Below are 86965 nucleotides of genomic sequence, written 5' to 3'. Positions count from 1 at the left end.
CGGTAGTTCAGTTGGTTAGAATACCTGCCTGTCACGCAGGGGGTCGCGGGTTCGAGTCCCGTCCGTTCCGCCACTTATTAGAAAATTAAGCCTGCTACTAAGCAGGCTTAATGATAAGAAGATTTAGGGGCGTAGCTCAGTTGGTAGAGCACCGGTCTCCAAAACCGGGTGTCGCGAGTTCGAGTCTCTCCGCCCCTGCCAGAAACAATCCTTAGCATTATTGCTAAGGATTTTTTTTTACCTGTAATTTGAGTTTTTCCTTCTTTCTATTTTACTCCCGGCATCCTTGCCAGCATTTTCCTTAATCTTCCAGAATATTCGTTCTCAGCAGATCGCAAATCAGCGCATGTTTATCGCTATTTTGCAGCCAAACTGCATATAACGGGCGTGAAAGCGTTGTACTGTCGGTAACCGTATGGAGATCGCTTTTACCTTTAGCCCAGCTGACCGGTAGCCAGCTAAAACCTTTGAGGACTGAAAGTTGCTGCCTGGCTAATTCTGCCGAACTGGTGGTAAGTACCGGCACTTCATCTCCCGCAATCAATCCAGCCTCGTGTTGCTGAAAGTCAGGTCCCCATTCCAGACGCAGATAATTCAGTTCATCTTTGGTTTGTGAAGGAGAACTGCAATAGAGCGCCAGCGTGAAATATCCCAACAGTTGGCTGCTAAATTCGTCCATTTTGGGCGTTTCGGTAGTAATCAATAGATCAAGCTGTCGTTCATGAAGCTGTTTTACTAACGACTGTCGCTGCGCGATCCTCGCTTCAAATTGCAGGCTGGATTGTGGCTCCTGGGATTGGTACAAACGCCCCAGCCAGCCATTAAGCATGCATTCCCAGAGGGATGCGCTGGCACCAATAGAAAACTCGTTATGCCGCGAGGTATTCGCAACCTCCTTACGTGCTGCTTGCCACGTATTCATCAGCGTTTCAGCGTAAGGTAATAATTTTTCACCTGCAGCGGTTAAACGGATATTGTTTCTGTGTCGGGTGAACAGGTTTACACCCAATTGATTTTCCAGTTGTCTGATCCGGAAACTAACCGCTGATTGGGTCAGATAGAGCGCTTCAGCAGCCCTGCCAAAGTGGCGTGTCCGGCTAACTTCCAGGAAAGTTTTTAACAATTCCGTATCCACAACTCGCTCCATAAAATTATTTGTCGTTATGATTTAAATCTTTTGTTTGACGCTCTGTCAAGCGTAACTAATACTCCGCGCCATAAATAGCTCGGCCAAAGAATTAGGAGCGTGCAGGATGGCGGAAAGCTTTACGACGACTAATCGATATTTCGATAATAAATATTATCCCCGCGGATTCTCCCGTCATGGTGATTTCACCATTAAAGAAGCACAACTGCTTGAGCGTCACGGTTATGCTTTCAACGAGCTGGATCTGGGCAAGCGTGAGCCGGTAACGGAAGAAGAAAAACTGTTTGTTGCGGTATGCCGTGGTGAGCGCGAACCGGTTACCGAAGCTGAACGTGTGTGGTCCAAATACATGACGCGCATTAAGCGTCCAAAACGCTTCCACACGCTGTCTGGCGGGAAACCTCAGGTGGAAGGTGCGGAAGACTACACCGAATCTGATGATTAATAAAAAAGGGCGAAAGCCCTTTTTTTATGCCAGTAGTTTCTGCAAATGAATGAGTAATCTGTCTATCGCCCGATACCCAACAGCCTCCTGTAAGTGCTGGCGAGAGATATGGTCAGATTGTTCTATATCCGCGATCGTTCGAGCGACCTTTATCAGGCGTAACCAGGCGCGGATGGATAATCCGAGATGCGCGAGCGTTTCTTCAAGCCACTGCGCATCGTCGCTACGCAATGGACAGTATTTATGGATATCCTGACTGTCCAGATGCGCATTTAACTTATTCTGCCGCTGATACTGACGCTCTCGTGCTGCCATAACGCGTTGCTTCACCGTTGTGCTATCTTCCCCTTTTACCTGGCTCTGGCTGAGTATGCCGGGCGGCGGTAAGGGGATTTCGAGGGAGAGATCGAAGCGGTCAAGAAATGGACCTGATAATCGATTGAGGTAGCGTAGTGTCTGCTCTGGGGTACAGCGGTTATGGTTCCCCTGATAATGTCCTGTTGGGCTGGGATTCATGGCAGCAATAAGCTGAAAACGCGCGGGGTAAGTTATTTTTGCCCGAGTGCGGGATAAATGAATCTGCCCGGACTCAATGGGCTCTCGCAGTGCATCCAGCGTGCGCCGCTCAAACTCGGGAAGTTCATCCAGAAACAGTATGCCGTTATGCGCCAGAGATATCTCGCCTGGCGCAGGAATAGAGCCTCCACCGACCATGGCGGTTAATGAAGCACTATGATGCGGCGAACGAAAAGGGCGTTGTTTCCACTGTTTTTGTAGCGTGTCGAAATTGACCAGACTTAGAATCGCGGCGCTTTCCAGTGCCTCATCATTGCTCAGTGGCGGTAGCAATCCTCTCAGGCGACTGGCCAGCATGGTCTTACCCGTTCCCGGCGGCCCGATGAGTAAGAGGTTATGACCGCCAGCTGCGGTAAGTTCCAGTCCGCGTTTACCTTGTTCCTGGCCGATAACATCGCTCAGATCATCTGCTAATGCGCAGGGGGTAAAATCTGCCGATGATGGTCTGTCTAAATCATGCTTACCTTCGAGAAATGCGCATACAGCCTGTAGATGATCGGCAATAAGGCACCCTTCACCGTGTATCAGTCCCACTTCAGCTGCATTCTCTTTTGCGACAATAATTCTCCTGCCTGCGCGAATAGCTTCAGTTGCACTTGATATCGCACCGGGAACGCCGCGTAACGCGCCTGTAAGCGCTAATTCGCCTACCAGCTCATATGTATCGAGGTTATGGGTTGTAAGCTGCTCAGACGCTGCCAGAAGCGCAACTGCGATAGGTAAATCATATCGTCCCCCTTCTTTCGGGAGATCGGCCGGAGCGAGGTTTATGGTTATCTTCTTCGCCGGGAATTCATAACCGCTATTAATAATCGCACTGCGAACCCGATCGCGGGCTTCTTTTACCGTTGTTTCGGGTAATCCCACCATGGTTAAACCAGGCAAACCATTACTGATATGTACCTCGATGGTAATGGCTGGCGCATTCACGCCCAGCGCAGCGCGTGTGTGAACAATCGATAGTGACATAAGCCCTCCTGATGAAAGCATTATGTCGCAATACATCGCGGCAAGATTTCACATAATTACGGTTTTTAGAGGCTTATTCCCGTGTTTTTATGTAGCTCAATACTGCTTGCATAAAGCCTGGAATAGCGCCCGCAAACGCTTTTGAATAACGTTTTTAGTAGGGAACGGGTTGCCGAGAATCACCTGAAACGTGAAATATTTTCACTTTTGATTTTTTGTATAAAAAACAATGATATTTATCTAAACCGTTAACGGCGTCAGAAAAACGAATAAAAAAATATCTTGTGTCATTTGCAAATTCTATGGTAACTCTTTAGGTATTCCTTCGAACAAGATGCAAGAAAATACAAAAATGACAGCCCTTCTACGAGTGATTAGCCTGGTCGTGATTAGCGTGGTGGTGATTATTATCCCACCGTGCGGGGCTGCACTTGGACGAGGAAAGGCTTAGAAAACAAGCCTTAACGAACTAAGACCCCCGCACCGAAAGGTCCGGGGGTTTTTTTTGACCTTAAAAACATACATGAGGAGCAGAAAGTGAGCGGTAGCATAAAATTCTGTTTCTCAAGATTTACGGCGGGGATGTAACTATGAATGGGGCACAGTGGGTGGTACATGCGTTGCGTGCACAAGGGGTTCAAACCGTCTTTGGTTATCCTGGTGGCGCAATTATGCCGGTTTACGATGCGTTGTATGACGGCGGCGTAGAACACCTGTTGTGCCGACACGAGCAGGGCGCGGCAATGGCGGCAATTGGCTATGCCCGTGCGACCGGTAAAACCGGCGTGTGTATCGCCACTTCAGGTCCTGGCGCTACCAACCTGATCACCGGCCTTGCCGATGCGCTGTTAGATTCTGTTCCTGTGGTCGCGATCACCGGTCAGGTGGCCTCACCTTTCATCGGAACGGATGCGTTCCAGGAAGTGGACGTTCTGGGTATGTCTTTGTCCTGCACCAAACACAGTTTCCTGGTGCAGTCACTGGAAGAACTGCCGCGCATCATGGCAGAGGCTTTCGCTGTGGCGAACTCCGGTCGTCCGGGTCCGGTTCTGGTTGATATCCCGAAAGACATCCAGCTGGCCAGCGGTACGCTGGAGCCGTATTTTACGACCGTCGAAAATGTAGAGGTTTTCCCGCACGCTGATGTTGAGCAGGCGCGTAAAATGCTGGCGCAGGCGCAAAAACCGATCCTGTACGTCGGTGGCGGTGTTGGTATGGCGCAGGCGGTCCCGGCCCTGCGTGAATTTATCGCGGTAACCCAAATGCCGGTCGCCTGCACGTTGAAGGGGCTGGGCGCAGTAGAAGCTGACTACCCATACTATTTGGGTATGTTGGGAATGCATGGCACTAAAGCGGCAAATTTTGCGGTGCAAGAATGTGATTTACTGATTGCAGTGGGCGCGCGTTTTGATGACCGGGTGACCGGCAAGCTGAATACCTTCGCACCGAATGCCAGCGTGATCCACATGGATATCGACCCGGCGGAAATGAACAAGCTGCGCCAGGCGCACGTCGCCCTGCAAGGTGATTTAAATTCTCTGCTGCCGGCATTGCAGCAATCTCTGAAGATTGACGCATGGCGTCAACATAGCGCTGAACTGCGCACAGAGCATACCTGGCGCTATGATCATCCCGGTGAGGCTATCTACGCGCCACTGTTGTTGAAGCAGTTGTCCGATCGCAAACCCGCGGACAGCGTAGTGACAACGGATGTTGGTCAGCATCAGATGTGGTCGGCGCAGCATATGACCTACACCCGCCCGGAAAATTTCATCACCTCGAGCGGCCTGGGTACGATGGGCTTTGGCCTGCCAGCAGCGGTTGGCGCGCAGGTTGCTCGCCCGAACGATACGGTAATCTGTATCTCCGGTGACGGTTCCTTCATGATGAATGTACAGGAACTGGGCACCGTAAAACGCAAGCAGTTGCCGCTGAAAATAGTCTTACTCGACAACCAGCGGTTAGGCATGGTGCGACAATGGCAGCAGCTGTTTTTCCAGGAACGTTATAGCGAAACCACCCTTACCGATAACCCCGATTTCCTCATGTTGGCCAGCGCCTTCGGCATACCAGGTCAACACATCACCCGTAAAGACCAGGTTGAAGCGGCACTCGACACCATGCTGAACAGCGAGGGGCCATACCTGCTTCATGTCTCAATCGACGAACTTGAGAATGTCTGGCCTCTGGTACCGCCAGGTGCCAGTAACTCAGAAATGCTGGAGAAATTATCATGATGCAACATCAGGTCGCCGTTGAGGCTCGTTTCAATCCGGAAACGTTAGAACGTGTTTTACGCGTGGTACGCCATCGTGGTTTTCAGGTGTGCTCCATGAATATGGAAGCCGCCAGCGATGCGCAAAATATAAATATCGAATTGACCGTTGCCAGCCCCCGGTCGGTCGACTTACTGTTTAGTCAGTTAAGTAAACTGGTAGACGTTGCACATGTTGCTATCTGCCAGAGCACAACCACATCACAACAAATCCGCGCCTGAGCGCAAAAGGAAGAAAAATGACGACGAAAAAAGCTGATTACATTTGGTCTAATGGCGAGATGATTCGTTGGGAAGACGCGAAGGTTCACGTGATGTCCCACGCGCTGCACTACGGTACTTCAGTATTCGAAGGCATCCGTTGCTACGATTCTCACAAAGGGCCGGTGGTGTTCCGTCATCGCGAACATATGCAGCGTTTGCGTGATTCAGCCAAGATCTATCGTTTTCCGGTTTCTCAGAGCGTTGATGAGCTGATGGAAGCTTGCCGCGAGGTGATTCGTAAAAACAATCTGACCAGCGCCTATATTCGTCCGCTGGTGTTTGTTGGCGACGTGGGGATGGGCGTTAACCCGCCAGCGGGATACACCACTGACGTGATCATCGCCGCGTTCCCGTGGGGCGCTTACCTTGGTGCAGAAGCGCTGGAGCAGGGGATCGACGCGATGGTTTCTTCCTGGAACCGCGTTGCGCCGAACACTATCCCTACCGCGGCTAAAGCAGGCGGTAACTATCTGTCTTCACTGCTGGTGGGTAGCGAAGCGCGTCGTCATGGTTATCAGGAAGGCATTGCGCTGGATGTGAATGGTTACATCTCCGAAGGTGCGGGCGAAAACCTGTTTGAAGTAAAAGACGGCATTCTGTTTACCCCGCCGTTTACCTCTTCTGCACTGCCGGGTATTACCCGTGACGCGATCATTAAGCTGGCGAAAGATCTCGATATCGAAGTGCGTGAGCAGGTGTTGTCCCGTGAATCACTGTACCTGGCCGACGAAGTGTTCATGTCCGGTACCGCGGCCGAAATCACCCCAGTACGCAGTGTCGATGGTATCCAGGTGGGCGAAGGCCGCTGCGGTCCGGTCACCAAACGCATCCAGCAGGCCTTCTTTGGCCTCTTCACCGGTGAAACGGAAGATAAATACGGCTGGTTGGATTCAGTAAACCAATAACAAAATTAATATTTCCCCAAAATAATTCACGTTGCAGGAAGACGGCAACGCAGCAAGTCCCAGGAGCTTACTGTAGTAAGTGACTGGGGTGAGCGAGGCGGTCAACGCACCTGCGGCGTGAAGTATGAAGGGGAAAGACAGACGGGAGTTAATCAAGCATGCCTAAGTATCGTTCTGCTACCACCACCCACGGCCGCAATATGGCGGGTGCCCGCGCATTGTGGCGCGCTACCGGGATGACCGATGATGACTTCGGCAAACCGATTATCGCTGTGGTGAACTCCTTTACCCAGTTTGTGCCGGGTCACGTCCACCTGCGCGATCTCGGTAAGCTGGTTGCCGAACAAATCGAAGCCTCAGGCGGCGTGGCGAAAGAGTTCAACACCATTGCTGTGGATGATGGTATCGCCATGGGCCATGGCGGCATGCTGTATTCACTGCCGTCGCGTGAGCTGATCGCTGACTCCGTTGAGTACATGGTTAACGCCCACTGCGCTGATGCGATGGTCTGCATCTCCAACTGCGACAAAATCACCCCCGGGATGTTAATGGCCTCTTTGCGCCTGAATATTCCGGTGATCTTTGTTTCCGGCGGTCCGATGGAAGCCGGGAAAACCAAGCTCTCTGACCAAATCATCAAGCTCGACCTGGTTGATGCGATGATTCAGGGGGCTGACCCGAAAGTTTCCGACTCACAAAGCGAGCAGGTTGAACGTTCCGCCTGTCCGACCTGCGGCTCCTGTTCCGGGATGTTCACCGCTAACTCGATGAACTGCCTGACTGAAGCGCTGGGCTTGTCGCAGCCGGGTAACGGTTCGCTGTTGGCGACTCACGCCGACCGTAAAGAACTGTTCCTCAACGCAGGTAAGCGCATCGTCGAGCTGACCAAACGCTATTACGAGCAGGATGATGCCTCCGCCCTGCCGCGCAACATTGCCAGCAAAGCGGCGTTTGAGAACGCCATGACGCTGGATATCGCCATGGGCGGTTCCACCAATACCGTTCTGCACCTGCTGGCGGCCGCGCAGGAAGCGGAAATCGACTTCACCATGAGTGATATCGACAAGCTGTCCCGCAAAGTCCCGCAGCTGTGTAAGGTGGCGCCGAGCACGCAGAAATACCATATGGAAGACGTACACCGCGCAGGCGGCGTTCTGGGTATTTTAGGCGAACTGGATCGTGCCGGACTGCTGAACCGCGACGTGAAAAACGTGCTGGGTCTGACTTTGCCGCAAACGCTTGATCGGTATGACGTGATGTTGACCAAAGACGACGCGGTGAAAAAAATGTTCCGTGCCGGCCCGGCCGGCATTCGTACTACCCAGGCATTCTCACAGGATTGCCGTTGGGATACGCTGGATGACGACCGCGCTGAAGGCTGCATTCGCTCGCTGGAGCACGCTTATAGCAAAGACGGCGGTCTGGCAGTTCTGTACGGTAACTTCGCGGAAAACGGCTGTATTGTAAAAACCGCAGGCGTGGATGACAGCATCCTGAAATTCACCGGCCCGGCAAAAGTGTATGAAAGCCAGGACGATGCGGTTGAAGCCATCCTCGGCGGTAAAGTGGTGGCTGGCGACGTGGTTGTCATTCGCTACGAAGGGCCGAAAGGCGGACCAGGCATGCAGGAAATGCTCTACCCAACCACCTTCCTGAAATCGATGGGCCTCGGTAAGGCTTGCGCGCTGATTACCGACGGTCGTTTCTCCGGCGGTACTTCGGGGCTTTCCATTGGTCACGTTTCTCCGGAAGCGGCCAGCGGCGGTAATATCGCGATTATCGAAGATGGTGACATGATTGCCATCGATATCCCGAATCGTGGCATTCAATTGCAACTGAGTGATGCGGAAATCGCTGCGCGCCGTGAAGCGCAGGAAGCTCGCGGTGACAAAGCCTGGACGCCAAAAGATCGTCAGCGTCAGGTCTCCTTTGCACTGCGCGCCTACGCCAGCCTGGCAACCAGTGCCGACAAAGGTGCGGTGCGCGATAAGTCGAAGCTCGGGGGATAATGATCATGGCGGATTCACAACCTCTATCCGGCGCTCCTGAGGGCGCCGAGTATCTCAGAGCGGTACTGCGTGCGCCGGTATACGAAGCGGCACAGGTAACGCCGCTACAGAAAATGGAAAAACTCTCTTCGCGCCTCGACAACGTCATTCTGGTGAAGCGCGAAGACCGTCAACCCGTTCACAGCTTCAAGCTACGCGGTGCCTATGCCATGATGGCGGGCTTGACCGAAGAACAAAAAGCGCATGGCGTCATTACCGCATCGGCTGGTAATCATGCTCAGGGCGTCGCTTTCTCCTCTGCGCGATTAGGCGTGAAGGCGCTGATTGTCATGCCAACGGCTACCGCCGATATCAAAGTCGATGCCGTTCGCGGCTTCGGCGGAGAAGTGCTGCTGCACGGCGCAAACTTTGATGAAGCCAAAGCTAAAGCGATTGAATTGTCGCAGCAGCAGGGTTTTACCTGGGTGCCGCCGTTCGATCATCCGATGGTGATTGCCGGGCAGGGCACGCTGGCGCTGGAGCTGCTCCAGCAGGACGCGCATCTCGATCGCGTTTTTGTGCCAGTTGGCGGCGGTGGTCTGGCGGCGGGCGTGGCGGTGCTGATAAAACAGCTGATGCCGCAAATCAAAGTAATTGCCGTGGAAGCGGAAGATTCGGCCTGCCTGAAAGCGGCGCTGGATGCCGGTCATCCGGTGGATCTGCCGCGTGTGGGTCTCTTTGCCGAAGGCGTGGCGGTGAAACGTATCGGCGATGAAACCTTCCGTCTGTGCCAGGAATATCTCGACGATATTATTACTGTTGATAGCGATGCTATTTGCGCGGCAATGAAAGACCTGTTCGAAGATGTGCGCGCGGTGGCGGAGCCTTCCGGGGCGCTGGCGCTGGCGGGGATGAAAAAATACATCGCCCAGCATAATATTCGCGGCGAGCGTCTGGCGCATGTTCTTTCCGGCGCTAACGTTAACTTCCACGGCCTGCGCTACGTTTCCGAACGCTGCGAGCTGGGGGAACAGCGCGAAGCCTTGCTGGCCGTGACCATCCCGGAAGAAAAGGGCAGCTTCCTTAAGTTTTGCCAACTGCTGGGCGGGCGCTCGGTGACCGAGTTTAACTACCGCTTTGCGGATGCGAAAGACGCCTGCATTTTTGTCGGTGTACGTCTGAGCCGCGGGCTGGAAGAGCGTAAGGAAATCCTGCAACTGCTCAATGAGGGCGGCTATAGCGTGGTGGATCTGTCTGATGACGAGATGGCGAAGCTACACGTGCGCTATATGGTCGGTGGACGTCCGTCGAAACCCTTACAGGAACGTCTTTATAGCTTCGAATTTCCGGAGTCGCCGGGGGCGTTGCTCAAATTCCTGCATACCCTGGGGACGCACTGGAATATTTCATTGTTCCACTATCGCAGTCACGGCACTGACTATGGTCGTGTACTGGCGGCGTTTGAGTTGGGTGAACACGAGCCTGATTTCGAAACGCGGCTGAATGAACTGGGTTATGACTGCCATGATGAAACACATAACCCGGCGTTCAGGTTCTTCCTGGCGGGTTAACGACAGCCATTAAAAAAGGGTTCATGTAAAAACATGAACCCTTTTTGCTACTGTATCAGCAGATTACAGCGTGATAACGTCGAATTCGACTTCGGTATTCACGTCAGCATCGTAATCCACACCGTCGAGGGCAAAACCGAACAGGTTCAGGAATTCCTGCTTGTATCCTGCATAGTCAGTTTCTTGCGCCAGGTTTTCGGTAGTGATCAGCGGCCACAGATCGCGACATGCCTGCTGAATGTCGTCACGCAGTTCCCAGTCATCCATACGGATACGCTGGTTGTCATCAAGCGCCACTTTATCGCCGTACAGGCTGGTGGTCATCAGACGGCTGATCTGCTCAATACAACCTTCGTGAATGCCCTGCGCTTTCATCAGCTTGAAGACCATGGAGATGTACAGCGGCATTACCGGAATCGCAGAAGATGCCTGGGTGATGACGGACTTCAGTACCGCAACGTTAGCGGAACCGTTCAGCGGTGCCAGCTGGTTACGCAGCTCACCCGCCGCGCGATCGAGGTCTTCTTTCGCTTTGCCCAGTGCGCCGTGCCAGTAGATTGGCCAGGTCAGGTCGGTACCGATGTAGGAGTAGGCTACGGTTTTCACGCCATCAGCCAGCACGCCCGCTTCGCTCAGCGCACCCATCCACAGTTCCCAGTCTTCGCCGCCCATGACGGTGACGGTGTTCTGTACTTCTTCTTCGGTAGCCGGCTCAATGCTGGCGGTGATGATCTGATCTTTATTGGTATCGATCGCTTTAGAGGTGTAAACCTCACCGATTGGCTTCAGCGCTGAACGGACGATTTCACCGGTTTTCGGCATTTTACGCACTGGGGAAGCCAGTGAGTAAACCACCAGGTCAATCTGACCCAGGTCTTCTTTGATAAGTTTGATCACTTCATCACGGCATTCGTCAGAGAACGCATCGCCGTTGATGCTTTTGGAGTACAGACCTTCACGCTTGGCCGCTTCGTCGAAAGCTGCAGAGTTATACCAGCCTGCGGAACCTGGTTTGGTATCCGTGCCCGGTTTTTCGAAAAATACGCCGATAGTGGCGGCACCGCTGCCAAAGGCGGCGGAAATTCTGGAAGCCAGACCGTAACCGGTGGAAGCACCGATCACCAGCACGCGAGACGGGCCGTTCTCGATTTTCCCGTTCTGCTTAACATACTCGATCTGCTTTTCCACGTTGACTTTGCAGCCAGTCGGATGGGTCGTTGTACAGATGAATCCACGAATTTTTGGTTTGATTATCATAATGATGGCTAATTAAGTTTGTATTTTCGCTGTCAAGTGCGCAATGACACCGTCTGTTCTGGCCTGCTTAACGCGATGGTTAACAAGCCCCCCACTACAATGGATCACGACATTATACAGAAAAGGAGCGCCAATACTGAATCTACCACTGATTTTAGACCTGACGCTGGCGCTACTCTGCGGATTTACGTTCCAGAACAATCTTCCAAAACGCGTCGATCAGCGGTTCATGCAGCCGCTTTTTCGGCGCGCAGACGCCAAGCTCGAACGGTGTTTTTTCGTCACTGCGCTCTAAAATCATCACGCGATTACGCACCGGCTCCGGGCTGTTTTCTAGCACCACTTCCGGCAGCAGCGCCACGCCGCAGCCCAGCGCCACCATTGAGACCATCGCTTCGTGGCCACCCACCGTGGCGTAAATCGATGGGTTGCTGATTTTGTGACGGCGGAACCACAGCTCGATACGGCGGCGTACCGGACCCTGATCGGCCATGATAAACGGCACCGTCGACCAGTCTGGCTTATCGACCGATACCTGATTACGCACCGGGCAGGGCAGCGCCGGAGCGATCAACACAACCGTCAGATTCTCCAGCATCGAGAACGCCACCGCGCCAGGCAGTGTTTCGGGCTTACCGGCAATCGCCAGATCGGCTTCGCCAGTGACCACTTTGTCCATCGCATCGGCGGCGTCGCCGGTGGTGAGCTTAATTTCCACCGATGGATGCTCGGCGCGGAAACGGTCAAGGATTGGCGGCAGATGGCTGTAGGCGGCAGTTACCGAACAGAAGATATGCAGTTCGCCCGACAGCGACGGCCCTTGTTGATCGAGGGTGTGGCGTAACTGTTGGTACTGCAACAGCGTCTGTTGGGCAAACACGCGCAGCTCTTCACCTGCTTCGGTCAACGTAACCGTGCGGTTATCGCGCACAAAAAGTGGCTGCCCGAGATCTTCTTCCAGCCTCTGAATCTGGCGCGAGAGCGTGGAGGGGCTAACGTGCATTGCCCGCGCGCTGCGGCCAAAGTGACGACTTTCAGCCAAATGCAGGAACATTTTCAGATCGCGTAAATCCACAGACGAGCCTCCGATTTTCTACGTTGCATAAATTGCAATGTGACGTTGTGAATATATCAATTTCCGCAATAAATTTCCTGTTGTAATGTGGATTCAATCTCGCAAATACAAATCTGCGAACCGAATAATAAGCACCACAACACAACATCACGGAGTACACCATCATGGCTAACTACTTTAATACACTGAACCTGCGCCAGCAGCTGGCACAGCTGGGTAAATGTCGCTTTATGGGCCGCGACGAATTCGCCGATGGTGCGAGCTACCTTCAGGGTAAAAAAGTGGTCATCGTCGGCTGTGGCGCTCAGGGTCTGAACCAGGGCCTGAACATGCGTGACTCCGGTCTGGATATCTCCTACGCCCTGCGTAAAGAAGCGATTGCTGAGAAGCGTGCTTCCTGGCGTAAAGCGACCGAAAACGGCTTCAAAGTGGGTACCTACGAAGAGCTGATCCCGCAGGCTGATCTGGTTGTCAACCTGACTCCAGACAAGCAGCACTCCGACGTTGTGCGTTCTGTACAGCCGCTGATGAAAGACGGCGCAGCGCTGGGTTACTCCCACGGCTTCAACATCGTGGAAGTGGGCGAGCAGATCCGTAAAGACATCACCGTCGTGATGGTGGCACCGAAATGTCCGGGTACAGAAGTGCGTGAAGAGTACAAACGTGGTTTCGGCGTACCTACGCTGATCGCCGTTCACCCGGAAAACGATCCGAAAGGCGAAGGCATGGCGATTGCTAAAGCCTGGGCTACGGCCACCGGCGGTCACCGTGCGGGCGTGCTGGAGTCCTCCTTCGTTGCGGAAGTGAAATCTGACCTGATGGGCGAGCAGACTATCCTGTGCGGTATGCTGCAGGCCGGTTCTCTGCTGTGCTTCGATAAGCTGGTGGAAGAAGGTACTGACCCGGCATATGCTGAAAAACTGATTCAGTTCGGCTGGGAAACCATTACCGAAGCGCTGAAGCAGGGCGGCATCACCCTGATGATGGACCGTCTGTCTAACCCAGCTAAGCTGCGTGCTTACGCACTGTCCGAGCAGCTGAAAGAAATTATGGCGCCGCTGTTCCAGAAACACATGGACGACATCATCTCCGGTGAATTCTCTTCCGGCATGATGGCTGACTGGGCCAACGACGATAAGAAACTGCTGACCTGGCGTGAAGAGACCGGCAAAACCGCGTTCGAAACCGCTGCCCAGTTCGACGGTAAAATCGGCGAGCAGGAATACTTTGATAAAGGCGTTCTGATGATTGCGATGGTGAAAGCGGGCGTTGAGCTGGCGTTCGAAACCATGGTGGATTCCGGCATCATCGAAGAATCTGCTTACTACGAATCACTGCACGAACTGCCGCTGATCGCCAACACTATTGCCCGTAAGCGTCTGTACGAAATGAACGTGGTTATCTCTGATACCGCAGAATACGGCAACTACCTGTTCTCTTACGCTTGCGTACCGCTGCTGAAAGAGTTCATGACCACTCTGCAGACCGGCGACCTGGGCAAAGCGATTGCCGAAGGCGCGGTAGACAACGCGCAGCTGCGTGACGTGAACGATGCGATTCGCGGCCACGCTATCGAGAAAGTGGGTCAGAAACTGCGTGGCTATATGACCGATATGAAGCGTATTGCGGTCGCAGGATAATTCCTCATAGAGGAATGGCATATCAACAGCGCTTCGTAGGCCGGATAAGCGAAGCGCTATCCGGCAAAAAAAGCCCGGTGTTTAAACACCGGGCTTTCTATTAGTTACGGTACAGTACTTTAATGATGTGGTAACCGAACTGAGTGTGCAGCGGACCGGTTGGCTCCAGCACAGGGCAGGAAAAGACCACTTTGTCGAATGCCGGAACCATCTGGCCCTGACGGAATTCGCCCAAATCACCGCCGCGTTTGCCTGATGGGCAGATGGAGTGTTTTTTCGCCAGTTTGCCGAAGTCGGCGCCGTTTTTAATCTGCTCCAGAAGATCCAGTGCCAGTTTCTCTTCTTTAACAAGGATATGCACTGCTGCTGCTGTTTTTGCCATGATCGTGCCTTGAGTGGGGTGGTTAAGGCTGGCTATACTACCACGCTGTTATTCTCCCCTCCCGACTTTCATGAGTGACCCTTTATGCGTTTGAACCCCGGACAACAACAAGCCGTCGAATTCGTCACCGGACCTTGCCTGGTGCTGGCGGGAGCGGGTTCCGGCAAGACGCGTGTTATCACCAACAAAATTGCCCATCTGATCCGTGAATGTGGCTATCAGGCACGACATATTGCGGCAGTGACCTTTACCAATAAGGCTGCGCGCGAGATGAAAGAGCGCGTGGCACAAACGCTGGGTCGTAAAGAGGCGCGTGGGTTGATGATCTCCACCTTCCACACCCTGGGACTGGATATCATTAAGCGTGAATATGCGGCGTTGGGGATGAAGTCTAACTTCTCGTTGTTTGACGATACTGACCAGGTGGCCTTGCTTAAGGAACTGACCGAAGGGCTAATCGAAGACGATAAGCTTATTCTCCAGCAGCTGATCTCGACGATCTCCAACTGGAAAAACGATCTGATGACGCCAGCGCAGGCGGCAGCCAGCGCAAAAGGCGATCGCGATCGTATTTTTGCCCACTGCTATGGTCTGTATGACGCGCATATGAAGGCGTGCAACGTCCTCGATTTTGACGATCTGATCCTGCTTCCCACGCTGCTGCTACAGCGCAATGAAGAAGTACGTGAGCGCTGGCAAAACAGAATCCGCTACCTGCTGGTGGATGAATATCAGGATACTAACACCAGCCAGTACGAGCTGGTGAAGTTGCTGGTAGGGAAACGTGCGCGCTTTACCGTCGTGGGCGATGACGATCAGTCGATCTACTCCTGGCGCGGCGCCCGTCCGCAGAACCTGGTACTGTTGAGCAAAGATTTTCCGGCTTTGCAGGTGGTGAAGCTGGAGCAAAACTACCGTTCATCAGGTCGCATCCTGAAGGCGGCGAACATCCTCATTGCGAACAATCCACACGTCTTTGAAAAGCGGCTCTTTTCCGAGTTGGGTTACGGTGCTGAGCTGAAGGTACTGAGCGCAAATAATGAAGAGCATGAAGCCGAACGTGTGACCGGGGAATTAATTGCCCATCACTTTGTGAACAAGACGCAATATAAAGACTACGCCATCCTTTATCGCGGCAACCATCAGTCGCGCGTGTTCGAAAAGTTTCTGATGCAGAACCGTATTCCGTACAAAATCTCCGGCGGAACATCGTTCTTCTCGCGTCCGGAAATTAAAGATCTGCTGGCCTACCTGCGTGTGCTGAGCAACCCGGATGACGACAGCGCATTTTTGCGCATCGTAAACACGCCAAAGCGTGAAATCGGTCCGGCTACGCTGCAAAAGTTGGGTGAATGGGCGATGACGCGTAATAAAAGCCTGTTTACCGCCAGCTTTGATATGGGGCTTAGCCAGACACTGACCGGGCGCGGGTATGACTCTCTGACCCGCTTTACGCACTGGCTGGGTGAAATTCAGCGCCTGGCGGAGCGCGAACCGGTTGCCGCTGTGCGCGATCTTATTCACGGTATTGATTACGAATCCTGGCTGTATGAAACCTCGCCGAGCCCGAAAGCGGCTGAAATGCGTATGAAAAACGTCAATACGCTGTTCAGCTGGATGACGGAGATGCTGGAAGGCAGTGAGCTGGAAGAGCCAATGACCCTGACCCAGGTCGTTACCCGCTTTACTCTGCGCGACATGATGGAACGTGGAGAGAGTGAAGAAGAGCTGGATCAGGTGCAATTGATGACGCTGCATGCCTCCAAAGGGCTGGAGTTCCCGTACGTGTTTATGGTGGGAATGGAAGAAGGATTTTTGCCGCACCAGAGCAGTATCGATGAAGACAATATCGACGAAGAACGTCGTCTGGCTTACGTAGGGATTACGCGTGCACAGAAAGAACTCATCTTCACGCTGTGTAAAGAGCGTCGTCAGTACGGTGAGCTGGTGCGTCCGGAACCGAGTCGTTTCCTGCTGGAGCTGCCACAGGATGACGTTATCTGGGAGCAAGAGCGTAAAGTGGTGAGCGCTGAGGAGCGGATGCAAAAAGGGCAGGCCAGCATCGCTAATATTCGGGCAATGATGGCGAAAGCCAAAGCGAAGTAGGTATTTTGTAGGCCGGATACGTGTAAACGCGCGCTATCCGGCAACCAACATCTAATGAACGTCCAGTGGCCAGTGGACATAGCTTTGCCACTGACTTTCCTGATCGATTAACTCTTTACCCAGCGGATGATGTTCCAGCCAGCCTTCTGGTAGCGTGACCGTCAGGTGCTCGTTTCTTGCATCCATTTGAATTTCCGGCACAAGATCGTCACGGCGACGGCTGGCGAAGATGATCGCCAAACGTAGCAAACGGCAAAGATGCTCTGCGATGCGCGGTGGCACTGCGTTTTGCTGGTGGAGCGAAGAGAGATCGACGGGATTGGTCTGGTTGAGTAACAGCGTTGCTAGCAGTTTCTTTTGCGCAGGGGTAAAACCCGGGAGATCGAGATTGCGCACCAGATAAGCGGCATGCTGTGGTGCCTGTTTAAAATCAACGCTTAGGCCAATTTCATGCAGCTGACAGGCACTAATCAGTAGTTCGCGGCTAATCGGTTCAAGATGCCACTTTTTTTCTACCTGATCGAGAAATTTAGTCGCTAAATTAGCAACGCGATGTGCTTGCTCTGTATCGACCATAAAGCGACGCTGGATATTGCGTAATGTGCGGCTACGAATATCCTGATCCACCGCCAGGTGCAGCATACCGTAGACCAGACCTTCACGTAATGCGCCGCCGGCCAGGGTCATGCATTGAATGTTCAGTTCGGTGAAAATAGCAATCAGAATGGCCAGCCCGCTGGGGAAAACCAGCGCACGTTCCAGCGTTAACCCTTCGATTTCCAGCTCTTCCAGACGACCGCAGTGAATGGCACGCTGCTTAAGCTGCTGAAGTTTGGCCAGCGTAATGCGCTCATCCATGCCCTGCGCCATCATGATTTCCTGCAACGCCTGGACGGTACCAGAGGCACCAACGCAAACTTTCCAGCCATGAAAACGCAGTTTGTCGGCGACCGGGCGCAGAACTTCACGTGCGGCCTTCTCTGCCTCGTCAAAGTTTTCCTGTGCCAGATTACGATCGGTAAAATAGCGTTCGAGCCAGGTGACGCAGCCCATCGACAGGCTGAACAGAGAGGTGGTTTGTGCGCCGGAACCGGTGACTAATTCAGTGCTGGCGCCACCAATATCCACAACCAGACGCTGATCGGCACCGCCGGTTGTGTGGGCTACACCTTGATAAATCAGTCGCGCTTCTTCTTCACCGCTAATTACCTGGACAGGGCAGCCAAGGATCTCTTGCGCTTTGGCAATAAACACATCGGCATTTACGGCGATGCGTAATGTTGCCGTGGCGACCACGCGGATTTGTGGATGCGGAATATCCTGCAGACGTTCTGCAAACAAGCGCAAGCATTGCCAGCCGCGCTCCATCGCTTCAACAGAGAGCTCGTTGTCACCGTTGAGTCCAGCGGCCAGACGCACTTTGCGTTTGATACGCGTGAGCGTCTGGATGCTTCCTGCCACCTCGCGTACAACCAGCATATGAAAACTATTCGAGCCGAGATCGATTGCCGCATACAGCGAAGTAGAATTCATACACTTCATCCTTCAACCTGTATCTGTGTTGGCTGCGTTCTCTCACCCGAATAACTTACTAAAGTAAGCTCATCGGGATTCGTTTTCTTGCCGCCTTGATACAGGCTGAATGATTTTGTGTATGGCATAACTTTTCTTAACCTGAACGACGACGATTACGCGGAGCACCACCGGTACGGCGTGGGCCATTGCCTGTACGCGGGCGCGTTAAGCGCAACGGCTTCGGCAGATCGGTCATCAGCGCATCCGGGTTATATTTGCTTACCGGAATCGAGTGGCCGATATAGGTCTCGATTGCGGGTAAATTCAGCGCGTACTCTTCACAGGCCAGGCTGATAGAGTGACCGCTTGCGCCAGCACGTCCGGTACGACCGATTCGGTGAACGTAATCTTCACAGTCATCCGGCAGGTCATAGTTAAATACGTGCGTTACAGCTGGAATATGCAGGCCACGCGCAGCGACATCCGTCGCAACGAGAATGTCGAGATCGCCACGGGTGAACTCATCAAGAATACGCAGACGTTTTTTCTGTGCTACGTCACCGGTCAGCAGACCGACGCGATGACCGTCCGCAGCAAGGCTGCCCCAGATATCTTCACAACGATGCTTGGTGTTAGCAAAAACAATGGCGCGATCTGGCCACTCTTCTTCAATCAGCGTTTGCAGCAAACGCATTTTCTCTTCGTTGGAAGGGTAGAAGAGCTCTTCTTTAATGCGGTGGCCTGTTTTCTGTTCCGGTTCGACTTCAACGTACTCAGCGTTATTCATCTGTTCGAACGCCAGTTCGCGAACGCGGTATGAGAGGGTTGCAGAAAACAGCATGTTCAGACGTTGGGTGGTTGGCGGCATACGACGGAACAGCCAACGGATATCTTTAATAAAGCCCAGATCGTACATACGATCGGCTTCATCCAGCACCACGACCTGAATCGCGCCCAGATTAATGTGGTTCTGTTTTGCATAGTCGATGAGACGACCGGTCGTGCCGATAAGAATATCGACGCCGCTTTCCAGCACTTTCAGTTGTTTATCATAACCGTCGCCGCCATACGCCAGGCCTAATTTCAGACCCGTGGTCTGTGCCAGCGGCTCGGCATCGGCGTGGATCTGCACGGCTAACTCACGCGTTGGTGCCATAATTAACGCACGCGGTTGGTTCACCTTGCGATCGGCAATCGCGGGATGAGAGAGAAGATAATGAAACGTTGACGTCAGGAACGCCATCGTTTTTCCGGTACCGGTTTGCGCCTGCCCGGCAACATCACGACCAGCCAGCGTTAGCGGCAGCGCGAGGGCCTGAATGGGCGTGCAGTTATGAAAGCCTTTGTTTTCAAGGGCTTCTATCACCTTTGGGTGCAGGGCGAAGTCGGAAAACTTCTGTTCTGTTAAATGTGTTTTGCTCATAGTGTGGTAGAATATCAGCTTACTATTGCTTTACGAAAGCGTATCCGGTGAAATAAAGTCAACCTTTAGTTGGTTAATGCTACATCAACACGTCGTTGATTAATGCTACACCAATGCACCAGGCTTATTCCTGTGGAGTTATTATGAGCGATAAAATTATTCACCTGACTGACGACAGTTTTGACACGGATGTACTCAAAGCGGACGGAGCAATCCTCGTTGATTTCTGGGCAGAGTGGTGCGGTCCGTGCAAAATGATCGCTCCGATTCTGGATGAAATCGCTGACGAATATCAGGGCAAACTGACGGTTGCTAAACTGAACATTGACCAAAACCCAGGCACCGCGCCGAAGTATGGTATCCGTGGCATCCCGACCCTGCTGCTGTTTAAAAACGGTGAAGTTGCGGCGACGAAAGTCGGCGCGCTGTCCAAAGGTCAGTTGAAAGAATTCCTCGACGCTAATTTAGCGTAAGGAAGTCTCATGATCGGGCGACCCTACTTCGAAATGATTCGGATGACTGGACGCCCGACTTGAGTCGTGCTAAGTTAGTGTTGACTTCGTATTAAACATACCTTATTAAGTTTGAATCTAGTTATATCCAATACTTCCCGTTGTTTCTCGCGCGAGAAGTGGACAGATTCCTGGCTTGTCACTCAATCCGTCTTGTCGTTTCAGTTCTGCGTACTTTCCTGTGACCAGACAGCGAACAGACATGAGTTGATGGCCGTAAACAGGCATGGATGACCCTGCCATACCATTCACAACATTAAGTTCGAGATTTACCCCAAGTTTAAGAACTCACACCATTATGAATCTTACCGAATTAAAGAATACGCCGGTTTCTGAGCTGATCACTCTCGGCGAAAATATGGGCCTTGAAAACCTGGCTCGTATGCGCAAGCAGGACATTATTTTTGCCATCCTGAAGCAGCACGCAAAGAGTGGCGAAGATATCTTTGGTGACGGTGTGCTGGAGATATTGCAGGATGGATTTGGTTTCCTCCGCTCTGCAGACAGCTCCTACCTCGCCGGTCCTGATGACATCTACGTTTCTCCCAGCCAAATCCGCCGTTTCAACCTCCGCACTGGTGATACCATTTCTGGTAAGATTCGCCCGCCAAAAGAAGGTGAACGCTACTTTGCGCTGTTGAAAGTTAACGAAGTTAACTACGACAAACCAGAAAACGCCCGTAACAAAATCCTCTTTGAGAACTTAACGCCGCTGCACGCAAACTCTCGTCTGCGTATGGAACGTGGTAACGGTTCTACTGAAGACTTAACGGCGCGTGTACTGGATCTGGCATCGCCGATCGGTCGTGGCCAACGTGGTCTGATTGTTGCTCCGCCGAAAGCGGGTAAAACCATGCTGCTGCAGAACATCGCGCAGAGCATTGCATACAATCATCCTGACTGCGTGCTGATGGTGCTGCTGATTGACGAACGTCCGGAAGAAGTTACCGAGATGCAGCGTCTGGTGAAAGGTGAAGTGGTTGCCTCTACCTTTGACGAACCAGCCTCCCGTCACGTTCAGGTTGCGGAAATGGTTATCGAGAAGGCGAAACGTCTGGTTGAACACAAGAAAGACGTTATCATTCTGCTTGACTCCATCACCCGTCTGGCGCGTGCATATAACACCGTGGTTCCGGCTTCCGGTAAAGTACTGACCGGTGGTGTGGACGCCAACGCCCTGCATCGTCCTAAGCGTTTCTTTGGTGCTGCACGTAACGTGGAAGAGGGCGGTAGCCTGACAATTATCGCGACTGCGCTGATTGATACCGGCTCTAAAATGGATGAAGTTATCTACGAAGAGTTTAAAGGTACCGGCAACATGGAACTGCATCTCTCTCGTAAGATTGCTGAAAAACGCGTCTTCCCGGCTATCGACTACAACCGTTCCGGTACCCGTAAAGAAGAGCTGCTCACCACCCAGGAAGAGCTGCAGAAAATGTGGATCCTGCGCAAAATCATCCATCCGATGGGTGAAATCGACGCAATGGAATTCCTCATTAACAAACTGGCGATGACCAAGACCAACGACGACTTCTTCGATATGATGAAGCGCTCCTGATTCGGGCATCATCTGAAAACGCCACGTTTTTACGTGGCGTTTTGCTTTTGTGGATGTAATCTTAACGACACAATAATAATAATCCGGTATGACATACCGCCTGGCGACGAAGGGTTGTAATTCGTATTTTGTGGTTAATAATCATACAGAACCACCTGATATGGAATCGGGTTTCTCTTCTGAATAATCGCCTGGATGGTTATACTTCATATATTGATATTCTTTGAGAGTATGTATAGTGAATTTACTGACAGCAAGTACTGATCTCATCAGTATTTTTTTATTCACAACGCTGTTTCTTTTCTTTGCCCGTAAGGTTGCGAAAAAGATAGGATTGGTGGATAAACCCAACTTCCGCAAACGTCATCAGGGACTGATTCCGTTGGTTGGGGGGATTTCGGTTTACGCAGGCATTTGCTTTACGTTCCTCATCGCCGATTATTATATCCCGCATGCAACTCTCTACCTGGCTTGTGCCGGTGTACTGGTGTTTATCGGTGCGCTGGACGACCGCTTTGATATCAGTGTAAAAATCCGTGCGACCATCCAGGCTATCATCGGCATCATTATGATGGCGGTAGGTAAGCTCTATCTGTTGAGCCTTGGGTTCATTTTTGGCCCTTGGGAGATGGTGCTCGGTCCTTTTGGCTATTTCCTTACCCTTTTCGCCGTTTGGGCTGCAATTAACGCCTTTAACATGGTGGATGGGATTGATGGTCTGTTAGGCGGGCTATCCAGCGTATCATTCGCCGCAATGGGGCTTATCTTGTGGTTTGACGGCCAGACAAGCCTGGCTATCTGGTGTTTTGCCATGATCGCCGCCATTCTGCCTTACATCATGCTGAACCTGGGTATTCTCGGACGGCGCTATAAGGTCTTTATGGGCGATGCGGGGAGTACGCTGATTGGCTTTACGGTCATCTGGATCCTGCTGGAGACCACTCAAGGTAAAACGCATCCTATTAGTCCGGTCACCGCACTGTGGATTATTGCTATTCCGTTAATGGATATGGTTGCGATCATGTATCGTCGTTTACGTAAAGGCATGAGCCCTTTCTCCCCGGACCGTCAACATATTCACCATTTAATCATGCGTGCCGGGTTTACCTCCCGACAGGCTTTTGTCCTGATTACACTGGCTGCTGCGATCCTGGCTTCTATCGGCGTGTTGGCTGAATATTCTCGGGTCGTTCCGGAATGGGTGATGCTGGTGCTCTTTTTACTGGCATTTGTCTTGTACGACTATTGTATTAAACGTGCCTGGAAGGTAGCGAGATTTATCAAACGCTGGAAGCGCAAGTTGCGTAGAAACCGTGACAGTAAACCAAACTTAACCAAATAAATTGAGGGTACGATGACACAACCATTACCGGGGGAACATGCCATGAGCGCTGAAAATGAACTGGACATCCGTGGGTTGTTTCGTACTTTGTGGACAGGGAAGGTGTGGATCGTCGGTATGGCTCTCGCCTTCGCGTTAGTCGCTCTCGCCTATACGTTTTTTGCTCGTCAGGAGTGGAGCGCGACGGCGATTTCAGACAGGCCAACGGTTAATATGTTGGGCGGCTATTACTCTCAGCAGCAGTTCTTACGTAACCTGGACATCAAGGCCAGTCTTGCATCTGCGGATCAGCCGTCAGTGATGGATGAGGCCTATAAAGAATTTATCATGCAGCTTGCCTCATGGGATACGCGCCGTGAATTCTGGCAGCAGACTGATTATTACAAGCAACGTATGGTGGGTAACAGTAAAGCCGATGCGGCGATGCTGGATGAACTGATTAATAACATTCAGTTTATGCCCGGCGATGCGGTTCGTAATACCAATGACAGCGTGAAGCTGATTGCCGAAACGGCACCTGATGCCAACAATCTGTTGCGTCAGTACGTCGCGTTTGCCAGTCAGCGTGCGGCGCGTCATCTGAACGACGAGTTAAAGGGAGCCTGGGCTGCGCGCACTGTGCAAATGAAGGCGCAGGTTAAACGCCAGGAAGAAGTGGCGAAATCGATTTTCTCTCGCCGAGTTCACAACATTGAGCAGGCTCTCAAAATTGCTGAACAGCATAATATTTCGCGTACTTCCACTGACGTTCCGGCTGAAGAGCTACCCGATTCTGAACTGTTTTTGCTTGGACGTCCTATGCTGCAGGCACGACTCGAAAACCTGCAATCTGTTGGTCCCGATTTCGATCTGGACTACTTCCAAAACCGAGCCATGCTTAACACACTGAACGTTGGGCCAACTCTGGATCCGCGTTTTCAGACCTATCGTTATTTGCGTACGCCGGAGGAACCGGTAAAACGTGACAGCCCTCGTCGTGCCTTCCTGATGATTATGTGGGGCATCGTTGGGGCTCTGATCGGTGCCGGTGTCGCGTTAACCCGTCGCCGCACGATTTAGCAATATCGTTGCAGTGAGGGGCTGGGCCCTCACTGCCAATCCGAAGAGAATCGATGTGAAAGTACTGACTGTATTTGGCACGCGACCGGAGGCCATAAAAATGGCACCTCTGGTTCATGCGCTGGCAAAAGATCCTGATTTTGAGGCAAAAGTTTGCGTCACGGCGCAGCATCGGGAGATGCTCGATCAGGTGTTGAACCTCTTTTCCATTGTACCTGACTACGATCTCAATATTATGCAGCCAGGTCAGGGACTAACAGAAATTACCTGCCGAATACTGGAAGGATTAAAGCCAATTCTGGCTGATTTTAAACCTGACGTTGTGTTAGTTCACGGCGATACCACAACCACCATTGCTACTAGCCTGGCCGCGTTCTATCAGCGCATCCCGGTAGGGCATGTGGAGGCAGGCTTACGTACAGGCGATCTCTACTCTCCCTGGCCGGAAGAGGCGAACCGTACGCTGACCGGGCATCTGGCGATGTATCATTTTGCACCAACAGAAAACTCGCGCCAAAACCTGTTACGAGAAAACATTTCTGATAGTCGAATCTTCGTTACAGGTAATACGGTTATTGATGCGTTGATCTGGGTACGCGATCGCGTACTGGCGAGCGATGCATTGCGAGCTGAACTGGCAGAGCATTACCCATTCCTGAGCTCGGATAAAAAGATGATACTGGTGACCGGTCATCGTCGGGAAAGCTTCGGTCGCGGTTTTGAACACATTTGCCATGCGTTGGCGGAAATTGCTGCGGCCAATCAGAACGTACAGATTGTCTATCCGGTGCACCTGAATCCTAACGTCAGCGAACCGGTTAATCGCATTCTGGGTCACGTTGAAAACGTCATCCTGATTGAACCGCAGGATTACATGCCGTTTGTCTGGCTGATGAATCACGCCTGGCTGATCCTTACCGACTCTGGCGGGATTCAGGAAGAAGCCCCATCTCTGGGGAAACCCGTACTGGTGATGCGCGAAACGACGGAACGTCCGGAAGCGATTACTGCAGGCACAGTACGTCTGGTAGGGACCGACCCGCAGCGTATTGTCGAAGAAGTCACGCGTTTGCTGCATGACGACAATGAATATCAGACCATGAGCCGCGCCCATAATCCGTATGGTGACGGGCAGGCATGTGGCCGCATTTTACACGCGTTAAAAAATAATCGGATATCGCTATGAGTTTTACGACCATTTCTGTCATTGGGCTGGGTTATATCGGACTGCCGACGGCGGCTGCCTTTGCTTCCCGTCAAAAGCATGTGATTGGCGTAGATGTAAATCAACACGCGGTGGATACCATTAATCGCGGTGAAATTCATATCGTTGAGCCAGATTTGGGCGCAGTGGTGAAAACGGCGGTCGAAAATGGATTTCTGCGTGCGACCACAACCCCTGTAGATGCGGATGCCTATCTGATTGCTGTGCCTACTCCGTTTAAGGGGGAGCACGAACCCGATATGGTTTATGTGGAAGCCGCAGCCAAGTCTCTTGCACCGGTGCTGAAAAAAGGCGCGTTGGTGATCCTTGAATCGACGTCGCCTGTCGGGGCCACTGAACAGATGGCCACATGGCTGGCTGAAATGCGTCCTGACCTGACTTTCCCGCAGCAAGTCGGTGAACACGCGGACGTTAACATTGCTTATTGCCCAGAGCGCGTGCTGCCGGGCCAGGTGATGGTTGAACTGATTAAAAACGACCGCGTGATTGGGGGAATGACCTCCGTCTGTTCCGCGCGTGCTAGCGAACTGTACAACATTTTCCTTGAGGGCGAATGTGTCGTGACCAACGCCCGTACGGCGGAAATGTGCAAACTGACTGAAAATAGCTTCCGTGACGTCAATATCGCCTTCGCCAATGAGCTGTCGCTGATTTGCGCCGATCAGGGGATCAACGTCTGGGAACTGATTCGACTGGCAAATCGCCATCCGCGCGTGAATATTTTGCAGCCGGGTCCGGGGGTTGGCGGGCACTGTATCGCGGTTGATCCGTGGTTTATCGTGGCGCAGAACCCGCAGCAGGCGAAATTGATTCGCACCGCGCGTGAGGTAAACGACGGTAAACCTCATTGGGTGGTTGATCAGGTAAAAGCTGCCGTGGCCGACTGTCTGGCGGATACCAATAAACGGGCCAGCGAAGTGAAAATTGCCTGTTTTGGTCTGGCATTTAAACCGAATATTGATGACTTACGTGAAAGCCCGGCGATGGGAATTGCGCAAAGCATCGCGCATTGGCACAAAGGTGAAACATTGGTAGTGGAACCGAACATCCATCAACTGCCGAAAAAACTGGACGGTCTGTGCCAACTGGCAGCGCTGGACGATGCCCTGGCTAGCGCCGATGTGCTGGTCTTGCTGGTCGACCATAATGAATTTAAAGCCATTAAAGGCGATGCGGTTCACCAGCAATATATCGTTGATACCAAAGGGGTCTGGCGCTAATGAAACGAATTCTGGTTACCGGTGGAGCGGGATTCATCGGCTCGGCGGTTGTACGGCATATCATTCAGGAGACTCAGGATGCGGCAATTGTGGTCGATAAGCTGACCTATGCCGGAAACCTGATGTCGTTGGAGCCGGTTGCACAGAATCCTCGTTTTACCTTTGAGAAAGTCGATATCTGCGATCGAGCTTCGCTCGACAGGGTGTTTCAACACTATCAGCCGGACTGCGTGATGCATCTGGCGGCAGAAAGCCACGTCGATCGCTCAATTGATGGTCCGGCCGCCTTTATCGAAACGAACATCGTGGGAACCTACATGCTGTTGGAAGCGGCGCGCGCTTACTGGAGTGATTTAACCAGCGAGAAAAAATCAGCGTTTCGTTTCCACCATATCTCGACTGACGAGGTGTATGGCGACCTGCATTCTACGGATGATTTCTTCACTGAAACCACACCGTATGCACCGAGCAGCCCTTATTCCGCGTCGAAAGCCAGCAGCGATCATCTGGTTCGTGCCTGGCTGCGTACCTACGGTCTGCCAACGCTGATAACCAACTGTTCTAACAACTATGGTCCGTACCATTTCCCGGAAAAACTGATTCCGCTGATGATCCTCAACGCATTGGCGGGGAAGCCGTTGCCGGTTTACGGCAATGGGCAACAGATCCGTGACTGGTTGTATGTAGAAGATCACGCCAGGGCGCTCTATTGTGTGGCGAGAACGGGCGCGGTGGGAGAAACCTATAATATCGGTGGCCATAACGAGCGTAAAAACCTGGAAGTTGTCGAAACGGTTTGCAGCCTGTTGGAAGAGCTGGCACCGCAAAAGCCGCAGGGTATCGCGCAGTACCGCGACTTGATCGCTTTTGTGGACGATCGCCCGGGTCATGATTTGCGTTATGCCATTGACGCGTCGAAAATTGCGCGTGAACTAGGCTGGATGCCGCAAGAAACGTTTGAAAGCGGAATGCGCAAAACCGTGCAGTGGTATCTGGCTAATCAGGCATGGTGGAAACCCGTGCAGGACGGCAGTTACCAGGGCGAACGTTTAGGTCTGAAGGGCTAACAGCCTGGTTTTGGCTCCCGGAGGAGACAACGCATGAAAGGTATCATTCTGGCGGGTGGCTCAGGTACTCGCCTGTATCCCATTACGCGTGGCGTATCGAAGCAGCTATTGCCTATTTACGATAAGCCGATGATTTACTACCCGTTATCAGTATTGATGCTGGCGGGAATTCGCGAAATCCTGATTATCACTACACCGGAAGATAAAGGCTATTTCCAGCGCTTACTGGGCGATGGATCTGAGTTCGGCATTGAATTGCACTATGCTGAGCAACCCAGTCCGGATGGATTAGCACAGGCATTTATCATTGGTGAAACGTTCCTTAACGGTGAACCATCATGTCTGGTGTTAGGAGACAATATCTTCTTTGGTCAGGGATTCAGTCCAAAACTGCGTCACGTAGCCGCCAGAATGCAAGGCGCGACGGTGTTTGGTTACCAGGTGATGGATCCTGAACGTTTTGGTGTCGTGGAGTTTGACGACAATTTTCGAGCTATCTCGCTGGAAGAGAAGCCGAAAGCACCAAAATCCAACTGGGCAGTGACTGGTCTCTATTTCTATGACAGCAAGGTGGTGGAATATGCAAAACGCGTAAAACCTTCTGAGCGTGGGGAGCTGGAGATAACGTCTATTAACCAGATGTACCTTGATGATGGGCATTTGACGGTCGAATTGCTCGGGCGTGGTTTTGCCTGGCTGGATACCGGTACGCACGACAGTCTTATCGAAGCGAGCACGTTTGTGCAGACGGTGGAAAAACGTCAGGGCTTTAAAATAGCCTGTCTGGAAGAAATCGCCTGGCGTAACGGTTGGCTGGATGACGAAGGCGTGAAGCGTGCTGCCAGTTCACTGGCCAAAACGGGTTATGGTCAATACCTGCTGGAGCTGCTCCGTGCTCGTCCGCGCCAGTATTGAGCCGCTTAGCTGGGAAAATACGTTCTTTGGCGTGAATAGCGCCATTGTGCGTTTTGACCAACACGCGCCGGTTCTGACTGCGGATGTGTTGCAGCCCTGGTCGCGGGTACAGGCAAAAATTCCTGCCGCCAATATCCATGAATTAGACGCCCTGCAACAGTTGGGCTTCTCACTGGTTGAAGGTGAAGTGGATTTCGTAATGCCAGTGATGTGTGTCAGCGACGACCCCGGTGCGCAGGTCGCACAAACTACGGATATCCCGGCATTACGCCAATTGGCAGGACAGGCGTTCGCGCAAAGTCGTTTTCGCGCCCCGTGGTATGCCGCAGATGCCAGCGCGCGTTTTTACGCGCAGTGGATTGAAAACGCGGTGCTGGGGACGTTCGATCATCAATGCCTCGTTTTTCGTACACCGGCTGGTGATATTCGTGGCTATGTCTCGTTGCGTGAACTGAATGCGACCGAGGCGCGAATTGGCCTGCTGGCCGGGCGTGGGGCGGGAGCAGAACTGATGCAGGCTGCCCTTTGCTGGGCGCAGGCTCGCGGTAAAACAACATTGCGCGTGGCGACCCAAATGGGCAATACCGCCGCGCTTAAACGTTATATACACAGTGGTGCGAATGTGGAAAGCACCGCGTATTGGTTATACAGGTGACACGATGATTCCATTTAACGCACCGCCGGTGGTGGGCACTGAACTCGATTACATGCAGTCTGCGATGAACAGCGGCAAGCTGTGTGGCGACGGTGGTTTTACCCGTCGCTGCCAACAGTGGCTGGAACAGCATTTTGGCAGCGAGAAAGTATTGCTGACGCCTTCCTGCACCGCATCGCTTGAGATGGCGGCATTGCTGCTGGATATCCAGCCTGACGATGAAGTCATTATGCCGAGCTATACGTTTGTTTCCACGGCCAATGCTTTCGTGCTGCGCGGTGCGAAAATTGTCTTTGTTGATATCCGCCCGGATACCATGAACATTGACGAAACGCTGATTGAAGCGGCGATCACCGACAAGACCCGCGCTATCGTTCCGGTGCATTACGCGGGCGTAGCCTGTGAAATGGATACCATCATGGCGCTGGCGACCAAACATAACCTGTTTGTCGTGGAAGATGCGGCCCAGGGCGTCATGTCGACTTACAAAGGTCGGGCGCTGGGGACGATTGGTCACATCGGTTGCTTTAGCTTCCATGAGACCAAAAACTATACCGCAGGCGGTGAAGGTGGTGCGACGCTGATTAATGATAAAAAATTAGTCGAACGTGCAGAGATCATCCGTGAAAAAGGAACTAACCGCAGCCAGTTTTTCCGCGGTCAGGTGGATAAGTATACCTGGCGTGATATTGGCTCCAGCTATCTGATGTCCGATCTGCAGGCTGCCTATCTGTGGGCGCAACTGGAAGCGGCTGACCGTATTAACCAGCAGCGTCTGGCGCTGTGGCAGAACTACTATGATGCTCTCGAACCGCTGGCGCGTGCCGGACGTATCGAGCTACCTTCTGTCCCGGACGGCTGCGTGCAAAACGCCCATATGTTTTATATCAAGCTGCGCGATATCGACGATCGCACGGCGTTGATTAACTTCTTGAAAGAAGCTGAAATTATGGCGGTGTTCCACTATATCCCGCTACATGATTGTCCGGCTGGCGATAAATTCGGCGTATTTGCCGGTGTTGATCGTTTCACCACTAAAGAGAGCGAGCGTCTGCTGCGCTTGCCGCTGTTTTACAACCTGTCGCCAGTAAACCAGCGAACGGTCATTTCGACCTTACTCAACTACTTCGCCTGATATGTCGCTTGCTAAAGCGTCCTTATGGACGGCAGCCAGTACGCTGGTAAAAATTGGTGCAGGATTGCTGGTCGTGAAGCTGCTGGCGGTGTCGTTTGGCCCGGCAGGTGTGGGGCAGGCGGGTAACTTCCGCCAGATGGTCACCGTGCTTGGTGTCCTGGCGGGGGCCGGCATTTTCAACGGCGTCACGAAATATGTTGCGCAGCACCATGACGATCCGACCCAGCTCCGTAAGGTAGTCGGTACATCTTCCGCGATGGTGCTGGGATTCTCTACGCTGATGGCGGTGATTTTTCTGCTGGCGGCCGCGCCAATCAGTCAGGGATTGTTTGGCCATACTCATTATCAGGGGCTGGTAAGACTGGTTGCGCTGGTGCAGATGGGTATTGCCTGGGCGAACCTGCTGCTGGCGTTGATGAAGGGCTTTCGCGATGCGGCGGGTAACGCGCTGTCGCTGATTGTGGGTAGCCTGGTGGGCGTAGTGGCTTATTATGGCTGTTATCGCCTGGGAGGGTATGAAGGCGCTTTGCTGGGTCTGGCGTTAGTGCCCGCGTTGGTCGTTATCCCCGCCGCTATTATGCTGATTAAGCGTGGGGCAATTCCCCTGCATTACCTGAAACCCTCGTGGGATAACGGTCTGGCTGGACAGCTAAGCAAGTTTACCCTGATGGCGCTGATTACGTCCGTAACGCTGCCTGTGGCATACGTGATGATGCGAAACCTGCTGGCGGCGCAGTACAGTTGGGATGATGTGGGGATTTGGCAGGGAGTAAGCAGTATCTCTGATGCTTATCTGCAATTCATTACCGCCTCATTCAGCGTTTACTTGCTTCCGACGTTGTCTCGACTGACCGAAAAGCGCGACATTACGCGCGAGGTGGTTAAGTCGCTGAAGTTCGTGTTACCGGCGGTTGCCGCTGCGAGCTTTACTGTTTGGTTGCTGCGTGATTTTGCGATCTGGCTGCTTTTCTCCGCAAAATTCACCGCCATGCGCGATCTGTTTGCCTGGCAACTGGTCGGCGATGTACTGAAAGTAGGGGCGTATGTCTTTGGGTATCTGGTGATCGCGAAAGCATCGCTGCGGTTTTATATTTTGGCTGAAATTAGCCAGTTCATGTTATTGACGGTGTTTGCTCACTGGCTGATCCCTGCACACGGTGCGCTGGGAGCGGCACAGGCTTATATGGCAACGTACATCGTCTATTTTTCTCTTTGTTGTGGCGTGTTTTTACTCTGGCGTAGGCGGGCATGACTGTACTGATTCACGTTCTGGGATCGGATATCCCTCACCATAACCAAACCGTGCTGCGGTTTTTCAACGACTCGCTGGCTGCGACGAGCGAGCATGCGCGCACGTTTATGGTTGCCGGTCAGGATGCGGGACTCAGTGAGAGCTGCCCGGCGTTATCGCTAAGCTTCTACAGCGGGAAAAAGGCGCTTGCTGACGCTGTGATCGCGAAAGCAAAAGCGGATCGCCAGCAGCGTTTCTTCTTCCACGGTCAGTTCAACACCAGCCTGTGGCTGGCGCTGCTGAGTGGCGGGATTAAACCGGCGCAGTTTTACTGGCATATCTGGGGCGCTGATTTATACGAAGTCTCCAGTGGGCTGAAATTCCGCCTGTTTTACCCGGTTCGCCGCATGGCGCAGAATCGTGTGGGCTGCGTGTTTGCCACACGGGGCGATTTACGTTATTTCGCCGAGCAACATCCCCGTGTGCGGGGTGAGTTGCTCTATTTCCCAACGCGAATGGACCCTTCACTCAATAACATGAGCAATGATTGCCAGCGCAGCGGCAAGATGACGGTGCTGGTTGGCAACTCTGGCGATCGCAGCAATGAGCATGTTGCCGCGCTTCGCGCCGTCCATCAGCAGTTTGGCGACACGGTGAATGTGATTGTGCCGATGGGTTATCCCGCCAATAATACGGCCTATATCGATGAGGTTCGTCAGGCCGGTCTGGCGTTATTTAGCTCTGACAATCTGCAAATTTTGAGTGAAAAGCTGGAATTTGATGCCTATCTAACATTATTGCGGCAGTGTGATTTGGGTTACTTTATTTTTGCCCGTCAACAGGGAATCGGTACCCTGTGTTTGCTGATCCAGGCGGGTATCCCATGCGTGCTCAACCGTGAAAATCCCTTCTGGCAGGATATGGTGGAACAAAATCTTCCGGTGTTATTTACCACTGATGATCTCAATGAAGGCGTCGTACGTGAAGCGCAGCGCCAGTTGGCATCGGTAGATAAAAATACTATTACCTTCTTTAGCCCGAATTATCTGCAGCCGTGGCACAACGCGCTGCGCATTGCTTCAGGAGAAACCGTATGAGCCTGATGCAATTCAGCGGTCTTCTGGTGGTCTGGCTGCTCTCCACCTTGTTTATCGCCACACTGACCTGGTTTGAGTTCCGCCGCGTGCGTTTTAACTTCAATGTTTTCTTCTCATTGTTGTTCTTGCTGACGTTCTTCTTCGGATTCCCGTTAACCAGCATCCTGGTGTTCCGCTTTGATGTGGCAGTGGCTCCGCCGGAGATCCTTCTACAGGCCTTGCTGTCAGCCGCCTGTTTCTATGCCGTCTACTACGTGACGTATAAAACGCGCTTGCGCAAACGAGTAGATGATAAGCCGCGCAGGCCGCTGTTTACCATCAATCGCGTTGAAGCCCATTTGACCTGGGTTATCCTGATGGCGATTGCGCTGGTGAGCGTGGGCATCTTCTTTATGCACAACGGATTCCTGCTGTTCAGACTGCAATCCTATAGCCAGATTTTTTCCAGTGAAGTCTCTGGCGTCGCTCTGAAGCGTTTCTTCTACTTCTTCATTCCGGCAATGCTGGTGGTTTATTTCTTACGTCAGGACAGCAAAGCGTGGGTGTTCTTCCTGGTGAGTACCGTCGCGTTTGGTTTGCTGACCTATATGATTGTGGGTGGGACGCGGGCCAATATCATTATCGCGTTTGCCATCTTCTTGTTTATCGGCATTATTCGCGGCTGGATTTCGCTGTGGATGTTGGCCGCTGCAGGCGTGTTGGGCATTGTCGGGATGTTCTGGCTGGCGTTGAAGCGCTACGGAATGAGCGTTAGCGGCGATGAGGCGTTCTATACGTTCCTGTACCTTACGCGCGACACCTTCTCGCCGTGGGAGAACCTGGCGCTGTTGTTGCAGAATTACCACAATATTGAGTTCCAGGGGCTGGCGCCGATCGTCCGTGACTTCTACGTCTTTATCCCCTCCTGGCTGTGGCCTGGGCGGCCGAGTATTGTACTCAACTCAGCGAACTACTTTACCTGGGAAGTGTTGAACAACCACTCAGGACTGGCGATTTCGCCGACGTTAATTGGTTCACTGGTGGTGATGGGCGGGGCGCTGTTTATACCATTAGGCGCGATTGTTGTTGGGCTCATCATCAAGTGGTTCGACTGGCTGTATGAGCTAGGTAACCGAGAAACCAATCGATATAAGGCGGCGATTTTGCACAGTTTCTGTTTTGGCGCCATTTTCAATATGATTGTGTTGGCACGTGAAGGGCTGGATTCGTTTGTCTCACGAGTGGTCTTTTTCCTCGTGATTTTCGGCGTTTGCCTACTGGTGGCAAAACTGCTGTTCTGGCTATTCGATAGCGCGGGACTCATCCATAAACGAATCAAATCGCTGCCCCGTACACAGATTGAAGGATCGTAATGACAGATAACACAACTGCGCCGCTGTATTCGTTGCGCGGATTACAACTGATTGGCTGGCGCGATATGCAACATGCGCTGAATTACCTGTTTGCCGAAGGACACCTCAGGTCAGGAACGCTGGTGGCTATCAACGCTGAGAAGATGCTGACAGCAGAAGATAACCCTGAAGTGAGGGAGCTGATCAACGCCGCGGAGTTCAAATATGCGGATGGAATTAGCGTGGTGCGTTCGGTGCGCAAAAAATTCCCGCAGGCACAGGTTTCACGCGTGGCCGGAGCTGACCTTTGGGAAGCGCTGATGGCGCGAGCCGGGCAAAACGGAACGCCTGTTTTCCTGGTTGGTGGCAAGCCTGAAGTTCTGGCGCAAACAGAAGCAAAACTACGTGCGCAGTGGCGCGTGAACATTGTGGGTAGTCAGGACGGTTATTTTGCCCCAGAGCAGCGTCAGGCGTTGTTTGAGCGTATTCACGCCAGCGGTGCGCAAATTGTGACGGTGGCGATGGGTTCGCCAAAACAAGAGATCTTTATGCGTGATTGCCGCAAGACTCACCCTGACGCGCTGTATATGGGCGTGGGAGGTACCTACGACGTCTTTACCGGTCACGTTAAGCGCGCACCTAAAATCTGGCAAAATCTGGGGCTGGAGTGGCTGTATCGCTTATTGTCGCAGCCGAGCCGTATTACTCGACAACTTCGCTTATTACGCTATCTCCGCTGGCACTATACCGGCAACCTCTGACGCCCTCTCTCCTCTGGTAAGTAGCGTGATCTGCTAATTACGCTACTTATTCACAACATTATCGCTGCTTTCTCGCACAATCTATTTATTTTTTGAATGCTTTAATTGCCATTTAAGCGATTTTAGGAAACCATTCGCAACAATCATTGCAGTGCCATGGTGTGTTTGGCGCCAACCGTTAAGCGGTCGGTGCCGTATGGCCTGTTATGGCATAACAAGATGTACCCATAACGAGAACCGGTAATACCGGGCAGCATGCAAACACAACAAGAGGATTTATGGCCGAGAACAAACCTGAGCTACAGCGTGGGCTGGAGGCTCGTCACATCGAATTAATTGCCCTTGGGGGCACTATTGGCGTTGGGCTATTTATGGGGGCCGCCAGTACCCTTAAATGGGCGGGACCTTCGGTTCTGCTGGCGTATATCGTCGCCGGGCTGTTCGTCTTTTTCATCATGCGTTCTATGGGGGAGATGTTATTCCTCGAGCCGGTTGCCGGTTCATTCGCTGTTTACGCCCACCGTTATATGAGCCCCTTCTTTGGCTATCTTACCGCCTGGTCATACTGGTTTATGTGGATGGCGGTGGGGATCTCAGAGATTACCGCCATCGGGGTGTACGTACAGTTCTGGTTCCCGGAAATGGCACAATGGATACCCGCACTGATCGCAGTCGGACTGGTTGCGTTGGCAAACCTCGCTGCGGTTCGCCTGTATGGTGAAATTGAGTTCTGGTTTGCCATGATCAAAGTGACCACCATCATTGTGATGATCGTCATTGGGGTTGGGGTGATTTTCTTCGGCTTCGGCAATGGCGGCCAGGCGATTGGTTTTGGCAACCTGACCGAGCACGGTGGCTTCTTTGCTGGGGGCTGGAAGGGCTTCCTGACGGCATTGTGTATTGTTGTGGCGTCTTACCAGGGCGTGGAGCTGATCGGCATCACTGCAGGGGAAGCGAAGAATCCACAGGTCACGCTGCGTAGCGCGGTGGGTAAAGTGTTGTGGCGCATTCTGATTTTCTACGTTGGTGCGATTTTTGTCATCGTCACTATTTTCCCGTGGAATGAGATTGGCAGCAACGGTAGCCCGTTTGTGCTCACCTTTGCCAAGATTGGTATTACTGCTGCGGCAGGGATTATTAACTTTGTGGTGCTGACGGCGGCGCTGTCTGGCTGTAACAGCGGCATGTACAGCTGTGGGCGTATGCTCTACGCGCTGGCAAAGAATCGCCAGCTTCCTGCCGTTGTTGGAAAAGTATCACGCCATGGCGTGCCGGTTGCCGGAGTGGCTATTTCTATCGCGATCCTGCTGATTGGCTCATGCCTGAACTACATCATTCCTAACCCGCAGCGCGTGTTTGTTTATGTCTATAGTGCCAGCGTGTTGCCGGGGATGGTGCCGTGGTTTGTGATCCTGATAAGCCAGTTGCGTTTCCGTCAGGCGCATAAAGCGGCGATTGCCAGTCATCCATTCCGCTCCATTCTGTTCCCGTGGGCGAATTATTTGACGATGGCGTTCCTGATTTGCGTATTAATTGGCATGTACTTTAATGAAGATACCCGAATGTCGCTTTTTGTTGGCATGGGTTTCTTACTGGCCGTGACGCTCATTTATAAGGTTTTTGGTCTGAATCGTCATGGCACAGCCCATAAATTGCGGGAATAAGCGACAAAACGCACAAACCATGACCAAACGATAATTTATTTTAAAAAAGCACTAGACAGAAGACCGAGACCTCCGTAATATCCAGCCCCGCAACGGCGCTAAGCGCCCGTAGCTCAGCTGGATAGAGCGCTGCCCTCCGGAGGCAGAGGTCTCAGGTTCGAATCCTGTCGGGCGCACCATTTAGTAGGGTGCCAGAGCTGCGGTGGTTTTAATACCGCGTAAAAGATTTGCAGTGGTGGCTATAGCTCAGTTGGTAGAGCCCTGGATTGTGATTCCAGTTGTCGTGGGTTCGAATCCCATTAGCCACCCCATTAATTTAAAGTTGTGAAATGCGAAGGTGGCGGAATTGGTAGACGCGCTAGCTTCAGGTGTTAGTGTCCTTAGGATGTGGGGGTTCGAGTCCCCCCCCTCGCACCACGACTTAAAGAATTGAACTAAAAATTCAAAAAGCAGTAAAACGGCGAGTAGCGCAGCTTGGTAGCGCAACTGGTTTGGGACCAGTGGGTCGGAGGTTCGAATCCTCTCTCGCCGACCAATTTTGAACCCCGCTTCGGCGGGGTTTTTTGTTTTCAGATTTTCCCTTCTTAGCCTTCACACCTGCGAATTTCCTGAAGTCTTAAAAAGTCCGAATACCTGGTTTTTGCAGTGCAATCGTGGCATGCGTTGTGCAATAATATGCGGGTAGATGCTCATTCCATCTCTTATGTTCGCCATCTGGCCTCATAAACTCAGGAATGATGCAGAGCCGTTTACGGTGCTTATCGTCCACAGACAGATGTCGCTCAAGCCTCATCAAACACCATGGACATAACGTTGAGTGAAGCACCCATTTATGTTGTCATACAGACCTGTTTAACGCCTGCTCCTTACCGAGCGGGCGTTTTTTTATGCATAAACAAAATCCTTCGAGCGACTTCTCGAAGGATTTTGTTTATACGATTGAAAAATATGTAGGCCCGGTAAGCGAAAGCGCCACCGGGCATTCAGGAGTTACTGCGGGGGATTGTTGTTCTGCAGCGTCAACATCAGGCCATCGCGGCGCATGGTGGCGGCTTCTTCCGGCTGGTGCAGTCTGTCCAGCGCGTCAGCAAGCCAGGCGTAGTCATAGGCATCCGGGCGCTGTTTGAGAGCGGCACGGAAGGCGAGCGTAGCTTCCTGCCATTCCCCATGCTTCATTAACGACTGACCCAGCGTACTCCACAGCAACGGGCGATCGCCCACGGCTTTAATCTGCTGGCGCAGCACTTTTTCTATCTGTTCCGGATTATTGGTTTTCAGACGCGGGATCGGCAGCACCAGGCGGTCATCGTACTGACGTTTCAAACCATCAATGATGACCTGCTGCGCCGTATCGTGATCGTCACACTCAATCAGATGTTCAGCCATCGCTACCTGCAAAGCAACCTGATGACGGGTTTTACGGCTCTGGTTTTTCCACCATGCACGCAGCCCCTCGCTGCCCTGATCGGCGCGGACCTGATCCATCAAACCAACCCATGCCTGTTGTTCCAGCATGGCGCGGTGCTCGTCATCACCCACATGCGCTTTTGCCATGGATGGGATGATATCCAGCAAGGAGCTCCATGCGCCGGTGCGAATGTAAGCCTGCTCAGCCAGACGCAGTACTTCCGGATGACGTGGCGTCACTTCCAGCAGTTTGTCTACGCTGTGGCGTGCGGCGTGATTTTCGTTGCGCGCCAGTTGCAGGCGAACGCGAGCGATTTCTACCGGGATCGTATCATTTCCGGCCAGTTCGGCAGCACGCTCAAGGTGTTGGTTGGCGCGCGCTTCGTCACCGCGCTGCTGAGCCGCTTCTGCCGCCAGCAGGTAATTCACTACCGGCTGTTCTGCATGATCGGCATTTTTCGACATCAGCTTCTCAACCTGCTGATAGTCACCTTCTGCCAGTTTGAGCAGCGCCTGTTCGGTCTGCTTACGGGCGCGACGACGCTTACGACCCACAAACCACCCACGGGTATGTGCGCCGGTGCGGAAAATTCGGCGCAACAGCCATTCAATCGCAAACAGGACGACCATGGCGACGATCAGGATGATCACCAGGCCCGTCACGCTGGTTTCGATATTGTAGTTATCCGTCTGGATCAGCACGTAACCCTGATGACCGGCTATCATCGGACCGACGACGATCCCGGCGATCAACAGCACAAAGAGCAACAATACTTTTAGCATCATTATTCTCCTTGCGGCGCGGTTGCCGGAGCGTCTGTCGAAGGCGCTGGCGCTGCTGCTACCGGTGCTGTGGCAGGCTGCGCCAGTAAATTACGTACGCGGGTCTGCATTAACTTGTCGAGAATAGCCTGGCTCTGCAGCGTTTCTGGAACATCCATACTGATGCTTTGCTGGCTCAGTTGGTCTACTTCTTCAAGGAACGCTTTGGTCGCTGCATCGTCGGTGTCGTAGTAAGCACGCACCCATGTGGAGACATTTTCCAGCGCCTGGCGGTATGTCTCTTCCTGATGACGCGGCACGGCTTGAGCAGCCACTAACAGGCGGGAACGGATATTTTCACGTAAGTAAACGTCCTGGTTCGGCGCCAGCAGCGGGACGGCGGTTTCATCACGACGGCGAATAGTGATAAAGCTGTCCATAAAGTTCTGCCAGCTTTTTTGCAGATTGACGCGCCATTCGCTAATTGAGCTGGAAAGCTCGCTGCTGTCTGAGTCCATTGGAGAATCGTCGGTGTCGTTGTCGGCCAGACGCAGGTTATCAATCTGATTAGAGAGCTGATTCACTTTCAGGATAATGCCGTCATAGTCGACCTGAGTCACCGCGGAGAGGCTCGCAATGTCGTCAGTAATCGCGCGACGGGCGGTAATTAAGCTCGGGTCGTTCATATCTGCCAGACTGGCGTCGGCGCTTTTCAACAGCGCCGCGGCGGTAGTGACGTCCTGATCGCTCCATAATTTGCGACCGGCCAGTTTCACCAGAAAATCAGCCTGCGCCAGCAGCCATGTGCCAGCATCGCTGCCGGAGATGGTGGCGACTTTTTGCTGGACTTCATCAAGCTGTTTGACCAGCGCGGCCTGCTGGCGAGTGGCTTCATCCAGCTGCGTTGCCTGCTGTTTAATAATACCTTCCAGCTCAGCTTTTTGGCTTTCCTGCGCTTTTTGCAGTGCCGTCAGCTGGTTCGCCAGCGCATCGCTGGTTGCCGTTTGTGTTGTTGCCTGTTGTTTCCCCCAGCCGTATAACCCAACGCCTGCAGCCAGCGCAATAGCAATCGCCACAGCGCTCAGAATCAGCGCCGTGCTGTTCTTACTCTTTTTTTCAGTATTGACTGGCTGTGACGTGGTTTCCACGGCCTCCCTGGTCTCTTCAACCACGGCGGAGGATTTTTCTTGTTCCGTCATTATGGCATCCCATTATGAGAGTTATTGTAATGCGCGTAGTAGCGCATCGTTGTCGGCGTTATCAGCGACCTTAATATCTTGCCAGCCCAGTTCCCGGGCGAGGTGCGCCAGACGCTCACTGACGACCAACAGCCGACAGCGTAGTAACCAGTGCTCACGATACCACTGCGGAATGAGCGACCAGAGCTGTTGTAGCATCTCTCCGCTGGTGACAACCACCGTGGTTACGCCACGGGATTGCCAGCGCATCGCTTCTTCCGCACCATCGTAATGTTTTGCACTGCGTTGATAACATTCACAAAAATCGACATCGGCTCCGCGTGCCGTCAGGGTTTCACCTATCAGCTCCCGGCCACCGTTGCCGCGTAATATAAGCGCGCGTTTTCCCGCAATATTTTGTAATTCAGGTAATTGTAGCAAGACTTCGCTAATTTCCCGATCCAGAGGGTAGTGAATATTGAAGCCGCTAACAGTATGCAGCGCCAGCGCCGTTGTTCGACCAATGGCAAAATATCGCGGAAGGGATGGCCAGCTTTTCTCTTGCTGGCGAAGTTCGGCATCTGCAAAGGTAACGGCGTGCTGCGAGAGGGCGAAGACCAGATCGTTCTCCGTCAGCGCCGACAGTCGGGAAGCAACCGTTGCCAGTTCCCGACCAGGTGAAAACTCGATGAGCGGAAAACTCCAGGCCACCTGCCCCAGTGTGCGCAGACGGCTCACTAACTCTTCCCCAGCGGGAGACGGGCGGGTGACCAGAATACTCATGTGGGGGCTTCTCCGTTATAAACTTCCGCCAGAATGGCGCGCGCACCGTTCTCCAGCAGTTCTTCTGCCAGAGAGATACCCATCTGTTCGGCATCCTGTGTGGCGCCGCGACGTTCTCCGCATACCATCTGTGAACCGTCAGGCGCGCCGACCAGCGCACGTAGCCAAATCTCACCGTCGATGATTTCGGCATAGCTACCAATAGGTACCTGACATCCCCCTTCCAGGCGGGTGTTCATGGCGCGTTCTGCTTTGACGCGTAGCGCGGTCTCTTCATGGTTGAGCGGCGCTAACAGTGCCTGAGTGCGCATATCATCCAGTCGACATTCTATGCCTACTGCGCCTTGCCCGACAGCGGGCAGGGAGATTTCCGGCGGCAGAGCGGTGCGGACTCGCGACTCAAGACCTAAACGTTTTAATCCGGCGACCGCCAGAATAATGGCGTCATAATCGCCGTTATCCAGTTTGCTGAGGCGCGTGCCTACGTTGCCGCGCAGCGAACGGATGACGAGATCCGGGCGACGTTTTGCCAACTGGCACTGGCGGCGCAAACTGGATGTCCCGACGATGCTGCCTGCGGGGAGTTCATCCAGCGAGTTGTACTTATTTGAGACGAAAGCATCACGCGGATCCTCTCGCTCACAAATGGTGACCAGCCCAAGACCATCAGGGAATTCAACCGGCACATCCTTCATGGAATGCACAGCGATATCGGCGCGTTTTTCCAGCAGCGCGACTTCCAGCTCTTTAACAAACAACCCTTTTCCCCCGACCTTCGCCAGCGGGGTATCAAGGATCACATCGCCACGGGTTACCATAGGAACCAGCTCCACGATCAGACCGGGGTGGTTTGCCATTAAGGCGTCTTTGACATAATGTGCCTGCCAGAGCGCAAGGGGGCTTTGGCGTGTGGCAATTCTCAAAACATTGTCTAACATGCTTGTTACCGTCATTATCAATCATTGACCATCCTAACATCCTTATCAAAGGGATGTCAGCGTTACGCTCAAACGTAAGTGAGAGGAAAAGGCGCTGCATCATCACTGGCAGTGAATAATGACGAGAAACCTCCCGACCGTATGAAGGAATTTACACGTAACGAACGGTGCTACACTTGTATGTAGCGCATCTTTCTTTACGGTCAATGAGCAAGGTGTTAAATTGATCACGTTTTAGACCATTTTTTCGGCTGAACAGCATAAAAAAATATGGGCGAAAAACAGGTAACGGTTATTTTTGACATACGGTTTATCCGAATTGATGGCGATTATTGTGAGCGCTTGCGCCGCGGCAATCGACAACATGACGGATAGCAACATCAGGCGATACGTCTTGTACCTCTATATTGAGACTCTGAAACAGAGACTGGATGCCATAAATCAACTGCGTGTGGATCGCGCGCTTGCTGCCATGGGACCTGCCTTCCAGCAGGTATACAGTCTGCTGCCGACATTATTGCACTACCACCATCCGCTGATGCCGGGTTACCTCGATGGTAACGTTCCCAAAGGCATATGCTTTTACACGCCTGATGAAACCCAACGCCACTACCTGAACGAACTGGAACTGTACCGCGGTATGTCGCCGCAGGATCCTCCCAAGGGCGAACTGCCGATCACCGGCGTTTACTCAATGGGCAGCACCTCTTCGGTAGGGCAAAGCTGTTCCTCTGACCTTGATATCTGGGTCTGCCATCAATCCTGGCTGGATAGCGAAGAGCGCCAGCTGCTGCAGCGAAAATGTAGTCTGCTGGAAAGCTGGGCCGCCTCGCTGGGCGTGGAAGTCAGTTTCTTCCTGATTGATGAAAACCGTTTCCGTCACAATGAAAGCGGCAGTCTGGGTGGTGAAGACTGTGGCTCGACGCAGCATATCCTGTTGCTTGATGAATTCTATCGCACCGCTGTGCGCCTCGCGGGTAAACGTATTCTGTGGAATATGGTGCCGGGCGACGAAGAAGAGCATTACGACGATTACGTCATGACGCTCTACGCACAGGGGGTGCTTACGCCAAACGAATGGCTGGATCTCGGCGGGCTCAGTTCGCTTTCCGCCGAAGAGTACTTTGGCGCCAGCCTCTGGCAGTTGTACAAGAGTATCGACTCCCCGTACAAAGCGGTGCTGAAAACGCTGCTGCTGGAAGCCTATTCCTGGGAATACCCAAATCCACGCCTGTTGGCGAAAGATATTAAACAGCGCCTGCATGACGGCGAGATCGTCTCTTTTGGTCTCGATCCTTACTGTATGATGCTGGAGCGCGTTACCGAGTACCTCACGGCGATCGAAGATCCGACGCGGCTGGATTTAGTGCGTCGATGTTTCTACTTAAAAGTGTGTGAGAAACTGAGCCGTGAGCGCGCCTGCGTGGGCTGGCGTCGTGAAGTATTAAGTCAGTTAGTGAAAGAGTGGGGCTGGGATGACGCCCGTCTGACCATGCTGGATAACCGCGCTAACTGGAAGATTGACCAGGTACGCGAAGCGCATAACGAACTGCTCGATGCGATGATGCAGAGCTATCGTAACCTGATCCGCTTTGCGCGGCGCAATAACCTCAGCGTCAGCGCCAGCCCGCAGGATATCGGCGTGCTGACCCGTAAGCTGTATGCCGCGTTTGAAGCGTTGCCGGGTAAAGTCACGCTGGTGAACCCACAGATATCTCCGGATCTCTCGGAACCGAATCTGACCTTCATCCATGTGCCGCCGGGCCGTGCCAACCGTTCCGGTTGGTATCTCTACAACCGCGCGCCTAACATGGACTCGATCATCAGCCATCAGCCGCTGGAATATAACCGCTATCTCAACAAGCTGGTGGCGTGGGCCTGGTTCAACGGCCTGCTGACCTCGCGTACGCATTTGTTTATTAAGGGCAACGGCATTGTTGATTTGCCGAAGCTACAGGAAATGGTCGCCGACGTGTCGCACCACTTCCCGCTGCGACTGCCTGCACCAACGCCGAAAGCGCTCTATAGCCCATGCGAAATTCGCCATCTGGCGATTATCGTTAACCTCGAATATGACCCAACGGCCGCATTCCGTAATCAGGTGGTACATTTTGATTTCCGTAAGCTGGATGTCTTCAGCTTTGGCGAAGAGCAAAATTGCCTGGTAGGAAGCGTCGACCTGCTGTACCGCAACTCGTGGAATGAAGTGCGTACGCTGCACTTCAACGGCGAGCAGGCGATGATTGAAGCGTTAAAAACGATTCTGGGCAAAATGCACCAGGATGCCGCGCCGCCGGATAGCGTCGAGGTCTTCTGCTATAGCCAGCATCTGCGCGGTTTAATTCGCACCCGCGTGCAGCAACTGGTGTCTGAGTGCATCGAGCTACGCCTCTCCAGTACCCGTCAGGAAACCGGACGTTTCAAAGCGCTGCGTGTTTCCGGCCAGACGTGGGGATTGTTCTTCGAGCGCCTGAACGTTTCGGTACAGAAGCTGGAAAACGCAATTGAATTCTATGGTGCGATTTCACATAACAAACTGCACGGCCTTTCCGTCCAGGTTGAGACCAACCATGTGAAACTGCCGTCGGTGGTCGACGGTTTTGCCAGCGAAGGGATTATTCAGTTCTTTTTCGAAGAAACGGGTGATGAGCAGGGCTTTAATATCTACATTCTGGACGAAAGTAACCGGGCCGAGGTGTATCACCACTGCGAAGGTAGCAAAGAGGAGTTGGTACGCGACGTAAGCCGTTTCTACTCATCGTCGCACGATCGCTTTACCTACGGCTCCAGCTTCATCAACTTTAACCTGCCGCAGTTCTATCAGATTGTGAAAACCGACGGGCGCGCGCAGGTGATTCCGTTCCGTACCCAACCGATTAGCGCCGTTCCGCCAGCCAGTCAGGACAACGACACGCCGCTGTTACAGCAGTATTTCTCGTGAGTTAACTTGCCCGGTGGCGCTATGTTTACCGGGCCTACAGTAGGCCGGATAAGCAAAGCGCATCCGGCAAATAAATCAACGGAAGCTCACCTCTTCACCCGCCTGCTGTGTTGCCGCCTGTTCCAACAGATCCCAGAACGTTTCGCCGCTTCGGTCGCAGATCCACTCGTCGCCTTTCAGGTCAAAGTGGTAGCCGCCCTGTTTGGTCGCCAGCCACACCTGATGCAGCGGCTCCTGACGGTTAATGATAATTTTGCTGCCGTTTTCGAAGCTGATGGTCAGCACGCCGCCGTTGATCTCACAATCGATATCGCTGTCGCCATCCCAGTCATCCAGACGTTCTTCAATGGTCATCCACAGGGTGTCAGCAAGGCGATGAAATTCACTGTCGTTCATTTTCTTATCCTATTTTTCGTGATGCTCGCAGTATAACGTGGAATAAATCGCGATGCAGTTTTTAGCCAAACTCTTGCTTTTACGCCTTCTCCTGCGATGATAGAAAACAGAAAGCATGAACTTTACAGGCAATCCATAATGAAAAACGTGTTAAAGCCACTCGCTGTCATTTTTACTCTGTTCAGCCTGACGGGGTGTGGGCTAAAAGGCCCGCTCTATTTCCCGCCAGCTGATAAAACCGCGCCGCCTCCGACCAAGAGCGTTCAGCCGCAATCGCAATCCACCACGCCTGAGAAAAACGATCGTGGGATTAGTGATGGGCCTTCTCAGGTGAATTACTAACGGCAGAAATAGATTTTACATTTCTGTACCCGCGTGAACGGAGTGAATGATGCAATTCTCTAAAATGCATGGCCTTGGCAACGATTTTATGGTCGTCGACGCGGTAACGCAGAATGTCTTTTTCTCACCAGAGCTGATCCGCCGCCTGGCCGACAGACATCTCGGCGTTGGATTTGATCAACTGCTGGTGGTTGAGCCTCCGTATGATCCGGAGCTGGATTTCCACTACCGTATTTTTAATGCCGACGGCAGTGAAGTGTCACAGTGTGGCAATGGCGCCCGCTGTTTTGCCCGTTTTGTTCGCCTGAAAGGGCTGACTAATAAACGTGATATTCGCGTCAGTACCGCGAATGGTCGTATGGTATTAACCGTAACCGACGACGAGCTGGTGCGGGTGAATATGGGCGAACCCAATTTTGAACCCTCGCAGGTTCCTTTTCGCGCTAACAAAGCAGAGAAGACCTATATTATGCGCGCGGCCGAACAGACAGTATTGTGCGGCGTGGTTTCAATGGGGAACCCGCACTGCGTGATTCAGGTTGATGATGTTGATACGGCCACGGTAGAAACACTGGGACCGGTTCTGGAAAGCCACGAACGCTTTCCTGAACGCGCCAATATCGGATTTATGCAGGTGGTAAAACGCGAACATATCCGACTGCGCGTCTATGAGCGCGGCGCGGGTGAAACGCAGGCCTGCGGCAGCGGTGCGTGCGCTGCCGTTGCGGTCGGTATCCAGCAGGGTCTGCTGGCAGAAGAAGTGAGGGTGGAATTACCGGGCGGTCGACTTGATATCGCCTGGAAAGGTCCGGGTCATCCGCTGTATATGACTGGCCCGGCGGCACATGTCTACGACGGATTTATTCACTTATGAAGCAACCAGGGGAAGAACTACAGGAAACGCTCATGGAGCTGGACGACCGGGCGGTCGTCGATTACCTGCAACGTAATCCTGAGTTTTTTATCCGTAATGCCCAGGCCGTTGAAGCGATGCGAGTTCCGCACCCAGTGCGGGGCACGGTCTCTTTAGTGGAATGGCATATGGCGCGGGCGCGTAATCATATTAACGTGCTGGAAGAGAACATGGCGTTGTTGATGGAACAAGCCAACGCCAATGAAAGCCTGTTCTATCGTCTGTTAAATCTGCAAGGGCGGCTGGTGTCGGCCAGCAGTCTTGACGACATGCTGATGCGATTTCATCGCTGGGCGCGTGAGTTAGGGCTGGCCGGAGCGACGGTTCGTCTGTTCCCGGATCGCTGGCGACTTGGCGCGCCATCAAAATTCACCCATCTGGCATTAAGCCGTCAGGCTTTTGAACCGCTGCGTATCCAGCGTCTGGGTCAGTCACAGCACTATCTTGGGCCGCTTAATGGTCCGGAATTGCTGGTCATGATGCCGGAGGCGAAAGCCATAGGCTCGGTGGCGATGTCGATGCTCGGGCAAGATGGCTCTCTGGGCGTGATGCTGTTTAGCAGCCGTGACGTTAATCATTACCAGCAGGGGCAAGGCACGCAATTGCTGCAGGAAATCTCGCTGATGTTGCCGGAGCTGCTGGAGCGCTGGATTGAACGCGTATGACCGATTCACCCCTTTCTCAGGATGTGGCGCGCTTTTTGCGCTATCTGGGCGTTGAGCGTCAGCTTAGCCCGGTCACATTGCTTAATTATCAGCGTCAGCTTGATGCCATCATTGCGTTAGCCGGAGAGACCGGTCTGCAAAGCTGGCAACAATGTGATGCTGCGATGGTACGCAGTTTTGCTGTTCGCAGCCGTCGTAAGGGACTGGGGCCGGCGAGTCTGGCGCTGCGTCTCTCTGCGTTACGCAGTTTCTTCGACTGGCTGGTTAATCAGGGCGAGCTGAAAGCCAATCCGGCAAAAAGCGTTTCCGCGCCGAAAGCACCGCGTCATCTCCCTAAAAATATCGATGTCGACGATGTTAATCGTCTGCTGGATATCGATCTCAACGATCCCCTTGCCGTGCGCGATAGAGCAATGCTGGAAGTGATGTACGGCGCGGGGCTGCGTTTATCTGAGTTGGTTGGGCTGGATATTAAACATCTCGACCTCGACACCGGCGAAGTGTGGGTGATGGGTAAGGGCAGTAAAGAGCGTCGCCTGCCGATTGGCCGCAACGCGGTGGCGTGGATTGAGCACTGGCTGGATCTACGCGGGCTATTTGGCAGCGATGACGATGCGCTATTTCTGTCCAAACTGGGCAAACGTATCTCGGCGCGTAACGTGCAGAAACGCTTTGCTGAATGGGGTATCAAGCAGGGGCTGAACAGCCACGTACATCCCCACAAATTGCGTCACTCCTTTGCGACGCATATGCTGGAGTCGAGCGGCGATCTGCGCGGAGTGCAGGAGTTATTGGGTCATGCCAATCTCTCCACGACTCAAATCTATACCCATCTTGATTTTCAACACCTGGCTTCAGTGTACGATGCGGCGCATCCGCGCGCCAAACGGGGGAAATAATGCGTTTTTACCGGCCTTTGGGGCGCATTTCTGCGCTCACCTTTGACCTTGATGACACCCTTTACGATAACCGTCCCGTTATCACACGCACCGAGCAGGAAGCGCTCGCGTTTGTACAGAATTACCATCCGGCGTTGAATTCGCTGCAAAATAGCGACCTACAGCGCTTACGTCAGGCCGTTCGCGACGCCGAGCCGGAAATCTACCACGATGTTACCCAATGGCGTCACCGTGCCGTAGAGCGCGCTATGCTGGAGGCGGGGTTGTCAGCGGCAGAAGCCAGAATGGGGGCGAATGCGGCAATGATGAATTTTGCCAAATGGCGTAGCCGCATTGAAGTCCCGCAGACGACGCATGACACGCTGAAGGCGCTGGCCCGCGAATGGCCGCTGGTGGCGATCACCAACGGTAACGCGCAGCCGGAACTGTTTGGCCTGGGTGATTACTTTGAGTTTGTGCTGCGCGCCGGTCCCGACGGGCGATCAAAGCCCTTTAGCGACATGTACACGTTGGCGGCGGAAAAACTGAAAATGCCTGTGGGTGAGATTCTGCACGTGGGTGATGACCTGACAACGGACGTCGCGGGCGCCATCCGTTGTGGTATGCAGGCCTGCTGGATCAAACCGGAAAATGCCGACCTGATGCAAACCGCAGACAGTCGTTTGCTTCCGCATATCGAAATTTCACAGTTGGCATCTCTGACCTCGCTGATATAATCACCAGCAGAACTCTGTATATATACCCAGCTTTTTGGCGGATGGCGCTACGCTTATCCGCCTTACCTACTTTTACGCGGCGGTGCCAATGGACGTTTCTTACCTGCTCGACAGCCTTAATGATAAACAGCGTGAAGCGGTGGCCGCGCCACGCAGCAACATGCTGGTTCTGGCAGGCGCGGGGAGTGGTAAAACGCGCGTGCTGGTGCACCGTATCGCCTGGTTACTGACGGTTGAGAACAACTCGCCGTACTCCATTATGGCGGTGACCTTTACCAACAAAGCGGCGGCGGAAATGCGCCACCGTATCGGCCAGATCATGGGAACCAGCCAGGGCGGTATGTGGGTCGGTACATTCCACGGTCTGGCCCACCGTCTGCTGCGCGCGCATCATATGGATGCAAACCTGCCGCAGGATTTTCAGATCCTCGACAGCGAAGACCAACTGCGTTTGCTCAAGCGTCTGATCAAGGCGATGAACCTTGATGAGAAGCAGTGGCCGCCGCGTCAGGCGATGTGGTTCATCAACAGCCAGAAAGACGAAGGGCTGCGTCCGCACCACCTGCAAAGCTACGGCAACCCGGTTGAGCAAACCTGGCAGAAAGTGTATCAGGCTTACCAGGAAGCGTGTGACCGCGCGGGGCTGGTGGATTTCGCCGAGCTGCTGCTGCGCGCTCACGAGCTGTGGCTCAACAAGCCGCATATCCTGCAGCACTACCGCGAACGCTTTACCAATATCCTGGTGGACGAATTTCAGGATACCAACAACATTCAGTACGCGTGGATCCGCCTGCTGGCGGGCGATACCGGTAAGGTAATGATCGTCGGCGATGACGATCAGTCAATCTACGGCTGGCGCGGAGCGCAGGTGGAGAACATCCAGCGCTTCCTCACTGACTTCCCCGGCGCAGAAACTATTCGCCTGGAGCAAAACTACCGCTCAACTAACAATATCCTCAGCGCGGCCAACGCCCTGATTGAAAACAACAACGGGCGTCTGGGTAAAAAACTGTGGACCGACGGCGTCGACGGCGAACCGATCTCGCTGTACTGCGCGTTCAACGAGCTTGATGAAGCGCGCTTTGTGGTCAATCGCATCAAGACCTGGCAGGACAACGGCGGAACGCTGGAACAGTGCGCCATTCTTTATCGCAGTAACGCCCAGTCGCGCGTACTGGAAGAGGCGTTGTTACAGGCTAGCATGCCGTATCGGATCTATGGCGGGATGCGCTTCTTCGAACGCCAGGAAATCAAAGATGCACTTTCCTACCTGCGTCTGATCGCCAACCGCAATGACGACGCCGCATTTGAGCGCGTGGTGAATACGCCCACCCGCGGGATTGGCGATCGTACTTTGGATGTGGTGCGTCAGACCTCCCGTGACCGCCAGCTAACGTTGTGGCAGGCCTGTCGTGAGCTGTTGCAGGAAAAAGCCCTCGCGGGTCGCGCCGCCAGCGCCTTACAGCGCTTTATGGAGCTGATTGATGCACTGGCGCAGGAGACCGCCGATATGCCGCTGCACGTGCAGACTGACCGGGTGATTAAAGACTCCGGCCTGCGCATGATGTACGAGCAGGAAAAAGGTGAGAAAGGCCAGACGCGTATCGAAAACTTAGACGAACTGGTGACGGCAACGCGCCAGTTCAGCTACAACGAAGAAGACGAAGACTTAATGCCGCTGCAGGCGTTCCTGTCTCACGCCGCGCTGGAAGCGGGCGAAGGGCAGGCGGATACCTGGCAGGACGCGGTACAGCTGATGACGCTGCACTCGGCGAAAGGTCTGGAGTTCCCGCAGGTGTTTATCGTGGGGATGGAAGAAGGTATGTTCCCCAGCCAGATGTCGCTGGACGAAGGTGGCCGCCTCGAAGAAGAACGGCGCCTGGCTTACGTCGGTGTAACCCGCGCGATGCAGAAGCTGACGCTGACCTATGCCGAGACGCGTCGTCTGTACGGCAAAGAGGTTTACCATCGTCCGTCGCGCTTTATCGGCGAACTGCCGGAAGCGTGCGTTGAAGAGGTTCGCCTGCGTGCCACGGTCAGCCGCCCGGTGAGTCATCAGCGGATGGGCACGCCAATGGCGGAAAATGATACCGGCTACAAGCTCGGCCAGCGCGTGCGCCACGCTAAGTTTGGCGAGGGCACCATCGTTAATCTGGAAGGAAGCGGCGAACACAGTCGTTTGCAGGTCGCATTCCAGGGGCAGGGGATCAAATGGCTGGTTGCCGCCTACGCCAGACTGGAAACGGTATGATCGCCTGATGTCGCTGCGCTTATCAGGCCTACGCAGAACGTAATATTTTGATTTGTAGGCCGGATAAGGCGAAGCCGCCATCCGGCTATCTGTCGGTTAATATTCTGAAATCATAGATAAATAATTCCCCTCTGCTAACCTTTCTGTATAAGGGGAAATTATTACTTTTTCGCCATCCGTTGCGTGTTGACGTCAAAATTTTGCTGGCGTAACATGCGCGCACGATTACGCTAAGAGGACATTCGCCTTGGACACACCCAGTAGATACTGGCTCATTATCCTGTCATCCAGGATCAACTCCTAAGGCTATCCCTTTTTGCTGATAGCCTTCGCGGTTGTCAGCGACCTTCTGTTTTTTCCCGTCGCGCTGAGTCAGGCTGTTTAATGGTCTGAAACCCAATTTGTTTCTGTGTGCCCTCCGAACTGTCCGATAATTTTTTGCATTGGGAGTCCCGGTCATGCTGAGCGCATTTCAACTGGAAAACAATCGTTTAACTCGCCTTGAGGCAGACGAGATCGAGCACCTGGCCAGTTCGGTCTGGGTCGATTTAGTCGAGCCGGATGACGAAGAACGAAACCGTGTGCAAAAGGACTTGGGCCAGAATCTGGCTACGCGCCCTGAACTGGAAGACATCGAAGCATCCGCACGTTTTTTTGAAGACGAAGACGGTCTGCACATCCACTCCTTCTTCTTTTACGAAGACGCCGACGATCACGCAGGTAACTCAACCGTCGCATTTACCATTCGCGAAGGCCGCCTGTTTACTCTGCGCGAGCGCGAACTGCCGGCCTTCCGCCTGTACCGCATGCGTGCGCGTAACCAGGCGATGGTGGATGGCAACGCCTACGAGCTGTTGCTCGACCTGTTCGAAACCAAAATTGAACAGCTGGCGGATGAGATCGAAAACATCTACAGCGACCTGGAAAAACTCAGCCGTGTGATCATGGAAGGGCGTCAGGGCGATGAGTATGACGAAGCGCTGTCGACATTGGCGGAACTGGAAGATATCGGCTGGAAGGTACGTCTGTGTCTGATGGATACCCAGCGCGCGTTGAACTTCCTGGTACGTAAAGCGCGTTTGCCGGGCAGTCAGCTGGAGCAGGCGCGTGAGATCCTGCGCGATATCGAGTCCCTGCTGCCGCATAATGAATCGCTGTTCCAGAAGGTTAACTTCCTGATGCAGGCGGCGATGGGCTTTATCAACATCGAGCAGAACCGCATCATCAAGATCTTCTCGGTGGTTTCTGTGGTATTCCTGCCGCCGACGCTGGTGGCTTCCAGCTACGGGATGAACTTTGAGTTTATGCCGGAATTGCACTGGAGCTTCGGTTACCCGGGCGCGATTGTCTTTATGATGCTCGCGGGTCTGGCGCCGTATCTGTACTTTAAGCGCAAGAACTGGCTGTAGTCACTGTACTTTATCCGGTCTACGGCGATGTGCTTTTGTAGGCCGGATAAGCGAAGCGCCATCCGGCACTCCCCTAGCTCCGACGAACCCGTCGTTGCGTATAAATCGCATCCATCACGAAAATCGCCAGCGCCACCCAGATAAACGCAAACGTGACCATTTTATCCGTTCCCGGAACTTCACCATAGAAGGTGACGGCCAGCAGGAACATCAGCGTAGGCCCGATATACTGGAAGAATCCCAGCGTTGACAGACGCAGGCGGGTTGCCGCGCCGGTAAAGCACAACAGCGGAATGGTGGTCACGACACCCGCGGCAATCAACAGCAGGTTGAGCGACATGGGGTTTTGCCCCATATGGCTGGTTGAGCTGTCCGCAATGCCAAACAGATAGATGGCGGCGACAGGTAAAAGCCACAGGGTTTCGATCAGCATGCCGGTTTGTGCTTCGACGGCAATCTTCTTGCGCACCAGCCCATAGAACGCAAAGCTGAACGCCAGTCCCAGCGCGATTATTGGCAGCGATCCGAAGGTCCACAGCTGTACCAGCACGCCGCAGGCGGCTAACAGTACCGCCAGCCACTGCATGCGACGAAAGCGCTCACCGAGGAATAGCATTCCCAGCACAATATTCACCAGTGGGTTAATAAAATAGCCGAGGCTGGCTTCCAGCATATGGTGATTATTGACCGCCCAAATGAACAGCAGCCAGTTTCCGCCGATGAGCACTGCAGAGAGCGCCAGCAGGAAGATCTTCTTTGGCGTTTGTAGCAGCGTTTTGACACCTGACCACTGGCGGCTGATGCTCATCAGTACCACCATAAAGAAAAATGACCAGATGACGCGGTGCGTCAGGATCTCATCCGCCGGAACATAGTAAATCAGCTTGAAGTAGGCGGGAGCGATACCCCAAATAAAATAAGCAGCAAGAGCGAGTAGCACGCCCTGCCGCGTTTGTTTAGCATCCATCGGGAAAACTCATTGCAGAAATGTAACAGCAGTTTACCTTTTTTTAGGCACTTACCCCACCATATAAGTGGCGGTTGCGCTGGCAATATAAAGCTGTTCTTCGTTATGCAGTTCCACGCGCGCCACAGCGACTTTATTGCCCGCCCGCAGCAGGCTACTGGTGGCGGTAAAGCGGCTCCCTCTTCCGGGGCGCAGATAATCAACACGCAAATCGATTGTGCCCATGCGTGACATTCGCTGACGCAGTTCGTCCTCGCTGATCGTTTCATGGCGGGTCAGCGTACTCCCAACGCATACCAGCCCCGCGGCGACGTCCAGCGCCGAGGCGATCACGCCGCCATGCAGAATGCTTTGCGCCCAGTTGCCGACCATCATCGGTTGGTTATTAAAGGCTAATTGAGCAAATTCTTTCTCATAGCGTTCGAGCTCCAGTCCCAGCGCCCGGTTAAACGGCATATGATAGACAAACATTTCACCCACTAACTTCAGCGCTTCCTCAGCAGTAAGTACGGCAGACATACGATCCCTACATCTCAATGGTTAATGAAATGTTGATATTATGCTTATTATTTGTTGTTTTCTACTTTAGGACGGGATAACTAACGAGGAACTAGCTAAGTATGTAGAATACTTGCCAGATAATTATACAATTCATCAATATTTTGGTTCAGGAGAACATTACCGATGCGGGCGATTCTGGGATGGTTACTACCAGCAATTATGCTGCCGTTGACCGCGTATGCGCAGGAAGCGACAGTGAAAGAGATTCATGATGCACCGGCGGTTCGTGGCAGTATTATCGCCAATATGCTGCAGGAACATGACAACCCTTTCACGCTTTATCCGTATGACACCAACTATCTTATTTACACCAATACCAGCGACATGAACAAAGAGGCGATCAGCAGTTATAGCTGGTCCGAAAATGCGCGCAAAGATGAGGTTAAGTTTCAGCTAAGCCTGGCGTTTCCGCTCTGGCGCGGGATATTAGGCCCAAACTCGGTACTTGGCGGTTCCTATACCCAGAAGTCCTGGTGGCAGCTTTCGAACAGTGAAGAGTCTTCACCGTTTCGCGAAACCAACTACGAACCGCAATTGTTCCTCGGTTTCGCCACAGACTATCGCTTTGCCGGTTGGACGCTTCGTGATGTCGAAATGGGTTATAACCATGACTCCAACGGCCGATCCGATCCCACTTCACGTAGCTGGAACCGTCTTTATACCCGTCTGATGGCTGAAAATGGTAACTGGCTGGTGGAAGTTAAGCCGTGGTACGTGATTGGTAGCACCGACGATAACCCTGATATCACTAAATACATGGGCTACTATCAGCTGAAAATGGGGTATCACCTGGGTGACGCGGTTATCAGCGTGAAAGGCCAGTACAACTGGAATACCGGCTACGGCGGCGCAGAGCTGGGGGCCAGTTACCCCATCACGAAGCATGTGCGTCTATACACTCAGGTCTACAGTGGTTACGGCGAATCGCTGATTGACTACAACTTCAATCAGACGCGTGTTGGTGTGGGCGTGATGCTCAACGATATCTTCTGATAAGTATTGAGAGTATTTTAATCATTGCAGTTTCTCTCTCAGGCGCTGAAAATAGCGCCTGTTTTTATTTCGGGCGAATGGGGTTAATGTGGCGCAGGCGGAAGTGTTGAATCTGGAAATGGGCGCTAAACAGGTTTTGCAGGAAACCTTTGGCTACCAACAGTTTCGCCCCGGTCAGGAAGAAATCATTGATACCGTGCTCTCTGGTCGCGACTGCCTGGTCGTTATGCCGACCGGCGGCGGTAAATCCCTGTGCTATCAAATTCCCGCGTTATTGCTAAACGGACTCACCGTTGTCGTTTCCCCGCTGATTTCCCTGATGAAAGATCAGGTCGATCAACTGCTGGCCAACGGCGTGGCGGCGGCGTGCCTGAATTCTACTCAAAGTCGTGAACAGCAGCTTGAGGTGATGGCGGGCTGTCGCAGCGGGCAGATTCGCTTACTGTATATTGCGCCCGAACGCCTGATGCTGGATAACTTCCTTGAGCATCTGGCGCACTGGAATCCGGTGCTGCTGGCGGTTGATGAAGCGCACTGTATTTCGCAGTGGGGGCATGATTTCCGCCCCGAGTACGCTGCGCTGGGCCAGTTACGTCAGCGTTTCCCAACCCTGCCGTTTGTGGCGCTGACCGCGACCGCGGATGAGACAACCCGGCTGGACATTGTGCGTCTGCTGGGACTGAACGATCCGTTAATTCAGATCAGCAGCTTTGACCGCCCGAACATTCGCTACATGCTGATGGAGAAGTTTAAGCCGCTCGATCAGCTGATGCGCTACGTGCAAGAGCAGCGCGGTAAGTCTGGCATTATCTATTGTAACAGTCGCGCCAAAGTCGAAGACACCGCCGCGCGTCTGCAAAGCCGTGGCATCAGCGCCGGGGCTTATCATGCCGGGCTGGAAAATGCCGTACGCGCCGAGGTGCAGGAGAAATTCCAGCGCGACGACCTGCAAATCGTAGTGGCGACCGTGGCGTTCGGTATGGGGATCAACAAACCTAACGTACGCTTCGTGGTGCATTTCGATATTCCGCGCAACATTGAATCCTATTACCAGGAAACCGGCCGCGCCGGGCGTGATGGCCTGCCTGCGGAAGCGATGCTGTTTTACGATCCGGCTGATATGGCATGGCTACGCCGCTGCCTCGAAGAGAAACCCGCTGGGCAACTGCTGGATATCGAACGTCATAAGCTCAATGCGATGGGGGCGTTTGCCGAGGCGCAGACCTGTCGTCGTCTGGTGCTGCTGAACTATTTTGGCGAAGGGCGTCAGGAACCGTGTGGTAACTGCGACATCTGCCTCGACCCGCCAAAACAGTACGACGGACTCATGGATGCGCGCAAAGCGCTGTCGACGATTTACCGTGTTAACCAACGCTTCGGCATGGGGTACGTCGTGGAAGTGCTGCGCGGAGCGAATAACCAGCGTATTCGCGAACTGGCTCATGACAAACTGCCGGTCTATGGCATTGGTCGCGAGCAAAGCCACGAACACTGGGTGAGCGTTATTCGCCAGCTTATTCACCTGGGCCTGGTGACGCAGAATATTGCTCATCACTCCGCGTTACAGCTAACCGAAGCCGCGCGTCCGGTGTTGCGCGGTGACGTTGCGTTACAGCTTGCTGTACCACGTATTGTGGCGCTGAAACCGCGTGCGATGCAGAAATCCTTCGGTGGTAACTACGACCGCAAACTGTTCGCCAAATTGCGTAAGCTGCGTAAAGCCATTGCCGACGAAGAGAACATTCCGCCGTACGTGGTGTTCAACGACGCCACGCTGATTGAAATGGCGGAGCAGATGCCGGTTTCACCGAGTGAAATGCTAAGCGTCAACGGTGTGGGGATGCGGAAACTTGAGCGTTTCGGTAAAGAGTTTATGGCGCTTATTCGCGCACACGTTGATGGTGACGACGAAGAGTAGTCAGCCGGGCAAAAAAGTGCCAGGATGGTGACTCACTGAACTATTCCCCCGCGAGTCATTTTTATGTTAACGCTATTTTTCACCGTTGCGTTGGTGCATATCGTTGCGCTGATGAGCCCCGGTCCCGATTTCTTTTTTGTTTCTCAAACTGCGGTTAGCCGTTCGCGCAAAGAAGCTATGATGGGCGTGCTGGGCATTACCTGCGGCGTCATGGTCTGGGCTGGCGTGGCGCTGCTCGGCCTGCATCTTATTATCGAAAAAATGGCCTGGCTGCATACCATTATTATGGTCGGCGGGGGGCTGTATCTGTGCTGGATGGGTTATCAGATGCTGCGCGGCGCGTTTAAAAAACAGGATGTTGCGGCTCCCACTCCGCAGGTGGAGCTGGCGCAGAGCGGACGCAGCTTTTTGAAAGGTCTGCTGACCAACCTGGCGAACCCTAAAGCCATTATCTATTTTGGCTCCGTCTTCTCATTGTTCGTTGGCGACAACGTGGGCACGGGCGCGCGCTGGGGGATCTTTGCCCTGATCATCGTGGAAACACTGGCGTGGTTTACCGTGGTCGCCAGCCTGTTTGCACTTCCGAAAATGCGTCGTGGCTATCAGCGTCTGGCGAAGTGGATTGATGGTTTTGCCGGCGCGCTGTTCGCGGGCTTCGGTATCCATCTGATTATTTCGCGCTAAGTTTGTTGCCCGCCTGGGACTCCCAGGCGGTATGCGGCTTATTGCGCAAGCTTCTGTAATTCGTCCTTCGAAAGGCCGGTCATTTCCATAATTGCATCGGTATCAAGACCCCGCTTTAGCATCGCTTTTGCTATGTCCAGTATGGCAATACGTTTGCCCTCTTCACGTAGTTGATCCGCCATTGTCATCAGTTTTTCTCCATGCTGCGGCACCCGCTGTGCCAGCTTATACAATAATGTCTGAACATCTTGTGTATTCCCTGCTTGCACCATGTAGTTTACCAGCACGGTTATTTGTTGTCCGCTCATCTTCTCCAGCATAAACAGGCGGGTAAGTTTATCCAGCAGCTGCGCCATGTCGCGCTGGCGAATGTGTTTTTGTACTAATGTCAGCGCTGCCATACTGCGATGCTGCATGATCTCATCATCTGGAATAACCGTCACATCCACCAACGGAAATGGTGTGCTGTAAAGTTGAAGGGCGGTTCCAGAATCCTCAAAGTGATCCAGCCAGTTCATTGAGCCTTGCCATGGGCTTTGCTTGCCATGGTAAAAGAGAACAGGAATAACCAGCGGCAGAGTGTCGTTTCCCGCCTCAAGATGACGCTGCATCGCTGCGATAGCGTAGCGCATCAGGCGAAATGACATATGCTTGTCTGGTGAGCTTTGATGCTCAATGAGCACGTGTACATAGCCATGCCCGCTGGTGGTTTCCAGTGAGTAGAGAATATCGCTGAAATAGGGACGCAGATCGTCCTCCACAAAACTGCCTGATTCCAGACGGAGCGTTTCCAGTTTGCAGATTTTGATCAACGAGGGCGGAAGATGAAGTTCGATAAAGTCCCGCGCAGTTTCCACGCGGGAGAGGAAGGTCTTAAATACTGCATCATGTGGTGTTGTTACTTCCGCCATCGTTAATCATCCGTGAAAGGTGAATGTGGCGGAATTCTGGCATTAGCAATCAACGTCTAACAGTACAGAATAAAAGGCTTTTCTCCCTTTGCGGCAAAGTACGGAAAGTCATGTTCAGACGCTCATACTGTTAGCATTTCATTGCGAGCGTCGTTCCATTTGCTAGGCATGCCTTGCCGATGCCAGCAGGGCGCCTATCAGCATAAACAGCGAACCGAACACTTTGTTCAGCGCCTTCATTTGTTTTGGCCCTTTAATCCAGCCAGCAATGCGCGTGGCCAGCGTCGCGTAACCGATCATCACAATGATATCGACCACGATGGTCGTGACGCCAAGCACCACGTACTGCATCAACTGCGGTTCCTGCGGCAGGATGAACTGTGGGAACAGAGCGGCAAGAAAAACTATGCTCTTAGGATTGGTCAGATTAACAAAGACCGCGCGTTTGAACAGCCGGCTGCGCGATTGCGTATTCGCCATGGTATTCAGATCGATAGCACCCGCCGCCCGCCATTGTTGAATACCCAGCCAAATCAGATAGGCCGCTCCCGCCCACTTCAGCACCTCAAATGCGATCACCGAACGTGAAAATAGCGTTCCCAGTCCTACGCCAACCAGAACGATATGAATACCCAACCCGGTCTGCAAACCCGCAATCGACGCGCTGGCACCGCGATATCCGTGGCTGATGGCGGTGGTCATGGTATTGATTGCGCCAGAGCCTGGGGACAAGCTCAAAATAATAGAGGTCAGCAGGTAGGCGAACCACCATTCAAAGGTCATGAGAAACTCCCGGATTGTCTATTTTTATGCCACAATACGCTACTGCCGTTAGGTTGTGTCAGTGACGGCGAAAAAAACGATTTTACTTGGTCAGCGAGGCTGGATACCCGATGTTTCAGCAGCAAAAAGACTGGGAAACAAGAGAAAACGCGTTTGCTGCTTTTTCCATGGGGCCACTGACAGATTTCTGGCGTCAGCGGGAAGAAGCGGAATTTACGGGCGTGGATGATATTCCCGTACATTTTGTTCGTTTTCATGCAGAAAAAAACGATCGCGTCATCGTCGTCTGTCCTGGACGCATTGAAAGCTACGTGAAATACGCTGAACTGGCGTATGACCTGTTTCATTCTGGTTTTGACGTTCTCATTATCGATCACCGTGGCCAAGGGCGTTCCGGGCGTATGCTTTCGGATCCGCATCGCGGTCATGTCGATAACTTTAATGATTATGTCGACGATCTAACCGCCTTCTGGCAGCAGGAAGTGCTACCCGGCCCATGGAGAAAACGCTATATCCTGGCGCATTCAATGGGCGGGGCGATTGCGACGTTATTCCTGCAACGCCACCCGAATCAGTGTGATGCTATCGCGCTTTGTGCGCCGATGTTTGGTATTGTGATGCGCTTTCCCGACTGGATGGTGCGCCATATTCTGGACTGGGCTGAAGGGCATCCGCGGATCCGCGAAGGCTATGCGATGGGAACCGGGCGCTGGCGGGCGCTGCCGTTCAGTATGAATGCGTTAACCCATAGTCGACAGCGCTATCGGCGCAATCTGCGCTTCTATGCGGATGAGCCGCGACTGCGCGTTGGCGGCCCCACCTACCACTGGGTTCGTGAAGGGATTCTGGCTGGCGAACAGGTTTTGGCTGGTGCCGGGGATGATGCGACGCCGACGCTGCTGATTCAGGCTGAAGAAGAGCGGGTGGTAGATAACCGCATGCACGATCGTTTTTGTGAACTCCGCGCTGCAGCGGGCCATCCTGTAGAAGGGGGGCAGCCGCTTGTCATCAAAGGCGCGTACCATGAGATCCTTTTTGAAAAGGACGCCATGCGCTCAGTCGCGCTTAACGCTATTGTCGAATTTTTCGACAAGCATAACTCATCCAGCGGAACCCGCTTTGCCTAGAGGTTGAATTTTCTTATGTATCAGGTTGTTGCGTCTGATTTAGACGGTACGCTGCTTTCTCCCGACCATACTCTGTCCCCTTATGCCAAAGAGACGCTGAAGTTATTGACCGCTCGCGGCGTTAACTTCGTGTTTGCGACTGGCCGTCATCATGTTGATGTGGGGCAAATTCGCGATAACCTCGGCATTAAAACCTACATGATCACGTCCAACGGCGCGCGCGTGCATGATTCTGACGGGAATCTGGTGTTTTCCCATAACCTGGATCGCGATATTGCCAGCGACCTGTTTGGCGTAGTGAATGCAAACCCGGACATCGTGACCAACGTATATCGTGATGATGAGTGGTTTATGAATCGCCATCGTCCGGACGAAATGCGTTTCTTCAAAGAAGCGGTGTTTAACTATTCACTGTTTGAACCTGCATTACTGGAGCCTGAGGGCGTCAGCAAAGTGTTCTTCACCACCGACTCTCACGAAAGGCTACTGCCGCTGGAGCAGGCGATTAACGCCCGCTGGGGCGATCGCGTCAACGTCAGCTTCTCTACGCTTACCTGTCTGGAAGTTATGGCTGGCGGCGTATCGAAAGGTCATGCGCTGGAAGCGGTAGCAAAAGCGATGGGCTACAGCCTGAAAGACTGCATCGCCTTTGGCGACGGGATGAACGATGCGGAAATGCTCTCCATGGCAGGTAAAGGCTGCATCATGGGCAACGCCCACCAGCGCCTGAAGGATCTGCACCCGGAACTGGAAGTCATTGGTCTTAATGCCGACGATGCCGTGCCACACTATCTGCGTGAACTGTTTTTGTAGTAACCTTCTGTTCGTTAGTTGACCAGTTGTCAACTAAAAACTTCGCTACAATGGGTGTACCTTTTGTTAAGAGACATCCATTGTGGCGTTACTCATCATTACCACAATTCTGTGGGCCTTTTCCTTTAGCCTGTTTGGCGAGTACCTTGCCGGTCATGTCGATAGCTATTTTGCGGTGCTGGTGCGCGTTGGGCTGGCTGCGCTGGTGTTCCTGCCGTTTCTACGTACTCGTGGGCACAGCGTAAAAACGATCGGGCTGTATATGCTGGTGGGTGCCATGCAGCTTGGCATTATGTACATGCTGAGTTTTCACGCCTATCTGTACCTGACGGTTTCAGAACTGCTGCTCTTTACCGTGCTGACGCCGCTCTACATTACGCTGATTTATGATCTGATGAGCGGACGTCGTCTGCGCTGGAGTTACGCCTTTAGTGCGTTACTGGCGGTGATTGGTGCGGGGATCATTCGTTACGATCAGGTGACCAGCCACTTCTGGACCGGTCTGCTGCTGGTGCAGTTGTCCAATATCAGCTTTGCCATTGGTATGGTGGGCTATAAACGTCTGATGGAGACGCGGCCAATGCCGCAGCACAACGCCTTTGCCTGGTTTTATATGGGCGCCTTTATGGTGGCTGTCGTGGCCTGGTTCATGCTGGGCAATGCGCAGAAAATGCCTGCAACCACGCTACAGTGGGGAATTCTGGTCTTTCTTGGCGTGGCGGCGTCCGGCATTGGTTACTTTATGTGGAACTACGGTGCGACCCAGGTGGATGCGGGCACGCTGGGCATCATGAACAATATGCATGTCCCTGCCGGACTGTTGGTTAACCTGGCTATCTGGCATCAACAACCTCACTGGCCAAGCTTCATCATTGGTGCGGCTGTGATAGTGGCTTCACTGTGGGTACATCGAAAGTGGGTCGTTCCGCACTCCGTACAAACGGCAGGTGATCGCAGGCGTGATTCCGCGCTGAGCGAATAAACGCTTCTGTGACCGGCTGTCGCTGCTCGCCATCACGCACGGCGGCGTACAGTCGGCTCCACAATCCATCACCCAGGGTTTTGGTCACTACCAGGCCCTGGCGTTCAAAACTCTCCACCACCCAGTGCGGTAACGCCGCGATACCCATTCTGGCTGCAACCATCTGAATCAGCAGCAAGGTGTTATCCACGCTTTTCAGCGACGGACTAACGCCTGCAGGTTGCAGGAAATGCCGCCATACATCCAGTCGACTCCGTTGCACCGGGTAAATGAGCAGCGTCTCGCTGGCCAAATCTTCTGGCGTGATTTGCGTTTTGCTAGCCAACGGATGGTCAGGCGCCAGTACCAGGCGGACTTCAAAATCGAACATCGGCGAGTAGTGCAATCCGCTGCGCGGCAGGATGTCGGAGGTTAACACCAGATCCAGCTCATCCTGCTGTAGCGCTGGTTGCGGATCGAACGTCACGCCGGATTTAAAGTCCATCTCCACCTGCGGCCAGTTAGCACGAAAATTCTCCAGCGCGGGCGTCAGCCATTGAATACAACTGTGACATTCAATCGCGATTCGCAACCTGGTTTGCTGCGGTTCGTTGCAGGCCTGCAGCGCACGACCAATTTGCGGCAATACCTGACTGGCTAACTGCAGCAGGATTTCTCCCTGCGGCGTAAAGCGCAGAGGCTGGCTTTTACGGATAAAAAGTCGAAAGCCAAGGCGCTGCTCCAGATCGCTGAACTGGTGAGAAAGGGCGGATTGGGTCTGATGCAACGTCGCCGCTGCGGCTGCCAGAGAACCACTATTCCGCAACGCCTGGAGCGTTTTCAGGTGTTTAATCTCGATCATGAAAGTCCTTCACTTCGGCATGAATAAATTGCGCTTGAGGAATATACAGTAACCGCCAATTATGGATGTGTAAACATCTGGACGTCCAAAACTCGTCATATTTCGGCTTGCAGATGCGTTGGCTTCCTCGCTTACCCCAGTCACTTACTTCAGTAAGCTCCTGGGGATGCGCTGTGTCGCCGCCTTCCTGCAAACCGAACTATTTAGAGTTTTTGCTTCAGATTCAATAAAATAAGAGAGGAAGAAAAATGACAATATTGAATCACACCCTCGGTTTCCCTCGCGTTGGCCTGCGTCGCGAGTTGAAGAAAGCGCAAGAAAGCTACTGGGCGGGAAATTCTTCCCGTGAAGATTTGCTGACCGTTGGCCGCGAGCTGCGTGCCCGCCACTGGGATCAGCAGAAGCAGGCGGGCGTTGACCTGCTGCCGGTGGGTGATTTTGCCTGGTACGATCACGTGCTGACCACCAGCCTGCTGCTCGGCAACGTTCCGGCTCGCCATCAAAATAAAGACGGCTCGGTCGATATCGATACCTTATTCCGCATTGGCCGTGGCCGCGCACCAACGGGTGAACCCGCAGCGGCGGCAGAAATGACCAAATGGTTTAACACCAACTATCACTATATGGTGCCAGAGTTCACTAAAGGTCAGCAGTTCAAACTGACCTGGACCCAACTGCTGGATGAAGTGGACGAAGCGCTGGCGCTCGGTCACAAGGTGAAGCCTGTGTTGCTGGGGCCGGTAACCTACCTGTGGTTGGGTAAAGTGAAAGGCGAGCAGTTTGACCGTCTGAGCCTGTTGAACGACATTCTGCCGGTTTACCAGCAGGTGCTGGCCGAGCTGGCGAAACGCGGTATTGAGTGGGTGCAGATTGACGAACCCGCTCTGGTGCTGGAATTGCCGCAAGCGTGGCTGGAGGTCTTCAAACCAGCTTATGACGCGCTGACGGGTCAGGTGAAGCTGCTACTGACCACCTACTTCGAAGGCGTAACGCCAAACCTGGATACCATTACCGCCCTGCCGGTGCAGGGACTGCACGTTGACTTCGTGCACGGCAAAGATGATGCAGCCGAGTTGCATAAACGTCTGCCTGCCGACTGGCTGCTGTCAGCGGGGCTGGTGAACGGCCGCAACGTCTGGCGTGCCGATCTCAGCGAAAAATACGCACAAATCAAAGATATCGTCGGGAAACGTAACCTGTGGGTGGCTTCTTCCTGCTCCCTGCTGCACAGCCCAATCGATCTCAGTGTTGAAACCCGCCTTGATGCAGAAGTGAAGAGCTGGTTTGCCTTCGCCCTGCAAAAATGCGGCGAGCTGGCGCTGCTGCGCGATGCGTTGAATAGCGGTGATACGGCGGCAATTGTCGAGTGGAGCGCACCGATTCAGGCTCGTCGTCACTCTACCCGCGTACACAACGCCGCAGTGGAAAAACGTCTGGCGGCAATCACCGCCCAGGACAGCCAGCGCGCTAATGCTTACCCGGTTCGTGCCGAGGCGCAACGTGCCCGCTTTAATCTGCCGGCATGGCCGACTACGACTATCGGTTCATTCCCGCAAACCACGGAAATTCGCGGCCTGCGGCTGGACTTCAAAAAGGGCAACCTGGATGCCGGTAACTATCGCACCGGAATTGCGGAACATATTAAACAGGCGATTGTTGAACAGGAACGTCTGGGTCTCGACGTGCTGGTACACGGTGAAGCCGAGCGTAATGACATGGTCGAATACTTTGGCGAACACCTGGACGGCTTCGTCTTCACCCAGAACGGTTGGGTGCAGAGCTACGGCTCTCGCTGCGTGAAGCCGCCGGTGGTGATTGGCGACGTCAGCCGCCCGGAAGCGATCACCGTGGAGTGGGCGAAATATGCCCAGTCGCTGACCGACAAACCGGTAAAAGGCATGCTGACCGGTCCGGTGACCATTCTCTGCTGGTCATTCCCGCGTGAAGACGTGACGCGTGAAACCATCGCGAAGCAGATTGCGCTGGCGCTGCGTGATGAAGTGGCGGATCTGGAAGCGGCGGGTATCGGCATCATCCAGATTGATGAACCGGCACTGCGCGAAGGTCTGCCGCTGCGTCGCAGCGACTGGGCGGCGTATCTGGAGTGGGGCGTGGAAGCCTTCCGCATTAACGCGGCGGTAGCGAAGGATGAAACCCAGATCCACACCCACATGTGTTATTGCGAGTTCAACGACATCATGGACTCCATTGCGGCGCTGGATGCGGACGTGATTACCATTGAAACCTCGCGCTCTGATATGGAGTTGCTGGAATCGTTTGAAGAGTTCGACTATCCGAACGAAATCGGGCCGGGCGTATACGATATTCACTCGCCGAACGTCCCGAGCGTGGAGTGGATTGAAGCCCTGTTGAAGAAAGCCGAGCTGCGCATTCCAGCAGAACGTCTGTGGGTGAACCCGGACTGCGGCCTGAAAACCCGCGGCTGGCCGGAAACCCGTGCCGCGCTGGCGAACATGGTCAAAGCGGCGCAGAATTTGCGTCAGGCGTAATTCGGTGCCCGGGAAGCGCTGGGGCTTACCCGGGTTACAGGAAATCGCAATAGTTGTAGGCCCGGTCAGGCGTCGCTGCCACCGGGCAATTAACGTTTATTTCTTCCCACCGTATTGCACGAACCACTCCAGCATTCTCTGCCAACCGTCTTTCGCGGACTCTTCGTGATAGCTCGGGCGATAATCGGCGTTGAACGCATGTCCGGCATCGGGATAGACCACGATTTCCGCTTTAGCATTGGCGGCGCGCAGTGCCTGGCGCATTGTTTCAACGGTATCTTGCGGAATGCTGGTGTCCTGGCCGCCATAAAGCCCCAAAACGGGGGCGTTAAGATCGGTTGCGATATCAACGGGATGTTTTGGCGAGTTGAGGGTTTTATCACCCACCAGTTTGCCATACCACGCCACGGCCGCTTTTAACTGCGGATTATGTGCGGCATACAGCCAGGTGATGCGCCCACCCCAGCAAAATCCGGTGATCATCAACTGGTGTGCATCTCCTCCGTTGCGGGAGGCCCAGCTAGCGACGTGGTCCAGATCGGCCAGTACCTGAGAGTCGGGCACTTTGGCGACAAGGCCACTAAGCAGCGTAGGGATATCGGCAAAGTCATTGGGATCGCCTTCGCGAAAATAGAGTTCTGGTGCGATAGCCAGATACCCTTCCAGAGCCAAACGACGGCAAACGTCACGAATGTGCTCATGAATACCAAAAATCTCCTGCACGACAATGACTACGGGCAGCAGGCCATCAGTCTGTTTTGGTCGTGCGTGATACGCTGGCATATCATCGCCTTGTGAAGGTATGGACGTTACACCGGCGATAATTGCATTATCCGGGGTGTGAACCGTGGTAGACGTCGGTGGAGATACAGCAGGTGCAAAGCCAGATTGTCGTGTTGTCATGGTATTCTCCGTACCCTTAAATATTCAGCAAAAAAGCGCATTGTTAACTATAGACACATGCAACGAACCACATTGCCTTAAACGGGCTATCTTTTGTGCAGGGCTTCCTTACATCACATCATTTATGTGACATTAATCACTTTTTGATGGTAATTGAATGCAATTGATTTACATCATAGTGATGACTGTCACGAAAATATGTTTATGCCTTCGGTAAAGTGTGTTTTTGCTTCTTCTGACAAAACCGATTCACAGAGGAGTTTTTATGTCTAAGTCTGATGTTTTTCATCTCGGCCTCACTAAGAACGATTTACAAGGGGCTACGCTTGCTATCGTCCCTGGCGACCCGGAGCGTGTGGAAAAGATCGCCGCGCTGATGGATAAGCCGGTTAAGCTGGCATCTCATCGCGAGTTCACTACCTGGCGTGCTGAGCTGGATGGTAAAGCCGTGATCGTTTGTTCTACCGGTATCGGCGGCCCGTCCACCTCTATTGCCGTAGAAGAACTGGCACAGCTGGGCATTCGTACCTTCCTGCGTATCGGTACGACTGGCGCTATCCAGCCGCATATCAACGTAGGTGATGTACTGGTTACCACTGCATCTGTTCGTCTGGACGGCGCAAGCCTGCACTTCGCACCAATGGAATTCCCGGCCGTTGCGGACTTCGAGTGCACCACCGCGCTGGTGGAAGCGGCGAAATCTATCGGCGCCACCACTCACGTGGGGGTCACCGCGTCTTCTGACACCTTCTACCCGGGCCAGGAGCGGTATGACACCTTCTCTGGTCGCGTCGTGAGCCGTTTCAAAGGCTCAATGGAAGAGTGGCAGTCTATGGGCGTCATGAACTACGAAATGGAATCTGCTACGCTGCTGACCATGTGCGCAAGCCAGGGTCTGCGTGCCGGTATGGTCGCAGGTGTTATCGTGAACCGTACTCAGCAAGAGATCCCTAATGCGGAAACGATGAAACAAACGGAAAGTCACGCGGTGAAAATCGTGGTTGAAGCCGCGCGTCGTTTACTGTAATTCCCCCTTCTATTCAAAAAGGCCGACGCGTTCGGTCTTTTTATTTTGCGTAGTGCCTCGCAGGAAATTCCTTTTAAACTGGACGTTTATACAGCACAATTCTATTTTGTGCGGGTAAGTCGTTGCTGTAAGGGGGCGTTGTGGATATTTCAATTATGATGAGTGCCGTGTTGGCGTTAGCCGCAGGGCTACTGGTAGGGTGGCTGGCGACAAAAGCACGCGCCGATCAAATCCGTGCCGACCTCATCGAAGAGCGACGTGAACTGGATATTGCGCTAAGCGCCGCTCGCCAGCAGCTCTCGCAGGAAGCTCACTGGCGTGATGAGTGCGAACTACTCAATAACGAATTACGCAGTCTGCACAGTATCAACACCTCTCTGGAAGCCGATCTCCGTGAAGTCACTACCCGGCTGGAAGCAACCCAACAGCATGCGGAAGATAAAATCCGCCAGATGATCAACAGCGAACAGCGTCTGAGCGAACAGTTTGAAAATCTGGCGAATCGTATTTTTGAGCACAGCAACCGCCGTGTTGATGAGCAAAATCGCCAAAGTTTGAACAGCCTGCTTGCGCCGCTTCGTGAACAACTGGACGGTTTTCGTCGCCAGGTTCAGGATAGCTTTGGTAAAGAGGCGCAAGAACGCCATACCCTGGCGCACGAAATTCGTAATCTCCAGCAACTGAATGCGCAGATGGCGCAGGAAGCGGTAAACCTGACGCGGGCATTAAAAGGCGATAACAAAACGCAGGGTAACTGGGGAGAGGTCGTACTCACGCGGGTACTCGAAGCCTCTGGTCTGCGTGAAGGTTATGAATATGAAACCCAGGTTAGCATCGAAAACGACGCCCGTTCGCGAATGCAGCCTGATGTCATCGTTCGGCTACCGCAGGGTAAAGATGTGGTGATCGATGCGAAAATGACGCTGGTCGCCTATGAGCGCTATTTTAACGCAGAAGATGAATACACCCGCGAAAGTGCATTGCAGGAGCACATCGCCTCGGTGCGCAACCATATTCGACTACTGGGTCGCAAAGATTATCAGCAGCTTCCTGGGCTGCGTACGCTTGACTATGTGTTGATGTTTATCCCCGTTGAGCCCGCTTTTTTGCTGGCGCTCGACAGACAGCCCGAACTGATTACCGAAGCACTTAGAAATAACATTATGCTGGTGAGTCCTACCACGCTGTTGGTGGCATTGCGCACGATCGCCAACCTGTGGCGCTACGAGCATCAGAGTCGTAATGCGCAACAAATTGCCGATCGGGCCAGCAAACTTTATGACAAGATGCGGTTGTTTGTGGATGATATGTCGGCAATAGGCCAAAGCCTGGACAAAGCCCAGGACAACTACCGACAGGCGATGAAAAAACTCTCTTCCGGTCGTGGAAACGTCCTGTCGCAGGCAGAAGCGTTTCGTAGTTTAGGCGTGGAAATTAAGCGCGAGATTAATCCTGAGCTGGCTGAACAAGCTACTACACAGGATGAAGAATACCGCTTGCGCTCGGTCCCTGAGACGCAACAAGATGCGTCTTACCCCGAGGATGAAGCGATAAATCAGCAATCAAACTAGTCCATTTGGGGTAGTTGAACCCGGTAGAAGGGTAGGGCAAATTGGCCCAATCTGTTACACTTCTCGAACATTTTTTGGATGAGCAGGCACTGAGATGGTGGATAATTCACAAGAAACGACGCACTTTGGCTTTCAGACCGTCGCTAAAGAGCAGAAAGCTGACATGGTGGCCCACGTTTTTCATTCTGTGGCGTCTAAATATGACGTTATGAATGACTTAATGTCATTTGGCATTCATCGTTTGTGGAAGCGCTTCACCATTGATTGCAGTGGCGTGCGTCGCGGGCAAACCGTTCTCGATTTAGCAGGCGGTACCGGCGATCTGACGGCGAAATTCTCTCGCATGGTTGGTGAAACCGGCAAAGTTGTGCTGGCGGATATCAATGACTCAATGCTCAAAATGGGTCGCGAAAAGCTGCGTAATATTGGCGTGGTAGGTAACGTTGAGTACGTTCAGGCGAATGCGGAAGCATTACCTTTCCCTGACAACACGTTTGACTGCATCACCATCTCTTTCGGTCTGCGCAACGTAACGGATAAAGACAAAGCATTGCGCTCCATGTACCGCGTATTGAAGCCGGGCGGACGTCTACTGGTGCTGGAATTCTCCAAACCCATCATCGAACCGTTGAGCAAAGCCTACGACGCATACTCTTTCCATGTTCTGCCGCGCATAGGTTCAATGGTAGCAAGCGATGCGGACAGCTACCGTTATTTGGCGGAGTCCATCCGTATGCATCCCGATCAGGACACCTTAAAAGCAATGATGCAAGATGCCGGGTTCGAAAGCGTTGATTACTACAACCTGACAGCAGGTGTCGTTGCGCTGCATCGTGGTTACAAGTTCTGACAGGAGAGTGGGGATGCCTTTAAAACCCTTAGTAACCGCAGGCGTTGAAAATATGCTCAACACCTTTCTGTACCGTTCTCCTGCGCTGAAGTCAGCCAGAACGCGTTTACAAGGGAAGGTGCTGCGTGTTGATCTCAAAGGATTTTCAACACCGTTAGCCTTGGTGTTTAGCGAGCGCCAGGTCGATGTGCTGGGGGCATGGGAAGGCGAAGCCGATTGCACCATAATCACATATGCCAGTGTGTTACCGAAATTGCGTGACCGACAGCAACTCACCACGCTTATCCGCAGCGGTGAGCTGGAAGTCCAGGGCGATATCCAGGTAGTACAGAACTTTGTTGCGCTGGCCGATCTGGCGGAGTTGGATCCTGCAGAACTGTTAGCACCCTATACCGGCGATATCGTCGCAGAAGGGGTCAGCAAAGTCTTGCGTGGTGGAGCGAAGTTCCTGTGCCATAACTTTCAGCGCCAGCAGCGCTATGTCGCCGAAGCGATCACTGAAGAGTGGCGCATGGCTCCTGGTCCACTAGAGGTTGCATGGTTTGCTGAAGAAACGGCAGCCGTTGAGCGCGCGGTTGAATCTCTGGCCAAACGGCTGGAAAAACTGGAGGCCAAATGACGCCAGGTGAAGTACGGCGCCTTTATTTCATCATTCGCACTTTTTTAAGCTACGGTCTTGATGAACTCATCCCCAAAATGCGAATCACGCTGCCGCTTCGGTTGTGGCGTTACTCGTTGTTCTGGATGCCCAACCGACATAAAGATAAACCGCTGGGAGAAAGGCTGAGACTGGCTTTACAGGAACTCGGCCCGGTGTGGATCAAGTTTGGGCAAATGCTCTCTACCCGTCGTGACCTTTTCCCTCCGCACATCGCCGATCAGCTTGCGCTATTGCAGGATCGGGTTGCCCCGTTCGATGGGCTTAGAGCGAAAAAACAAATCGAAGAGGCTATGGGCGGGCTGCCCGTCGAGGAATGGTTTGATGATTTTGAGATCACGCCGCTGGCATCTGCGTCTGTTGCTCAGGTCCACACTGCGCGGTTGAAATCGAATGGCAAAGAGGTGGTGATCAAAGTTATTCGCCCGGACATACTTCCGGTCATCAAAGCGGATTTAAAACTGATCTACCGCCTGGCTCGTTGGGTTCCTCGTCTGCTGCCAGATGGGCGTCGCCTGCGACCAACAGAAGTCGTCCGTGAATATGAAAAAACGTTGATCGATGAACTGAATCTGCTGCGCGAATCGGCGAACGCCATTCAGCTACGACGTAATTTTGAAGATAGTCCGATGCTGTACATCCCGGAAGTGTATTCCGACTATTGTAGTCAGAACATGATGGTGATGGAGCGCATTTACGGCATCCCGGTTTCAGATGTCACCACGCTTGAGAAGAACGGCACCAATATGAAATTGTTGGCCGAGCGTGGTGTTCAGGTCTTCTTTACTCAGGTATTCCGCGACAGCTTTTTCCATGCGGATATGCACCCCGGGAACATTTTTGTCAGTTATGAGCACCCTGAAAACCCGAAATACATTGGTATTGATTGTGGGATTGTGGGCTCTTTAAACAAAGAAGATAAGCGTTACCTGGCTGAAAACTTCATTGCGTTCTTTAACCGCGATTACCGCAAAGTTGCTGAACTGCACGTGGATTCTGGTTGGGTTCCGCCGGATACCAACGTAGAAGAGTTTGAATTTGCCATTCGTACCGTGTGCGAGCCGATTTTTGAAAAACCGCTGGCGGAGATTTCCTTTGGTCACGTGCTGCTGAATCTGTTCAACACTGCGCGCCGCTTCAATATGGAAGTTCAGCCTCAACTGGTATTGCTCCAGAAGACGCTGCTGTACGTAGAAGGTGTCGGACGACAACTCTACCCGCAGTTAGATTTGTGGAAAACGGCTAAGCCATTCCTCGAATCCTGGATTAAAGATCAGGTCGGTATTCCGGCGCTCGTTAGGGCATTTAAAGAAAAAGCACCGTTCTGGGTCGAAAAAATGCCAGAAATACCTGAACTGGTGTATGACAGTTTGCGCCAGGGCAAATATTTACAGCACAGTGTTGATAAGATTGCCCGCGAGCTTCACGCGAATCATGTACGCCAGGGACAATCCCGTTATTTATTGGGCATTGGCGCAACATTGTTGCTAAGTGGAACATTCCTGCTGGTAAGCCGCCCTGAGTGGGGGCTTATGCCGGGCTGGTTAATGGCGGGAGGCGTCATAGCCTGGTTGATCGGCTGGCGCAAAATGCGCTGAATTTTTCATCGCCCAAGGCAGGTCGTGTAACGTATACTACGGCCTTATTAATTCATCATCTATGACAGAGGAACATGTATGGGTGGTATCAGTATTTGGCAGTTGTTGATCATTGCCGTCATCGTTGTACTGCTATTTGGCACCAAGAAACTCGGCTCCATCGGTTCCGATCTTGGCGCGTCGATCAAAGGCTTCAAAAAAGCGATGGGTGATGATGAGCCTAAGCAAGATAAAACCAGCCAGGACGCTGATTTTACTGCTAAATCCATCACCGATAAGCAGGGTGAAGTGAAAAAGGAAGACGCCAAAAGCCAAGATAAAGAGCAGGTATAATCCGTGTTTGATATCGGTTTTAGCGAACTGTTATTGGTGTTCGTGATCGGCCTCATTGTTCTGGGGCCGCAACGATTACCTGTAGCGGTAAAAACGGTTGCTGGCTGGGTTCGCGCTTTGCGTTCCCTTGCAACTACTGTTCAGAATGAACTGACCCAGGAGCTTAAGCTTCAGGAGTTTCAGGACAGCCTGAAGAAAGTAGAGAAAGCGAGCCTGACAAATCTGACCCCGGAGCTGAAAGCGTCAATGGATGAGCTGCGTGAGGCTGCGGAATCGATGAAGCGTTCTTACAGCGTGCACGATCCTGAGAAAGCGAGCGATGAAGCGCACACTATCCATAATCCGGTGGTGAAAGACGGTGAAGCGCAGCGAGAAGGGGTCACCCCTGCCGCCGCTGAAAACCAGGCCAGTTCGCCGGAGCAAAAACCGGAATCCGCGGGTGCTAAAACGCCAGAGCAGACGGAAAACACTTCCGCCACGTTGATGGATGCAGAAAAGAAAGCTGCCGCACCTGTTGTCGAATCCTCCCCCTCGTCGAGTGATAAACCGTAAACATGGCTGTAGAAGATACCCAACCGCTCATTACGCATCTTATCGAGCTGCGTAAGCGACTCCTGAACTGCATTATTGCGGTTATCGTGATCTTTCTGGCGTTGGTTTACTTTGCCAACGACATTTACCATATGGTTGCGGCGCCGCTGATTAAACAGATGCCGCAGGGTGCAACGATGATCGCCACCGATGTGGCCTCGCCGTTCTTTACCCCAATAAAGTTGACCTTCATGGTGTCGCTGATCCTGTCAGCGCCAGTGATCCTCTACCAGGTGTGGGCATTTATTGCGCCTGCTTTGTATAAACATGAACGTCGACTGGTTGTGCCGCTGCTGGTTTCCAGTTCGTTGTTGTTCTACATCGGCATGGCATTCGCCTATTTTGTCGTCTTTCCGTTGGCGTTTGGTTTTCTGGCCAACACGGCTCCGCAAGGCGTGCAGGTATCGACGGACATTGCCAGCTATCTCAGTTTCGTAATGGCGCTGTTTATGGCTTTCGGTGTCTCTTTTGAGGTCCCTGTCGCCATTGTGCTGCTATGCTGGATGGGCATTACAACACCTGAAGATTTACGTAAGAAACGACCTTACGTTGTGGTGGGAGCATTTGTCGTCGGGATGTTACTGACTCCGCCAGATGTCTTCTCGCAAACGTTGTTGGCGATACCGATGTACTGTCTGTTTGAAGTGGGCGTTTTCTTCTCTCGTTTCTATGTCGGTAAGCGACGTACGCGAGATGAGGACAACGAGGCTGAAGAAGCAAAAGAAGCCGAAGCCACCGAGAAAACAGAAGAGTAAATTCAACCGCCCGTCAGGGCGGTTGTCATATGGGAGGTAGCATGTTTGATATTGGCGTTAATTTAACCAGTTCACAATTTGCGAAAGACAGGGATGATGTTGTGGCGCGCGCCTTTGCTGCGGGCGTAAACGGTATGCTTCTGACCGGAACAAACCTGCACGAAAGCCAGCAGGCGCTGAAGTTGGCGCAACATTATCCACATTGCTGGTCCACGGCTGGCGTGCACCCGCATGACAGTAGCCAATGGCAATCCTCAACGGAAGACGAGATTATCGCGCTGGCAAACCAGTCTGAGGTGGTCGCTATTGGCGAGTGCGGTCTGGATTTCAATCGCAATTTCTCCACGCCGCAGGAGCAGGAACGTGCTTTTGAGGCACAACTGCGCATTGCCGCTGAACTGCAGATGCCGATTTTCATGCATTGTCGGGATGCCCATGAGCGTTTTCTGACGTTGCTGGAGCCGTGGCTGGATAGCCTCCCGGGCGCGGTGCTGCACTGTTTTACCGGAACGCGGCAGGAGATGCAGGACTGTGTGGACCGAGGGCTTTATATTGGTATTACCGGCTGGGTCTGTGATGAGCGTCGGGGGATGGAACTGCGGGAACTGCTGCCGTTTATTCCGGTAGAAAGACTACTGATCGAAACTGATGCGCCTTACCTACTTCCTCGCGACTTAACGCCTAAACCGACGTCACGGCGCAATGAACCGGCGCACCTGCCACATATTCTTGAGCGTATTGCCCACTGGCGCGGAGAAGATCCTCAATGGCTGTCAGCCACCATTGATGCTAACGTCAGAACGCTGTTCGAAGTGACCTTCTAAACGGCTTAAATTTTTCGAAAGCCGGTATTTTTCACGCTCTGCTTAACCTCTTTATTCAACAGGTTAAGCAGTAGCATGGAACGCGCTTCGCCATCCGGTTCGGTGAAGATCGCTTTTAGCCCCTCAAACGCCCCTTCAGTAATAATCACGCTGTCCCCTGGCTGAGGAGTTTGCGGGTCAACAATTCCTTCAGGCTTGTAGATAGAAAGCTGGTGAATAACGGGAGAAGGGACGGTCGCAGGCGTCGCGCCAAAACGGACGAAATGGCTGACACCACGCGTGGCGTTGATGGTGGTGGTGTGGATCACTTCCGGGTCGAACTCGACAAACATGTAATTAGGGAATAGTGGTTCACTGACTGTGGTACGTTTACCGCGCACTATTTTTTCCAGGGTGATCATAGGCGTCAGGCAGTTCACCGCCTGTCTTTCCAGGTGTTCCTGGGCTCGCTGAAGTTGCCCACGTTTGCAGTACAGTAAATACCAGGATTGCATAATAACTCTTATCCGCTTGTTCTGAGCGCCAGCATAGCAAAAGCCATGCGTTAAGTTAATTATACCCGCCTCAACGCAGGCTGAAACCCAATGGGTATATACTCCCAGGGCTTATATGTATCGCCAGAGTTCACGCTAATTTAACAAAAATACAGCATCACAATGATGAACGCCGTATAATGAAGCGCTTACGAAGAGGCCACAATGGACGCCATGAAATATCACGATTTACGCGACTTCCTGACGCTGCTTGAACAGCAGGGCGAGCTCAAACGCATTTCGCTTGAGGTGGATCCCCACCTGGAAATTACTGAAATTGCCGATCGCACCCTGCGTGCCGGTGGGCCTGCGTTGCTGTTTGAGAATCCGAAAGGCTATTCAATGCCGGTGCTGTGTAACCTGTTTGGCACACCAAAGCGTGTTGCGATGGGGATGGGACAAGAAGATGTCTCGGCGCTACGAGAAGTCGGTAAACTGTTGGCGTTTTTGAAAGAGCCAGAGCCACCGAAAGGATTCCGCGATCTGTTTGATAAGCTGCCGCAGTTTAAGCAGGTGTTGAACATGCCGACTAAGCGGTTGCGCGGTGCACCTTGTCAGCAAAAAATCTACTCGGGCGATGACGTTGATTTAAACCGCATTCCGATTATGACCTGCTGGCCGGAAGATGCCGCGCCGCTGATTACCTGGGGGCTCACCGTAACGCGTGGTCCGCATAAAGAGCGGCAGAATCTGGGCATCTATCGTCAGCAGCTGATTGGCAAAAACAAGCTCATTATGCGCTGGCTGTCCCATCGCGGCGGTGCGCTTGATTACCAGGAGTGGTGCGCAGCGCATCCGGGCGAACGCTTCCCGGTTTCTGTGGCGTTAGGAGCCGATCCTGCGACCATTCTGGGGGCCGTGACGCCGGTTCCTGATACATTATCCGAGTACGCATTTGCCGGGCTGTTGCGCGGAACCAAGACCGAAGTAGTTAAATGTATTTCCAACGACCTGGAAGTGCCTGCCAGTGCAGAAATCGTGCTGGAAGGGTACATTGAACCGGGCGAGCTGGCTCCGGAAGGGCCGTATGGCGATCATACCGGCTACTACAACGAAGTAGATAGCTTCCCGGTCTTTACCGTCACGCACATTACCCAGCGCGAAGATGCGATTTATCACTCTACCTATACCGGACGTCCGCCAGATGAGCCCGCGGTACTCGGCGTGGCGCTGAACGAAGTTTTCGTTCCTATTCTGCAAAAGCAGTTCCCGGAGATTGTCGATTTTTATCTACCTCCGGAAGGCTGTTCATATCGCCTGGCCGTCGTGACGATGAAAAAACAGTACGCTGGTCATGCCAAACGCGTCATGATGGGTGTCTGGTCGTTTTTGCGTCAGTTTATGTACACCAAATTTGTTATTGTTTGCGATGATGACGTCAACGCACGTGACTGGAATGATGTGATTTGGGCAATTACTACCCGTATGGACCCGGCCCGGGATACGGTACTGGTAGAGAATACGCCAATTGATTACCTGGACTTTGCCTCGCCGGTTTCCGGCCTTGGTTCAAAAATGGGGCTGGATGCCACAAATAAATGGCCGGGCGAAACCCAACGTGAATGGGGACGTCCGATTAAAAAAGATCCTGAAGTGACTGCGCGCATTGACGCAATTTGGGATGAACTGGCCATCTTTAATGACGGCAAAAGCGCCTGAGGCGCGATCGTTTTGCCTATTGATCCGACAGAGAGAGCGCATGACAACCTTAAGCTGTAAAGTGACCTCGGTAGAAGCTATCACTGACACCGTATATCGCGTTCGTTTAGTGCCAGACGCGGCGTTTTCCTTTCGTGCTGGCCAGTATTTAATGGTCGTGATGGACGAAAGGGATAAGCGTCCGTTCTCCATGGCATCAACGCCGGACGAGCAAGGATTCATTGAGCTGCACGTTGGCGCCTCTGAGCTAAATCTTTATGCCATGGCCGTGATGGACCGTATTCTGAAAGACCGGGAGATCAAGGTCGACATTCCGCATGGCGAAGCCTGGCTGCGTGATGAAGACGAGCGCCCGCTGATCCTGATTGCCGGTGGTACAGGGTTCTCTTACGTGCGTTCCATTCTGCTTACCGCGCTGGCGCGCAATCCAAATCGCGATATCACCATTTACTGGGGCGGGCGCGAAGAGAAGCATCTCTACGATCTCTCCGAGCTGGAAGCGCTGTCAGTGAATCACCCGAATTTGCGCGTTGAGCCAGTGGTGGAACAGCCTGAAGACGGCTGGCGTGGTCGTACGGGAACCGTGTTAACGGCAGTATTACAGGATTACGGTACCCTGGCGGAGCATGATATCTACATCGCTGGTCGTTTCGAAATGGCCAAAATCGCGCGCGATCTGTTCTGTAATGAACGCAGTGCGCGTGAAGATCGCCTGTTTGGCGACGCTTTCGCGTTCATTTAAGCGCTGTGCGCCGGAGTCCTTCCGGCGCATTCATCACCAACCTTACTTCTTCTAACAGGGTGCAAGCCCGATCTCGTTGTTTCTCTTTTTTACCACGTTTTTTAGTAAACATATTTTTCCTATCTATTAATCACAAAACTTAGCTTTTGTGACAGGCCTCTTTTTGTTTAGTAAACAAAATCGGCAAACTAGACGCAATCAAATTGCGAGGCGCAAACGAGGAAAACCATGAGGCTCGGACTGGATATTGGCGGGACTAAAATCGAAGCGGTGGTGATTGATAACGCGGGTGAAATTGTTTACCGCGAGCGATGCGCGACACCAAAGCAGAGTTACGGTGATTTTTTCCAGGCCGTGACGGAGATGATTGCTAAGGCCAGACTGGCCGTTAATCAGCCTTTATCGGTTGGCATTGGGGTGCCTGGCGCGGTGGATAGCGAGGGGTTAATTAAGAACTCCAACATCCTGGTGCTCAATCAACAGGCCTTTGCGCAAGACCTTGAGCGAGCGTTAGGAATGCCCGTGCCTGTTACTAATGATGCCAACTGCTTTACCTTGTCGGAAGCGATGGACGGTAGCGGACACGGGCATAGCGTGGTATTTGGCGTGATCCTCGGTACCGGTTGCGGCGGTGGACTATGCATCGATAACCGCTTGATCTCTGGACCTAACGCCTGCGCAGGAGAGTGGGGGCATAATGCATTGCCGCGCTACCACGAATCTCAGGACGGGGCTGGAGTGACATGCTATTGCGGGCAGTTGAACTGTATTGAGAGCTTTATTTCCGGCAGCGGTCTGGAACGCCAGTACCTGAATCACACCGCGCAGCATGTGGGTGTGCCACAAATTATGCAACAGGTAGAATCGGGTGATGCGGATGCCTGCTTTGTATGGAAACGCTATTGCGATCAACTGGCGCGTGCGTTGGCGGGCGTGGTGAATACGCTCGATCCCGATGTTATCGTGCTAGGGGGTGGGGTATCCAATATCGATTTACTGTATTCGGGTTTGCAGGCGCGAGTGGCGCAGTACGTATTTGGTAAGCAGTGCCGCACACCGATCGTTCGGGCCCGTCACGGCGACAGCAGCGGTGTACGCGGTGCGGCCTGGCTGGGGGCGCAACAAGCCATAGTAGAATCAATGAGAGTGAAATGACGAAACCTGTACGTATCAGAGATATTGCCGAAGCTTGTGGTGTTTCAGTTGGCGCAGTTTCCCGCGCCCTAAAAGGGCAGCCGGGGCTACGTGAAGACACCCGGCTGCGCATTATTTCTGTGGCGCAGCAGCAGGGTTATGATTTTTCCCGTCTGCGTACTGACAAGATCAAACGCGTCCTTTTTTTGCTTCACCGCCAGCACAATATCAGCCGGGCATTGCCGTTTTATTCTCAACTACTGCTGGGGATAGAAGATAACTGTCGTGACCATGGTATTGCGCTGAGCTTTCTCTCCATTGGTCCAGGCGATGCAGTGAGTGAGCAGGTGCTGCTGCACCAGCCTGATGCACTGATCTGTGCCGGATTTTTTGAGCCTGAATTACTTGGCTTGCTGCAACAGATGAAGCTGCCGTTGGTGCTGGTGGATCTCTGGGCGCCGGGCCTGCCTTGCGTGAACCCGGATAACACTCAGGGTGGGTATCTGGCCACGCAACATTTGATTGCACAAGGTCGCAGCCGTATTGCTTTTCTTGCCAGCACGCTTGCGCACTACAGCATCCGTCAGCGCGAGAAGGGCTACCGTCAGGCATTGTATGAGGCCCGTTTGCTGATGCCGCCAGAGTATGAAACCGTTGCGCCGCCGCTGTTGGATACCGATCAATCTCTTGTTGAGGCGGTAAATGAGCTACTCAGATTGCCGGAGCCGCCCGACGCTATTTTTGCCTATAACGATGCGGCAGCGCTGGTTGTTCAACGGGTGTGCGCACAGCAGGGGATACGCATCCCGGAAGATCTCGCGCTGGTGGGGTTTGATGATATCGATGCTGCGGCCTGGTCACATCCACCACTCACTACTATTGCGGTTGATAAACAACAATTGGGGCGTGAAGCGCTGCGTTTATTGCTGGAAGAAAATCAGGAAGAGAATCTGCTGTTGCCGGTGCAGTTAGTTGTACGCGCCAGTTCAGGGAAATAAAAAACCCGCCCCTGACAGGCGGGAAGAACGGCAACTAAATTGTTATACAATGGCATTTGTGTTGTAGGCCGGATAAGACGCATCAGCGTCGCCATCCGGCATAGTCGCCGGGGGCGCTTCGCTTGCCCGGCCTACAATAAGTCACATGCTTTGATTAAACTCGCTCAAATACCGTCGCGATGCCCTGGCCTAACCCGATACACATCGTCGCCAGGCCAAACTGTACGTCTTTGCGTTCCATCAGATTGAGCAAGGTGGTGCTGATACGCGCCCCGGAGCAACCCAGCGGATGACCCAAAGCGATCGCCCCGCCGTTGAGGTTGATCTTTTCATCGATCTGCTCCATCAGCCCCAGATCTTTAATGCACGGCAGGATCTGAGCGGCAAAGGCTTCGTTCATCTCAAACAAACCGATATCGCTGGTGGAGAGTCCCGCTTTTTTCAGCGCCAGTTTTGAGGCCGGAACCGGACCATAACCCATAATTGACGGGTCACAGCCAACAACAGCCATCGAACGGATTCGGGCACGCGGCGTCAGACCCAGCTCACGGGCGCGGCTTTCGCTCATGACCAGCATCGCCGCTGCGCCGTCGGAGAGCGCGGAGGAGGTACCGGCAGTGACCGTTCCGCTAACCGGATCGAACGCCGGGCGCAGGGTGGAGAGCGCTTCAACGGTTGTCTCTGGGCGGATAACCTCATCGTAGTTAAACTGCTTCAGCACGCCGTCGGCATCATGGCCACTGGTCGGGATGATTTCGTTTTTAAATGCGCCAGACTGTGTTGCAGCCCAGGCACGAGCATGTGAACGTGCGGCGAAAGCGTCCTGCATTTCACGGCTGATGCCGTGCATGCGAGAGAGCATTTCCGCAGTCAGACCCATCATTCCCGCGGCTTTTGCCACGTTGCGGCTCATGCCCGGATGGAAATCAACGCCGTGACTCATTGGCACATGGCCCATATGTTCCACGCCGCCAATCAGGCACGCCTGAGCATCGCCGGTCATGATCATACGTGCCGCGTCGTGCAGCGCCTGCATTGATGAACCGCACAGGCGGTTGACCGTGACGGCCGGAACGGAGTGCGGAACTTCCGCCAGCAGCGCGGCGTTACGGGCGATGTTGAAACCCTGCTCCAGCGTTTGCTGCACGCAGCCCCAGTAAATATCATCAAGCGCGGATGGCTCCAGCGCAGGATTTCGCGCCAGCAGGCTACGCATTAAGTGTGCGGAGAGATCTTCTGCCCGCACGTTACGAAACGCGCCCCCTTTCGAACGGCCCATCGGGGTACGGATCGCATCAACAATTACAACCTGTTCCATTGTGACTCCTTAAGCCGTTTTCAGGCTGCCAACCGGGCGGGCAGGCTCAACCTGGGGATAATACGGTTCGTTATGGCGCGCCTTATCACGCAGACCAGCCGGAACTTCATACAGTGCTCCGAGGTGCTGATACTGCTGGGCCATATCGAGATACTTCGCGCTGCCGAGCGTATCCAACCAGCGGAACGCGCCACCATGGAACGGAGGGAAGCCCAGGCCATAAACCAGCGCCATATCGGCTTCTGCCGGGCTGGCGATAATGCCTTCTTCCAGACAACGCACCACTTCGTTGACCATTGGGATCATCATGCGGGCGATAATCTCTTCATCGCTGAAGTCGCGTTTCGGCTGGCTAACTTCTGCCAGCAGATCGTCAACGGTGGCATCCTCTTCTTTCTTCGGCTTGCCCTTGTTGTCTTCTTTATAACGCCAGAATCCAAGACCGTTTTTCTGTCCGAAACGGTTCGCATCAAACAGGGCGTCTATCGCGTCGCGATAATCTTTCTGCATACGCTGAGGGAAGCCTGTGGACATCACTGCCTGCGCGTGATGCGCGGTATCAATTCCCACCACGTCCAGCAGATAAGCCGGGCCCATCGGCCAGCCAAACTGTTTTTCCATGACTTTGTCGATTTTGCGGAAATCCGCCCCATCGCGCAGCAGCTGGCTGAAACCGGCAAAATACGGGAACAGTACGCGGTTCACGAAGAAACCAGGGCAGTCGTTGACCACAATTGGCGTTTTGCCCATCTGGCTTGCCCAGGCGACAACTTTGGCGATAGTTTCATCCGAGCTTTTCTCGCCGCGAATGATCTCAACCAGTGGCATGCGGTGTACTGGGTTAAAGAAGTGCATTCCACAGAAGTTTTCCGGGCGCTTGAGCGCGCTGGCCAGCTCGTTGATTGGGATGGTAGAGGTATTCGACGCCAGTACGGTGCCCGGGCGTACCTGATCTTCGGTTTCCACCAGTACCGCTTTTTTCACTTTCGGGTTTTCCACGACCGCTTCAACCACCACGTCCACACGCTCAAAACCGCTATAGTCGAGGGTTGGATGAATAGTGGAAATCACGCCCGCCATTTTCAGACCGTCAATTTTGCCGCGCTCAAGCTGTTTGTTCAGCAGCTTGGCCGCTTCGGTCATGCCCAGCGTTAATGATTTGTCGTTGATATCTTTCATGACAACCGGCACGCCTTTCCAGGCTGACTGGTAAGCGATGCCGCCGCCCATAATGCCCGCGCCCAGCACCGCGGCTTGCTTCGGTGCTTCAATATTTTTGGTGAGCTTTTTGGCTTTGGCTTTCACGAACTGATCGTTAAGGAAGATCCCTACCAGCGCGCGGGCTTCACTGGTGTGCGCCAGTGGAACAAAGCTTTTATTTTCCAGATTCAGCGCTTCTTCACGACCAAAACGGGCTGCTGCTTCAATGGTTTTTACCGCGGTAATCGGTGCGGGGTAATGTTTACCAGCCGTCTGCGCTACCATGCCTTTAGCGATGGTAAAGCTCATCGCCGCTTCAATTTTGCTGAGTTTCAACGGCTCCAGTTTCGGCTGACGTTTGGCTTTCCAGTCGAGGTCGCCGTTAATCGCCTGACGTAATACCGCGATCGCGCCATCAAGCAGTTTGTCTTGCTTGACTACGCCATCGACCAGGCCGATTTTTAGCGCCTGCTCAGCACCAACATCCTTACCTGCCGCAATAATTTCCAGCGCGCTGTCCGCACCCAGCATACGTGGCATACGCACGGAGCCGCCAAAGCCCGGCATAATGCCCAGCTTGGTTTCCGGCAGGCCAATGCGCAGGTCCGGCGTTGCCAGACGATAATCGGTTGCCAGAACACACTCGCAGCCGCCACCCAGCGCGTAGCCGTTTACCGCTGACAGGGTCGGAACAGGCAGATCTTCGAGGCGATTAAAGACGCTGTTGGCAAAATGCAGCCACTGGCTCAGTTGTTCTTCAGGCACGAGGAACAGTGAAAGGAATTCGGTGATATCGGCACCAACAATAAAGGCTGCTTTGTTAGAACGCAGCAGCAGCCCTTTTAAATTCGGTTGTTTTTCCAGCACATCAAGCGCATGGCCCAGGCTGGCAACGGTGGCCGTGTCGAGTTTATTGACCGAACCAGGGGCATCGAACACCAGTTCGGCGATGCCATCTTCCAGCCAGTCGAGGTACAGGGTGTCGCCTTTGTAAAGCATGTCAGTCTCCTGAATCCGCAAGGTGATCTGGTCATACCAGATGAATCGAAGTGTGTGTTTTATGTTAATAAAATGCAAATGAATGATTAAAGAAATGACGATTCGATCACGCTCGGCAGAAATCACGCACTCACAAAGCGATGTGCTAAGATGCGGAGACTTGAGGTCAAAAAACAGAAGGATAGAAAATGGAATCGCTGGCCGCACTCTATAAAAATCATATCGTTACCTTACAGGAACGGACGCGCGACGCGCTGGAGCGCTTCAAGCTGGATGCGTTACTTATTCACTCAGGCGAACTTGTTAACGTCTTTCTCGACGATCATCCGTACCCGTTTAAGGTCAATCCGCAATTCAAAGCCTGGGTGCCTGTCACGCAGGTTCCTAACTGCTGGCTGCTGGTGGATGGCGTAAACAAGCCGAAACTATGGTTCTACTTGCCGGTTGATTACTGGCACAACGTTGAGCCGCTGCCTACTTCCTTCTGGACGGAAGAAATTGAGATCATCGCGCTGCCGAAAGCAGATGGTATCGGTAGCCAACTGCCTGCTGCTCGCGGCAATATCGGTTACATCGGCCCGGTTCCTGAACGTGCACTGCAACTGGACATCGCGGCCAGCAACATCAACCCGAAAGGGGTGATCGACTACCTGCATTATTACCGTGCTTATAAAACTGATTACGAACTGGCCTGTATGCGCGAAGCGCAGAAAATGGCGGTAAATGGACACCGTGCCGCAGAAGAAGCGTTCCGTTCCGGAATGAGCGAGTTTGACATCAACCTCGCTTACCTGACTGCCACCGGTCACCGCGACACCGACGTGCCATACAGCAACATCGTGGCGCTTAACGAGCATGCTTCGGTGCTTCATTACACCAAGCTGGATCATCAGGCACCGTCTGAAATCCGCAGCTTCCTGCTCGACGCTGGTGCGGAATACAACGGTTATGCGGCAGATCTGACGCGTACCTGGTCGGCGAAAAGCGACAATGACTATGCGCATCTGGTGAAAGACGTTAACGACGAAGAGCTGGCGCTGATTGCCACCATGAAAGCAGGCACCAGCTACGTGGATTATCACATTCAGTTCCATCAGCGCATCGCGAAGCTGCTGCGTAAGCATCAAATCATCACTGATATGAGTGAAGAGGCGATGGTGGAAAACGATCTTACCGGGCCGTTTATGCCGCACGGTATTGGCCACCCGCTGGGTCTGCAGGTGCATGATGTCGCAGGCTTTATGCAGGATGACAGCGGTACTCATCTGGCCGCGCCGTCGAAGTATCCTTACCTGCGTTGCACCCGCGTACTGCAACCAGGCATGGTTCTGACCATCGAACCGGGCATCTACTTCATTGAATCTCTGCTGGCGCCGTGGCGTGAAGGACAGTTCAGCAAGCACTTCAACTGGCAGAAAATTGAAGCCCTGAAACCGTTCGGCGGTATTCGTATTGAAGACAACGTGGTGGTCCACGAGAACAATATCGAAAACATGACGCGGGATTTGAAACTGGCGTAATGGACAGTTGGTTAATCCCTGCGGCGCCGGTCAGCGTCGTTGAAGAGATCAAAAAAAGCCGCTTCATTACGCTGCTCGCCCATACGGACGGCGTAGAAGCGGCAAAGGCGTTTGTTGAGTCAGTCAAAGCGGAACACCCTGACGCCCGCCACCATTGTGTGGCGTGGGTGGCGGGTGCGCCCAATGACTCGCAGCAGCTAGGATTTTCAGACGATGGCGAACCGGCGGGTACGGCAGGTAAACCGATGCTCGCGCAGCTGATGGGGAGCGGTGTCGGCGAGATTACCGCTGTAGTCGTGCGCTACTACGGCGGTATCCTTCTCGGTACTGGAGGGTTGGTAAAAGCCTACGGTGGCGGTGTGAATCAGGCGTTGCGCCAGTTAACGACACAGCGCAAGACGCCATTAACCGAATATACTTTGCAGTGTGAGTACGGTCAGCTGGCAGGCATTGAAGCCTTGCTGGGGCAGTTTGACGGTAAAGTCGTTGCCAGTGATTACCAGGCTTTTGTTCGGCTCAGGGTGGCGCTTCCTTTTGCCAGAGTGGATGAGTTTTCGGCAAAACTGGCGGATTTTAGTCGTGGTTCATTGCAATTGTTAGCGATTGAAGAATAATCCCCACCTCATTTTAAAGAACTAAGGAAGCGGCAGAGATGCATTTTCGCGCCATCACCCGAATCGTTGGACTACTGGTCATCTTATTCTCGGGGACAATGATTATCCCCGGACTGGTAGCGCTCATCTACCGCGATGGGGCAGGGCGTGCATTCACCCAAACTTTCTTCGTTGCTCTGGCGATCGGCTCCATGCTGTGGTGGCCAAACCGTAAAGAGAAGGGTGAACTGAAATCGCGCGAAGGATTTCTGATTGTCGTTTTGTTCTGGACCGTTCTGGGCAGTGTGGGTGCGCTACCGTTCATTTTTGCGGAAAGCCCTAACCTGACGATAACCGACGCTTTTTTTGAATCCTTTTCCGGATTAACCACTACAGGTGCGACGACGCTGGTGGGGCTGGATTCATTGCCACACGCGATTCTCTTTTATCGCCAGATGCTGCAATGGTTCGGCGGGATGGGGATCATCGTGCTGGCGGTGGCTATCCTGCCTATTCTTGGCGTTGGTGGGATGCAGCTCTATCGTGCAGAAATGCCGGGGCCGCTGAAAGATAATAAAATGCGCCCGCGTATTGCCGAAACGGCGAAAACGCTGTGGCTAATCTATGTATTGCTGACGGTGGCGTGCGCGCTGGCGCTATGGTTTGCCGGGATGCCCGCGTTTGACGCCATTGGGCACAGTTTTGCCACAATCGCCATCGGTGGTTTTTCCACACACGATGCCAGCGTGGGGTATTTCGACAGTCCCACGATTAACACTATCATTGCTATCTTCTTGCTGATCTCCGGTTGTAACTATGGTCTGCACTTCTCTTTATTAAGTGGGCGTAGTCTGAAGGTCTACTGGCGGGATCCGGAATTCCGCATGTTTATCGGCGTGCAGCTGACGCTGGTGGCAGTCTGTACGTTGGTGCTATGGATACACAATACCTATGGCTCGGCGCTCACGACGATCAACCAGGCCTTTTTCCAGGTGGTATCGATGGCGACGACCGCCGGATTTACCACGGACAGTATTGCCCGCTGGCCCTTGTTCCTGCCAGTGCTGTTGCTGTGTTCTGCTTTTATCGGCGGCTGTGCCGGGTCGACGGGCGGTGGCTTGAAGGTGATTCGTATCCTGCTGCTGTTTAAGCAGGGTAACCGCGAATTGAAACGACTGGTCCATCCGAATGCGGTTTACAGTATCAAACTGGGTAACCGTGCGTTGCCGGAGCGAATTCTTGAAGCCGTATGGGGATTCTTCTCTGCCTATGCGCTGGTCTTTATTATCAGTATGCTGGCGATTATTGCGACCGGTGTTGATGACTTCTCCGCGTTTGCCTCCGTAGTGGCAACGTTGAATAACCTGGGGCCTGGACTGGGGGTTGTCGCTGACAACTTTGCCAGTATGAACCCTGTGGCGAAGTGGATCCTGATTGCCAATATGCTGTTTGGTCGTCTGGAGGTCTTTACTCTGCTGGTGCTCTTTACCCCTACTTTCTGGCGTGAATAATGGAGTAACACGTGAAAACACTGATTCTTTTTTCTTCCCGGGACGGACAAACGCGTGAAATCGCTGAATATCTGGCTTCTGAACTCAAAGAGCTGGGTGTTTGGGCAGATGTTGTTAATTTGCATCGTACTGCGGAGCCGGACTGGCAAAATTATGACAGCGTGGTAATTGGCGCCTCGATTCGCTACGGTCATTACCATGCTGCTTTTCAGGAGTTTGTGAAAAAGCATGCCACACGGCTGAATTCGATGCCGAGCGCGTTCTACTCCGTAAACCTGGTTGCCCGTAAACCGGAGAAACGTACGCCGCAAACCAACAGCTATGCGCGTAAGTTCCTGATGAGTTCGCCGTGGCGACCAGACCACAGTGCAGTTATTGCGGGTGCTTTGCTGTATCCACGCTATCGCTGGTATGACCGCGTTATGATCCAACTGATAATGAAGATGTCAGGTGGTGAAACGGATACGAATAAAGAAGTGGTGTATACCGATTGGGAACAGGTTGCGAGATTCGCGCGGGAAATAGCCCAATTAACCAACAAAGCGTCGTTAAAATAAGCGTAAAGAATAAAAAATACGCACTCGGAAGATTATTTTAAATTTCCCCTTGTCAGCCTGAAATAACTCCCTATAATGCGCCTCCACTGAC

Annotated in this window: 79 protein-coding genes and 5 tRNA genes; 63 read left to right on the top strand and 21 right to left on the bottom strand. The window is 53.1% G+C overall.

Annotation, left to right across the window (positions count from 1 at the left end; translation table 11 throughout):
• The first annotated feature begins 125 nt into the window (after window positions 1-125).
• Window positions 126-201 (top strand) — tRNA-Trp (locus tag OGY06_RS00915).
• A gap of 100 nt (window positions 202-301) precedes the next feature.
• Here the strand turns inward: OGY06_RS00915 and hdfR are convergent.
• On the bottom strand, window positions 302-1147 hold the full coding sequence (hdfR, locus tag OGY06_RS00910) for an HTH-type transcriptional regulator HdfR (RefSeq protein WP_008787063.1): 846 nt from the start codon (window positions 1145-1147) through the stop codon (window positions 302-304).
• Between the two features lie 106 nt (window positions 1148-1253).
• On the opposite strand from hdfR, the gene maoP reads away from it, so the two are divergent.
• Window positions 1254-1592 carry a macrodomain Ori organization protein MaoP gene (gene maoP, locus OGY06_RS00905; protein WP_003018025.1) on the top strand — a complete coding sequence of 113 codons (339 nt, stop codon included), beginning with the start codon at window positions 1254-1256 and terminating at the stop codon, window positions 1590-1592.
• Between the two features lie 24 nt (window positions 1593-1616).
• Here the strand turns inward: maoP and OGY06_RS00900 are convergent, their stop codons facing one another.
• A complete protein-coding gene (locus tag OGY06_RS00900; RefSeq protein ID WP_286604466.1) occupies window positions 1617-3137 on the bottom strand; it encodes a YifB family Mg chelatase-like AAA ATPase in 1521 nt (506 codons plus the stop codon).
• A gap of 352 nt (window positions 3138-3489) precedes the next feature.
• Here OGY06_RS00900 and ilvL point away from each other — a divergent pair, with 352 nt between their 5' ends.
• The 6 genes from ilvL to ilvA all read left to right on the top strand — a co-directional run bounded on the left by ilvL (window position 3490) and on the right by ilvA (window position 10140).
• Window positions 3490-3588, top strand: coding sequence for an ilv operon leader peptide (gene ilvL / locus OGY06_RS00895; protein ID WP_001311244.1), 99 nt, complete (start codon window positions 3490-3492; stop codon window positions 3586-3588).
• Between the two features lie 139 nt (window positions 3589-3727).
• A complete protein-coding gene (gene ilvG / locus OGY06_RS00890) occupies window positions 3728-5374 on the top strand; it encodes an acetolactate synthase 2 catalytic subunit (protein WP_003829032.1) in 1647 nt (548 codons plus the stop codon).
• Window positions 5371-5634, top strand: a complete 264-nt coding sequence (ilvM, locus tag OGY06_RS00885) for an acetolactate synthase 2 small subunit (protein ID WP_003018017.1) — start codon at window positions 5371-5373, stop codon at window positions 5632-5634. Before ilvG ends, ilvM begins: the two co-directional genes overlap by 4 nt.
• Window positions 5635-5651: 17 nt before the next feature.
• Window positions 5652-6581 (top strand): branched-chain amino acid transaminase, encoded by a 930-nt coding sequence (locus tag OGY06_RS00880; protein WP_003829030.1) that lies wholly within the window; start codon window positions 5652-5654, stop codon window positions 6579-6581.
• Window positions 6582-6739: 158 nt separating this feature from the next.
• Window positions 6740-8590 (top strand): dihydroxy-acid dehydratase, encoded by a 1851-nt coding sequence (gene ilvD / locus OGY06_RS00875; protein WP_003829028.1) that lies wholly within the window; start codon window positions 6740-6742, stop codon window positions 8588-8590.
• Window positions 8591-8595: 5 nt separating this feature from the next.
• Window positions 8596-10140, top strand: a complete 1545-nt coding sequence (gene ilvA, locus OGY06_RS00870) for a threonine ammonia-lyase, biosynthetic (protein WP_003018007.1) — start codon at window positions 8596-8598, stop codon at window positions 10138-10140.
• Window positions 10141-10203: 63 nt separating this feature from the next.
• On the opposite strand, the gene fabV is transcribed toward ilvA, so the two are convergent.
• Window positions 10204-11397 carry an enoyl-ACP reductase FabV gene (fabV, locus tag OGY06_RS00865; protein ID WP_286604464.1) on the bottom strand — a complete coding sequence of 398 codons (1194 nt, stop codon included), beginning with the start codon at window positions 11395-11397 and terminating at the stop codon, window positions 10204-10206.
• A 172-nt stretch (window positions 11398-11569) separates the two neighbouring features.
• Window positions 11570-12472, bottom strand: a complete 903-nt coding sequence (gene ilvY / locus OGY06_RS00860) for an HTH-type transcriptional activator IlvY (protein WP_003829023.1) — start codon at window positions 12470-12472, stop codon at window positions 11570-11572.
• A gap of 164 nt (window positions 12473-12636) precedes the next feature.
• Between ilvY and ilvC the strand changes: the two genes are divergently transcribed.
• Window positions 12637-14112 (top strand): ketol-acid reductoisomerase, encoded by a 1476-nt coding sequence (ilvC, locus tag OGY06_RS00855; protein ID WP_164563287.1) that lies wholly within the window; start codon window positions 12637-12639, stop codon window positions 14110-14112.
• 100 nt (window positions 14113-14212) lie between these two features.
• Here the strand turns inward: ilvC and ppiC are convergent, their stop codons facing one another.
• On the bottom strand, window positions 14213-14494 hold the full coding sequence (gene ppiC, locus OGY06_RS00850) for a peptidylprolyl isomerase PpiC (RefSeq protein WP_003017999.1): 282 nt from the start codon (window positions 14492-14494) through the stop codon (window positions 14213-14215).
• An 84-nt stretch (window positions 14495-14578) separates the two neighbouring features.
• On the opposite strand from ppiC, the gene rep reads away from it, so the two are divergent.
• Window positions 14579-16600, top strand: a complete 2022-nt coding sequence (rep, locus tag OGY06_RS00845) for a DNA helicase Rep (RefSeq protein WP_164563286.1) — start codon at window positions 14579-14581, stop codon at window positions 16598-16600.
• A gap of 51 nt (window positions 16601-16651) precedes the next feature.
• On the opposite strand, the gene gppA is transcribed toward rep, so the two are convergent.
• Window positions 16652-18133, bottom strand: coding sequence for a guanosine-5'-triphosphate,3'-diphosphate diphosphatase (gene gppA / locus OGY06_RS00840; RefSeq protein ID WP_003829016.1), 1482 nt, complete (start codon window positions 18131-18133; stop codon window positions 16652-16654).
• Between the two features lie 136 nt (window positions 18134-18269).
• The gene (gene rhlB, locus OGY06_RS00835; RefSeq protein WP_003829013.1) at window positions 18270-19538 is read right to left on the bottom strand and encodes an ATP-dependent RNA helicase RhlB; all 1269 of its coding nucleotides are present in this window, start codon (window positions 19536-19538) and stop codon (window positions 18270-18272) included.
• A gap of 143 nt (window positions 19539-19681) precedes the next feature.
• On the opposite strand from rhlB, the gene trxA reads away from it, so the two are divergent.
• The 20 genes from trxA to OGY06_RS00735 all read left to right on the top strand — a co-directional run bounded on the left by trxA (window position 19682) and on the right by OGY06_RS00735 (window position 36845).
• On the top strand, window positions 19682-20011 hold the full coding sequence (trxA, locus tag OGY06_RS00830) for a thioredoxin TrxA (RefSeq protein ID WP_001280776.1): 330 nt from the start codon (window positions 19682-19684) through the stop codon (window positions 20009-20011).
• Window positions 20012-20141: 130 nt separating this feature from the next.
• Entirely contained in the window at window positions 20142-20261 is a 120-nt protein-coding gene (locus OGY06_RS00825; RefSeq protein ID WP_049259789.1) for a rho operon leader peptide, read from the top strand.
• An 87-nt stretch (window positions 20262-20348) separates the two neighbouring features.
• Complete coding sequence (rho, locus tag OGY06_RS00820) at window positions 20349-21608, top strand: transcription termination factor Rho (protein ID WP_002437993.1); 1260 nt, start codon at window positions 20349-20351, stop codon at window positions 21606-21608.
• Window positions 21609-21846: 238 nt separating this feature from the next.
• Window positions 21847-22950, top strand: coding sequence for a UDP-N-acetylglucosamine--undecaprenyl-phosphate N-acetylglucosaminephosphotransferase (gene wecA / locus OGY06_RS00815; RefSeq protein ID WP_032945680.1), 1104 nt, complete (start codon window positions 21847-21849; stop codon window positions 22948-22950).
• Window positions 22951-22962: 12 nt separating this feature from the next.
• Entirely contained in the window at window positions 22963-24009 is a 1047-nt protein-coding gene (wzzE, locus tag OGY06_RS00810) for an ECA polysaccharide chain length modulation protein (protein ID WP_003829003.1), read from the top strand.
• A 55-nt stretch (window positions 24010-24064) separates the two neighbouring features.
• Window positions 24065-25195, top strand: coding sequence for a non-hydrolyzing UDP-N-acetylglucosamine 2-epimerase (wecB, locus tag OGY06_RS00805; RefSeq protein ID WP_032934208.1), 1131 nt, complete (start codon window positions 24065-24067; stop codon window positions 25193-25195).
• The gene (gene wecC, locus OGY06_RS00800) at window positions 25192-26454 is read left to right on the top strand and encodes a UDP-N-acetyl-D-mannosamine dehydrogenase (protein WP_008787073.1); all 1263 of its coding nucleotides are present in this window, start codon (window positions 25192-25194) and stop codon (window positions 26452-26454) included. The genes wecB and wecC overlap by 4 nt, the downstream gene beginning before the upstream one ends.
• Window positions 26454-27521 carry a dTDP-glucose 4,6-dehydratase gene (rffG, locus tag OGY06_RS00795; protein ID WP_240389539.1) on the top strand — a complete coding sequence of 356 codons (1068 nt, stop codon included), beginning with the start codon at window positions 26454-26456 and terminating at the stop codon, window positions 27519-27521. The genes wecC and rffG overlap by 1 nt, the downstream gene beginning before the upstream one ends.
• Window positions 27522-27554: 33 nt before the next feature.
• Window positions 27555-28436, top strand: coding sequence for a glucose-1-phosphate thymidylyltransferase RfbA (gene rfbA / locus OGY06_RS00790; protein WP_003828994.1), 882 nt, complete (start codon window positions 27555-27557; stop codon window positions 28434-28436).
• On the top strand, window positions 28414-29091 hold the full coding sequence (rffC, locus tag OGY06_RS00785) for a dTDP-4-amino-4,6-dideoxy-D-galactose acyltransferase (RefSeq protein WP_275146053.1): 678 nt from the start codon (window positions 28414-28416) through the stop codon (window positions 29089-29091). Before rfbA ends, rffC begins: the two co-directional genes overlap by 23 nt.
• Before the next feature lie 4 nt (window positions 29092-29095).
• The gene (rffA, locus tag OGY06_RS00780; protein ID WP_003828992.1) at window positions 29096-30226 is read left to right on the top strand and encodes a dTDP-4-amino-4,6-dideoxygalactose transaminase; all 1131 of its coding nucleotides are present in this window, start codon (window positions 29096-29098) and stop codon (window positions 30224-30226) included.
• Window position 30227: 1 nt separating this feature from the next.
• Window positions 30228-31478 (top strand): lipid III flippase WzxE, encoded by a 1251-nt coding sequence (gene wzxE / locus OGY06_RS00775; RefSeq protein WP_126957725.1) that lies wholly within the window; start codon window positions 30228-30230, stop codon window positions 31476-31478.
• Window positions 31475-32554 (top strand): TDP-N-acetylfucosamine:lipid II N-acetylfucosaminyltransferase, encoded by a 1080-nt coding sequence (locus tag OGY06_RS00770; RefSeq protein WP_286604456.1) that lies wholly within the window; start codon window positions 31475-31477, stop codon window positions 32552-32554. Before wzxE ends, OGY06_RS00770 begins: the two co-directional genes overlap by 4 nt.
• Window positions 32551-33906, top strand: a complete 1356-nt coding sequence (wzyE, locus tag OGY06_RS00765; protein WP_020996101.1) for an ECA oligosaccharide polymerase — start codon at window positions 32551-32553, stop codon at window positions 33904-33906. The genes OGY06_RS00770 and wzyE overlap by 4 nt, the downstream gene beginning before the upstream one ends.
• The gene (gene wecG, locus OGY06_RS00760; RefSeq protein ID WP_003828982.1) at window positions 33906-34646 is read left to right on the top strand and encodes a lipopolysaccharide N-acetylmannosaminouronosyltransferase; all 741 of its coding nucleotides are present in this window, start codon (window positions 33906-33908) and stop codon (window positions 34644-34646) included. The genes wzyE and wecG overlap by 1 nt, the downstream gene beginning before the upstream one ends.
• 278 nt (window positions 34647-34924) lie before the next feature.
• Window positions 34925-36310 (top strand): bifunctional threonine/serine APC transporter ThrP, encoded by a 1386-nt coding sequence (gene thrP, locus OGY06_RS00755; RefSeq protein WP_003828980.1) that lies wholly within the window; start codon window positions 34925-34927, stop codon window positions 36308-36310.
• Window positions 36311-36412: 102 nt separating this feature from the next.
• A tRNA-Arg gene (locus OGY06_RS00750) sits at window positions 36413-36489 on the top strand.
• A gap of 56 nt (window positions 36490-36545) precedes the next feature.
• Window positions 36546-36621, top strand: a tRNA-His gene (locus OGY06_RS00745).
• Window positions 36622-36641: 20 nt separating this feature from the next.
• Window positions 36642-36727: transfer RNA gene (locus OGY06_RS00740), tRNA-Leu, on the top strand.
• 41 nt (window positions 36728-36768) lie between these two features.
• Window positions 36769-36845, top strand: a tRNA-Pro gene (locus OGY06_RS00735).
• A 455-nt stretch (window positions 36846-37300) separates the two neighbouring features.
• On the opposite strand, the gene hemY is transcribed toward OGY06_RS00735, so the two are convergent.
• Genes hemY through hemC form a run of 4 tightly spaced genes read right to left on the bottom strand, consistent with a single transcriptional unit; the run spans window position 37301 to window position 41378 of the window.
• The gene (gene hemY, locus OGY06_RS00730; RefSeq protein ID WP_048215221.1) at window positions 37301-38500 is read right to left on the bottom strand and encodes a protoheme IX biogenesis protein HemY; all 1200 of its coding nucleotides are present in this window, start codon (window positions 38498-38500) and stop codon (window positions 37301-37303) included.
• 2 nt (window positions 38501-38502) lie between these two features.
• Window positions 38503-39678, bottom strand: a complete 1176-nt coding sequence (gene hemX / locus OGY06_RS00725) for a uroporphyrinogen-III C-methyltransferase (RefSeq protein ID WP_003828975.1) — start codon at window positions 39676-39678, stop codon at window positions 38503-38505.
• Window positions 39679-39699: 21 nt separating this feature from the next.
• Entirely contained in the window at window positions 39700-40440 is a 741-nt protein-coding gene (hemD, locus tag OGY06_RS00720; protein ID WP_003828974.1) for a uroporphyrinogen-III synthase, read from the bottom strand.
• Window positions 40437-41378, bottom strand: a complete 942-nt coding sequence (gene hemC, locus OGY06_RS00715; protein ID WP_164563282.1) for a hydroxymethylbilane synthase — start codon at window positions 41376-41378, stop codon at window positions 40437-40439. Before hemC ends, hemD begins: the two co-directional genes overlap by 4 nt.
• A 394-nt stretch (window positions 41379-41772) precedes the next feature.
• Between hemC and cyaA the strand changes: the two genes are divergently transcribed.
• The gene (gene cyaA, locus OGY06_RS00710) at window positions 41773-44319 is read left to right on the top strand and encodes a class I adenylate cyclase (RefSeq protein ID WP_032934207.1); all 2547 of its coding nucleotides are present in this window, start codon (window positions 41773-41775) and stop codon (window positions 44317-44319) included.
• Window positions 44320-44394: 75 nt separating this feature from the next.
• Here cyaA and cyaY read toward each other — a convergent pair whose 3' ends face one another.
• Window positions 44395-44715, bottom strand: coding sequence for an iron donor protein CyaY (gene cyaY / locus OGY06_RS00705; protein ID WP_003828967.1), 321 nt, complete (start codon window positions 44713-44715; stop codon window positions 44395-44397).
• A 138-nt stretch (window positions 44716-44853) separates the two neighbouring features.
• On the opposite strand from cyaY, the gene lptM reads away from it, so the two are divergent.
• The 8 genes from lptM (at window position 44854) to corA (ending at window position 51910) form a co-directional block, all read left to right on the top strand.
• The gene (gene lptM, locus OGY06_RS00700; protein ID WP_003017937.1) at window positions 44854-45057 is read left to right on the top strand and encodes an LPS translocon maturation chaperone LptM; all 204 of its coding nucleotides are present in this window, start codon (window positions 44854-44856) and stop codon (window positions 45055-45057) included.
• Window positions 45058-45106: 49 nt separating this feature from the next.
• On the top strand, window positions 45107-45931 hold the full coding sequence (gene dapF / locus OGY06_RS00695; RefSeq protein ID WP_003017933.1) for a diaminopimelate epimerase: 825 nt from the start codon (window positions 45107-45109) through the stop codon (window positions 45929-45931).
• A complete protein-coding gene (locus OGY06_RS00690; RefSeq protein ID WP_008787084.1) occupies window positions 45928-46635 on the top strand; it encodes a DUF484 domain-containing protein in 708 nt (235 codons plus the stop codon). Before dapF ends, OGY06_RS00690 begins: the two co-directional genes overlap by 4 nt.
• Window positions 46632-47534, top strand: coding sequence for a tyrosine recombinase XerC (gene xerC, locus OGY06_RS00685; RefSeq protein ID WP_103015294.1), 903 nt, complete (start codon window positions 46632-46634; stop codon window positions 47532-47534). The genes OGY06_RS00690 and xerC overlap by 4 nt, the downstream gene beginning before the upstream one ends.
• Window positions 47534-48250 carry a 5-amino-6-(5-phospho-D-ribitylamino)uracil phosphatase YigB gene (gene yigB, locus OGY06_RS00680; RefSeq protein ID WP_164563281.1) on the top strand — a complete coding sequence of 239 codons (717 nt, stop codon included), beginning with the start codon at window positions 47534-47536 and terminating at the stop codon, window positions 48248-48250. Before xerC ends, yigB begins: the two co-directional genes overlap by 1 nt.
• Before the next feature lie 88 nt (window positions 48251-48338).
• Window positions 48339-50501: a DNA helicase II gene (uvrD, locus tag OGY06_RS00675; protein ID WP_240389544.1), complete on the top strand. Its 2163-nt coding sequence runs from the start codon at window positions 48339-48341 to the stop codon at window positions 50499-50501.
• A 247-nt stretch (window positions 50502-50748) separates the two neighbouring features.
• Complete coding sequence (gene ysgD / locus OGY06_RS00670) at window positions 50749-50805, top strand: YsgD/CorL family protein (RefSeq protein WP_212723238.1); 57 nt, start codon at window positions 50749-50751, stop codon at window positions 50803-50805.
• A gap of 154 nt (window positions 50806-50959) precedes the next feature.
• Entirely contained in the window at window positions 50960-51910 is a 951-nt protein-coding gene (gene corA / locus OGY06_RS00665; protein WP_003017920.1) for a magnesium/cobalt transporter CorA, read from the top strand.
• Between the two features lie 73 nt (window positions 51911-51983).
• On the opposite strand, the gene rarD is transcribed toward corA, so the two are convergent.
• Window positions 51984-52877 (bottom strand): EamA family transporter RarD, encoded by an 894-nt coding sequence (gene rarD / locus OGY06_RS00660; protein WP_003828953.1) that lies wholly within the window; start codon window positions 52875-52877, stop codon window positions 51984-51986.
• Window positions 52878-52928: 51 nt separating this feature from the next.
• On the bottom strand, window positions 52929-53396 hold the full coding sequence (yigI, locus tag OGY06_RS00655) for an acyl-CoA thioesterase YigI (RefSeq protein ID WP_003828949.1): 468 nt from the start codon (window positions 53394-53396) through the stop codon (window positions 52929-52931).
• Window positions 53397-53561: 165 nt separating this feature from the next.
• Between yigI and pldA the strand changes: the two genes are divergently transcribed.
• The 3 genes from pldA to rhtC all read left to right on the top strand — a co-directional run bounded on the left by pldA (window position 53562) and on the right by rhtC (window position 57033).
• Window positions 53562-54431: a phospholipase A gene (pldA, locus tag OGY06_RS00650; RefSeq protein WP_003828947.1), complete on the top strand. Its 870-nt coding sequence runs from the start codon at window positions 53562-53564 to the stop codon at window positions 54429-54431.
• A gap of 88 nt (window positions 54432-54519) precedes the next feature.
• Window positions 54520-56349 (top strand): ATP-dependent DNA helicase RecQ, encoded by a 1830-nt coding sequence (recQ, locus tag OGY06_RS00645; RefSeq protein ID WP_008787089.1) that lies wholly within the window; start codon window positions 54520-54522, stop codon window positions 56347-56349.
• A 63-nt stretch (window positions 56350-56412) separates the two neighbouring features.
• The gene (rhtC, locus tag OGY06_RS00640; protein WP_003828942.1) at window positions 56413-57033 is read left to right on the top strand and encodes a threonine export protein RhtC; all 621 of its coding nucleotides are present in this window, start codon (window positions 56413-56415) and stop codon (window positions 57031-57033) included.
• A gap of 38 nt (window positions 57034-57071) precedes the next feature.
• Here rhtC and OGY06_RS00635 read toward each other — a convergent pair whose 3' ends face one another.
• Together OGY06_RS00635 and rhtB are read right to left on the bottom strand one after the other, a co-directional pair.
• Entirely contained in the window at window positions 57072-57944 is an 873-nt protein-coding gene (locus OGY06_RS00635; protein WP_164563280.1) for an Rpn family recombination-promoting nuclease/putative transposase, read from the bottom strand.
• A gap of 162 nt (window positions 57945-58106) precedes the next feature.
• Window positions 58107-58727 (bottom strand): homoserine/homoserine lactone efflux protein, encoded by a 621-nt coding sequence (gene rhtB, locus OGY06_RS00630; protein WP_003828938.1) that lies wholly within the window; start codon window positions 58725-58727, stop codon window positions 58107-58109.
• Window positions 58728-58837: 110 nt separating this feature from the next.
• Here rhtB and pldB point away from each other — a divergent pair, with 110 nt between their 5' ends.
• From pldB to OGY06_RS00615, 3 genes are all read left to right on the top strand, one after another.
• Window positions 58838-59854, top strand: coding sequence for a lysophospholipase L2 (pldB, locus tag OGY06_RS00625; protein WP_149335741.1), 1017 nt, complete (start codon window positions 58838-58840; stop codon window positions 59852-59854).
• 15 nt (window positions 59855-59869) lie between these two features.
• A complete protein-coding gene (yigL, locus tag OGY06_RS00620; RefSeq protein WP_003828932.1) occupies window positions 59870-60667 on the top strand; it encodes a sugar/pyridoxal phosphate phosphatase YigL in 798 nt (265 codons plus the stop codon).
• A gap of 82 nt (window positions 60668-60749) precedes the next feature.
• Window positions 60750-61649 (top strand): carboxylate/amino acid/amine transporter, encoded by a 900-nt coding sequence (locus tag OGY06_RS00615; protein WP_003828930.1) that lies wholly within the window; start codon window positions 60750-60752, stop codon window positions 61647-61649.
• Here the strand turns inward: OGY06_RS00615 and metR are convergent.
• Window positions 61537-62490 (bottom strand): HTH-type transcriptional regulator MetR, encoded by a 954-nt coding sequence (gene metR / locus OGY06_RS00610; RefSeq protein ID WP_003828928.1) that lies wholly within the window; start codon window positions 62488-62490, stop codon window positions 61537-61539. The genes OGY06_RS00615 and metR overlap by 113 nt on opposite strands.
• A 248-nt stretch (window positions 62491-62738) precedes the next feature.
• Here metR and metE point away from each other — a divergent pair, with 248 nt between their 5' ends.
• A complete protein-coding gene (metE, locus tag OGY06_RS00605; RefSeq protein ID WP_193134882.1) occupies window positions 62739-65000 on the top strand; it encodes a 5-methyltetrahydropteroyltriglutamate--homocysteine S-methyltransferase in 2262 nt (753 codons plus the stop codon).
• A gap of 96 nt (window positions 65001-65096) precedes the next feature.
• On the opposite strand, the gene OGY06_RS00600 is transcribed toward metE, so the two are convergent.
• On the bottom strand, window positions 65097-65903 hold the full coding sequence (locus tag OGY06_RS00600; RefSeq protein WP_003828924.1) for a dienelactone hydrolase family protein: 807 nt from the start codon (window positions 65901-65903) through the stop codon (window positions 65097-65099).
• A gap of 265 nt (window positions 65904-66168) precedes the next feature.
• On the opposite strand from OGY06_RS00600, the gene udp reads away from it, so the two are divergent.
• From udp to tatD, 9 genes are all read left to right on the top strand, one after another.
• Complete coding sequence (udp, locus tag OGY06_RS00595; protein ID WP_003828923.1) at window positions 66169-66930, top strand: uridine phosphorylase; 762 nt, start codon at window positions 66169-66171, stop codon at window positions 66928-66930.
• Between the two features lie 140 nt (window positions 66931-67070).
• On the top strand, window positions 67071-68501 hold the full coding sequence (gene rmuC, locus OGY06_RS00590) for a DNA recombination protein RmuC (RefSeq protein ID WP_122973913.1): 1431 nt from the start codon (window positions 67071-67073) through the stop codon (window positions 68499-68501).
• A 94-nt stretch (window positions 68502-68595) separates the two neighbouring features.
• A complete protein-coding gene (gene ubiE, locus OGY06_RS00585) occupies window positions 68596-69351 on the top strand; it encodes a bifunctional demethylmenaquinone methyltransferase/2-methoxy-6-polyprenyl-1,4-benzoquinol methylase UbiE (protein WP_003017897.1) in 756 nt (251 codons plus the stop codon).
• 13 nt (window positions 69352-69364) lie between these two features.
• On the top strand, window positions 69365-69970 hold the full coding sequence (gene ubiJ / locus OGY06_RS00580) for a ubiquinone biosynthesis protein UbiJ (protein WP_286604448.1): 606 nt from the start codon (window positions 69365-69367) through the stop codon (window positions 69968-69970).
• Window positions 69967-71607, top strand: coding sequence for a ubiquinone biosynthesis regulatory protein kinase UbiB (ubiB, locus tag OGY06_RS00575; RefSeq protein ID WP_003828916.1), 1641 nt, complete (start codon window positions 69967-69969; stop codon window positions 71605-71607). Before ubiJ ends, ubiB begins: the two co-directional genes overlap by 4 nt.
• Before the next feature lie 78 nt (window positions 71608-71685).
• Complete coding sequence (tatA, locus tag OGY06_RS00570) at window positions 71686-71940, top strand: Sec-independent protein translocase subunit TatA (protein WP_003017888.1); 255 nt, start codon at window positions 71686-71688, stop codon at window positions 71938-71940.
• A gap of 3 nt (window positions 71941-71943) precedes the next feature.
• Entirely contained in the window at window positions 71944-72492 is a 549-nt protein-coding gene (tatB, locus tag OGY06_RS00565) for a Sec-independent protein translocase protein TatB (RefSeq protein WP_003828913.1), read from the top strand.
• 2 nt (window positions 72493-72494) lie between these two features.
• On the top strand, window positions 72495-73286 hold the full coding sequence (gene tatC, locus OGY06_RS00560) for a Sec-independent protein translocase subunit TatC (protein ID WP_003828911.1): 792 nt from the start codon (window positions 72495-72497) through the stop codon (window positions 73284-73286).
• A gap of 41 nt (window positions 73287-73327) precedes the next feature.
• The gene (gene tatD, locus OGY06_RS00555) at window positions 73328-74110 is read left to right on the top strand and encodes a 3'-5' ssDNA/RNA exonuclease TatD (protein WP_003841237.1); all 783 of its coding nucleotides are present in this window, start codon (window positions 73328-73330) and stop codon (window positions 74108-74110) included.
• A 5-nt stretch (window positions 74111-74115) separates the two neighbouring features.
• Here the strand turns inward: tatD and rfaH are convergent, their stop codons facing one another.
• A complete protein-coding gene (rfaH, locus tag OGY06_RS00550) occupies window positions 74116-74604 on the bottom strand; it encodes a transcription/translation regulatory transformer protein RfaH (protein WP_003017881.1) in 489 nt (162 codons plus the stop codon).
• Between the two features lie 204 nt (window positions 74605-74808).
• Between rfaH and ubiD the strand changes: the two genes are divergently transcribed.
• The 4 genes from ubiD (at window position 74809) to OGY06_RS00530 (ending at window position 79176) form a co-directional block, all read left to right on the top strand.
• The gene (gene ubiD, locus OGY06_RS00545; RefSeq protein ID WP_003828905.1) at window positions 74809-76302 is read left to right on the top strand and encodes a 4-hydroxy-3-polyprenylbenzoate decarboxylase; all 1494 of its coding nucleotides are present in this window, start codon (window positions 74809-74811) and stop codon (window positions 76300-76302) included.
• A 40-nt stretch (window positions 76303-76342) separates the two neighbouring features.
• Window positions 76343-77044 (top strand): NAD(P)H-flavin reductase, encoded by a 702-nt coding sequence (gene fre / locus OGY06_RS00540; protein WP_003828903.1) that lies wholly within the window; start codon window positions 76343-76345, stop codon window positions 77042-77044.
• A 228-nt stretch (window positions 77045-77272) separates the two neighbouring features.
• Window positions 77273-78199 carry an ROK family protein gene (locus OGY06_RS00535; protein WP_126957711.1) on the top strand — a complete coding sequence of 309 codons (927 nt, stop codon included), beginning with the start codon at window positions 77273-77275 and terminating at the stop codon, window positions 78197-78199.
• Entirely contained in the window at window positions 78196-79176 is a 981-nt protein-coding gene (locus OGY06_RS00530; RefSeq protein ID WP_286604446.1) for a LacI family DNA-binding transcriptional regulator, read from the top strand. The genes OGY06_RS00535 and OGY06_RS00530 overlap by 4 nt, the downstream gene beginning before the upstream one ends.
• A 154-nt stretch (window positions 79177-79330) precedes the next feature.
• On the opposite strand, the gene fadA is transcribed toward OGY06_RS00530, so the two are convergent.
• Window positions 79331-80494 carry an acetyl-CoA C-acyltransferase FadA gene (fadA, locus tag OGY06_RS00525; RefSeq protein ID WP_286604443.1) on the bottom strand — a complete coding sequence of 388 codons (1164 nt, stop codon included), beginning with the start codon at window positions 80492-80494 and terminating at the stop codon, window positions 79331-79333.
• Between the two features lie 9 nt (window positions 80495-80503).
• On the bottom strand, window positions 80504-82693 hold the full coding sequence (fadB, locus tag OGY06_RS00520) for a fatty acid oxidation complex subunit alpha FadB (protein ID WP_286604440.1): 2190 nt from the start codon (window positions 82691-82693) through the stop codon (window positions 80504-80506).
• A gap of 188 nt (window positions 82694-82881) precedes the next feature.
• Here fadB and pepQ point away from each other — a divergent pair, with 188 nt between their 5' ends.
• Genes pepQ through hemG form a run of 4 tightly spaced genes read left to right on the top strand, consistent with a single transcriptional unit; the run spans window position 82882 to window position 86874 of the window.
• A complete protein-coding gene (gene pepQ, locus OGY06_RS00515; protein ID WP_032950648.1) occupies window positions 82882-84213 on the top strand; it encodes a Xaa-Pro dipeptidase in 1332 nt (443 codons plus the stop codon).
• Window positions 84213-84827, top strand: coding sequence for an IMPACT family protein (locus OGY06_RS00510; RefSeq protein WP_003828888.1), 615 nt, complete (start codon window positions 84213-84215; stop codon window positions 84825-84827). Before pepQ ends, OGY06_RS00510 begins: the two co-directional genes overlap by 1 nt.
• 38 nt (window positions 84828-84865) lie before the next feature.
• Window positions 84866-86317: a Trk system potassium transporter TrkH gene (gene trkH, locus OGY06_RS00505; RefSeq protein ID WP_003017848.1), complete on the top strand. Its 1452-nt coding sequence runs from the start codon at window positions 84866-84868 to the stop codon at window positions 86315-86317.
• An 11-nt stretch (window positions 86318-86328) separates the two neighbouring features.
• Window positions 86329-86874, top strand: coding sequence for a menaquinone-dependent protoporphyrinogen IX dehydrogenase (gene hemG, locus OGY06_RS00500; RefSeq protein WP_003828882.1), 546 nt, complete (start codon window positions 86329-86331; stop codon window positions 86872-86874).
• Window positions 86875-86965 lie beyond the last annotated feature (91 nt).

It is taken from the genome of Citrobacter sp. Cpo147 (assembly GCF_030332405.1).
Lineage (GTDB): Bacteria > Pseudomonadota > Gammaproteobacteria > Enterobacterales > Enterobacteriaceae > Citrobacter > Citrobacter portucalensis.
Note: the sequence above shows the minus strand (reverse complement) of the source record. Positions and strands in the feature narration are given on the sequence as shown.

Coding starts and splice junctions, on each gene's coding strand:
- hdfR (WP_008787063.1), bottom strand. CDS start 1,147: ATGGAGCGAGTTGTGGATACGGAATTGTTAAAAACTTTCCTGGAAGTT.
- maoP (WP_003018025.1), top strand. CDS start 1,254: ATGGCGGAAAGCTTTACGACGACTAATCGATATTTCGATAATAAATAT.
- OGY06_RS00900 (WP_286604466.1), bottom strand. CDS start 3,137: ATGTCACTATCGATTGTTCACACACGCGCTGCGCTGGGCGTGAATGCG.
- ilvL (WP_001311244.1), top strand. CDS start 3,490: ATGACAGCCCTTCTACGAGTGATTAGCCTGGTCGTGATTAGCGTGGTG.
- ilvG (WP_003829032.1), top strand. CDS start 3,728: ATGAATGGGGCACAGTGGGTGGTACATGCGTTGCGTGCACAAGGGGTT.
- ilvM (WP_003018017.1), top strand. CDS start 5,371: ATGATGCAACATCAGGTCGCCGTTGAGGCTCGTTTCAATCCGGAAACG.
- OGY06_RS00880 (WP_003829030.1), top strand. CDS start 5,652: ATGACGACGAAAAAAGCTGATTACATTTGGTCTAATGGCGAGATGATT.
- ilvD (WP_003829028.1), top strand. CDS start 6,740: ATGCCTAAGTATCGTTCTGCTACCACCACCCACGGCCGCAATATGGCG.
- ilvA (WP_003018007.1), top strand. CDS start 8,596: ATGGCGGATTCACAACCTCTATCCGGCGCTCCTGAGGGCGCCGAGTAT.
- fabV (WP_286604464.1), bottom strand. CDS start 11,397: ATGATAATCAAACCAAAAATTCGTGGATTCATCTGTACAACGACCCAT.
- ilvC (WP_164563287.1), top strand. CDS start 12,637: ATGGCTAACTACTTTAATACACTGAACCTGCGCCAGCAGCTGGCACAG.
- ppiC (WP_003017999.1), bottom strand. CDS start 14,494: ATGGCAAAAACAGCAGCAGCAGTGCATATCCTTGTTAAAGAAGAGAAA.
- rep (WP_164563286.1), top strand. CDS start 14,579: ATGCGTTTGAACCCCGGACAACAACAAGCCGTCGAATTCGTCACCGGA.
- gppA (WP_003829016.1), bottom strand. CDS start 18,133: ATGAATTCTACTTCGCTGTATGCGGCAATCGATCTCGGCTCGAATAGT.
- rhlB (WP_003829013.1), bottom strand. CDS start 19,538: ATGAGCAAAACACATTTAACAGAACAGAAGTTTTCCGACTTCGCCCTG.
- trxA (WP_001280776.1), top strand. CDS start 19,682: ATGAGCGATAAAATTATTCACCTGACTGACGACAGTTTTGACACGGAT.
- rho (WP_002437993.1), top strand. CDS start 20,349: ATGAATCTTACCGAATTAAAGAATACGCCGGTTTCTGAGCTGATCACT.
- wzzE (WP_003829003.1), top strand. CDS start 22,963: ATGACACAACCATTACCGGGGGAACATGCCATGAGCGCTGAAAATGAA.
- wecC (WP_008787073.1), top strand. CDS start 25,192: ATGAGTTTTACGACCATTTCTGTCATTGGGCTGGGTTATATCGGACTG.
- rffG (WP_240389539.1), top strand. CDS start 26,454: ATGAAACGAATTCTGGTTACCGGTGGAGCGGGATTCATCGGCTCGGCG.
- rfbA (WP_003828994.1), top strand. CDS start 27,555: ATGAAAGGTATCATTCTGGCGGGTGGCTCAGGTACTCGCCTGTATCCC.
- rffA (WP_003828992.1), top strand. CDS start 29,096: ATGATTCCATTTAACGCACCGCCGGTGGTGGGCACTGAACTCGATTAC.
- wzxE (WP_126957725.1), top strand. CDS start 30,228: ATGTCGCTTGCTAAAGCGTCCTTATGGACGGCAGCCAGTACGCTGGTA.
- OGY06_RS00770 (WP_286604456.1), top strand. CDS start 31,475: ATGACTGTACTGATTCACGTTCTGGGATCGGATATCCCTCACCATAAC.
- wzyE (WP_020996101.1), top strand. CDS start 32,551: ATGAGCCTGATGCAATTCAGCGGTCTTCTGGTGGTCTGGCTGCTCTCC.
- wecG (WP_003828982.1), top strand. CDS start 33,906: ATGACAGATAACACAACTGCGCCGCTGTATTCGTTGCGCGGATTACAA.
- thrP (WP_003828980.1), top strand. CDS start 34,925: ATGGCCGAGAACAAACCTGAGCTACAGCGTGGGCTGGAGGCTCGTCAC.
- hemY (WP_048215221.1), bottom strand. CDS start 38,500: ATGCTAAAAGTATTGTTGCTCTTTGTGCTGTTGATCGCCGGGATCGTC.
- hemX (WP_003828975.1), bottom strand. CDS start 39,678: ATGACGGAACAAGAAAAATCCTCCGCCGTGGTTGAAGAGACCAGGGAG.
- hemD (WP_003828974.1), bottom strand. CDS start 40,440: ATGAGTATTCTGGTCACCCGCCCGTCTCCCGCTGGGGAAGAGTTAGTG.
- hemC (WP_164563282.1), bottom strand. CDS start 41,378: ATGTTAGACAATGTTTTGAGAATTGCCACACGCCAAAGCCCCCTTGCG.
- cyaY (WP_003828967.1), bottom strand. CDS start 44,715: ATGAACGACAGTGAATTTCATCGCCTTGCTGACACCCTGTGGATGACC.
- lptM (WP_003017937.1), top strand. CDS start 44,854: ATGAAAAACGTGTTAAAGCCACTCGCTGTCATTTTTACTCTGTTCAGC.
- dapF (WP_003017933.1), top strand. CDS start 45,107: ATGCAATTCTCTAAAATGCATGGCCTTGGCAACGATTTTATGGTCGTC.
- OGY06_RS00690 (WP_008787084.1), top strand. CDS start 45,928: ATGAAGCAACCAGGGGAAGAACTACAGGAAACGCTCATGGAGCTGGAC.
- xerC (WP_103015294.1), top strand. CDS start 46,632: ATGACCGATTCACCCCTTTCTCAGGATGTGGCGCGCTTTTTGCGCTAT.
- yigB (WP_164563281.1), top strand. CDS start 47,534: ATGCGTTTTTACCGGCCTTTGGGGCGCATTTCTGCGCTCACCTTTGAC.
- uvrD (WP_240389544.1), top strand. CDS start 48,339: ATGGACGTTTCTTACCTGCTCGACAGCCTTAATGATAAACAGCGTGAA.
- corA (WP_003017920.1), top strand. CDS start 50,960: ATGCTGAGCGCATTTCAACTGGAAAACAATCGTTTAACTCGCCTTGAG.
- rarD (WP_003828953.1), bottom strand. CDS start 52,877: ATGGATGCTAAACAAACGCGGCAGGGCGTGCTACTCGCTCTTGCTGCT.
- yigI (WP_003828949.1), bottom strand. CDS start 53,396: ATGTCTGCCGTACTTACTGCTGAGGAAGCGCTGAAGTTAGTGGGTGAA.
- pldA (WP_003828947.1), top strand. CDS start 53,562: ATGCGGGCGATTCTGGGATGGTTACTACCAGCAATTATGCTGCCGTTG.
- rhtC (WP_003828942.1), top strand. CDS start 56,413: ATGTTAACGCTATTTTTCACCGTTGCGTTGGTGCATATCGTTGCGCTG.
- OGY06_RS00635 (WP_164563280.1), bottom strand. CDS start 57,944: ATGGCGGAAGTAACAACACCACATGATGCAGTATTTAAGACCTTCCTC.
- rhtB (WP_003828938.1), bottom strand. CDS start 58,727: ATGACCTTTGAATGGTGGTTCGCCTACCTGCTGACCTCTATTATTTTG.
- pldB (WP_149335741.1), top strand. CDS start 58,838: ATGTTTCAGCAGCAAAAAGACTGGGAAACAAGAGAAAACGCGTTTGCT.
- yigL (WP_003828932.1), top strand. CDS start 59,870: ATGTATCAGGTTGTTGCGTCTGATTTAGACGGTACGCTGCTTTCTCCC.
- metR (WP_003828928.1), bottom strand. CDS start 62,490: ATGATCGAGATTAAACACCTGAAAACGCTCCAGGCGTTGCGGAATAGT.
- metE (WP_193134882.1), top strand. CDS start 62,739: ATGACAATATTGAATCACACCCTCGGTTTCCCTCGCGTTGGCCTGCGT.
- OGY06_RS00600 (WP_003828924.1), bottom strand. CDS start 65,903: ATGACAACACGACAATCTGGCTTTGCACCTGCTGTATCTCCACCGACG.
- udp (WP_003828923.1), top strand. CDS start 66,169: ATGTCTAAGTCTGATGTTTTTCATCTCGGCCTCACTAAGAACGATTTA.
- ubiE (WP_003017897.1), top strand. CDS start 68,596: ATGGTGGATAATTCACAAGAAACGACGCACTTTGGCTTTCAGACCGTC.
- ubiJ (WP_286604448.1), top strand. CDS start 69,365: ATGCCTTTAAAACCCTTAGTAACCGCAGGCGTTGAAAATATGCTCAAC.
- ubiB (WP_003828916.1), top strand. CDS start 69,967: ATGACGCCAGGTGAAGTACGGCGCCTTTATTTCATCATTCGCACTTTT.
- tatA (WP_003017888.1), top strand. CDS start 71,686: ATGGGTGGTATCAGTATTTGGCAGTTGTTGATCATTGCCGTCATCGTT.
- tatC (WP_003828911.1), top strand. CDS start 72,495: ATGGCTGTAGAAGATACCCAACCGCTCATTACGCATCTTATCGAGCTG.
- tatD (WP_003841237.1), top strand. CDS start 73,328: ATGTTTGATATTGGCGTTAATTTAACCAGTTCACAATTTGCGAAAGAC.
- rfaH (WP_003017881.1), bottom strand. CDS start 74,604: ATGCAATCCTGGTATTTACTGTACTGCAAACGTGGGCAACTTCAGCGA.
- ubiD (WP_003828905.1), top strand. CDS start 74,809: ATGGACGCCATGAAATATCACGATTTACGCGACTTCCTGACGCTGCTT.
- fre (WP_003828903.1), top strand. CDS start 76,343: ATGACAACCTTAAGCTGTAAAGTGACCTCGGTAGAAGCTATCACTGAC.
- OGY06_RS00535 (WP_126957711.1), top strand. CDS start 77,273: ATGAGGCTCGGACTGGATATTGGCGGGACTAAAATCGAAGCGGTGGTG.
- OGY06_RS00530 (WP_286604446.1), top strand. CDS start 78,196: ATGACGAAACCTGTACGTATCAGAGATATTGCCGAAGCTTGTGGTGTT.
- fadA (WP_286604443.1), bottom strand. CDS start 80,494: ATGGAACAGGTTGTAATTGTTGATGCGATCCGTACCCCGATGGGCCGT.
- fadB (WP_286604440.1), bottom strand. CDS start 82,693: ATGCTTTACAAAGGCGACACCCTGTACCTCGACTGGCTGGAAGATGGC.
- pepQ (WP_032950648.1), top strand. CDS start 82,882: ATGGAATCGCTGGCCGCACTCTATAAAAATCATATCGTTACCTTACAG.
- OGY06_RS00510 (WP_003828888.1), top strand. CDS start 84,213: ATGGACAGTTGGTTAATCCCTGCGGCGCCGGTCAGCGTCGTTGAAGAG.
- trkH (WP_003017848.1), top strand. CDS start 84,866: ATGCATTTTCGCGCCATCACCCGAATCGTTGGACTACTGGTCATCTTA.